The sequence below is a fragment of the Pseudoalteromonas sp. MMG007 genome, assembly GCF_018100985.1.
Taxonomy (GTDB): Bacteria; Pseudomonadota; Gammaproteobacteria; order Enterobacterales; family Alteromonadaceae; genus Pseudoalteromonas.
Genome location: NZ_JAGJEI010000002.1, coordinates 173,015 through 288,357 on the forward strand (window position 1 = coordinate 173,015; position 115,343 = coordinate 288,357).

The 115,343-nt window shown below is 38.4% G+C and carries 98 protein-coding genes and 2 tRNA genes (1 of these 100 cut by a window edge); 43 read left to right on the plus strand and 57 right to left on the minus strand.

Features of this window, described 5'->3' with window-relative positions:
- Both msbA and J8L71_RS04635 read right to left on the minus strand, forming a co-directional pair.
- Nucleotides 1-1,499: the 5' portion of a lipid A export permease/ATP-binding protein MsbA gene (gene msbA, locus J8L71_RS04630; RefSeq protein WP_210999482.1), read on the minus strand. 247 nt of this gene lie to the left of the window's left edge; 1,499 of the gene's 1,746 nt are visible here — the first part of the coding sequence; its start codon is at nt 1,497-1,499; its stop codon lies beyond the left edge, outside the window.
- A gap of 60 nt (nt 1,500-1,559) precedes the next feature.
- Complete coding sequence (locus J8L71_RS04635; RefSeq protein ID WP_210999483.1) at nt 1,560-3,827, minus strand: DNA internalization-related competence protein ComEC/Rec2; 2,268 nt, start codon at nt 3,825-3,827, stop codon at nt 1,560-1,562.
- Here J8L71_RS04635 and J8L71_RS04640 point away from each other — a divergent pair.
- A complete protein-coding gene (locus J8L71_RS04640; RefSeq protein ID WP_210999484.1) occupies nt 3,807-4,313 on the plus strand; it encodes a DUF2062 domain-containing protein in 507 nt (168 codons plus the stop codon). The two genes, J8L71_RS04635 and J8L71_RS04640, sit on opposite strands and share 21 nt — an antisense overlap.
- A 72-nt stretch (nt 4,314-4,385) precedes the next feature.
- On the opposite strand, the gene J8L71_RS04645 is transcribed toward J8L71_RS04640, so the two are convergent.
- From J8L71_RS04645 to J8L71_RS04745, 21 genes are all read right to left on the minus strand, one after another.
- The gene (locus tag J8L71_RS04645; RefSeq protein WP_210999485.1) at nt 4,386-6,140 is read right to left on the minus strand and encodes a DUF3466 family protein; all 1,755 of its coding nucleotides are present in this window, start codon (nt 6,138-6,140) and stop codon (nt 4,386-4,388) included.
- Nucleotides 6,141-6,151: 11 nt separating this feature from the next.
- The gene (locus J8L71_RS04650) at nt 6,152-8,068 is read right to left on the minus strand and encodes an ABC transporter ATP-binding protein (protein ID WP_210999486.1); all 1,917 of its coding nucleotides are present in this window, start codon (nt 8,066-8,068) and stop codon (nt 6,152-6,154) included.
- A 15-nt stretch (nt 8,069-8,083) separates the two neighbouring features.
- Nucleotides 8,084-8,323 (minus strand): glutaredoxin family protein, encoded by a 240-nt coding sequence (locus J8L71_RS04655; protein WP_210999487.1) that lies wholly within the window; start codon nt 8,321-8,323, stop codon nt 8,084-8,086.
- The gene (gene rlmKL, locus J8L71_RS04660) at nt 8,316-10,433 is read right to left on the minus strand and encodes a bifunctional 23S rRNA (guanine(2069)-N(7))-methyltransferase RlmK/23S rRNA (guanine(2445)-N(2))-methyltransferase RlmL (RefSeq protein ID WP_210999488.1); all 2,118 of its coding nucleotides are present in this window, start codon (nt 10,431-10,433) and stop codon (nt 8,316-8,318) included. Before rlmKL ends, J8L71_RS04655 begins: the two co-directional genes overlap by 8 nt.
- A 91-nt stretch (nt 10,434-10,524) precedes the next feature.
- The gene (locus tag J8L71_RS04665; protein ID WP_210999489.1) at nt 10,525-11,055 is read right to left on the minus strand and encodes a cell division protein ZapC domain-containing protein; all 531 of its coding nucleotides are present in this window, start codon (nt 11,053-11,055) and stop codon (nt 10,525-10,527) included.
- A 127-nt stretch (nt 11,056-11,182) separates the two neighbouring features.
- Nucleotides 11,183-12,193, minus strand: coding sequence for a quinone-dependent dihydroorotate dehydrogenase (gene pyrD, locus J8L71_RS04670; RefSeq protein ID WP_210999490.1), 1,011 nt, complete (start codon nt 12,191-12,193; stop codon nt 11,183-11,185).
- A gap of 118 nt (nt 12,194-12,311) precedes the next feature.
- Nucleotides 12,312-17,153: an NAD-glutamate dehydrogenase gene (locus tag J8L71_RS04675; protein ID WP_210999491.1), complete on the minus strand. Its 4,842-nt coding sequence runs from the start codon at nt 17,151-17,153 to the stop codon at nt 12,312-12,314.
- A gap of 208 nt (nt 17,154-17,361) precedes the next feature.
- Complete coding sequence (locus J8L71_RS04680) at nt 17,362-19,683, minus strand: MMPL family transporter (RefSeq protein WP_210999492.1); 2,322 nt, start codon at nt 19,681-19,683, stop codon at nt 17,362-17,364.
- Complete coding sequence (locus J8L71_RS04685) at nt 19,683-20,678, minus strand: YCF48-related protein (protein WP_210999493.1); 996 nt, start codon at nt 20,676-20,678, stop codon at nt 19,683-19,685. Before J8L71_RS04685 ends, J8L71_RS04680 begins: the two co-directional genes overlap by 1 nt.
- A gap of 123 nt (nt 20,679-20,801) precedes the next feature.
- Nucleotides 20,802-22,166, minus strand: a complete 1,365-nt coding sequence (locus J8L71_RS04690) for a DUF1329 domain-containing protein (RefSeq protein WP_210999494.1) — start codon at nt 22,164-22,166, stop codon at nt 20,802-20,804.
- Nucleotides 22,167-22,179: 13 nt separating this feature from the next.
- Nucleotides 22,180-24,279, minus strand: coding sequence for a DUF1302 domain-containing protein (locus J8L71_RS04695; protein ID WP_210999495.1), 2,100 nt, complete (start codon nt 24,277-24,279; stop codon nt 22,180-22,182).
- A gap of 248 nt (nt 24,280-24,527) precedes the next feature.
- Complete coding sequence (locus J8L71_RS04700) at nt 24,528-24,749, minus strand: DUF2835 family protein (protein WP_210999496.1); 222 nt, start codon at nt 24,747-24,749, stop codon at nt 24,528-24,530.
- Nucleotides 24,750-27,344, minus strand: coding sequence for an aminopeptidase N (gene pepN, locus J8L71_RS04705; RefSeq protein ID WP_210999497.1), 2,595 nt, complete (start codon nt 27,342-27,344; stop codon nt 24,750-24,752).
- 45 nt (nt 27,345-27,389) lie between these two features.
- A complete protein-coding gene (gene nhaC / locus J8L71_RS04710; protein ID WP_210999498.1) occupies nt 27,390-28,853 on the minus strand; it encodes a Na+/H+ antiporter NhaC in 1,464 nt (487 codons plus the stop codon).
- A 179-nt stretch (nt 28,854-29,032) separates the two neighbouring features.
- Nucleotides 29,033-31,057: a carboxy terminal-processing peptidase gene (gene prc / locus J8L71_RS04715; RefSeq protein WP_210999499.1), complete on the minus strand. Its 2,025-nt coding sequence runs from the start codon at nt 31,055-31,057 to the stop codon at nt 29,033-29,035.
- 26 nt (nt 31,058-31,083) lie between these two features.
- The gene (gene proQ, locus J8L71_RS04720; protein ID WP_210999500.1) at nt 31,084-31,731 is read right to left on the minus strand and encodes an RNA chaperone ProQ; all 648 of its coding nucleotides are present in this window, start codon (nt 31,729-31,731) and stop codon (nt 31,084-31,086) included.
- 8 nt (nt 31,732-31,739) lie between these two features.
- On the minus strand, nt 31,740-32,024 hold the full coding sequence (locus tag J8L71_RS04725; RefSeq protein ID WP_210999501.1) for a hypothetical protein: 285 nt from the start codon (nt 32,022-32,024) through the stop codon (nt 31,740-31,742).
- Nucleotides 32,024-32,482 carry a GAF domain-containing protein gene (locus J8L71_RS04730; protein ID WP_210999502.1) on the minus strand — a complete coding sequence of 153 codons (459 nt, stop codon included), beginning with the start codon at nt 32,480-32,482 and terminating at the stop codon, nt 32,024-32,026. The genes J8L71_RS04725 and J8L71_RS04730 overlap by 1 nt, the downstream gene beginning before the upstream one ends.
- 128 nt (nt 32,483-32,610) lie before the next feature.
- Nucleotides 32,611-32,991: a hypothetical protein gene (locus tag J8L71_RS04735; protein ID WP_210999503.1), complete on the minus strand. Its 381-nt coding sequence runs from the start codon at nt 32,989-32,991 to the stop codon at nt 32,611-32,613.
- A 253-nt stretch (nt 32,992-33,244) separates the two neighbouring features.
- A tRNA-Ser gene (locus J8L71_RS04740) sits at nt 33,245-33,335 on the minus strand.
- An 87-nt stretch (nt 33,336-33,422) separates the two neighbouring features.
- Nucleotides 33,423-33,513: transfer RNA gene (locus J8L71_RS04745), tRNA-Ser, on the minus strand.
- Between the two features lie 251 nt (nt 33,514-33,764).
- Here J8L71_RS04745 and J8L71_RS04750 point away from each other — a divergent pair.
- Genes J8L71_RS04750 through J8L71_RS04780 form a run of 7 tightly spaced genes read left to right on the plus strand, consistent with a single transcriptional unit; the run spans nt 33,765 to nt 36,904 of the window.
- On the plus strand, nt 33,765-34,430 hold the full coding sequence (locus J8L71_RS04750) for a Bax inhibitor-1/YccA family protein (RefSeq protein WP_210999504.1): 666 nt from the start codon (nt 33,765-33,767) through the stop codon (nt 34,428-34,430).
- Nucleotides 34,431-34,485: 55 nt separating this feature from the next.
- Complete coding sequence (tusD, locus tag J8L71_RS04755) at nt 34,486-34,839, plus strand: sulfurtransferase complex subunit TusD (RefSeq protein WP_210999505.1); 354 nt, start codon at nt 34,486-34,488, stop codon at nt 34,837-34,839.
- On the plus strand, nt 34,836-35,192 hold the full coding sequence (gene tusC / locus J8L71_RS04760; RefSeq protein WP_210999506.1) for a sulfurtransferase complex subunit TusC: 357 nt from the start codon (nt 34,836-34,838) through the stop codon (nt 35,190-35,192). Before tusD ends, tusC begins: the two co-directional genes overlap by 4 nt.
- Complete coding sequence (locus J8L71_RS04765; RefSeq protein ID WP_210999507.1) at nt 35,189-35,455, plus strand: DsrH/TusB family sulfur metabolism protein; 267 nt, start codon at nt 35,189-35,191, stop codon at nt 35,453-35,455. The genes tusC and J8L71_RS04765 overlap by 4 nt, the downstream gene beginning before the upstream one ends.
- 3 nt (nt 35,456-35,458) lie before the next feature.
- Nucleotides 35,459-35,788 carry a TusE/DsrC/DsvC family sulfur relay protein gene (locus J8L71_RS04770; protein ID WP_058550168.1) on the plus strand — a complete coding sequence of 110 codons (330 nt, stop codon included), beginning with the start codon at nt 35,459-35,461 and terminating at the stop codon, nt 35,786-35,788.
- Nucleotides 35,788-36,471 carry a pseudouridine synthase gene (locus J8L71_RS04775; RefSeq protein WP_210999508.1) on the plus strand — a complete coding sequence of 228 codons (684 nt, stop codon included), beginning with the start codon at nt 35,788-35,790 and terminating at the stop codon, nt 36,469-36,471. The genes J8L71_RS04770 and J8L71_RS04775 overlap by 1 nt, the downstream gene beginning before the upstream one ends.
- Nucleotides 36,464-36,904 (plus strand): NUDIX domain-containing protein, encoded by a 441-nt coding sequence (locus J8L71_RS04780; RefSeq protein WP_210999509.1) that lies wholly within the window; start codon nt 36,464-36,466, stop codon nt 36,902-36,904. Before J8L71_RS04775 ends, J8L71_RS04780 begins: the two co-directional genes overlap by 8 nt.
- A gap of 6 nt (nt 36,905-36,910) precedes the next feature.
- Here the strand turns inward: J8L71_RS04780 and J8L71_RS04785 are convergent, their stop codons facing one another.
- The gene (locus J8L71_RS04785) at nt 36,911-38,185 is read right to left on the minus strand and encodes a sensor domain-containing diguanylate cyclase (RefSeq protein ID WP_210999510.1); all 1,275 of its coding nucleotides are present in this window, start codon (nt 38,183-38,185) and stop codon (nt 36,911-36,913) included.
- A gap of 343 nt (nt 38,186-38,528) precedes the next feature.
- On the opposite strand from J8L71_RS04785, the gene mnmA reads away from it, so the two are divergent.
- From mnmA to J8L71_RS04810, 5 genes are all read left to right on the plus strand, one after another.
- Nucleotides 38,529-39,629, plus strand: a complete 1,101-nt coding sequence (gene mnmA / locus J8L71_RS04790; RefSeq protein WP_210999511.1) for a tRNA 2-thiouridine(34) synthase MnmA — start codon at nt 38,529-38,531, stop codon at nt 39,627-39,629.
- A complete protein-coding gene (gene hflD / locus J8L71_RS04795) occupies nt 39,629-40,231 on the plus strand; it encodes a high frequency lysogenization protein HflD (protein ID WP_210999512.1) in 603 nt (200 codons plus the stop codon). The genes mnmA and hflD overlap by 1 nt, the downstream gene beginning before the upstream one ends.
- Before the next feature lie 31 nt (nt 40,232-40,262).
- A complete protein-coding gene (gene purB, locus J8L71_RS04800) occupies nt 40,263-41,633 on the plus strand; it encodes an adenylosuccinate lyase (protein WP_210999513.1) in 1,371 nt (456 codons plus the stop codon).
- 76 nt (nt 41,634-41,709) lie between these two features.
- The gene (locus J8L71_RS04805) at nt 41,710-42,855 is read left to right on the plus strand and encodes a cupin domain-containing protein (RefSeq protein ID WP_210999514.1); all 1,146 of its coding nucleotides are present in this window, start codon (nt 41,710-41,712) and stop codon (nt 42,853-42,855) included.
- Nucleotides 42,856-42,864: 9 nt separating this feature from the next.
- Nucleotides 42,865-43,323 (plus strand): GNAT family N-acetyltransferase, encoded by a 459-nt coding sequence (locus J8L71_RS04810; protein ID WP_210999515.1) that lies wholly within the window; start codon nt 42,865-42,867, stop codon nt 43,321-43,323.
- A gap of 53 nt (nt 43,324-43,376) precedes the next feature.
- On the opposite strand, the gene J8L71_RS04815 is transcribed toward J8L71_RS04810, so the two are convergent.
- Together J8L71_RS04815 and J8L71_RS04820 are read right to left on the minus strand one after the other, a co-directional pair.
- Nucleotides 43,377-43,823 carry a DUF4826 family protein gene (locus J8L71_RS04815; RefSeq protein ID WP_138682425.1) on the minus strand — a complete coding sequence of 149 codons (447 nt, stop codon included), beginning with the start codon at nt 43,821-43,823 and terminating at the stop codon, nt 43,377-43,379.
- A 115-nt stretch (nt 43,824-43,938) separates the two neighbouring features.
- Nucleotides 43,939-45,342, minus strand: a complete 1,404-nt coding sequence (locus J8L71_RS04820; RefSeq protein WP_210999516.1) for a M28 family metallopeptidase — start codon at nt 45,340-45,342, stop codon at nt 43,939-43,941.
- A gap of 196 nt (nt 45,343-45,538) precedes the next feature.
- On the opposite strand from J8L71_RS04820, the gene J8L71_RS04825 reads away from it, so the two are divergent.
- The gene (locus tag J8L71_RS04825) at nt 45,539-46,339 is read left to right on the plus strand and encodes a hypothetical protein (RefSeq protein ID WP_210999517.1); all 801 of its coding nucleotides are present in this window, start codon (nt 45,539-45,541) and stop codon (nt 46,337-46,339) included.
- Nucleotides 46,340-46,342: 3 nt separating this feature from the next.
- Here the strand turns inward: J8L71_RS04825 and J8L71_RS04830 are convergent, their stop codons facing one another.
- On the minus strand, nt 46,343-46,747 hold the full coding sequence (locus J8L71_RS04830; protein WP_210999518.1) for a GFA family protein: 405 nt from the start codon (nt 46,745-46,747) through the stop codon (nt 46,343-46,345).
- Between the two features lie 212 nt (nt 46,748-46,959).
- Between J8L71_RS04830 and J8L71_RS04835 the strand changes: the two genes are divergently transcribed.
- Both J8L71_RS04835 and J8L71_RS04840 read left to right on the plus strand, forming a co-directional pair.
- Nucleotides 46,960-47,796, plus strand: a complete 837-nt coding sequence (locus J8L71_RS04835) for a hypothetical protein (protein ID WP_210999519.1) — start codon at nt 46,960-46,962, stop codon at nt 47,794-47,796.
- Between the two features lie 85 nt (nt 47,797-47,881).
- Nucleotides 47,882-49,729 carry an ABC transporter ATP-binding protein gene (locus tag J8L71_RS04840; RefSeq protein WP_210999520.1) on the plus strand — a complete coding sequence of 616 codons (1,848 nt, stop codon included), beginning with the start codon at nt 47,882-47,884 and terminating at the stop codon, nt 49,727-49,729.
- 113 nt (nt 49,730-49,842) lie between these two features.
- On the opposite strand, the gene J8L71_RS04845 is transcribed toward J8L71_RS04840, so the two are convergent.
- The 3 genes from J8L71_RS04845 to J8L71_RS04855 all read right to left on the minus strand — a co-directional run bounded on the left by J8L71_RS04845 (nt 49,843) and on the right by J8L71_RS04855 (nt 54,107).
- Nucleotides 49,843-50,262, minus strand: coding sequence for an MAPEG family protein (locus J8L71_RS04845; protein ID WP_210999521.1), 420 nt, complete (start codon nt 50,260-50,262; stop codon nt 49,843-49,845).
- Between the two features lie 174 nt (nt 50,263-50,436).
- Nucleotides 50,437-52,719: a diguanylate cyclase gene (locus tag J8L71_RS04850; RefSeq protein ID WP_348771783.1), complete on the minus strand. Its 2,283-nt coding sequence runs from the start codon at nt 52,717-52,719 to the stop codon at nt 50,437-50,439.
- A 278-nt stretch (nt 52,720-52,997) separates the two neighbouring features.
- Nucleotides 52,998-54,107, minus strand: coding sequence for an endonuclease/exonuclease/phosphatase family protein (locus J8L71_RS04855; protein ID WP_210999522.1), 1,110 nt, complete (start codon nt 54,105-54,107; stop codon nt 52,998-53,000).
- Between the two features lie 244 nt (nt 54,108-54,351).
- Here J8L71_RS04855 and J8L71_RS04860 point away from each other — a divergent pair, with 244 nt between their 5' ends.
- Together J8L71_RS04860 and J8L71_RS04865 are read left to right on the plus strand one after the other, a co-directional pair.
- A complete protein-coding gene (locus J8L71_RS04860; protein ID WP_210999523.1) occupies nt 54,352-55,614 on the plus strand; it encodes a valine--pyruvate transaminase in 1,263 nt (420 codons plus the stop codon).
- Between the two features lie 385 nt (nt 55,615-55,999).
- Entirely contained in the window at nt 56,000-57,199 is a 1,200-nt protein-coding gene (locus tag J8L71_RS04865; protein ID WP_210999524.1) for an Nramp family divalent metal transporter, read from the plus strand.
- 95 nt (nt 57,200-57,294) lie between these two features.
- Here J8L71_RS04865 and J8L71_RS04870 read toward each other — a convergent pair whose 3' ends face one another.
- Nucleotides 57,295-57,753: a hypothetical protein gene (locus J8L71_RS04870; protein WP_210999525.1), complete on the minus strand. Its 459-nt coding sequence runs from the start codon at nt 57,751-57,753 to the stop codon at nt 57,295-57,297.
- Between J8L71_RS04870 and J8L71_RS04875 the strand changes: the two genes are divergently transcribed.
- Complete coding sequence (locus J8L71_RS04875) at nt 57,738-58,925, plus strand: PQQ-dependent sugar dehydrogenase (protein WP_210999526.1); 1,188 nt, start codon at nt 57,738-57,740, stop codon at nt 58,923-58,925. The two genes, J8L71_RS04870 and J8L71_RS04875, sit on opposite strands and share 16 nt — an antisense overlap.
- A 157-nt stretch (nt 58,926-59,082) precedes the next feature.
- Here J8L71_RS04875 and J8L71_RS04880 read toward each other — a convergent pair whose 3' ends face one another.
- From J8L71_RS04880 to lrp, 10 genes are all read right to left on the minus strand, one after another.
- Nucleotides 59,083-60,285, minus strand: a complete 1,203-nt coding sequence (locus J8L71_RS04880; protein WP_210999527.1) for a beta-propeller fold lactonase family protein — start codon at nt 60,283-60,285, stop codon at nt 59,083-59,085.
- A 131-nt stretch (nt 60,286-60,416) separates the two neighbouring features.
- Nucleotides 60,417-62,864, minus strand: coding sequence for an SEC-C metal-binding domain-containing protein (locus tag J8L71_RS04885; RefSeq protein WP_210999528.1), 2,448 nt, complete (start codon nt 62,862-62,864; stop codon nt 60,417-60,419).
- An 87-nt stretch (nt 62,865-62,951) separates the two neighbouring features.
- Nucleotides 62,952-63,884 (minus strand): DUF6602 domain-containing protein, encoded by a 933-nt coding sequence (locus J8L71_RS04890; RefSeq protein WP_210999529.1) that lies wholly within the window; start codon nt 63,882-63,884, stop codon nt 62,952-62,954.
- A 129-nt stretch (nt 63,885-64,013) separates the two neighbouring features.
- Complete coding sequence (locus J8L71_RS04895) at nt 64,014-64,898, minus strand: DUF5677 domain-containing protein (protein WP_210999530.1); 885 nt, start codon at nt 64,896-64,898, stop codon at nt 64,014-64,016.
- A 374-nt stretch (nt 64,899-65,272) separates the two neighbouring features.
- Nucleotides 65,273-66,577 (minus strand): serine--tRNA ligase, encoded by a 1,305-nt coding sequence (gene serS, locus J8L71_RS04900; RefSeq protein ID WP_210999531.1) that lies wholly within the window; start codon nt 66,575-66,577, stop codon nt 65,273-65,275.
- A gap of 9 nt (nt 66,578-66,586) precedes the next feature.
- Complete coding sequence (gene crcB / locus J8L71_RS04905; protein ID WP_210999532.1) at nt 66,587-66,967, minus strand: fluoride efflux transporter CrcB; 381 nt, start codon at nt 66,965-66,967, stop codon at nt 66,587-66,589.
- On the minus strand, nt 66,960-68,303 hold the full coding sequence (locus J8L71_RS04910) for a replication-associated recombination protein A (protein WP_210999533.1): 1,344 nt from the start codon (nt 68,301-68,303) through the stop codon (nt 66,960-66,962). Before J8L71_RS04910 ends, crcB begins: the two co-directional genes overlap by 8 nt.
- Nucleotides 68,296-68,922, minus strand: a complete 627-nt coding sequence (lolA, locus tag J8L71_RS04915) for an outer membrane lipoprotein chaperone LolA (RefSeq protein WP_210999534.1) — start codon at nt 68,920-68,922, stop codon at nt 68,296-68,298. The genes J8L71_RS04910 and lolA overlap by 8 nt, the downstream gene beginning before the upstream one ends.
- Nucleotides 68,922-71,453: a DNA translocase FtsK gene (locus J8L71_RS04920; protein ID WP_210999535.1), complete on the minus strand. Its 2,532-nt coding sequence runs from the start codon at nt 71,451-71,453 to the stop codon at nt 68,922-68,924. Before J8L71_RS04920 ends, lolA begins: the two co-directional genes overlap by 1 nt.
- Nucleotides 71,454-71,619: 166 nt before the next feature.
- Nucleotides 71,620-72,099 (minus strand): leucine-responsive transcriptional regulator Lrp, encoded by a 480-nt coding sequence (lrp, locus tag J8L71_RS04925; RefSeq protein ID WP_104642776.1) that lies wholly within the window; start codon nt 72,097-72,099, stop codon nt 71,620-71,622.
- A gap of 142 nt (nt 72,100-72,241) precedes the next feature.
- Between lrp and ald the strand changes: the two genes are divergently transcribed.
- Nucleotides 72,242-73,363, plus strand: a complete 1,122-nt coding sequence (gene ald, locus J8L71_RS04930; protein WP_210999536.1) for an alanine dehydrogenase — start codon at nt 72,242-72,244, stop codon at nt 73,361-73,363.
- Between the two features lie 98 nt (nt 73,364-73,461).
- On the opposite strand, the gene pssA is transcribed toward ald, so the two are convergent.
- Nucleotides 73,462-74,787 (minus strand): CDP-diacylglycerol--serine O-phosphatidyltransferase, encoded by a 1,326-nt coding sequence (gene pssA / locus J8L71_RS04935; protein WP_210999537.1) that lies wholly within the window; start codon nt 74,785-74,787, stop codon nt 73,462-73,464.
- A gap of 287 nt (nt 74,788-75,074) precedes the next feature.
- On the opposite strand from pssA, the gene trxB reads away from it, so the two are divergent.
- Complete coding sequence (gene trxB / locus J8L71_RS04940) at nt 75,075-76,025, plus strand: thioredoxin-disulfide reductase (protein ID WP_210999538.1); 951 nt, start codon at nt 75,075-75,077, stop codon at nt 76,023-76,025.
- Between the two features lie 480 nt (nt 76,026-76,505).
- Here the strand turns inward: trxB and J8L71_RS04945 are convergent, their stop codons facing one another.
- Nucleotides 76,506-77,084, minus strand: coding sequence for a type 1 glutamine amidotransferase domain-containing protein (locus J8L71_RS04945; RefSeq protein WP_210999539.1), 579 nt, complete (start codon nt 77,082-77,084; stop codon nt 76,506-76,508).
- A gap of 343 nt (nt 77,085-77,427) precedes the next feature.
- The gene (locus tag J8L71_RS04950; protein WP_210999540.1) at nt 77,428-77,697 is read right to left on the minus strand and encodes an HU family DNA-binding protein; all 270 of its coding nucleotides are present in this window, start codon (nt 77,695-77,697) and stop codon (nt 77,428-77,430) included.
- 172 nt (nt 77,698-77,869) lie between these two features.
- Here J8L71_RS04950 and ispZ point away from each other — a divergent pair, with 172 nt between their 5' ends.
- The gene (ispZ, locus tag J8L71_RS04955; RefSeq protein ID WP_210999541.1) at nt 77,870-78,445 is read left to right on the plus strand and encodes a septation protein IspZ; all 576 of its coding nucleotides are present in this window, start codon (nt 77,870-77,872) and stop codon (nt 78,443-78,445) included.
- Nucleotides 78,446-78,512: 67 nt separating this feature from the next.
- Entirely contained in the window at nt 78,513-79,154 is a 642-nt protein-coding gene (locus J8L71_RS04960; RefSeq protein ID WP_210999542.1) for a CPBP family intramembrane glutamic endopeptidase, read from the plus strand.
- Nucleotides 79,155-79,195: 41 nt separating this feature from the next.
- Here the strand turns inward: J8L71_RS04960 and J8L71_RS04965 are convergent, their stop codons facing one another.
- Nucleotides 79,196-80,620 carry a sodium-dependent transporter gene (locus J8L71_RS04965; RefSeq protein WP_210999543.1) on the minus strand — a complete coding sequence of 475 codons (1,425 nt, stop codon included), beginning with the start codon at nt 80,618-80,620 and terminating at the stop codon, nt 79,196-79,198.
- A gap of 187 nt (nt 80,621-80,807) precedes the next feature.
- On the opposite strand from J8L71_RS04965, the gene J8L71_RS04970 reads away from it, so the two are divergent.
- From J8L71_RS04970 to J8L71_RS04990, 5 genes are all read left to right on the plus strand, one after another.
- Complete coding sequence (locus J8L71_RS04970; RefSeq protein WP_210999544.1) at nt 80,808-81,110, plus strand: YciI family protein; 303 nt, start codon at nt 80,808-80,810, stop codon at nt 81,108-81,110.
- A gap of 158 nt (nt 81,111-81,268) precedes the next feature.
- Nucleotides 81,269-81,529, plus strand: coding sequence for a PepSY domain-containing protein (locus tag J8L71_RS04975; protein WP_210999545.1), 261 nt, complete (start codon nt 81,269-81,271; stop codon nt 81,527-81,529).
- Nucleotides 81,530-81,532: 3 nt separating this feature from the next.
- Nucleotides 81,533-82,207 carry a response regulator transcription factor gene (locus J8L71_RS04980; RefSeq protein WP_058548980.1) on the plus strand — a complete coding sequence of 225 codons (675 nt, stop codon included), beginning with the start codon at nt 81,533-81,535 and terminating at the stop codon, nt 82,205-82,207.
- Entirely contained in the window at nt 82,201-83,538 is a 1,338-nt protein-coding gene (locus tag J8L71_RS04985) for an ATP-binding protein (RefSeq protein WP_210999546.1), read from the plus strand. Before J8L71_RS04980 ends, J8L71_RS04985 begins: the two co-directional genes overlap by 7 nt.
- The gene (locus J8L71_RS04990; RefSeq protein WP_210999547.1) at nt 83,525-83,938 is read left to right on the plus strand and encodes a hypothetical protein; all 414 of its coding nucleotides are present in this window, start codon (nt 83,525-83,527) and stop codon (nt 83,936-83,938) included. Before J8L71_RS04985 ends, J8L71_RS04990 begins: the two co-directional genes overlap by 14 nt.
- Before the next feature lie 13 nt (nt 83,939-83,951).
- Here J8L71_RS04990 and J8L71_RS04995 read toward each other — a convergent pair whose 3' ends face one another.
- The gene (locus tag J8L71_RS04995) at nt 83,952-84,986 is read right to left on the minus strand and encodes an AI-2E family transporter (RefSeq protein WP_210999548.1); all 1,035 of its coding nucleotides are present in this window, start codon (nt 84,984-84,986) and stop codon (nt 83,952-83,954) included.
- 469 nt (nt 84,987-85,455) lie between these two features.
- Between J8L71_RS04995 and J8L71_RS05000 the strand changes: the two genes are divergently transcribed.
- Nucleotides 85,456-86,346: a TIGR01777 family oxidoreductase gene (locus J8L71_RS05000; RefSeq protein ID WP_210999549.1), complete on the plus strand. Its 891-nt coding sequence runs from the start codon at nt 85,456-85,458 to the stop codon at nt 86,344-86,346.
- Between the two features lie 613 nt (nt 86,347-86,959).
- Nucleotides 86,960-87,646 (plus strand): GGDEF domain-containing protein, encoded by a 687-nt coding sequence (locus tag J8L71_RS18500; RefSeq protein WP_247655198.1) that lies wholly within the window; start codon nt 86,960-86,962, stop codon nt 87,644-87,646.
- Nucleotides 87,647-87,734: 88 nt separating this feature from the next.
- On the opposite strand, the gene J8L71_RS05010 is transcribed toward J8L71_RS18500, so the two are convergent.
- Both J8L71_RS05010 and J8L71_RS05015 read right to left on the minus strand, forming a co-directional pair.
- Entirely contained in the window at nt 87,735-90,287 is a 2,553-nt protein-coding gene (locus J8L71_RS05010) for a glycoside hydrolase family 3 N-terminal domain-containing protein (RefSeq protein WP_210999551.1), read from the minus strand.
- Nucleotides 90,287-91,561 (minus strand): sugar MFS transporter, encoded by a 1,275-nt coding sequence (locus tag J8L71_RS05015; protein ID WP_210999552.1) that lies wholly within the window; start codon nt 91,559-91,561, stop codon nt 90,287-90,289. The genes J8L71_RS05010 and J8L71_RS05015 overlap by 1 nt, the downstream gene beginning before the upstream one ends.
- A 258-nt stretch (nt 91,562-91,819) precedes the next feature.
- On the opposite strand from J8L71_RS05015, the gene J8L71_RS05020 reads away from it, so the two are divergent.
- The 3 genes from J8L71_RS05020 to J8L71_RS05030 all read left to right on the plus strand — a co-directional run bounded on the left by J8L71_RS05020 (nt 91,820) and on the right by J8L71_RS05030 (nt 95,566).
- Nucleotides 91,820-93,148 (plus strand): GH1 family beta-glucosidase, encoded by a 1,329-nt coding sequence (locus J8L71_RS05020; RefSeq protein ID WP_210999553.1) that lies wholly within the window; start codon nt 91,820-91,822, stop codon nt 93,146-93,148.
- Between the two features lie 27 nt (nt 93,149-93,175).
- The gene (locus J8L71_RS05025; RefSeq protein WP_210999554.1) at nt 93,176-94,504 is read left to right on the plus strand and encodes an MFS transporter; all 1,329 of its coding nucleotides are present in this window, start codon (nt 93,176-93,178) and stop codon (nt 94,502-94,504) included.
- Nucleotides 94,505-94,567: 63 nt separating this feature from the next.
- The gene (locus tag J8L71_RS05030; protein ID WP_210999555.1) at nt 94,568-95,566 is read left to right on the plus strand and encodes a LacI family DNA-binding transcriptional regulator; all 999 of its coding nucleotides are present in this window, start codon (nt 94,568-94,570) and stop codon (nt 95,564-95,566) included.
- 55 nt (nt 95,567-95,621) lie between these two features.
- On the opposite strand, the gene J8L71_RS05035 is transcribed toward J8L71_RS05030, so the two are convergent.
- Complete coding sequence (locus J8L71_RS05035) at nt 95,622-96,290, minus strand: DUF2987 domain-containing protein (RefSeq protein ID WP_210999556.1); 669 nt, start codon at nt 96,288-96,290, stop codon at nt 95,622-95,624.
- Nucleotides 96,283-97,089, minus strand: coding sequence for a glucosaminidase domain-containing protein (locus tag J8L71_RS05040; RefSeq protein ID WP_210999557.1), 807 nt, complete (start codon nt 97,087-97,089; stop codon nt 96,283-96,285). Before J8L71_RS05040 ends, J8L71_RS05035 begins: the two co-directional genes overlap by 8 nt.
- Before the next feature lie 174 nt (nt 97,090-97,263).
- Between J8L71_RS05040 and J8L71_RS05045 the strand changes: the two genes are divergently transcribed.
- Nucleotides 97,264-98,556, plus strand: a complete 1,293-nt coding sequence (locus tag J8L71_RS05045; protein WP_210999558.1) for an anti-phage deoxyguanosine triphosphatase — start codon at nt 97,264-97,266, stop codon at nt 98,554-98,556.
- Nucleotides 98,557-98,627: 71 nt separating this feature from the next.
- On the opposite strand, the gene J8L71_RS05050 is transcribed toward J8L71_RS05045, so the two are convergent.
- Nucleotides 98,628-100,784 (minus strand): prolyl oligopeptidase family serine peptidase, encoded by a 2,157-nt coding sequence (locus J8L71_RS05050; protein WP_210999559.1) that lies wholly within the window; start codon nt 100,782-100,784, stop codon nt 98,628-98,630.
- Nucleotides 100,785-100,943: 159 nt separating this feature from the next.
- Here J8L71_RS05050 and J8L71_RS05055 point away from each other — a divergent pair, with 159 nt between their 5' ends.
- Both J8L71_RS05055 and J8L71_RS05060 read left to right on the plus strand, forming a co-directional pair.
- On the plus strand, nt 100,944-101,255 hold the full coding sequence (locus J8L71_RS05055; protein WP_210999560.1) for a DUF962 domain-containing protein: 312 nt from the start codon (nt 100,944-100,946) through the stop codon (nt 101,253-101,255).
- 532 nt (nt 101,256-101,787) lie between these two features.
- A complete protein-coding gene (locus J8L71_RS05060) occupies nt 101,788-104,355 on the plus strand; it encodes a TonB-dependent receptor (RefSeq protein ID WP_210999561.1) in 2,568 nt (855 codons plus the stop codon).
- An 80-nt stretch (nt 104,356-104,435) separates the two neighbouring features.
- Here J8L71_RS05060 and J8L71_RS05065 read toward each other — a convergent pair whose 3' ends face one another.
- The 3 genes from J8L71_RS05065 to J8L71_RS05075 all read right to left on the minus strand — a co-directional run bounded on the left by J8L71_RS05065 (nt 104,436) and on the right by J8L71_RS05075 (nt 107,722).
- Complete coding sequence (locus J8L71_RS05065; protein ID WP_348771784.1) at nt 104,436-105,437, minus strand: branched-chain amino acid aminotransferase; 1,002 nt, start codon at nt 105,435-105,437, stop codon at nt 104,436-104,438.
- 192 nt (nt 105,438-105,629) lie between these two features.
- On the minus strand, nt 105,630-106,682 hold the full coding sequence (locus tag J8L71_RS05070; RefSeq protein WP_210999563.1) for an acyl-CoA desaturase: 1,053 nt from the start codon (nt 106,680-106,682) through the stop codon (nt 105,630-105,632).
- The gene (locus tag J8L71_RS05075) at nt 106,679-107,722 is read right to left on the minus strand and encodes an FAD-binding oxidoreductase (protein ID WP_210999659.1); all 1,044 of its coding nucleotides are present in this window, start codon (nt 107,720-107,722) and stop codon (nt 106,679-106,681) included. The genes J8L71_RS05070 and J8L71_RS05075 overlap by 4 nt, the downstream gene beginning before the upstream one ends.
- Before the next feature lie 270 nt (nt 107,723-107,992).
- Between J8L71_RS05075 and J8L71_RS05080 the strand changes: the two genes are divergently transcribed.
- From J8L71_RS05080 to J8L71_RS05110, 7 genes are all read left to right on the plus strand, one after another.
- On the plus strand, nt 107,993-109,168 hold the full coding sequence (locus J8L71_RS05080; protein WP_210999564.1) for a PQQ-dependent sugar dehydrogenase: 1,176 nt from the start codon (nt 107,993-107,995) through the stop codon (nt 109,166-109,168).
- Nucleotides 109,169-109,320: 152 nt separating this feature from the next.
- On the plus strand, nt 109,321-109,500 hold the full coding sequence (locus J8L71_RS05085) for a DUF6435 family protein (RefSeq protein ID WP_058548961.1): 180 nt from the start codon (nt 109,321-109,323) through the stop codon (nt 109,498-109,500).
- A 600-nt stretch (nt 109,501-110,100) separates the two neighbouring features.
- Nucleotides 110,101-111,114: a GTP pyrophosphokinase gene (locus J8L71_RS05090; protein ID WP_210999565.1), complete on the plus strand. Its 1,014-nt coding sequence runs from the start codon at nt 110,101-110,103 to the stop codon at nt 111,112-111,114.
- A 110-nt stretch (nt 111,115-111,224) separates the two neighbouring features.
- A complete protein-coding gene (locus J8L71_RS05095; protein ID WP_210999566.1) occupies nt 111,225-111,761 on the plus strand; it encodes a hypothetical protein in 537 nt (178 codons plus the stop codon).
- A 126-nt stretch (nt 111,762-111,887) separates the two neighbouring features.
- On the plus strand, nt 111,888-112,118 hold the full coding sequence (locus J8L71_RS05100; RefSeq protein WP_210999567.1) for a hypothetical protein: 231 nt from the start codon (nt 111,888-111,890) through the stop codon (nt 112,116-112,118).
- Nucleotides 112,119-112,178: 60 nt separating this feature from the next.
- Nucleotides 112,179-112,778, plus strand: coding sequence for a DUF6624 domain-containing protein (locus J8L71_RS05105; RefSeq protein ID WP_247655199.1), 600 nt, complete (start codon nt 112,179-112,181; stop codon nt 112,776-112,778).
- Between the two features lie 143 nt (nt 112,779-112,921).
- Nucleotides 112,922-113,359, plus strand: coding sequence for a hypothetical protein (locus tag J8L71_RS05110; protein WP_210999568.1), 438 nt, complete (start codon nt 112,922-112,924; stop codon nt 113,357-113,359).
- A gap of 38 nt (nt 113,360-113,397) precedes the next feature.
- On the opposite strand, the gene J8L71_RS05115 is transcribed toward J8L71_RS05110, so the two are convergent.
- From J8L71_RS05115 to J8L71_RS05125, 3 genes are all read right to left on the minus strand, one after another.
- Nucleotides 113,398-113,850, minus strand: a complete 453-nt coding sequence (locus tag J8L71_RS05115; RefSeq protein WP_210999569.1) for a GNAT family N-acetyltransferase — start codon at nt 113,848-113,850, stop codon at nt 113,398-113,400.
- Between the two features lie 31 nt (nt 113,851-113,881).
- Nucleotides 113,882-114,472, minus strand: a complete 591-nt coding sequence (locus J8L71_RS05120; protein WP_210999570.1) for a DUF2238 domain-containing protein — start codon at nt 114,470-114,472, stop codon at nt 113,882-113,884.
- Nucleotides 114,473-114,533: 61 nt separating this feature from the next.
- Nucleotides 114,534-115,325 (minus strand): SDR family oxidoreductase, encoded by a 792-nt coding sequence (locus J8L71_RS05125; RefSeq protein WP_210999571.1) that lies wholly within the window; start codon nt 115,323-115,325, stop codon nt 114,534-114,536.
- Between the last annotated feature and the right edge of the window lie 18 nt (nt 115,326-115,343).

A 115,343-nucleotide genomic window follows, 5' to 3' on the forward strand; every position in this document is an offset into this window, starting at 1 on the left:
ATTAAAATGGGTGCATCTTTTAAAATAGCGCGAGCAATAGCTATTCGCTGGCGTTGACCACCAGAGAGCATGACACCGTTTTCACCCACCATAGTGTTAAGTTGCTCTGGTAAATCTTTTACAAACTCCCAAACATGGGCTTGTTTAACTACTTGCTCTAATTCTTTATCTGATACATTTCGCTGTATGCCATAACAAATATTATTGGCAATAGTATCGTTAAATAGCACTACTTGCTGTGACACTAAAGCAAACTGTCGGCGCAAGTCGGTTAATTTGTAATCTTGCAGAGCAATACCATCAAGCAAAATTTCACTTGGGAGCTCTAGATCATAGTAGCGTGGTAATAAATTCGAAATTGTTGATTTACCAGAACCTGATCGTCCTACTAAGGCAATACTTTCACCCGCTTTAATTGTCAGTGATAAATCGTTTAAAACGGCTTCATCTTTAGTTGGGTACTTGAAAGTTACATTCTTAACTTCAATTAAGCCTTTAACTTTATCGACTGAAACGGTGCCGGTATCTTTTTCGATGTCTTCATCTAACACTAAAAAAATACTTTGCGCGGCAGAAATACCACGCTGCATATCACTATTCACATTGGCGAGCTGTTTGAGTGGGCGTAATAGCATCATCATTGAAGCAATTAATACCATGAAATCACCAGAGCTTATTGTATCAATCATGGAGGGCATTGATACCACCCACAAAATAACAGCCATGGCACTAGCTGCTAGTATTTGAATAATTGATACACTTAATGCTTTTGTTGCATCCATTTTGATGCGTTGTTGGCGGTTGTGGTTATTAATTTTAGAAAATTTGTTTATTTCTTGATCTTGCCCACCAAAGCCATGAATAACTTTATGGCCGCTAAGCATTTGCTCAGAACTACGGGTAACTTTCCCCATAGCCGATTGAATACTTTTAGATATGTGGCGAAAGCGTTTAGATACTACAGCAACTATTACCGCTACAAGTGGAATAATAACTAAGAATATGAGTGAAAGTTTCCAACTGGTATAAAACATTACACCCAGTAGAAAAACGACAAAAGCCCCTTCACGTACAACAATGAGTAATGCCTTGGTAATAGCTTGTTGAACTTGCTCTGTATCGAAAGTGATTTTTGAAATTAAATCACCCGTTGAATTTTTATCGTGAAAAGACACTGGCAAGTGAAGAATATGCTCAAATAACTCTTGTCGTAAAGAGCGTACAACTTGCGAGCCTACATAACTTAAACAGTAAGAAGACATAAAGTTGAAAATACCACGCCCTAATACTAACGCTATTACAACAAAAGGAGCATATTTTAACACTTCAGTATTACGTTGATTCAAACCTTGGTCTATAAACGGCTTCATTAATTGAATAAATAAAGCATCCATTGCTGAATACCCAATCATTCCTATAATTGCGACGAAAGCGATAGTTTTATATGCGCCAACGTAAGAAATAAGCCGTTTATATATTTGTGTAGTACTTTGATCCATAACACTCTCTAAATACAGTAACAACCTGTATTGTATCCTTCGGTGAGAGAAAACTAAACGTCAATCTTTGATAAACCAGTAACTTTCCTGCTCTCTTGCTGTTTCTATAACCAAATTATCTGAATAAAATTTAACAGTTATTTGCCCTACCTTACCTGTGGTTAATTGTTTAGCCCCTGCTTTTTTATAACGAGACAAAACAGCTGGTTTTGGAAATTCCCACTGCCCTTTATAAGCACTCGAATGAATTACAATTTTAGGGCGAACTGCATCAATAAACTCACTGCTTGATGATGTATCACTCCCATGATGGGGGCTTAACATAACCGTACTTTGTAAGTTATGGTTTGCATCAATTAATAACGCCTCTCGAGATGTAGATATATCGCCAGTAAGCAAAACACTGTAGTCACTACTAAAGACTTTGACGACACACGAATCATCATTTTTATTTTCAAAAGTTTTACTTTTAAAGCTTTGAACAGTAAGAGCATTAAAGTTTATGCTTTTTTCAATACAAACATCGTGTGTACTATTAGGGTGAAACTGTGTAAAAGTATCTTTATAGCCAGCAGCTATGAAATGTTTTAATCCGCCTGCATGATCATTATCTTCATGACTTAAAATAGAGGTCGTCACAATTAAATTTTTAGCTTTTATGTATGGCAATAAAATACTTCTAGTACGACTATAGCGATTAAAATAGCTAGGTCCAAAATCATAAACGAATGCGTGTTTATCCTTTTCAATTAAAACCATTAACCCGTGTCCTACATCAAATACATGTAATTGCCACAAAGGCTCATTTTTTACAAAATAATTAAACGTAATTGCAGCAATGGGTAATAGAGCCAACCACTTAAAGGGCATTAAATATAACAGCAACATAGTAGCGTAAGAAAAAACCAAAAAAGTAATATCTACTTTCCCTGTACTAACCCATCTAATCGCTTGTGGTATTTGTGCAAGTAATTCAAATATATAATGAAGAATATTGTCAAAAGCTAATATGATTACGCTTATATCAATAAAACTACTCAGCAGAGTGAAAACGATTAACAAGGGTAAAATCACAATGGATAACAACGGGATAGCCATTAAGTTTATAACTAAACCCGCAATGCTTACCCCATTAAAAAAATAGAGTGATAAAGGTAATAAGCCAATAAATAACCCTACTTGAATAACAAGCATCGATAAAAGTTTACTTTTTATTCCAGTATTAACGATAGGAAATTTATTTAGTACGATAAAAATAATAGCAACGGCTAAAAAAGAAAAATAAAGTCCTGGATTTAATAAATAAAATGGATTAACGAGTAGTACTATTACTAAAGCGAATAAAATACTTCGCCAACGTAGCGGTTGTATTGCTATAAAATATAATAACAAGCAACATGCCAGCATAATTAGCGCACGTGTTGCAGATACTAAAAAGTTGCTTAAATAAACGTATAAAAATGCCGCCAAAAACCCCGCTATACTGTAATAAATAGATAGATTTTTTGTTTGTTCAAACATTATATTTACTTTTATAAATACAAAGCGCATGAACATATAAGCAAAACCAAAAATCAAACTTATATGTAAGCCTGATATAGCTAATAAATGACTTAATCCAAGCGATTGCATAAATTGCTTATCAGTAAAGTCCATTAAAGATTTGTCGCCACTTAAAAGTGCATAGTAAAGCCAAAGTAGTTTAGTGTTTTTATAAGTATTTTTTAAAAACTGTTGATAACCTATAATTAAACTCTCGTCGTTGTAATGCTTTATTTCTAAACTTTTGTTTAATACCTTCCCTTTAAAAAAGGTTTTATTTATAAAAGCATTTTGTTCGTTATCGAATACATTAAAATTTTTATTACTTCTAAAATACTTTAAATTTAATGAAGCAGAAAACCCATCCCCTTTAGATAAAACATTGTCTGTATTAACACTTAATAAAGCACTTGGCGCTAAAAAGGTTGGGTAGGTACTTGCCTCCAAGGAGAGAATTTTAACTTTTATATATTGTGGTACTTTTGCTGAAATAACCTCCTCAATTATAACATCAGCATTAAGCGCATACTTTTCACTCGATTCAGGTATTTCAAAACTGTAAAAAACATAAAAATTGATAACCACGCTGCAAATTGCGCAAATAAAGCCTAACAATACGTTCAAAAACGGCTTAAAATAAGCACTTACAATTACAATGAAAATTGTGAGTATTGTAAATTCGAGAGTTTGGTAATAAAACACGGTTGCGATACAACCAATTACAAACCCAAGACATATCCACACAGAAGTAAATGGTTGCTTTAAATGGCTAAAAAAACGATCCAAAGATTTTTACCCGATCCAAATAAAATTAGACATCATAAAACTCTAAAAATATTTGGACGCCTTTTGCAAGATGCAAATCTTTGGCATTTGAACAGGCGCTCTGCGCGAGGTGCGTTTGCTGTTGGATTGTTTTTTGCCTTCATCCCTGTTCCTTTTCAAATGGTATTAGCTGCCGCAGGCGCTATTTTATTTAGAGTAAATCTGCCTATATCCGTGGCTCTAGTGTGGCTAACCAACCCTTTAACTATGCCGCCTATTTTTTATGGTTCATATTTAGTGGGCACTTTAATATTAAATCAACCAGAGCAACACTTTGTGTTTGAAGCTAGCTGGGAGTGGTTCATACAAAGTATTGAAACTATTGGTCCCGCATTTCTTTTAGGCTCCTTAGTATGTGCATCTGTTGCTTCAATCATCGCGTATGTAAGTATAGATATAATTTGGCGCCGTTCTGTTAAAAAAGCATGGTTAGCCCGCAGTAATTAGATAGCATTTATTATAGACGAAAAAAAACCAACTTTATTAAGTTGGTTTTTTTGTGGCTTATGTATTTAATTTTTAAAAACGAAATACACGGCGTAAACCAACTAACGGTAGTAGCAGTAGTGTATACCAAGGAAAGCTTGCAGAACTACGCTCGTACTCTTCAGCTTCTGGCGCTGCACAATCTTCCACTTCACCATTTTCGATAGGTGTAAGTTTTACTGCTACAGCAACACTTTCGTATTCGATTTCACCGTTGATGTCTGTAACAACACCACCTAAAGTATCACGCTTTTCTACTGTTTTAGTCGCTGTGCCAAATATTTCATTATTCTCATTAATCGATGTAGCTTCTACCATTGTATAACCGTAATCGGTTTCACCATCAGTGTCATAACATGGCAGTAAATCGTTTAAGTTAGTGATTTTATCTTCACCAATTTTATAAATAAACGCTTCTTTACGGCGTGTATTATCAGAAACACCAACTTCACCTTCACCAACAATATAACCTTGATTATTTATATCATTACCGTAAGAGCTTGAGCTATTAAAGTAATCTGTTGGGAATACAGTATTACCCGTATTAATGTCATGGTAAAAGAACTTACTTCTTCTAGTATTTTCAATAAATTTAACTGCGTTACCAGTAATAACGTCGTTATCGTTAATTGCTATTGCACTACCTGAGATCCAATCATCTTCTTGATCTATAAAGTCGGTTACGCCGCCGTCTTTAAAATACACAGGCATAGTGATAATAGAATCATCGTTTTTGTAATAACGTGTATTTGAAGAGCCAACAATTGTACCATTTGAATTAATCGCTAAAGCGGTACTTGTAAACGCGTCGTCTTCTGTTTCATCTTCATCAGGGGCAAGTGCTAAGCCTAGCTCTTCAACTGATGTAATATTTAATGACTCATCAAGTTCCCATTTTACTGCACGTTTATTAAATAAACCTCTGGTAATATTAGAGTTTAATAAGTTAATGCACACCGATGTAGGTTCATCTTCATTATCACAGTTATCCTCAATATCCTCTTCTCTTTCAAGCGGAATATCTACAGAGACATTACCTACTACAGTGTAGCCACTGTTTGTTTTGACAATATCGTTAGCGCGACTTGTGCCACCATATTCATTAAACTCTGGCTCTAACGGCACTTTTACTCCGTTGGCACCAATTACAACTCCACGCTCAATAAATTCATGCGTAAACCATGTTTCTTCTTCGTCTTCGTCGTCAGGTGTAAACGCTACTTTGTCGTAAGGCGCGCTTCCCCAGCCTACCATTACACCGTCTTCACTAACTGCGTTAAAAATATTTGTTGTTGAACGCGTCAGGCCATCGTAATCAACAGAGGCTATATCAAATAATGGCTGCTCAACGACTTGCTCATCAGTAAATACAACCCCCACTAAAGAGCTTAATTTTTGGTACTCATAATTAGAGGTTATGCCAAAAGTAGAGCTTGATAAAAAGCTAACCATAAAGCTATGAGCATCAGGGTTTGTATTTACAGCGTCATTAAATTCAATATCATTAAGTGTAAATGTAATTTCTTTATCACTTAGTTCAAATGCAGCTTCTTCAGAGTCGTATGCACTTTCAACTTCATTTTCACCAAAATCAATGTAACTAATATCTATTGGTAAATTATATAAACCGTTTGCGAATCCAATAATATGCCCGCTTTCGCTTACATCTGATACGTAAGAATATTTAGCGTCCTCAAGAGTCCCTAATTCACTTAACTGGTAGGTAGCACTTGTTGCGGTTGTGCTCAATGTCGCTAAAATACTTGCAGCGAGTAATTTATATTTCATTTTAATCCTTACTACTGATTCTTTAATTCTTCAAGTTCTTCCCAGCGCTCAAAGGCAGCCTCAAGGTCAGACTCAAGTTGTGCTAAATGGTTCAATGCTTTAGTGGTAACGTCACTGTCTTGTTTAAAAAAGTCAGGATCACTCACAATTGTTTGCTGAGCTTCTACTTCAGCTTCAAGTTGTTCCATTTTATTTGGTAGTTGCTCTAATTCAAGTTTTAATTTGTAAGAGAGTTTATTGTTTTTATTTTCTGCTTTAGCTACAGGCGCGGGTGCTGTCTTTTCAGCTTTTTTTACCGGCTGCTGTTGTGCTGTTTTTTCTTGTTCAGCTAAATATTTTACATACGCTTCGTAATCACTATAACCACCAACAATATCAGTTACTTTACCGTTACCTTCAAATGCCCAAACACTTGAACACGTATTATCAATAAACTCACGGTCATGGCTAACTATTAATACAGTACCTTGATACTGATTAATAATATCTTCTAATAACTCTAGTGTTTCAATATCTAAGTCATTGGTTGGCTCATCGAGTACCAAAATGTTAGATGGTTTTAGGAAAAGCTTTGCAAGGAGCAATCTGTTCTTTTCACCACCAGAGAGTGCTTTAACTGGGGTACGAGCACGAGCCGGCGGAAATAAGAAATCTTGTAAATATCCAAGTACATGACGAGAACGCCCGCCCATCATTACTTCTTGCTTACCCTCTGCAACGTTATCTTGAACTGTTGCTTCTTCATCTAATTTTTGTCTGTATTGGTCAAAATAAGCAAACTCTAGATTAACGCCTTGCTTAATTACACCACTGTCGGCTTCTAGATCACCAAACAAAAGCTTTAAGAGTGTTGTTTTGCCTATACCATTAGGGCCAACTAAACCAATACGATCGCCACGCATAACCAACGTAGAAAAATCATCTGCAATTATTTTGTCTTTAAATGCATGATTCAAATGCTTGGCTTCAAAAACTAACTTACCTGAGCGATCAGCTGTTTCAATATTAAAGTCTGTTTTACCAACTTGATCTACACGTTGTTTACGCTCGTTCCTCAGTTGCTTAAGTTCACGTACTCGCCCTTCGTTACGTGTTCTTCTTGCTTTAACACCTTGACGGATCCAAGCTTCTTCTTCGGCAAGTCGCTTATCAAACAGCGCATTTTGACTTTCTTCTACTTTTAAATCATGAGCTTTTTGTTCAAGGTACGTAGCGTAATCACCAGGGTACGATATGAGCTTCCCGCGATCTAAGTCCAAAATACGAGTAGCAACAGCACGAATAAACGCACGGTCATGCGATATAAATACAATACCGCCTTTAAACTCTTTTAAAAATTGCTCAAGCCACATAACACTTGCCATATCTAAATGGTTCGTTGGCTCGTCAAGTAATAATAAATCAGGCTCACTCACAAGTGCGCGAGCAAGTGCAACTTTACGCAACCACCCACCAGATAGCGATTCAAGTTTTGCTTGCGGTGTTAATTCTAATTGCGTTAATACTAATTGAATACGGCTGTCAAAACGCCATCCATCAGCCGCCTCTAACTGATTTGATAAACGTTCAAGTTTATTGAGTAATTTATCTGTACATTCAGTTTGTAATTGCGTGCTAACATGATGAAAATCAATGAGTAAATTAGCAATTTCAGGCATACCTTGGGCTACGTAGTCAAATACTGTACCACTGGCGCCTTTTGGTGGATCTTGCTCTAGACGAGATATTTTTAATCCACCTAATTGGTTAATTTCACCATCATCAAGAATAACTTGGCCATCGAGTATTTTTAAAAGTGTTGATTTACCAGCACCATTACGGCCAACAATACACACTCGCTCGCCACTTTCAATGACAGCATCCGCATTATTAAGTAACGCATGAGTGCCAAAGGCAAGTTGTGCTTTTAAAATTCTAATTAAATCCATAGTTCTTATTTGCTCTTAATCTGCTTGCGTCATAAATTCACGTGCACTGTGTGCACTAAAAGGCCAATATAGTTGCAGGCCTTGTTCACTTTTTAATACAGGAATACGTGTTTGATACTTATTAATAAGCTGCTCATCAGTAATTATATCAACCAATTCTAATGAGCTTGAGGTATCAAGCAAATCAGTAACTAGTTGCTCAGCTTGCTCACACAAGTGGCATCCATCTGTATGATACAAAACCCATTTAGCCATGCGTAATTAACCAGCTATTGTGAATTTTTTTGTTACGCTTAAAATCTGGCGATAATGTTTTTTCAGAAATATTAACTGCTTTTAAACCTAAACCAATTAAGCCTACTTCGTCCATAACAAAACCACGCTTGTTATTTGAAAATATTAAAGTACCTGAAGGGCTTAAAATCTTTTTAACCCAAGTTAGTAGCTTAATATGGTCGCTTTGCACATCGAACGCATCTTTCATACGTTTAGAATTAGAGAATGTAGGCGGATCTAAAAATATTAAATCGTACTGTGCTGTTGCATGCTCAAGCCATTTTAAGCAATCGGCTTGTTCAAAACGATAACGTGTATTGCTTATATTATTTAGATCAAAGTTATCTTGGCCCCACTTTAGGTAGGTTTTAGATAAATCAACAGTAGTAATCGCTTTTGCGCCGCCAAGAGCTGCATGCACAGATGCACTACCTGTATACGCAAATAAATTTAAAAAGCGTTTATCTTTGGCATTTTCTTGAATATAACGGCGTACTAAACGATGATCTAAAAACAAGCCTGTATCTAAATAATCAAACAGGTTAACTTTGAATTTTGCGCCAAATTCTTCAACTACCATAGTACGATTTTGCTTTGCCATAGGTGTATATTGCTCTTCACCCTTTTGCTTTTTACGCACTTTTACAGCAATGTTTTCTGGTGCGATATTTAACTGTTGTGCAGTTAAACTAATCACATCTTGAAGACGTTTATCTGATGTTTTTTCATCAATTTCTTTGGGTGCTGCATATTCAAAAATAACAGCCGAATCGCCATATACATCTACTGCTACGTTGTATTCAGGAATATCAGCGTCATAAACACGGTACGCTTGCACCTCGTTTTGTTTGAGCCAGTTTTTTAACCCTTGCTTATTCTTTTTCAAACGATTAGCAAACGACATAGAGCCTTCAAAGTTAAGCGCTGGCTTATCTTCAGTCGTTAAACTAACTTGCTTATCATCCAATTGGTATAGATTAAGCTCAACATCAAGGGGTCCATTTTTAAACTTGTAACGTTTAAGCCTGACTAGTTTTAGCAGTTTAAATAAGCTCTCATCCATGCCCAGTAAAGCAAGTTTCCAATGGTTAAAGTGCTTTTTAAAACCAACACCCATATTACGGTGTAAATTTACAAGCTCAGCCATAGAGCCAATCCGTTCGCCATAAGGTAAGTTTGAAATAACGACCCCTGGTAACTTAGCAACGGGAGTTAATTTTGTCGCATCACTTTGTTTAAATTTAATAACCGTATCAAGCTCAGCTCGCTCTGCGTTTGCTATAGCTTTATCAAGTACTTGGGCGTCGTAATCGTGACCAATTAACCATAATTTAGGATCGGTGATTTGCGCTAATAACTCTTCACGAAGTTGTTTAAATTTAGCCGCTCTAAAGCTTGGCAAACGCTCAAAAGCAAACCCTTCTCTAAATAAACCCGGGGCTTCATTGCGTGCCATACCCGCAGCTTCTATTAAAATAGTGCCGGCACCACAACATGGGTCAAATAAAGGTTGATTCACGTTATCAAGCCAGCCACTTCGTTTAATAAGTGCAGCTGCTAAGTGTTCTTTAATTGGCGCTTTACCTTGACCTTGACGGTAACCACGTTCAGATAAACGCGGGCCAGAATAGTCAATGTACATTGAAACGCCATGACGATTAAGACGCGCAACAACGCGCACGTTTGCATCTTGTTTATCTACATTTGGGCGTTGTTCATATAAATCATTGAAATAATCTACAATGGCGTCTTTAATCACTAATCCTGAAAACTGCGTGTTTTTCAGTGAGTCATTTGTACCATTGAAATCTACAGCGAACGTTTGGGTAGGACCAAACCACTCTTGCCAAGGTTGCAAGCGAGCAAATTTGTATAGGCTATCTTTGTCATTAACGCCTTCTTTTTCTTCGATAAGCATAAGCACACGCGTAGCAAAACGGCTTGATAAACACACCTTTTGCGCCAGTAATGAGTCAGCCTCAAAACGAACAGAACCCACAGTTTGCTTAGACACAATTGCGCCAAGCTCTGTTAGTTCATCAACCAATAAATTTTCGATTCCGATAGAAGTAAGTGCGATAAATTGCAAAGTAATAACCCTTAATAGCTAATTGCGCAGGATTATAACATAGGTTGGGGAACAAACGCGCCATAAACACACGTATAAACGTTAAATTTGGTTATGCTGTTTGGCTATGATATTGCTGGTTTAAAAGTGGGTGAACGCGATTGTTTAGTACACGGATCACTTCAAACTGCTCAAGAGATAAATTATCATCAAGTTTAAAGTTTTCGCTTAAATTAATGCAAATAGAAGCATCAGGGCAATGCTCTACAATTAAAAACTCACCAATTTGTACTTTAGATGCAAGCTTAATTATTGCCTCAACGCTTGGCTCATTTCCGATATATTCTTGAAAAAACCAACTTTTAGCAAGTACAGGTTTTAAATGAAATTTTACAGCTGTAGCATTTAACGCTATCTGGCATATTTGAGCTGGTTTATATAAATTAAAACCATCCAAGTAATTATAGACTTGTTCATAAAATGCAGCATCTTCAAGGCTAAAGCGAGGATTACTAAATACGCAGTCGGTAAGTTGTCTTAATTTATAAGGTGTGCGTAATTGCATATTATCGTCTAAATCGAGTAGTAAACGATTTTGTTTAGGACAAGCAATCCACTGCCATTGCTTTGATGCTTGTAACATGTGCTCCTCCTTGGATAACGTAGTAGATAAATAATGCAATAAGCTTAAAGTATAACCGCTTTTGACCATTTTATAAATGCCTGCTTAGAACATTTATTGAACGATCAAAAGCTTAGATAACTGATCCTTATAAGCCGTTAACGATCGACTTGACCAATTGTGGACCTTTGTAGATGAACCCAGTATAAACCTGAACCAAATTTGCACCGGCATTTAACTTTTCTTTTGCTGATTGGGCGTCATCAATACCCCCTACCCCAATTATTGGTAAGTTACCTTTGGTTAGGCGCTTTAATTCGCTAACTACATGCGTAGAGCGCTCTCTTACAGGTAATCCAGATAAGCCACCCGCTTCATCAGCGTATTGTTGACCCATTACGGCACTGCGTTCTAGTGTGGTATTTGTTGCAATTACACCATCAATTTTATTACTTAATAATGATTCGCTTACTTGTGCTATTTGGATCTCATCAAGATCTGGCGCTATCTTTACAAGCATTGGTACTTGTTTATTGTGCTTTGCAATTAAATCTAACTGCTCATTTTTTAAACTTTGCAATAAGTCATCTAGTGCTGCGCCATATTGTAAGTCACGAAGTCCTGGAGTATTTGGTGATGAAATATTGACGGTAATATACGAAGCATGTTCAAACACCTTACGCATACAATGAATATAATCATCCTTACCTTGTTCGTTAGGCGTATCTTTATTTTTACCAATATTGATGCCTAAAATACCTGTATAGTTCGCGGCTTTTACATTACTAACTAAATTATCCACGCCTTTATTATTAAAACCCATACGGTTAATAATCGCATTTGACTGAGGAAGTCTAAATATACGTGGTTTATCGTTACCCGCTTGTGGACGGGGTGTAACCGTACCTACTTCTACAAAACCAAATCCCATTTGGCTAAAAGCATCAATACATTCAGCATTTTTATCAAGCCCAGCCGCAAGCCCAACAGGATTTTTAAACTCTAGCCCTAAAAAGTTTACTGGTTTATCTGCGATGCTTTGAGACCAAGCCGCATTAAGTGGTGTATTAGCAAAACGACGAAGATTATTAAGTGCAAACTCATGTGCCCACTCCGCATCACGGGTAAACATAAAACGGCGAGCTAAATCATAAAACATTAATATAATCCTCTTTAAATTGCAGACAAAAAAATACCTCGGACAAGGCCGAGGTATTATATAGCAATTTTCAAAATTAACTGATTATTTACTAAATAAATAACCGTTAAATGTTAGATTATTTGCCCGATGTATCACAGTTATGGCTTAACAACATCAATTCACGAAGCGCTACTGAGAACTTAGCAAAGTCGTGGCTTTGTGATGTTTTAAACTCAGCAAGCATTTGCTTCCAGCGCTGAAGTAATAAATCTTGGCTATCCATCCATTGATCAATTTGTTTATCAACATCGTTGTCATCGCCTTCAAAGCTATTTAATACAACTTCAGACAATGTACGTTGCTGCCAATCTAGTTCTTCACGGTACGAAGAACGGGCAAGCGCTTGCCAATGGTTGGCAACAGGCTGATGCGTTATTTGATCTAAGAACCAATGTAAGCCCATACGCGCACCTAGTTTAAAGTAGGTGTTTGATACCATAGAAATATTTTTACTCGAGCTATTTGCTATTTCTGCTAAATCCATCACAGAAAATAAACTAGATAAAGACACAATGCGTTTAGCAATCTCTTTAGGTACACCGCTTTGAACTAGCTTATCTGACTCAACAACTATACGCTCATTCTCTTTTTCAACCATGTAAGAGTTTAAGTTCTCACTTAAGTCTTTAAATATTGGTGCAAAGAATTCGATTGATTGTTCAATAGTCAGCGCTTTATTACGATGGCGTAAGAACCAACGCGTTGCACGACGTACCGTACGACGAAGTTGGTAAAGCATCTCAGTTTGAACTGATGCAGGAATTTTATTATCAAGCGCACTGATAGAAGACCAGGTATCACGCATTTCAAATATTTCACTGGCAATTGAATAACACAGTGCTATTTCAGCTTCGTTTGCACCTGTTTCTTCATGCATACGTACCATGAAGTTTAAGCCCATGTCATTAACGATATTATTAGCAAGTTTAGTCGCTATAATTTCTTTACGTAATGGGTGATTATTCATCGCATCATTAAACTTCTCACGTAATGGACGTGGGAACGATTTAACCAGTAATTGGCGGTAATAAGGGTTTTCAGTAATCTCTTCTGTTACTAATGACTCTTTTAATACCATTTTTGCGTAAGATACAAGTACAGAAAGCTCAGGACGAGTTAAATCTTTACCCGCTGCTGCACGTTCTGCTAATTCTTCATCTGAAGGAATAAACTCTATTGCACGGTTTAATTTGCCTTCTTTTTCAAGTGCATGAATAAAGCGAATCTTTTCTTTAAGGGTTGAAGCCCCTTTAGACTGTGTGATAGAAATTGTATGTGTTTGACGGTAACAATCTTTAAGTACTAATTCAGACACTTCATCAGTCATTGAGTACAATAGCTCATCACGCTGTTTACGCGTTAAATCACCTTCGGCTACTAAACCATTTAATAAAATCTTGATGTTTACTTCGTTATCTGAACACGCTACACCGCCAACGTTATCAATAAAGTCTGTATTTACACGTCCGCCTTTAGCTGCAAACTCTATACGACCTAACTGCGTTGCGCCTAAGTTACCACCTTCACCAATTATCTTAGCACCCAACTCTTTACCGTTGATACGTAGTGCATCGTTTGCACGATCCCCAACATCTGCATCGGTTTCATTAGAGTGTTTAATGTATGTTCCGATACCGCCATTCCATAATAAATCAAAGTTCATCATTAATGAGGCTTTCATCAGTTCATTTGGCGTCATGCTCGCTTTTTTAGTGCCCAACATTTTTTTCATTTCTGGGCTAAGCGTAATTGATTTAGCTGCACGAGAGAAAACACCACCACCAGCAGAAATTAATTCTTTATTGTAATCTTCCCACGATGAACGCGGTAAATTAAATAAACGCTCACGTTCTGGGTAAGAGGTAGCTGCATCAGGATTTGGATCTACAAAGATATGCATGTGGTTAAATGCTACTTGTAAACGAATATGCTTAGATAACAACATACCATTACCAAATACATCACCCGCCATGTCACCAATTGCCACGACAGTAAAATCGGTAGTTTGACAGTCAATATCCATTTCACGGAAATGACGTTTAACAGACTCCCACGCACCTTTGGCAGTAATACCCATTTTCTTATGGTCGTAACCAACAGAGCCGCCTGATGCAAATGCATCACCTAGCCAGAAGTTATATTCATTTGCTATACCGTTTGCGATATCAGAGAACGTCGCGGTTCCTTTATCGGCTGCAACTACTAAGTAAGCATCGTCTTCATCGTGGCGAACAACATCTCTTGCTGGCATAATTTCACCGCGTTCAATGTTATCTGTTATATCTAAAAGCCCACGAATGAATATTTTATAACACTCTTGGCCTTCTTTAATAAACGCTTCGCGCTCACTGGGTAGCTGTTTACAAACAAAACCACCTTTAGAGCCTACAGGAACAATTACTGTATTTTTAACTTGTTGCGCTTTAACTAAGCCTAGTACTTCAGTACGGAAATCTTCACGACGGTCTGACCAACGAAGTCCACCACGGGCAACTTTACCATAGCGTAAATGCACACCTTCAACGCGCGGAGAATATACAAAAATCTCAAATGCAGGAAGCGGAAGTGGTACATCTGGAATTAGGCTTGGCTGTATTTTAAACGATACATACGATTTAAACTGCCCTGTATCATCTTTTTGGAAATAGTTAGTACGTAACGTAGCAACAATCATATCTACGTATAAACGTATAATACGGTCATCATCAAGGTTTGCTACGTTTTCAAGCTCTAGGTATATTTGAGTGCTTAACTTTTCGAGAGTTTTAGCACTTGCAGGACTTTTAACTGAGAACTTTTTAGCAAATAAATTTACAATTTGCGCTGCAATATTTGGATAATTTGCAAACGTGCTCTCAATGTAGCTTTGCGAGAAAGTAACACCGATTTGGCGCATGTACTTAGCGTAAGCACGTAAAATAGAGGCTTCACGCCCTGTTAAGCCGCCCATTAACACTAAACGGTTAAAGCCGTCATTCTCTAAGCGGTTGCCCCAAACGTTAGTTAACGCAGCACGAAAACGTGCTGAAATTTTATCAAAGTCAGCCATCCCTTTGCTATCAATTAGCATCGAGAAATCCATGATCCAATTAATACGCCCATCGCTTGTTTTAACTGAATATGGCGTTTCGCCAACAACGCGTAAGCCAAAGTTTTCAAGCATTGGCATAACATCAGATAAATGAATTGGCTCATCTTTATGAAATAAGCTTAAACGCACAATATTGCTGTTTGCTTCTTCTTGCGGACGGTAAAACAGCATTTCTAGCTTGTTCTCGTCGCTAAGTAATTCTAACTTTTCGATATCTACAACAGCTGCACTTGGCAATACTTCGTCTTTGTATGAGCGTGCAAACGCATTGCAGTATTTACGGTTTAAATCGTTACCGCGTGCTTCACCTGCTGATTCTAAAAGTGCAGATTGTAGTTTGTCTTCCCACGTACGCGCAGCTTCTACTAAATTATTTTCGATGTCTTTCACGTTATATTCGATATTGTTGTCGGTCACACGAACGGTGTAATGAGTACGCGCAAGTGTTGACTCAGAGAAATAGGTAGTAAATTCGACTTTATTGTCAGAATTAAATGCATTAGCTAATATGTCTTGGGTTTCACGGCGCAGCGCCGTGTTATAACGCTCACGCGGAACGTAAACCATACAAGATAAGAAGCGACCATATGCATCTTTACGTACAAATAAGCGACACATGTCACGCTCTTGTACTTGTAAAACACCCATAGCTACTTCTAAAAGCTCATTTTCGCGAGCTTGAACTAACTCATCACGTGGGTATGTTTCTAAAATATTTAATACTGCTTTGTACGCATGTGTCCCTTTAGCAAAGTCACACATTTCCATAATGCGGTTAATTTTACTTTTTAATACAGGTACATCTGTAGCACTATTATTATAAAAACTTGAAGAGAACAAACCAATAAAGCGATCTTCCCCTATAACATTACCTTCATCGTCAAAACGTTTTATACCTACATAATCAATATAAGCTGGGCGATGCACACGAGAAATAGAATTAGTTTTTGTTAAAATAAGTAAATTGCTGCTGCGTGCTTCTTGGCGAGCGACTTCTGGTAATTCTGACAGTAAACGACTGTGCTCCTCGGTTGAGTTTTTCATCAAACCAAGGCTCGTGTCCATTTTACCCTTTAACTGGTAATCACCTTGCACTGGGCACAATTCATATTCGCGGTAGCCCATTAGTGTAAAGTTATCTTTAGCTAACCAATCTAAAAACTCTGTTGTTTCTGATATTTCATGTTCGCTTTTTTTATGGTGGCGCTTTGGTAACTCTTTAATTACCGACACTAATTTTTTACGAATAGGCTGCCAATCATCAACAGCAATAGATACATCAACTAATACAGACTCAAGTTCTTTTTTGAAAGACTCAATCACCGATGTATCGGTTTGACGGTCAATTTCAATAAAGAAAACTGTTTTGGTCGATGTTGATTCTTGCTCAGCTTTTAAATTAGATAAGCCAGAAATTTTTGCGTCGCTATCGCGCTGAATTTTTAACGGACAGTGAAGTAATAAGTGAGAGGCGATATTTTCGCGCGTCATGGCCATACGCACTGAGTCAACTAAAAATGGCATGTCTTTCGTGATGATTTCTACGATAGTGTGTGACGACTGCCAGCCATCTTTTGCTACTTCAGGATTAAAAACGCGAATAACAGCGTCATCAGTGGTGTTTTTTTCTAGCGAATTCCAAAGGCTTAGTGCTGCACCATATAGGTCACTATCGTTGCGGTTTGCCAAATCCTCTTTAGACATGTTGCTGTACAAGGCTTTGGCGAATTTTTCAACGAGTAACACATTATCAGCGTGAACTTTTTTCTGGATAAGCTTACAGACATTATCTAGGATAACCGAGGCTTGGCCTTCATTTCGTGTCATTGTATGTTCCTTAATCTATTACTGCTATAAGCAGAATATTTGCACAGCGTATTATTAGTGTGGAGTCAGTTAAATTCTAACCCTTTTGCAGCTAATAAACAGCCTTTTCGATGAAAACATTTTAAGCATTTCAGCTATTTGGTCATCTATTCACAAATTATAGATATAAATGGCCTATACAGGCCATTTAGGAGCAAAATTATTCACTTTATTTTTTCTGGTCAGTCCAGAGCAGGCTGCCAATTGCAGGTAATAACAGCACTGCACCTAGCATATTTACTAAAAACATGAAGGTTAGCAGTATACCCATATCAACTTGGAATTTAAGATCTGAGAAAATCCAAGTACTCACGCCTATGGCAAGTGTAATACCTGTAAACAATACCGCACTTCCTCGCTCTACAAGCGCATTACGATAAGCAACACTAAGCGGTACATTTTGCTTAAGCTGACCCATCATTGATGACAGTATATAAATGCCGTAATCAACACCAATACCAACACCTAACGCGATAACTGGCAAAGTAGATACGGTTAAACCAATTTCTAATTGCACCATCAGCGCTTGTGCAAGTGTAGATACGATGTAAAGCGGTAAAACCACTGCTATTGTTGCTTTTATACTTTTAAAGCTTAGTAAGCATAAAATGATTACAGCACCATACACATAAAGCATCATAGGGATCTGCGCCTCAGATACTGACTCATTGGTTGCAGCCATAACACCTACGGGGCCTGATGCTAATCTAAAGGCTAATTTGTCTGTTCCCTCTTCTTGTGCAAATTGCTTAACGCTTTGAATGACCGTATCGATTGTTTGCGCTTTATGATCATCTAAAAATATAATCACAGGCATAACCGAGCAATCACCATTTAAAAGCCCTGTGCTGGTTTCTACTCGCGCTGTTGATTGCACTAAGCTTGCAGAATTACGCGGCAGGCTTTGCCATTTTAAATTCCCTTCGTTATAACCTGCGTTAACAGATTGCGCGACTGAGCTCAGACTCACAGCAGATTGCACACCAGCTACATTTTCAACTTTATATTGAAAACGGCTAATACGCTCCATAACATTATGTTCGGTACAGGCAGCTGGGTATGCCTCTACAATCACTTTCAAAATGTCTGATGAGATAGTGTATTTATCAGAGATTAAAAAAGTATCTTGGTTATAGCGAGCATCTTGATGCAATGACGGTGCGCCTGCGTGTAAGTCGCCTATACGCATTTTATCTGCTTGCCAATAACCTAAGGCAAACAATATAAGCGTAAAGCCAATAATCATTTTAGCGATTTTAGGATCGGTTGCTTTTACTAAAATGTCTCTGATTTTATCGAGCATATTTGGTTTTTCAGCATCGCCTGATTGAATATGAACACTGTTTTCAAAGTTCATATATGAGGCCCACACTGGTAACAAGATTAAATTAGTAAAAATAATCACAGCAACACCTAAGCTTGCTGTTATCGCAAGCTCGCGAATGATACCAATATCAATCGTAAGTAAGGTTAAAAAGCCGACTGTATCTGAAAGCAGGGCTATACCTCCAGGTACTAACAAAGCTCTAAAACTTGATTGACAGCATACACGCGTAGTTTTTCCTTCACCTACTTTTTTACCAATCGCGTTTATCATTTGCACGCCATGGCTCACACCAATAGCAAAGACTAAAAACGGAACCAAAATAGACATTGGATCTAGTCCAAACCCTAAACTTGAAAGCAGACCCAACTGCCACACTACGGCAATAATTGAACACGCTATAGGTAGAACAGTCAGCTTTAAGCTACCGCAAAATAGCCAAACCATAATGAAGGTAAATGCAATTGCAATCGCAAAAAACAGTACAACCCCTTTTGCCCCCTCAGCAATATCACCCGCCATTTTGGCAAAACCAATTATATGAATACTTACTTCGTCTGTACTTAACGGCTCTCTTAGGTCGGTTTCAAGTTTTTGTGCAAATGCTAAGGTGTCTAGTTTTTGTTGGGTTTGAGGATCAGTTTCGAGCAGTTGAGCAGTCACCATTGCACAAGAGTAGTCACTTGCAATCATGCGCCCTACTACTTTAGCTTTTTCAATGTTCTCTTTTACAACACCTAAACCACGCGCATCGGCCTTAAAGTTTGCAGGAATAATTGGGCCGCCAGCAAAACCATCTTCTACTACTTCAACAAAACGAGCACTTGGAGAAAATATTGAGTTTACTAATGGACGGTTCACACCAGGTATAAAATAAAGCTGATCATGCACTGCTTTTAATTGAGTAAAAAACTCAGGATTGAAAATATTACCGCTGTCGTCACATACCGAAATTAAAATACTATTCGCGCCGCCAAACTGTTTTTCGTGTTTGGTATACACTTTCATATAATCGTGATTTAACGGTATGTTTTTATTAAATGACGCATCAAGTTGAATTTGAGTCGCCTTAAATACAAGCAAACAGGTTATAAGTGCAAAACTTATAAGCATAATTAAGCGATGTCTAAAAATCGCCTTTTCAATAAAATCGAGTAACTTATGCATTAAGGGGTTAACTCCTTCACTTTAATGCCGTCTTCAGTCGCCATAATTAGTTTATTATTTAAAATTGCGCCATCAAGAATGGCTTTGCCATCGGGAAGTTGTTCATGCGTTAACAACCCATCTTGCAGATGAAAAATAACACCGCTATTAGCAAGCATTAGCCATTGTTTATTATTGTAATTAATAATGCTGTTGATGGTGGCTGTTTTAATATTTTCGAGATGCTGCCATTGCTCTTCATTATTTTTCTTAACAAAAACATTACCGCGCAGCCCTGCTACAATTTCTTGCTTACTATCAGAAGCTAGAGCGAAAAATGAACCTGGGTATATTTCTTCAAGTCGCACCCAAGATTGCCCATTGTCGGTGCTTTTAGCCATTAAACCCATTTCACCAACGAGCATTAAACCATTATCTGTTTTTTCTATACGGTTAAAATGCGGCAAAATAGAGGCTGTTTCAGCTTCATAACCTTCTGGATCAGTTTCTTTTAAATCGTTTAAATAGTCTCTGTCTTCACTGTATAATAGCGAGTCTAAAAAGCGCTTTTGCCAGTGTTTTCCACCATCACTAGTATAATAAAACATGCCGTATGCACCGACTGCAAAGCCATTTAAATTATCTTCAAATAAAATATCGAGGCAAGGTTTGTCTAATTCGGGTTTAGCTTGTTGTAGTTGCCAGTTGTTACCGCCATCAGTCGTATTAATAATTGTCGCGTCGTGCCCACACGCCCAACCATTTTTTTCGTTGCTAAAATCAACAGCGGTCAATAGCACTTGAGTAGGTACAAGTTCAGCTTGTTGCCACTTATCACCTGATTGACTGTTTATTACTGTGCCATGCTTACCAACTGCAATTAAACCATTACCTGTATCTGTAATATCGGTTAATAGCGTTTTATTTGCATTAATTGCACTGATTGCATTTTTAGGAGCTTCTTGTGCAACACTCGCACCGCTTATAATCAGGCTGGCATATACCAAATACTTCATAAATTTTAATCGCCTTGAACGAGAGAATTGTTTGTCTTTTTACTGAGGGAAGCGTTGCGCGCTATAAGACAAACGCGATGAGAAAGGAAAAAGCACTTAACAAAGTTAAGTGCTAATTTATTACTATCTACCAGCGCGACGTAAAGCGCTTGATGTAAATTCGTTATCATTAAATGACTGTGAAAAATCGTACATTTTTTCTTGGTTATCTAAACCAATCGCTAAATAACGACGAGAATTTAAATCGTGGTAAACCTCAAGCGTACTCCACTGTGTAGGTACTTCGTAATAGTTAAGACCATAAGCCATCGCTACACGATAAAGTTGGTCGCGGTTATCATAGATATCGGTAACCTGTACTTGCCAGCTATCTTCATCAATATAAAATACACGTTTTTTGTATATATGGCGCGTATCATCTTTTAAGTTTGCTTCTACAACCCATACACGATGCTTTTCGTAGCGTGTATGTTCTGGGTTGATATGACCTGGTTTTAAGATGTCATCATACTCAAGCTTGTCACTATGAAGTTTGTAGCTATTATATGGAATATAAAGTTCTTTTTTACCTTTTAACGTCCAGTTGTAACGATTTGGAGATCCGTTAAACATATCAAAGTCATCTGTTGTACGTAAGCTATCAGCTGCTGTACCTGGTGCATCATAAGCTACGTTAGGCGCACGACGAACGCGGCGCTGACCCGAGTTATAAGTCCACGCCTGACGAGGTGTTAAAATTTGATCCATTGTTTCATGAACTAATAACGCTGTACCCGCTAAACGCGCAGGCTCAGTTACGCTTTGTTTAAATTTAAACAAAATGTTTGAGTCTTGAAGCTCTGCAGGTGTTGCACTTGGATCAGAATATTTAACTAATAACTGCTCATCAAAACCTACATAGTTGTAAGAGCCTGATGCAGTTGGCGCCGCTTGACCGCCAAAGCGTTCAATAGACTGCCCACGATAACGCAATAAATGGTTCCAAATTGCTTCCAAACCCGTTTTAGGAATTGGAAAAGGAATACCAATTGCCGTATTTTTAATTCCATTTCCACCTTCAACTAATTCAGCTGTGGCAGCAAACTTTTTAGTCGCATCATATACAAACTGAGGGTATGAGGCAGAACGGCGAGTTTCATACACAGGCATTTTAAATGTATCTGGGTATGCTTCAAATAATGCAATTTGACCTGGGCTTAAGTTAGCTTTGTACTTATCGATATTTGTTTTATCAATAGTAAAAAGTACTTTGTCTGCAGCATATGGGTCTAAATGGTGCATGCCTGGTTCATAGCCTTTAGGGACTGTTGTAATACCGTTATTCCAAGCTGGAATAGAGCCATCTGCATTAGCTGCTTTTTCAGCACCTAATGGGGTTAAATCTTGCCCTAGACGAGCAACTTCTTCGGCGCTCATTTTTGCCAAAGTGGCACTACTTGCAAATAAGCTACAAAAAGCGGTAGCAATGAGGGTAGGTTTTTTAATCATAGTAATAATACCCCTAGATTGAATATTTTAAGTTAAAAGAAACGTAATCACGGTCTGAGAAGGTATTAATACCACCGCCACCCCAAAATGAGTTATAGCTCACATCTAATGACCAAGCATTTTGGTAGTTAAAGTTCATAGTAGCGCCTAAAGATTTACGATCTTCAATAAATAAGAACATAGGATCTGGCGTATTACCATTTACGTCATGAGAAAATACAAAACGTGGAGAGAAGTTAATACCGTTGTAAAGGTTAAAATAATCACCTTTAGCAATTAGGCGGTAACCCCAAGACGATGCCGTTGCAAATGATTTTTGCTCGGCGCCGTTTGAAAGACCAAGTTGTAATGTAGAGTAATCAGTTGTACCTGGACCTGTAATAACACCACTTCGGCCGGTACCCGACACATTCAAGCGCATTTCGTCATACCCAGGCATATCATGAATTTTTACTGCACCTACCTCACCTACTACAGCCCAACTATCAGCACCGAGTGAAGGGCCAAATAAATGTGTTGCAGTAAATTGAATTTGCGATGTGTCACGTTCAATGTAGCCTTTAGCAAGCTCACCGGCGCCCACAGAGCTAACAGCATCGCCTATACTCATTTGTGAAATACCTGCAAAGTCAGGACGAATCCCAGCAACTGCTAATTGTTCAGGCATTGCGGTATAAAGTAACTCTACGTCATCAATTTGTAGTGGTTCATCTTGTCTAAATGCAAATTCACCTGCAAAAGCTGTTTCACCAATAGTCGTATTAAAACTTAAACCATAAAGCTTAATATCTTCTGGGTATTCATTCTCTGCTTTAGAGAATGCAGCAAGATCAGCCACGTTATCTGACGTGATTTCGGTGCTCATGATCATCGCTAAATCTTGTGCAATAGCTGCATTAGAAAAGTTTGATACACGACCTGAGATCAGTGGACGACGACTATGATAATTTACATGATAAAGTGCAATTTCGGTATCGTTCCACTCTGGTAAAAATACGCCCAAGCGTAAGCCATATTGGCCGCCGTCATCTGGTTCTGATTTGCCATTATCGCCTTTGCCTTTAAGCGCAACTTTCGTTGGATAAGAAAGGTACATGCTTGCGAGTAATGCTTGGCCTTGTGCACTTGCAGGATCAATACCCTGCGCTGCAGCTGCCATCGCAAAGTCAGACGTTAAGTTATTTAAGCTGTCAGTTAAAAATGCAACATCAATATCTGGGTTTGAAGTAAACCCAAGTTGAACGTTTTGTTGATAACCATTTTCGGCTGCAAAATCATTAGTAGAAAAATACGTACCCGCTGCAGGAAGACGAGTTTCATGCCATTGGTACTGGTAAAAACCTTCAAGTGTAATGTTTTCGGTAATACCAAGTGAAGCCCAAAGCATGCCTACCGGAATGAATGCTTCTTTAAGCTCGGCACCTGGGGCTTTTAAACGGTCTATATCAACTGGGTTTACGTTAATACCATGTGATATAAGTGTACTTTCACCCCAGTTAACTACTTGCTGACCAAGGCGAATAGATAATGGGTTATTACCGTCGTTTAAATCAAAATTAGCCCAAACGTATGCATCTAATAGACGAATATCTGCACAGCTTTGCTCTTTTGTGTCTTTATCATCACACGGATCAACGCCTTGACCTGAGGTTGGGTTTGAATAAGCGCGATCGCCATCCATTAACTCAAAATCGTAAAAATACATAAAACGTGTAAATAAACCGTAATTATCTTTAGTTATTGAAAGGTCGTGTGTTCCTTTTAATAATTTTGAGAATGAATCACCGCTATCAAAGTTTAAGTTCCCCGCGTCGCCGTTATTAGAGTAAGAGCCTGGTTGAGCCCAAACATCTTGCGATGAATATAGCGTATTGTTTAGTGCTGGATTGTAACCTGACCAATCAAATGCTGGATTGTTACTTTTACCAATAAGACTGAAGTCTCTGTCTTCAACACGGATACTTTGGCCATAAGAAAAGGTTGAATCGAAGGCAATATCAAAACCTCCTACTTCAAATGTTGCAGCATGTGAACTTGCTGCTGATAAACCTAAGCTAGCGGCTGCTAAACCTATAGCGATTTTGTTTTTAACAAAAAGCGATCTTCTTATCATTGTGGTTCCCCCCTGTCGCGGGTCATTTTGTGTGATCAAGTTATTGTTTTTAGTGTAATCGTAACGATAGAAGCGAATTAAACAAATTACAAATGGTCGCATTCAATCAGTTATTAATTTTTTAGCTGACGTTTACGTATTGGTAAGACGTCATACCAGACAATTTATACACGTAAATTAACAATAGAACAAATTGAAATTAACAAAAAGATAATATTTATATTGTTTTATAACATAAATACCGAGTGCTAGGCCACTCGTTCAAGGCGGATAAATTTATTCTCAGGGGTCAGTAAAAGTCTAAAACGGCCACGTATTCCTATACTTGATATAAAAGGCCTTAAATGAGTAGCAGCAAAACGAATTGTCTTGCCGCTGTCTTCAACTACTTGTAATGAACTATAACGACCATGATAGTAATCCATGCATTCGTTATAGCTCAATCTAATACTAAAATAATACTCAATCATTTATGCGAGCGCTTTTTCTACCTTTTCATAAAGATCGTCACTTAGTCCTTCAAGGTCGGCTAAGCGTTGTAATTGTTGCCTCATCGCTTTAGAGCCTGCCTCATCATAGCGCTTCCACGACATAAATGGTGTTAGCATTCTTGATGCATTTTGCGGATTAATAGCATTAAGCTTTATCAATAAATCACCTAATAGTTCATACCCAGTGCCATCTGCTCGATGAAATTGCGCAATATTAAAATGACTAAAGCTACCAACAAGTGCACGTACGCGGTTTGGGTTTGAAAAATCAAAACATGGGTGTTCATACAATGCTTTAATATTATCGATCGCATCACTGCCCGAGCGCATAGCTTGAAGCGCGAACCATTTATCCATAACTAATACGTCATGGCGCCATTGGCTATCAAAATGACTTAAAAGGGTATTTTGAATTGGATTTGACGCTTTTACAGCAGCACTCAATGCGCTTAGTACATTGGTCATGTTATTTGAATTAGCAGCTTCATTAATAAACGTAATAGCATCAGCTTTTTGTGTTTTAGCAAGGTAGTGCAAACATAATTGTTTTAAAGCACGGTTTGCAACAGCCGTTGCGCTTAAGCTGCCATCATCTTCGAGTGATTCGTAGCAACTAACAAAGTCATCACTTAGTTCTTCTGCAATTTGCAGCTCAAACTTATGCGTAATTTTAATTATTTCATCAACAGGAATTACATCAAATTCGGCGGCTAATGTGTCAAAGCTTGGCATTTTAAGTAATTCAGCAATTAGCGCTAAATCGCCTTCTTTAGCATTAATAAGAACGCGAAGTGCACTTATTATATCAGCACTTAAAGCGCTATTGCTTGCATTAGTAATTTGAGATTTCACAGCTTTAATAAATAATTGTTGCTGTGCATCCCAGCGAGAAAAGTCACTGCGAGCATAGCGCATTATATGCAGCAGCTCAGTCTCTGTAGTTTGTTGAGTCAAAATACAAGGCGCAGAAAAGTCTTCAAGTAAAACGGCAACGGGCTTAGTGGCTATATTATCAAAACTGAACGTTTGTGTTTTGCTTGTAACATTAAGTACGTGATCTTGCTTTTCCTCTTTGTACTCAAGCTCAATACTTTGTCCATTGGCATCTAAAAGCTCAATGGCAAACGGAATATGCAGAGGCTTATTTTCAGGCTGATTGCTAGGTGCACACTGCTCTATTGTTAACGAGTATGTATTTGTGGCGCTATCAAAGCTTTGCTCTGCATTTAATCGGGGAGTTCCTGATTGGCTGTACCAAAGCTTAAATTGCTGCAAATTAACACCTGATGCATCACTCATTGCACTTACAAAATCATCACAGGTGACAGCTTGCCCATCATGTCTTTCAAAGTACAGAGCCATGCCTTTTTGGAAGTTTTCTTCCCCTAATAAGGTATGCATCATGCGTATTACTTCAGCACCTTTATCGTAAACGGTAACGGTGTAAAAGTTATTCATTTCTATTACTTTTTCAGGACGTATTGGATGCGCCATTGGGCCTGCATCTTCACTAAACTGGTGGGTACGCATTACTTTTACTGCATCAATACGATTAAGGGCACGAGAGCCTAAATCACTGCTAAATTCTTGATCCCTAAAAACCGTTAATCCTTCTTTTAACGATAACTGAAACCAGTCTCTGCAGGTAACACGGTTACCCGTCCAGTTGTGAAAGTATTCGTGGCCCACGATTGATTCAATGGTGTGGTAATCTTTATCTGTGGCTGTTTCTTGATTTGCTAATACACACTTGCTGTTAAATACGTTTAGTCCTTTATTTTCCATAGCGCCCATATTGAAAAAATCTACGGCCACAATCATATAAATATCTAAATCGTATTCTAAATTAAATCGTTCTTCATCCCACTGCATTGCTTTTTTAAGTGACGCAATAGCATGTGGTGTTTTAGATAAATTACCTTTATCAACAAACAGTGCCAGCTCAACATCTCGACCACTTTTAGTTTTGTAGGTGTCTTTAAGTACATCAAAATCGCCCGCAACAAGTGCAAATAAGTAACTTGGCTTTTTGAAAGGGTCCTGCCACTTAACAAAATGACGGCCATCTTGTGTTTCACCGCTGCCTACTTGGTTACCATTAGATAATAGTTGCGGGTATTTTTTATCTGCAATAATGGTTACATCAAATGTAGCAAGCACATCTGGGCGGTCCATATAATAGGTTATTTTTCTAAAGCCTTGTGCTTCACACTGTGTGCAATAAGCACCACCCGATAAATATAACCCCTCTAATGAGGTATTCGTTTGCGGAGATATTTCAGTCACAATGCTTAATTGACACTGCTCTGGCAAATTATTAATAATAAGTTGCTCACCTACAATTTCATAATCCGTTATATCATCTCCGCCAACAGATAAAGACACTAAGTGTAAATCGATACCATCGAGCACTAGTGATGTACTGTTATTATCTACACGTTTAAGTGTTAGTAATGCCGTTACTGTGGTTTTGAGTGGTTGTAAGTCAAAAGTGAGTTCAGTGTGTTCAATTAGAAAATTTGGGGCTTTATAGTCTTTTAAATATTGCGCTTGAGGCTTAGTAGGTGCCGTCATAAATACTCCAAAAAAAGCTCCTTAAATAAAGGAGCTATATTTAGTTTAAGCTGATTGTTTCGGTTTAATACGTAAAATTTTGATACCTAAATAGGCGTAAACAATCGCTAGGAATGGGTTAATTAAATTAAAGAAAGCATACAATGCATAGTCAAATGGGTTTATTAGTAAAACACTTTGCATATAGGCACCACAGGTATTCCATGGTATCAATGGACTTGTAATTGTGCCGCCATCTTCAAGCGTACGAGATAAATTAACAGGTTTTAAGCCACGTTTTTCATACTCGTCTTTAAACATGCGTCCAGGTACTACTATAGCTATATACTGATCAGCTGCAATGATATTTGTGCCAACACACGTAGCAATAGTAGAGGCAATTAAAGACCCTGTGCTTTTAGCAACTTTTAAGATGCTTTTAACGAAAATATCTAAAAGCCCTGTTTTTTCCATAATAGCGCCAAACATAAGCGCGGTCATTATAAGCCATGTGGTTGTAAGCATTCCTGCCATACCACCGCCGCTTAGTAATGAATCCATTTTGTCATCGCCAGTATCAACACTAAAGCCATCAAAAAAAGTTGTCCAAATTAACTTAAAATAACCCACTAACTGACCCTGTGTTACATCAATTTGACTCGCGATTAAATCTGACTGAAACAACATAGCCCATACAGCACCCACTACAGCACCAATTGAAATTGCAGGAAAAGCAGGCATTTTTTTAATTGCTAAAACTAGCAACACAATTAATGGGATCAGCATTTCAAAACCAATATTAAAGTTCTGCTGTAGAATTACTGTTATTTCTTCAATGCGGCCTGCTTCGCTAGACGCGGTGGCATTAAAACCCATAAATATAAATATGATGAGTGCGATTACAAAGCTAGGTACAGTTGTCCACAGCATATGTTGTATATGCTCAAATAAATCAGCGCCAACAACTGCTGGTGCTAGGTTTGTTGTCTCAGATAGTGGGCTTAATTTATCGCCAAAATAAGCACCCGATATAACCGCACCTGCGGTCACTGTTTGTTCAAGCCCAAGGCCAGTTGCTACACCTAACAAAGCAACACCTATAGTAGCTGCTGTCGTCCACGAACTACCAATACTCATAGCTACAATGCCACAAATTAAACAGCTCGCTGCATAAAACCAACTAGGGTTAATAACCTGTAGGCCATAATAAATTAAAGTGGGTACAGTACCCGAAAGTAACCAAGTACCAATTAAAGCACCCACCATCAATAATATTAAAATTGCACCAAGTGAAAGTGTAATTCCCTCAATCATTGCTTGCTCAAGTTTTTTCCAGGTATAACCATTTTTTAAGCCAATTAAAGCGGCTGCGAACGTAGCAAATAAAAGTGCAATTTGGTTAGGGCCTGATGATGAGTTATCACCAAATAAATATACAGCGGCACCGAGTAAGCAGATTAATACAGAGATGGGAATTAGTGCATCAAAAAACGAGGCGGGCTTAATTGGTTTATCTTCCAATGGCTTCAAAATAGAGACTCCTACACACATTCGCTGCGTGTTTAATTATTATTTTTGAACGGTTAACGCATAAATTGAGCACGATGAGGTAACCCAACTTAAAGTAATAGGCGATTATAACAATTTACTAAATTATGGGTAGTAAAAAAGGCGCCAATGCGCCTTTTTTGTAGAGGTAAAACCAGTTGTTACTTTTTAGCGATACGACCGTATTTAATATAATCTTGCGTTATCAACGCCGCTTCTTCTAAAAACGGGTCTAACTCTTCGATTACTTCAGGTACATCGTCTAGATTTTCAACGGGCTCTTTGCCTAAACGCTTAAGACGCTCATTTGTTCGAGCAAGTGCACGTGCCTCGCCCTCGTCTTTTTCTTTAATACGTTTAGCCTCAACTAAAGAAATAGTTTTACGATCTTTTTCTTCGTTATAACGCGCTATGTCATCAAATACATAGTTAAATTCAGGCTCGGTTTTAATACGTTGCTCATGATTTTTTTCTAAATAAGTAATGATAGGCGTTAAATTACCTAATTTTTTGTATTTTGCTTTTACAATGCTATCCCAAGGTAAAGCATTGTCTTGCTTACTTTCACCCCACTGTGCAGGGTCTATCGCTGATGGAAACGAAATATCAGGAATTACGCCTTTATGCTGCGTGCTACCACCGTTTATGCGATAAAATTTAGCAATTGTGTATTGCACACTGCCAAGTGCATTATCGTATAAATCATAGGCGCGGCCTAAACCTTTGTGTTGCTGAACAGTACCTTTACCAAACGTTTGCTCACCTATAATAACTGCACGGCCATAGTCTTGCATTGCAGCTGCAAATATTTCAGAGGCAGATGCACTGTAGCGGTCTACTAATACAGTTAATGGACCGTCGTAATAAGTAATGCCATCACGATCTTTTTGCTCTTCAATACGATTATTTAAAGTATGAATTTGAACAACTGGGCCTTGGTCAAAAAACAAGCCTGACAGTTGCGTTGCTTCGTATAAAGAGCCACCGCCATTTTGGCGTAAGTCGATGATGATACCATCTACCTTTTCTTCTTTAAGTTTGGCTAATTCAACTTTTACATCTTTCGATAGGTTATTGTAGAACCCGGGGATTTCAATTACCCCAATTTTACTTGTTAAATCAGAATATTTTGCTTCAAATACTTCTGACTTTGCGGCTCTATCCTCTAAGCGAATCTTGTCACGTGTGATTTCAACCACTTTAGGCGTACCGTGCGCATCAACACCTTTTAAGTATTGTAAGCGTACTTTAGTCCCTTTAGGGCCTTTAATTAAATCTACTACGTCATCAAGACGCCAGCCAATAACGTCTACAAACTCTTCACCATCTTGGGCAACACCAATGATGCGATCATCTGCTTTGATTTGATCTGTTTTATCAGCAGGGCCACCTGGCACTAAGCTGCGAATAACTGTGTAATCTTCATCAGGACTTAACACGGCACCTATGCCTTCAAGCTCTAAATCCATATCTTGCTTAAATTGCTCTGCACGTCGTGGCGATAAGTAAGATGTGTGCGCCTCAATACTACGTGCAAGTGAATTCATTACAATTTGGAACGCATCTTCAGAGTTTGATTGTACTAAGCGTTTTTGCGCATTTTTATAACGCTTTGTCAGTACTTCCTTAATGCCTTCCCAATCTTTACCGGTCATTTTTAAACGCAAAGCGTCGTATTTAACACGCTCACGCCAAATTTCATCAAGCTCAGCTTGAGATGTTGGCCACGCGGCGTCTTCTCGGTCAAAAAAGTATTCGTCTTCTTTATCAAACGTCATTTCTTTTTCAAGCAATGTAAGCGAATATTCATAACGTTCAAAACGGCGTTTAAGGCTTGAGTTGAAAATATCAAACGTAAAACCTAATTTACCGGTAGTCAAAGCGTTGTCAAAGTCGTCGCGGTATTGCTCAAACGATGCAATATCACTGGCTAAGAAAACGCTTTTATTATAATCAAGGGATTCGATATAACGATCGTATACTTTGCTAGAAAGCTCATCGTTAAATCGAACCGGTGTGTAATGTGAACGAGTAAATAAGCTAGCCACTCGTTTGCTGGCAGTTCCATGTTGACTTTCTTGCTTAAGCTGAGGTAAATCGTCAATTGTAACGGCTTCTACAGCAGCAAATAATGAACCTGAAAACAGGGCAGCAACTAACGGAATGAGCGTAAACTTTTTACTCATACACAACTCCTTAATTTATTTACAGCTTAAATGATGTATAAGCTGTCAGCTTTAGTTTTAACTTGCATACCTGTCACTAATTCAACGTGAACGTCATCTTTGTTCACTTCTGTAATTACTGCATTTACAAGTGCTTGGCCAAGTTTAACCTTAACCTTGTTATTAACCTTGACCTCACCTGCTGGTAAAGGTTCAATTTTTCCTGAACGTTTAGCTGGTGCAGCCTTCGCTGGTTTGTTAGCTGAAGAACTACGCTCGCCCGCTTTATTTGCGTGCGCTGGTTTCTTTTTGAAAGATTTAGAATCTGAGTCTTGGCGTGGACGCTGTTGTTTTTTGCGTTTAGCCATTTTAGCGCGGCTTTCTTCCAATGCTTTTTGTGCATGGTCGATATGCTCTTGCTCAACTTTTTCACCTTGATTACCATCAAGATCAATACGAAACTCTGACTTAGTCACAGCTTCTAAATAACGCCAGTTTGACGTGTATTTTCTAAGCGCTTGACGTACTTGAGTCTTGCTTACTTTTTCAGACCCTTCAATACGCTCAGCGATATCTTTAAAAATACCTACTTTAAGCGGTTTGATACCGTCTTTTTGTTTAAAACACTGTGGAAATTCTTGATATAAGAACTCCAGTACTTCATTAATATCTTTTAGCTTGTTTGTGGTTTCCATTTTAGAACCTATTTTTCAGATCTTTCATCAAGGGAAGAATCAACATAGTGTATTACCCAGTCGACCAGCTCTTCGAAGTCAGCTTCAATTACAGCCATATCACCTCGAAGGTGTTCCCAAATACCATTAATTGTTTCATCAATAAATTCACACTCTGAGTCGTCTGGTAAACGATCCCATGCTATGTGAATCAAATCATTGAGCGTTTCCGCTACATGCTCTTCATCGCCTTCCCAATCACCAACATCTTGTATGGCAAATAGGTAGTCTTGAACATTTAGCAAATCTTTCATTACAAGCTAGCCTCAAAGCACTTAACTAATGCCTCTAAACCTGCTTTATCATCAGTGTCAAATCGAGAGATAATAGGGCTATCTATATCCAGCACTGCAAATATTTTACCATGTTTCATGATAGGTACAACAACCTCAGAGTTTGATGCTGCATCACAGGCAATATGCCCGTCAAAAGCGTGAACATCTTCGATTAATTGTGTTTGCAATGTAGCTGCAGCCGTTCCACATACACCTTTTCCTACTGGAATACGGATACATGCAGGGTTGCCCTGAAACGGGCCTAGTACCAATTCTGACGGTGAATCCATAAAGTAAAAGCCCGCCCAATTTACATCTTCTAAAGAGGTAAATAACAGCGCACTTATATTTGCCATATTAGCAATTACATTCGATTCACCGGCAATCAGCGATTCAGTTTGCTTAACTAATGACTGGTAAAAATCGTGCTTTTGCATACCAAACTACTTCTTATTAAACATACAGTAGCTAAAGGTACTCTTTGTGGTGAAAAATTGGAACCTTTTGCAGGTAAAAAAAAGGAATTCACGCCGTTTCTCAGCGCCCTTGATTAATAAAGCTGCAATTATGATTTTGCTGATTTACGAAGACCAAATAAAAATAGCCCCGCAGCGAATGCCGACATAACACTATTAATTAAAAATATTTCGCCTGTGGTGGCACTCAAGAGGTAACTAAAAATAGCCCCACCTAACAAACCTAGCGTTAGCACACCAGAGTAATTTACCTTTGAATACTTAAACATAAGTAAATACCCGGGAACTACGAAAGCCGCCATTGTTAAGCCTACAATGTGTGCATTTGATATAGCAGTCATCAACAACGTTAAGAATATTGAGGCAAACTCGCCTTCCAGCGTAAGTGAATAGTAAACACCAAGTAAACTGCCTACAATAACAGGCGATAATAACGAAAGCCCTACGCTTTTTGCTAGTTGATGTTTCATTTAAAGTCCTTAATACACAAGCTTAAATACTATGTACTAAGCATGCACCAAGATCTTAAGGTTAGAAACAGAGACTATGGTCGTAATTTATGATGGTTTTACATACAAATATACGCAAGCTTTGTAAGTTTTACCGGATGATGGATACTAGTAAGAAGCCACGCTCACCTAAAAGCTTAAAAATGATGAAAAATAAAACAGCTTTAATTCGCAGGCACAAAAAAGCCCGCTTAGTTAGCGGGCTTTAATACAATGGTGGAGAGATAGGGATTTGAACCCTAGATGGGCTATAAACCCATGCCGGTTTTCAAGACCGGTGCATTCGACCACTCTGCCATCTCTCCAAAACTGTTATAAATATTAGTAAGAGTGTACTAATATTTATTTTAAATGAATGATATTAAACTAACACCACACACTTATTAAATAAGTGGTGGAGAGATAGGGATTTGAACCCTAGATGGGCTATAAACCCATGCCGGTTTTCAAGACCGGTGCATTCGACCACTCTGCCATCTCTCCGCACGGCCTGAATAATAGGGAAACCCATTGCCTTTGTGAAGCTTTTTTTTAAATTAATTGTTTAAGTGCTTAAAAAACAATTAATTTGTTTAAACTTAAAGCAAATTATAACTTTTTAAAAGATTCAGGAACTTAAATTTAAAAATAACACTCTATTGATCTACAAAGGTTTGCCCAAACATATAAGAGTTGGTAATCTAATTTTAGTTAAATTATCGAAACAGACTTGTTTCACTTTAAGGAGCTCTACAATGGCGTTTAATCAATCGTACAATACCGCTAAACCGGTAATGTCGACCATTGAAACAAATAAGGTACTTAAAAACACCTATTTTTTACTTGCTATGACACTTGCATTTAGTGCAGTAACAGCTGGTATTTCAATGGCACTACAATTACCTTACTTTATGGGACTTGTGTTTACACTCGTTTCTTTCGGTTTATTATTTGTTGTAAACAAAAAAGCTGACTCAGCATCTGGTGTGTTTTGGGTGTTTGCGTTTACAGGCTTAATGGGAGCTGGCCTTGGTCCACTATTGAATCATTACGCTGCAATGCCTAATGGCCCAATGCTTATTATGCAAGCGTTAGGTTCTACAGCACTTATTTTCTTTGGTTTATCTGCTTATGCACTTAACACTAAAAAAGACTTCTCATTTATGGGTGGCTTTTTAACTGTTGGCTTAATTGTTGTAATCGTTGCAAGCATTGTTAATATTTTTGTTGGCAGCTCGCTAATGTTTATGGTGCTTAATGCTGCTGTAGTATTAATTATGTCTGGTTTGATTTTGTTTGATACTAGCAGAATCATCAACGGCGGCGAAACAAACTACATTCGCGCTACAGTGTCTTTATACTTAAATGTATATAACTTATTTACGTCTTTACTTGCCCTACTTGGCGCAAGTGATGACTAATTAAAAAGTTCTGTTAAAATAGCCCCTTAATTGGGGCTTTTTTATTGGAATTGTTTTGCCGCGTTTTGTTCTCTCATTACATACACCACCATCTGATCACGACACCACGCAACGATTGGTTAGCTTTGCTCAAGCTTGCTTAGCACAAGGCCATACTATAGATGCGATATTTTTATATCAGCAAGGCATTTATCACGCTTCTAACAATCTTGATTTACCCTCAGATGAGCTCCAAATAACCCAGCTTTGGCAGCAATTAGCAGATCAAAATATAAACTTAATGCTATGTGTTACCGCCGCAGAAAAGCGCGGATTAGATATAAAAAACACCAGTGTATTTGCAGTTGCGGGATTAGCCGAATTTGCAATGCTCGCAAGCGATGCTGATAAGTGGGTACAATTTAAATGATTAACGTTTTAGTGATAAGCCAAAGCAGCCCATTTGATGATTTAAATATACGTGATGCGCTCGACATGACACTAATATTTGCCGCTGTCGATCAAAATGTTAGCTGGTTGTTCAGCGGCCCAGCTGTGCTTGCTTTAAAAAAACACCAACAACCAAGCGCTATCGGTATAAAAGATTTCTTTAAAAATATTAAAACCTTAGAAATCTATGATGTTGAAAATATCTATGTGTGTGAAAAGTCACTTTTTGATTACGGTTTAAGTAAACATGATTTACTCGTTCCAGCTAAAACACTTAATTTTAGTGAACAACAAGCTTTAATTAGAAACCAAAAACATGTGGTGAATATATGAGTACCCTACATATTTTTTCTAAAACGTTAAATAACTACTGTGCAAATCAACTTGGGAACTTAATTAGGCCCACAGATAAAGTACTTTTGCTAGGCGATGCTTGTTTTTCTAAAAAGCAATTTAGACAATTTTCAGATTCGCTTTTATTACTAGCGCAAGATATAACAGTGCGCGCAATAACTTTATCTGATAACGATACAGCAATAAGCTATGAAGAATTTGTAGCGCTTACCTTATCAACCAATCAATCTATTACTTGGTAACCCATGCTTGAATTTAACAATCTACACATTGATACCGACAAACAAGGTTATTTACTTGACCACACCCTTTGGACTAAAGAGTTAGCCCCTGTGATTGCCGCGCAAGAAAATATAACCCTGAGTGAGCAACACTGGGAAGTTATAAACTTCGTTCGCAATTTTTACCTTGAATACAATACAAGTCCTGCGATTCGTATGCTTGTAAAAGCCATGGCTAAAGCGCTTGGAGAAGATAAAGGTAATAGTATTTACTTATACAAATTATTTCCTAAAGGCCCTGCTAAACAAGCAACTAAAATTGCCGGACTACCAAAGCCAGCTAGGTGTATTTAATGAAAAAAAAATCGAGCCATAAAAACACACCTGATTCAACAGCTAAACGTAATACCGGGCGCACTTACTCGCGAAGTGCGCTTAAAAAGCCTGCAGGGAAACGAGAAATAAAGCCGCAAATTGCCTCTAAAGATAGAAAAATTGTCCTTTTTAATAAACCGTTTGATGTACTTTGCCAATTTACCGACGATGAAAACAGGCAAACACTCGCACAGTTTATCCCTATAAAAGAAGTATACGCTGCAGGAAGATTAGACCGTGACAGTGAAGGCTTATTACTTTTAACAAACTGCGGAAAATTACAAAATACCTTAACCTCCCCCAATAAAAAAACAAATAAAACATATTGGGTGCAAGTAGAAGGTGAGCCCACTAGCGAATCAATCAACGCATTATGCAAAGGGGTTGAGCTAAAAGACGGCCTAACACTTCCGGCTAATGTTAAAATTATTGACGAACCTGATATATGGCCACGTAACCCACCCGTTCGTGAACGTAAGTCAATCCCAACTACATGGCTTAGTATTACAATTAATGAGGGAAAAAACAGGCAAGTGCGCAGAATGACTGCTCATATTGGCCACCCTACATTGCGCCTAATTCGCTACAGTATTGGTAATTACACCTTAGATGATATTAATTCAGGCGATTACAACGTCATTAAAGGTACTCTCGATGCATAAACCACATGTAACTGTTGCTGCAATAGTAAAAAATAAGCAGCAGTTTTTACTCGTTAAAGAGCGAGATAAATTTACTAAGCAAATTTGTTATAATCAACCTGCAGGTCATCTCGAAGAAAACGAAACGCTGGCTCAAGCTGCCTCTAGAGAGCTTTTAGAAGAAACGGGTTTAAGTTTAAAGCCTAGCGGCTTTTTAGGTGTTTATAATTTGCACGCAGCTAACGGCGTGCATTATTTAAGGTTTTGTTTTTTATTTGAAACAACAAGTGAAACCGCAGTGCTTGAGCCAAAAGACAGCGATATAATATCGGCTAATTGGCACAGCTATGAGCAAATTAAAGATCTTCCCCTTAGAAGCCACCTTGTTTTGAAATGTATACAAGATAGTTTAAACAAAGCGCCTTTAAGCTTAGATACAATTTATGACGATTAGCTAGTTTCATTTTTTTGCAAGTGCAATACAATTACGACCTTGACGTTTAGCATAATAAAGAGCGTTATCCGCCCCCTTAACAAAGCTAGAATGCCCTTCTGTATCATTATTCTCAATTGTATTTATTCCCATACTTAGTGATAATAAACCGCTATAACTATCTTCATGTACTATCGCTAAATTCTCAATTGCTTTTTCAATTTGTTCAGCAATAAACAAAGCACCTTGCTTGTCTGTTTGTGGTAATAAAACGACAAATTCCTCGCCGCCATAGCGTGCAACAAAATCTTCAGGGCGGCTAACTGTAGATGCAATTTCTTGAGCAACATCATATAAACAGGCATCACCCGCCATGTGCCCATATCGATCATTAAATTGCTTAAAAAGATCTATATCTATTAAAATAATAGAAAGTATGCCATTAATATCTCTAGCGCGCTCAAATTCTTGAATCAGCTTTTCGTCGAATCGTCGCCTATTAGCAATCCGTGTCAATGCATCAAGAAATGCCATATCCCTAAGTATATCTTCTGCCTTCATACGCTCAGTAGCATCATTAAATACGGCTATAAATTCTTCACCAATATTAATTCCAGAGACCTCCATTAAGATTTGAGAACCATCCCGACAACTTACTTTATAAGTATTGGCAGGAATGTCATTGTTGTTTTCATTAGCGACATCTAAAGATTCTTGCCAAAGTTTTTTTACAAAATCACGGTATTCAGGATCAGGGTAGGCCTTTTTCCACCACGCTTTTAGATTTGGAACTTCATTAACGGAATAACCAAATACATCTACAAATCGTTGGTTTACTTTAAGTATATCCCCAGTGTTGGCACATACATTACATATAGGCATAGGTAGATTTGTAAACAGCTTTGCGTAATGACTCAACTCATGTTTACGCATTGGATTTAAAATATTCTTTGATAAATAACTCAGCGGCATGTCACTTTTATCACTGCTTATTTTTTGCTCCATAATCGAAGCGAAGTACCACTCAACCCACCAACCTTCGACCATTTGTAAAGCAACATTTTGAATTTCATCAGAGCGATAAAATGATTTCCTTATTAAGCTAAAAAGTTCACCCATCGGGTTAGGCTGCTGATATATATACGCTTTTTTAAATTTTATTAACTCGTAGAATAGATGATACGCTGACTGTTTAAATTTATGTTTTGGATTTTCTAAAACATCGCTAATTTGAAAGTCAGGTTTTTGAGTGTAATGTACTATAAACGATTCTATTTTACTTACCTGATAAGCATAATTCATATATTCATTCCGTTGACTATATTTTGATGACGGTATTATTGCCAAATATTCTTATAAAACTTTTACTTAAGTGTATATTTACTTTAATAGTTTTCAAACAAAATACCAGTAAATAAGTACAAAAAACTAAAGTATTTGCTTTTATTTAAAATGATAATTATTTCGTATATTTAATGCCAAAAGCTTGTTTATTTTTATTGAGCACTGTTTGCTATTTATTATAAAAATAAAATCAGCATAAAATAAGCTCTTTACACACCCTCTCCCTTTAAGCACAAACAAAATACATGCTATAATCGCGGCCTTCCCAAGTTAACAGCAATCTGTATAAGCGAAATTATTCATGAGCGAAAATAGTCACATTAAAGTCATCGTTGGTATGTCCGGCGGTGTTGATTCTTCTGTATCTGCATATTTATTACAACAACAGGGCTATCAAGTAGAAGGCCTGTTTATGAAGAACTGGGAAGAAGACGACAATGACGAATACTGTGCAGCAGCCGATGATTTAAAAGACGCGCAAGCAGTATGCGACAAGTTAGGCATTGAACTACACACTGTTAACTTTGCAGCAGAATACTGGGATAACGTATTTGAATACTTTTTAGAAGAGTACAAAGCAGGCCGTACACCTAACCCAGATATAATGTGTAATAAAGAAATTAAATTTAAAGCCTTTTTAGAGTTTGCGGCACAAGCTCTTGGTGCAGACTTTATAGCAACGGGTCATTACGTTCGCCGTGAATTACGAGACGACAAATACGTAATGTGCCGTGGTTTAGATAATAATAAAGACCAAAGTTACTTTTTATACACACTAAGCCACGAGCATATCGCGCAAACTTTATTCCCAGTAGGTGATATAGAAAAGCCAGAAGTGCGTCGCATTGCCGAAGAGCAAGATTTAATTACTCACGATAAAAAAGACAGTACAGGCATTTGTTTTATCGGTGAGCGTAAGTTTAAAGATTTTTTACAGAAATTTTTACCTGCACAACCAGGTGTTATCGAAGATACTGACGGTAATAATGTAGGTGAGCATGAGGGATTAATGTACCACACACTCGGTCAACGTAAAGGCTTGTTAATTGGTGGTATGAAAGAAGGCTCTGGAGAGCCATGGTACGTAGTTGATAAAGACTTAGAACGTAACGTACTCGTTGTTGGTCAAGGTAAAGATCACCCTCGCCTTTATAGCAACGGTCTTAATGCAAACCAGTTACATTGGGTTGACCGCATTGGCCCAAAAGGGACAACGCGTTGTACAGTTAAAACACGTTACCGCCAAGAAGACTTAAGTTGTACCCTGCTTGTAGGCGAAGACGGCATGGCTCGTGTATTATTTGACGAGCCACAAAAAGCAGTTACACCAGGTCAATCTGCAGTATTTTATGCAGACGATGTATGTTTAGGCGGTGGTATTATTGATTCGGTGATCAAGTAATGAATGAACACCAAGTCATGGCCCTTGCCGCCATGTGCCAAGTAGCTAAACAAGTTCAAAAAATTGCGCAATACGGTTCTAATAACGAACACGACCTGGAAATATTACTTTCAAGTATTGTGCAAACATCACCTGCATCACCGGATGATGTGTACCAAGGTACGCATAACTTACGTGATGGCTATAAAACATTATTAGCTCAGCTAACAGCTGGTGCTCAAAAGGATGTTGAAATAGTAAAGTACGTAGGTGGTTTAATGCAGCTTGAGCGTGCACTGAGTGCAAACGACAAGAGCTTAAACGAATTAGGCAAACGAATTGATGATATTCATCGTCGTTTAGATCATTTTGCTATTACCGACGAGAGCGTTGTTGCCGGTTTAGCAGATATATACTCGTCGGTGCTGAGCCCCCTTGGGCACCGAATTCAGGTTTATGGTAAACCCGAGTTATTAAAACAGCAGCTCACTCAAAATAAAATCCGTGCATTATTACTTGCCGGTATTAGAAGTGCAGTATTATGGCGACAAATGGGCGGTAAGCGCCGTCACTTTTTCTTTGCAAAAAGAAAAATTATCGCCATAGCTAAAGCAAAAATTTAATTATCGTTCAAACTAAAATTTAGGAGTTATTATGGAGCTTTCAGCGTTAACGGCTATCTCTCCAGTGGATGGTCGCTACGGCAGCAAAACCACTGAACTACGTAGTATTTTCAGCGAATTTGGCTTAATCAAATACCGCGTAATTGTTGAAGTGCGTTGGTTGCAAGCGTTAGCTGCAGCAAGCGAAATTAAAGAAGTACCTGCATTTAGCGAACAAGCAAATGCACTTTTAAACGCCATTGTAGATAACTTTAGCGAAGCAGATGCACAACGTGTTAAAGATATTGAACGTACAACTAATCACGATGTTAAAGCGGTTGAATACCTACTAAAAGAAAAAGTAGCCGACAACGCAGAGCTTCATGCAATTAACGAATTTATCCACTTTGCATGTACCTCTGAAGACATCAATAACCTATCTCATGGTTTAATGCTAACTGAAGCTCGTAATAAGGTTTTACTACCTTACTGTGATGATTTACTTAGCGCTATTAAAGAAAAAGCAGTTGAGTATAAAGCAATCCCAATGATGACACGTACGCACGGACAACCTGCTACACCATCAACTATGGGTAAAGAGTTTGCAAACGTATACATGCGTTTAAAGCGTCAACGCGACCAAATTGCTCAAGTTGAAATGCTAGGTAAAGTAAACGGTGCGGTTGGTAACTACAATGCTCACCTAAGCGCTTACCCAGATTACGACTGGCATACACATGCAGATAAGTTTGTATCAAGCTTAGGTTTAACACTGAACCCATTTACTACTCAAATTGAACCGCATGACTACATAGCTGAGTTATTCGATGCTATCGCTCGATTTAACACTATATTGCTCGATTTTGATCGTGATATGTGGGGTTACATTGCACTTAATCACTTTAAGCAAAAAACAATAGCGGGTGAAATAGGTTCATCAACTATGCCGCATAAAGTTAATCCTATTGATTTTGAAAACTCAGAAGGTAACTTAGGCTTAGCTAATGCTATTTTTGCTCATCTTGGACAAAAATTACCAGTATCGCGCTGGCAGCGCGACCTTACCGATTCTACTGTTTTACGTAACCTTGGTGTGGGTATGGGTTATGCGCTTATTGCTTATCAATCAACACTTAAAGGTGTTAGTAAGCTTGAAGTTAACGAGCAACGTTTGCTTGAAGAGCTTGACCAAAACTGGGAATTATTAGCAGAGCCAATTCAAACGGTAATGCGTAAATACGGTATCGAAAAGCCATACGAAAAACTTAAAGATTTAACCCGTGGTAAGCGCGTAAATCAAGAAATTATGGCTGACTTTATCGATGGTTTAGACCTTCCAGAGCACGCTAAAGTAGAAATGAAAAAACTAACACCTGCCAACTACATTGGCCGCGCTGTTGAGTTTATTGACGATTTAGTTTAAATACTAAATTGCGCATATAAAAAGCGAAAGGATAATCCCTTTCGCTTTTTTTGTCTTAAATTTATAGGCCAACTCTATGTACCAACTAAAAATAAACAACCTCTCTGAGCAAGATTTTTTAACCCATTTTTGGCAAAAAAAACCACTGCTAATAAAGCAAGGCTTTAGTAATTTTAACGATCCAATTGAAGCTGAAGAATTAGCAGGCCTAGCTATGGAACAAAGCATAGAGTCGCGCATTGTCACTAACCACAATAACGACTGGCAAGCACACCAAGGTCCATTTGAAAACTTTGAATTATTAACAGAAGAACATTCAACATTACTTGTTCAAGCAGTTGATCATTGGCATTGCGAGGCAGCGCAATTACTAGAGCCATTTAGATTTATTCCTAATTGGCGAATTGATGATTTAATGGTTAGCTATTCAACGCCTAAAGGCGGTGTTGGCCCTCATTTAGATCAGTACGATGTGTTTATTATTCAAGGTGAAGGTAAGCGTCATTGGCGTGTTGGTCTACCTGACCCAACACTTAAGCAATTTGCTCAAAACAAAAAACTACTTCAAGTTGAGCCTTTTGAAGCCGTAATAGACTGTATATTAGAGCCAGGCGATATTTTATATATTCCGCCTGGTTGCCCACATGAAGGTTATGCCGTTGAAAACGCACTTAACTATTCAGTCGGATTTAGAGCACCTAACCAACAAGATTTACTATCAAGTTTTGCCGATCATATTATTGATACCGAAAGCGGTCAAAAGCGTTATACCGACCATAACCTTACTCTTAGAGAATCAAAAGGTGAGCTAACTAATCTTGAAGTTGATAAAGTTAAAACTTTGATGGGCGCCCTTTTAGAAAACGACGAACTCTTTAAACAATGGCTTGGAAATACGCTAAGCCAAGCTAAACACGAAATGGATTTAGCGCCATTAGAAGATGAGCTTTCAAGTGACGAAACAACCCAATTGCTAAACAATGAAAGCAATGTGTTTGAGCGTTTGGGCGGTGTTAGAGCCATTTATCAAATACTTGAGAGTACAGTATTACTAAGTGTTAATGGTGAAAATTATGAACTGCCAACGAGCGATATAAATGCTATTAAATTACTTACTGATAGCAGCTATTTTAATAGCGAAGATTTAATGGCTCATCAACCAAGTCTAGAATTTATTAAAACCTTTACTACACTAGTTAATGAAGGAATATGGTACAACTAGAGGTGAACTATGGGCTATCGAGTTACCGAAGTAGATTGGAACAGGCAAAAAAGTTTGTTACAACAAATACGAGAACGCGTATTTGTATACGAGTTACATATACCCAAAAAAGTAGAATTCGATAGCCTAGATGAAATATGCCAACACGTACTCGTTACCGACGAGTCTGCGCAAGCCGTAGCAACGGGCAGATTATGCAGTGACGGCTTAATTGGTCGTATTGCGGTGCTTCCAGAGCATCGTAACCGCCTTGTATATCAATCACTTTTAAACTTTATTGTTGCGCTGGCTTCCCGCCAGGGTATTAATACTATTTGTATTAATTGTATTTTAAACGAAGTTCAACTTTTCAATCAAAATGGTTTTATAAAACAAGGATGTGTGTTTATGGAAGCCGGCATACCCAGGCAAAGAATGCAGTGCGAAGTAGACGACTTTGTTACTAAGCCATTTACACTTGTGCATTAAAAAAGGGCAATTCATAATTTGCCCTTTTAATTTTTACTTAACTTAAATGCTGATTACTTAGGCTCGTTAGCCCATAACTGTTCGTTTTCATGCATTTCGTACAAACCATGTGCACGATTTATAAGTAAGTTTGCAAAGTTAACTTGTGTTTGGTCTTTAGCACCAACACTCATTATTTGATCAGCCTTTAACTGCCACTGTAATGAAAAGTAACGCATAGCATCACGTGCATCTTTTGCTGCACTTACCTCTGCATGATCTGTTGGTAAACGCCCAGTAACAACCCAGTACGTTTTGCCATTTTGCGCTTTAAACTTCCACATAGCGCAAAGAGGAGCCAAAAAGCGACTATCTTTATCTACTACAGATTTTGGCATAATGCCTTTTTCTGCTAAATATTTTTGTGCATTTTGAAAACACTCACGTTGCCATGCAATGCGCTGCTCTGGTGTTATAACTTGCTCTTTTTCTGTTAACGGTTTTTTTTCTTGTTGCTGCATTTTTTTATTAACCTTATTACTTCTTTTTTAACACTCTAAGGGCATAACAAATAAGGTGCAAGCATAAAACACCTGCTTTGCACCTAATAAGATGTGTTTGCTGGGTTTTTAAGCGTTATTTAATATTATGATCAAAAGAGCCTACATCGCCAGGAAATACAACTGGCGATTCAACCCCGTCCTTGCTTACAGAAGCCACACCAAAGTAATAGTTATCAATCACCACATTTTTAAGCGTATAGTTTGTTACATTCCCTACATATTTACTAAACTGCCACTGTGGCTCGCTTGTGTAACGCCAATAAATTTTATAGCCGGCAATATTATTATCATCACTGCTTGCCCATGTAAAAGACGTATCGGCCGTAACCGCTCCAGATATTTTAACTTGTTTAGGAGGTGCTGGTGCCCACGCCATAGAGGCCATAGTTACTGCATTAAGTGAAGTGAGCTTTGCTGTGTAGTCAAAATCAACACCTTCGATAGTATCGCCATACTCAATGCCCTCTTCTGTTCGTAAATCTTGGTGCTGGCGATCGTAATGTTCATTAGTTTCCATAATGCGCACCGCTGCAAAACCAGCATCGTTAAACGGGCGATGATGCCCGCCTCGACCAAAGCGATCCAACCTGTAAACTAACATTGTATCTAAATTCTCAATGTACCTATCGGCAACTGTATCAATATAACGCGCTAAATTACGACTAGCCGAGTCGACTTCACCACCGGTAAAGCGGCGTGTTCTTGCTTGTTCTTTAGTTTCAACAACACGAGTGCCTTCAGAAAATATACGTGCGGTTGTATTATCGGTAACGCCGTTAATACCTGTAATATTGCCTATCATGTCGTTATTTAACACGCCATGTACTTGCCAATCATGCTTTTGCGCATAGGCTGTGAGTATTTTACCGCCAAACAAACCTTGTTCTTCACCTGACAAAGCGGCATATACAACTGAGCCATTAAACTTATATTTACTCAGTACGCGTGCCGCTTCAATAACCCCAGCAACGCCCGATGCATTATCATTAGCACCGGGAGAATCACTCGTAAAATCCATAACATCGCTCACACGTGAGTCAATATCACCCGACATTATCACCATTCTATTAGGCTCAGTAGCACCGCGTTGTATAGCAACAATATTTACTACTTCAACAGGGTTAGGTATACGTTTTTCACCCGATATAGTGTCTTTTACTTCAATTATTTCAAGACAACCACCACATTGCGCTGATATTTTTTCAAACTCATTTTTGATCCAGCGCCTAGCAGCGCCAATACCACGAGTATTCGACTTAGTATCAGAAAGTGTATGGCGAGTTCCAAAATCCACCAGCGTTTGAATATCGCTGCCAATATGTTCAGCTGATACTTGAGCTGCTATGTCATGTAACTTTTGTTGGTCGGTATATTGTAATTGTGTTTGCCCATGTGCTGACATAGTAACGCTACATGCACCAGCAAGTACGCTAAGTTTAAGTAATCTTGTTGAGATTTTAAAAGGTGTTTTAAGCATTTAATCGCTCCTCGTTATTATAAGGTTACCATTACTTAACTTAGGGTTGATGGCAATACATTTGAGGTAGACACTAAAACGAGCGCGCCCAAGTGCAATTAACAGGCTAAATTACAAACCTTGTTACATAATTAGTCTATGTTGATAGGTGTCTTTCATGGCACACTAGTGCTGTGTTTTTAAAAATAGTTAATATATGCGCCAGCTTAAAGAAGATACGGTAAAAACAAACCAAATTGAGTTTAAACCTACCCAATTTGGCCCGGTATGTGTTTATCAAAACACTCTGTATAAATGGCTTACCCTTGCTCAAAACACCAACGACGATGTGGTTATTCAAGGAATAATGAACCTCAAACACAACGAGCAAGTGTTAATACCTATCAACCAATGCATGTTTTTATTCTTATTGAGCCTTAAAACAACTACTTTGAATATTTTAAATTTAGGTTTAGGTACCGCAGGCTTTGAGCGTACCATGTATTATCTTAACGACCGCACTGCTTACATAAATTCAATCAATACCTTCTATACTGTAGAAATTAACCCAACAATCAACACCATAGCTAAGCAGCACTTTAATTTACCAAGTCACCATAACGTATATATTCAATCAGCTGAACACTATATAAAACAATGTACAAATACTTTTGATGTAATTGCGATTGATATATTTAGTGGCGAGCATCATCAACCTTTTTTAACATGCAGTGACTTTTGGCAAAACATTACTCGTTGTAGTGAAAAGCACAGTCAAATTTTGGTAAACTTAAATCCACAAACTGGGCAAGAGCTACAAGTATTATTAGTGTTACTGAGGCAGCACTTTAAGTGCATTGCGATTATTGAGTTTAACGAATACAAAAACATAGTCGTTATTTTGAGCCAGCAAACACTTATTCACATTAACGTTGAAGAAATACAAAATTCATCCGTTTTTAAGCAGATGGCCCCCCTACTGTACAACGAAATAAACAGTATTTATCATATAGAGTAACTTCTATCTTCCTGGCTCGTGTTGCTCATAACATGGCAGGCTTGTTTCTAGTTGTTCCCAGTTCGCTTTAGATGTAACAAAGTTATGAGACACCACTTGCTCGGTAATTTCTGAATCAATTAAGCCTAAACGAATTCTTACCCGGCTTTTATCATCACTGTTAGCACTGTAAATTGGTGAACCACAGCACTTACAAAAAAATCGTGCTCGCCCTGGTTTAAAATTAAATTCACTAAGTTTATTTGCGCCCTTAGTAACACTAAATTCAGACGTATTTACAAAGCCATTAGTAGCAAATGCAGTACCGCTGTTTTTTCGACAAAGCGAACAATGACAATGGATAATACTGCTAATACTTCCTGATATTTCAACCGTTATCTCGCCGCATAAACAAGTACCAGTGTACATAAAATCCCTTAATTATTTTGATTAGTCTATTTTAAAATAATAATACCGACTTAAAAATAAAACGTAAGTGTTAAGTTTCATTATAGGTACTCATTAAATACTTGTTGACTAACAAAATACAAATTGGTTATATAACTAGCTAAACTTAAAAATAAAAAATCGATAAATTGGTTAACCAATTTACGCTAATCAAAATCTTATAAAGAGCGCCTATGTGTATTAAACACACCCTATTACTACCTGTTCTCGTTTCGTTAGTTGCATGTAATCAAAATCATCATAATGCATCTTCATCGCAGTGGTTACTCATAGATAACTTTGAGAGTAATCTTAGTGACTGGCAAAAAGCAGATACCGACAATCAAACCAAGCCACATCAGCCCAACCCGCAAATAACAATAATTGAGCTGGAACAAAGCAGCGATCACGCTAATCACTATTTATTAAAAAAACCAGCAGCTGAAGGCGTAATTGGGAACCGTAAAGCACTTACTTATAAAAAACTGCCTAAACCAGTGCCCGTTGGCGAGACCTATACTTTTTATACACGTGTTAATGTTGCCGCCTTTCCTAATAATCATGCTTTTGGGCTTAGTAATTTACAGCCAAACGAAATAAACAAATATGGCTATGACGCATTTGAACCCACGCTTAGAGTGACCGATAAAGCCGAGTCGAACGGCCATATAAACGATGGCGCGCTGATGGTTAAAACTGATACTGGCTACAGCAACATTCAAAATTATAAAACAGCGCAATCAGCACAGCCTTTAAATACAAATACGTGGTACAACGTTTGGTATGTTGTAAATAACGCATCAGTAAAAATGCAGGGACAACAATACAATGTGTATGTACAAGGCGGAGAGTTTAAAACGCAAACGTTAGTCTATAAAAATGCTAAATTTAGAATGAAACGTGAGCTACCTCTAATTTATTTTTTGGCTAACTGTAATACTGGCCCGTTAAAAAAACCATACGGTAACGGCGGCCTCAAATACGATGATTTATACATGAGCCGCGGTATCAACCTTTCAAGCCCGCTTTAATAGATAATTTTACCTACAAACATAAACACGCGGTAAAACTAAAATGGTATGATACCCGCCATTATTTGCTATTTAAGTTTTTAAAATGTATCGATTATTTGAAAAAATGACCAACGCATTTCCTGAGGAAAAACCAACTCAGCCGCCCTCTACTTTATTTGCGTTTTGCCGCCATTACACCAAAGGCATGGAGCTATCGTTAGTGCTTATGTCTATCAGTGCAGCTCTTTTAGCTATATTAGAGGTATCACTATTTAGTTACATGGGCCAGCTAGTTGATTGGTTAGGCACATATACCCCGCAAACACTATTTGTAGAGCAAAAATCTGAGCTGATAAAAATGGCTGTTATGCTTTTAGTTGTACTGCCAATTGTTGTGTTTTTTCACTCTGCTATTTTGCATCAAGCATTATTGGGTAATTACCCAATGTCGATTCGCTGGTCGGCGCATCGTTATTTACTGCGTCAAAGTGTTAGCTTTTATCAAAATGAATTTGCAGGTCGCATTGCAACAAAAGTAATGCAAACCTCTTTAGCTATTCGCGAAGCCGTCATGAAACTGCTTGATGTACTTATGTACATAGTGGTTTATTTTGGCGCTATGGTGTTTTTAGTTGCTGAAGCTGATTGGCGCTTAATGCTACCGTTACTTGCATGGCTTGTACTATATGCTTCTATACAAATTTATTTTGTACCAAAACTTAAAAAAATTGCTAGCTCTCAAGCCGACGCTCGCTCAGAGATGACGGGGCGAATTGTCGATAGCTACACAAATATATCAACCATTAAGCTTTTTTCGTACACCCAACGCGAAGAGCAATATGCCAAACAAAGCATGGATGTATTTTTACAGCCGGTATATAAACAAATGCGCTTGGTAACCAGCCTTAACTTTGCAATAAATACCCTAAATTATTTATTAGTATTTAGTGTTGCCGCTTTATCACTTTATTTATGGTCACTTAGTGCAATTAGTGCCGGCGCTATTGCCGTGGCGGTTAGTTTGTCACTTAGATTAAACGGCATGGCGCAGTGGATAATGTGGGAAATAAGCAGCCTGTTCGAAAACATAGGTACCGCAACCGACGGTATGAAAACCCTCTCAAACCCAATTAATGTAGACGACAAACCAAACGCCACTACGCTTGAAGTAACTCAAGGTGGCATTGAGTTTGACAATGTACACTTTAACTACGGAAAAGCCGCTAACGAGACAAACCGCGGCCCGGTAATGAACGGATTAAATCTCAACATAAAACCGGGTGAAAAAATAGGTTTAGTTGGGCGATCTGGTGCTGGTAAATCTACGCTTGTTAACTTACTACTGCGCTTTTACGATACCGACTCAGGCAGTATTAAAATTGATGGCCAAAAAATAACGGATGTAAGCCAAGAAAGCCTACGCCGCTATATAGCTATGGTAACGCAAGACACGTCCTTGCTGCATCGCTCAGTAAAAGACAACATATTGTATGGTCGCCCCGACGCAACCCACGAGGAAATGTTAAATGCAGCCAAGCAAGCTAAAGCACTTGAATTTATAAACGATTTAGTAGATAGCAAAGGTAATAAAGGGTTTGACGCTCAGGTAGGCGAACGCGGTGTAACCCTCTCTGGCGGTCAGCGCCAACGTATTGCCATAGCACGCGTATTACTTAAAAACGCACCAATATTAATACTCGATGAGGCCACCAGCGCACTCGATTCAGAAGTAGAAGCAGCAATTCAAGCAAGTCTTGATGATTTGATGACGGGCAAAACGGTTATTGCTATTGCACATAGACTTTCAACCATTGCACAAATGGATAGATTAATTGTACTCGATAATGGCGGCGTAATTGAGCAAGGCTCTCACGATGAATTAATTGCAAAAGGTGGAATATATGCCGGCCTTTGGGCACATCAAACAGGCGGATTTATTGGGGTTGAGTAACTACTAATATAATACCCATAAAGCCGTAACTTTACATTGCACTACTATGTAATACAAAAAAGCGAAGACGCTATTAGCCTCTTCGCTTTTTTATTTACGTGATTTAAGATTTTTTATGCAATTAATCTTAAACCAATCATGACTAGCATAACCACGTTTGCCAGCACACCTATTAAAAAGAAGTAAGAACGCGGGCTTGGGTTTTTCTCAGTTGCTATAACGTAATAAAGCGCCATGTGAATTAATCGTGCTATTACATATACCCATACACACATAGCAAATATAGGGCTTTGGTAATTAATCACAAATGCAAACAACACAGTACCTATAAATAACGCACTATTTTCAAGCGAATTATGAAACGTACGATGCGCTCTAAAAATAAAGCTGTCGTGAGATAAGTCTTCATCAATTTTACCCGGCACAGCGTTTGGCTCTTTAGCTTTGCTAAATGTAGCCACCGCCCATTGCACAAGCAACATAATTAAGTATAGGTAAAAAGCCGAATAGGCCGAAAGTGCAACTTCAGTCATTATTAATCCCTTGTTTAGTATTTAACTAAATGCTTGTTGCAATTTAGAGACCCAAAATAAGCCATTGATATTTAGGCAGTAAATTCAATGACAGTAGTTACATATGTAAGTAACTCTCAATTTTGTATAAAATTTACTTATTATGAAGTACAAAAGATAGCATGAACAAACGCTTTATTCAGATCTGAAAAGCTTAAAATCTTCAAACGACGATTCCCATAAAACCACTTGATTTCGCCCTAAAGATTTTGCTTCATAAAGCGCCAAATCAGCTTGTTCAATCAATTCAGAAGGTGTTCTTGCGTTAAACTTAATAGACGTGACACCAAAACTGCATGTGACAGGAATTTCATCAAACATCGCTTTTTCTACCTTAATACGAAGGGCTTCTGCAATACGTATTGCTTGCTCTTTAGTGGTATTAGGTAAAATAATACAAAACTCTTCCCCACCAAAACGAGCAACACTATCACCAGCACGAACATTTGCTTGTAAAAGCTTTGCAACGCCAATGAGAACTGTGTCACCAACGCTGTGGCCATAGGTGTCATTAACAGCTTTAAAATGATCAATATCGACCATTAAAATACAGTATTCATCAATCTGAGGTAAATCTAAAAAATCCCGATTCATTACCTCAAATAAAATACGACGATTATAACAATTAGTTAGAGGATCTCTGGCTGCCAAGTAATCTAGTTCTTCATTACGCTTTTTAGACGCAATAAAACTTCGATAAACCAATAAAACAATTGTTAAACAAGCGGCTAATAAAAAAGCAAGCGCAATGCTTGCATATTTATTCTTCGAAAGCTCTAACTCAGATATAACTCTGGCTTGGCTAGAAATTTCAATTTCATTGTTTTTCTTAGCAAGTTCTAACTTATACAGCTTTTCTTTTTCTCTTAACATCTCCAGCTCTATTTCCATTTTGTAAGAATGCAAATGAGCTCTTTCAAGGGCCTGTTTATCTTCGTCTCTTTCGTTTTGAATAATTTTGTTTAACGCTATTTCCTCTTCTGCATAACGCAGCGACTCACTAATACGCCCACGTAATTTTTCAGCTAAACGGATCTCACGGTAAGCGTATTGCATATGTAACTTATCATCTATTTGGGTTGATAGAGCGAGTGATCTTTTTAGTAATGTAATGGCTTCATTTGTATCAATGCCGACTAATACCTCAGCAAGCGCTGTAAGCGACTTTATTTCATAAAGCTTGCTACCTGTTTTTTTAGCAAACGATAATGACTCTCTGTAATACTTTAATGCCTGGTCTTTGTTACCTTGTGCGCGATAAATATTAGCTATAATCCGCGTTGTCGTAGAAATGTAAGATGTTAAGTTTTTTGTTTTATAAGTTGCGTACGATCTTTTTGCAAATTGCATCGCTGCTTCTAAGTCACCAGAGTCAAGCTTTATAACAGCCATTTCTCTTAAGGCTGATGCCAGTGTTTTTTCTTCAACCATTCCCTTGGGTAAATCGATAGTTATTTGATAAAAAATTTCTGCCTGATCAAATTGCCTTAAACGAGTGTATATTAACCCCATTTGGTTTGCTGTTTTAGCAATACCAAGGGCATTATCTATTTTTTTATAATATGCATGTGCCTCATTAACATGCTCAAGTGATTTTTCATAAAGATTAATATGTCGATAAATAATACCTGCCCCTAGCAATGCTTTAGCTAAACCATCTGGGTCATTAATTTTTCTATGTATTTCTATCGCCTGATTAGAATACTCGAGTGCTACAACGAGGTTGTCTAAATATCGCTGCGCTTCAGCTAACGTATTTAGTGTGCGCGCCATTAACTTTAAATCACCTAAATGAGTGTAAACATCTAACGCTTTTTTATAAAAATGAGCCGTTTGTTCTCTATTTTTAAGGCGCTTATGCGATTGAGCTAACTTTTTGTATATTTCACCTAGCAGCTTCTGTGTTTGCACGTTTTGGTTAGTGAGGTAATTTAGTGCTGATATGTAGTGAGTGTTGGCAGCGTTGTATTGCTTTTGTTTGTAAAAAGAATCAGCTTTAATAATAAGTACCTGCGCGATTAAAAATGCATCATCATGTACGAGCGCTGTCGGAAGAAGAGTCTCAATGCTACTAGTAAGTTCATCGTAGCGTTTTTCGTCGAGTAAAATACTTATATAATGAATTGATGCCTTAATTTGATTACGCGCATCATTTAGCCTTCGATAGTTATGAGAGGATTGTAAATAGTGATGGAGTGCTTTTTCAGTATTGTTATTCTTTTGATACGCTTTGCCTAATAAGTTATGCAATTTTGCAGCTAACAGCACATCATTAGCGCTTTGAGCTTTTAACAGTAACTTTTTACTGAGTTCAATACTTGTTATTACATCAGTTCCTAAAAGTAACTCCGATCTTTTTAGCAGTTCCCTATTAGATTCTCTACTTGAACTATGTGGGGTAATTTCTTGTGCGCTCACGTTACTTAACGTAATAAAAAGAGTGAAGAGTAAGGTTTTGATTAAAAATTTAGGGTTGTAGCTTCGATTGAAAACTAAGGCTCCCACCTGAGAAGTGAAGTCCATTTTTCGAGTATGATTGCAGTAGGTATAAAATTCCATATTTACCATTTAAGTAATTTATTATTGTTTTAACTCTAAATTCTGGCGACAACGTATACAAATTAGTGCGTTTGGTCAAGTCTCTTACTTATATGAATACTTCTAACGTGCACTTTGAGTATAAGCATTAAAACAACTTAACTTCTTAGTTTAAGCGTTATAAGTACTACACCATGATCAGTCGTTAAATCATCTTGCTCGTACCGAGGGTTAATTAAATGTCTATCATACGTACTGTAGTCACTTACTTCATAAAAACTGTCATCGTAACTAGCATCAAACTCACACGACAATAAAATGTAATCCAGTACAGAGCTACTTGTACCATAGTAATGTGTAGGCGCTCTTAAAGGTATAAGCTTAGCCAAATCTACGTTTTTTGCGTGATTTTTATTTATTACCCCAGTATTTTCAATACTACCACAATTATTATCACTTAAAATCTTGTCTAATGTAACTGTATTACTGCTATCTTCATCGTTAAGCAGCTGTGCCTTTGCGTACAAATCCCATGAATCATTCAAGCAATATTTAGCTAGGTAAGCTTTTGTATCAACCGCAGGGGCAAAGCGCAGTGTACTTGTAAGTAAATGGCTAAGTACACTATCATTTAATTCGTTATTAAAATCCCCCATTAACACCATGGGCTGTTGCGTAGCTTCTCTACGTGCGATCATTTGTATCATTAATAGTGTAGCTTCACTACCACGCTGAATCGTTGAGGCCCACCCACCTGCTACATTCGCTTTTAATATCTCGATTATGTTTTGCTCTGGTGTAAGCTCTTTATTGTGTTCATTAACTTCGATAGATGGGCGCTTAGATTTAAAATGCACTACATAACAATCGGTTTTGCCTATGTGCGGCAAAGTAACCGTAGCTCTTAGTACTTTTCGGCTAAATATAAAGTTAGTATTAAGGCCAAGCTTACTTGCAAGCTCACTATCGTGCTCAACCGCTGTCACTTCAATAATTGGGTATTTTGATGCAATAGCTACTACCGGGCGTTTATAAATAAAATCGTCTATTACTTCAGGTGTATCAACTACCGCAAAGTAGTTATAACCTTGCTCCTGCGTTAGTGCTTTTAGAGATTCAATACTAAACACTTCCTGAAAACCAATTACATCCGGAGTGTGCTGTGTTAAATAATCAACAATCCAACGCTGTTTTCTTGCCCATTGTTCGACAGTATAAATTTTTTCAAATTCGTAATATGCATTAGGTGGTGCAAGATAGTTAAACAAGTTAAATGTGGCTATTTTAAGTTGCGTATTTTTAACTTCTGTAGGGTTTAAATCACCCGCAGTTACTATGCTTGGCTGTGAAGAACACTCAGAATTACTAATAACAATTACCCTGCTTATTTATATTGTTTAATTATACCTTACTGCATATTAAAACCTAAGCAGTGAAATATTCTCAACATGCGATTTAGGCCCATTATTTACGTTATACTTGCCGCCCCGTTATTAACGTAATACAGGTATTATGAACTACTCAAATTTTGGCACTAAATTTACACAACCCAATGGTATAACGCAGCTTATGGAAGATTTAGGCAGCGCCAACAGCAGCAATAACCCAAACATTGTGATGCTTGGCGGTGGTAACCCTGCACAAGTGCCACACGTCAATGCCGTATTTTTAGATGAATTACAAAAATTAGTAGCCAGTAATAAAGTATCGCAAGTGTTTGGTTTATACGACGGCCCAACCGGTAACGATGAATTTAGAGCAGCCCTTGCCAAACAACTTAATAGCGAGTTTGCATGGGGATTAACCGCCGATAACGTAGCGCTGGGTAATGGCAGCCAAGCTAACTTTTTTGTATTATTTAATATGTTGGCAGGCGAAATGCCTGATGACAGCCACAAAAGGATTTTATTTCCACTTGCGCCTGAGTACGTAGGCTATGCCGATCAAGGTTTAGCCGATGATATGTTTGTGGCAATAAAGCCCGACATCGAAATCTTAAATACCGCTGATGGTTCAAAACAATTTAAATATGTAATTGATTTTGACGCGGTTGAAAAAGTACTCGCCAACGATAGCAGCATAAGTGCGCTGTGCGTATCGCGCCCTACCAACCCAACCGGCAATGTAATTACCGATGAAGAAGTACGCCACCTAGACGCCCTAGCACACAAATACAATATTCCTCTTATTATTGATAACGCCTATGGCGACCCATTCCCAGGCTGTATTTACACCGATGCAAACCTAACGTGGAACTCAAACATTATATTATGCATGTCGCTTTCAAAACTGGGTTTGCCAGGCCTGCGTACAGGTATTGTGGTTGCTAATAACGAGATTATTAAAGCCATTGGCCGCGTTAATGGATCTATGGTGTTATCACCTAATGCTATTGGCCCAAGCTTAGTAACGCGCTTAATTAACGACGGCGAACTACTGCCTCTTTGTAAAAATACTGTACTGCCTTTTTATAAAAATAAAGCCCAAACTGCGATTAATTTGTTTGATGAAATTTTTGCAGACCTTCCTGTGTATTTACATAAGCTCGAAGGCGCTTTTTTTATGTGGTTATGGTTTAAAGACTCAAAAATAACCAGCGAAATGCTTTATCAAAAACTTAAAGAGCAAGACGTGTATATCATTCCCGGGCACAACTTTTTTATTGGCATTGAAGATAGCTGGGAGCACAAACATCAGTGCGTGCGTATAAACTACGCTAACGATGAAACAATGCTTAGAAAAGGCTTAGAGGCAATTAAAGCACTCATAATGTAACTGCACGAATGCCAATATTAATATCGGCATTCGTCAATTAGCTTATATTCATTTAAATTTGCTGCATATAAAACTCTGCCTTTTTTTGCAGCAAGTATAATTTAAACTTAGCGCCTTCGTGTACAAACCTCCCCCTAACCAGCGACTCGTTTAATATTTAATCAAACGCATTTTATCCCCTTTAAATTTATATATAAATTGGTATCCTACGCGACCTTTTTTAGCATATGCTTATAAAAAAGAACCTGTCATGGAGCGACTATCGCTGCAGGGCACTTATTTTAAGTGGCAGCTTTAACACAACAGGCATCGCGTATAATTATTGATTTTAAACGTAAGATGTAACTTTAAATAGCAACATGCATTAGCACTATTAAGGTCAATTATGCGATTAGGACCAGGACTACTCGTCACTGCAGCCTTCATTGGGCCAGGAACCATTACTACCGCAAGCGTGGCAGGTGCAAACTTTGGTTTTGCACTTATATGGACATTACTGTTTTCAGTTATTGCCACCATATTATTACAATCTATGGCGGCACGCCTTGGCGTAGCAACAGGGCAAGACTTAGCTCAAGCACTCAGAGCACATATTCAAACGCCTTTATTTAAATCTTTGGCTATATTTTTAGTTATCAGTGCCATTGGTGTGGGCAGTGCAGCCTATGAAGCAGGTAATTTAAGTGGCGCTAGTATGGGCTTAATTGAAATATTCCCGCAAGTGAACGCTCAAATATGGACGCCTCTCATTGCATTTTTAAGTGCTGCATTGCTGTATAGCGGTAAACATAAAGTGGTAGAAAACGCGCTTATTATATTGGTTATTTTAATGAGCTTAGTGTTTATCTCTACACTTGTAATGGCATCGCCTTCATTGGGCGATGTATTTGCTGGCTTTATTCCTAGTATGCCAGAGGGTTCTATTACAACCATACTCGCTTTAGTTGGCACTACCATTGTGCCATACAACCTGTTTTTACATTCAGGTGTGCTCGCCGCTAGGCATAATAGCAATAGCGATTTAAATAAGGTCATTAAACAAACTAATGTCGATACCGGCCTCTCTATTACCTTGGGAGGCGTAATCACATTAGCTATTTTATCTACCGCATCGGTCGCTTTTTATGGCACAGACGCAGGGAAAATTAGTGCAGCAAACATGGCCGTACAATTAGAGCCGTTGCTTGGCGAAGCAGCTCATTACTTTTTTGCCATTGGATTATTTGCTGCAGGATTAACAAGCGCTATTACAGCGCCGCTTGCAGGTGCTTATGCTGTATCTGGCATGTTGGGGTGGTCTAATAATATGAGTAATGCACGCTTTAAAGGCGTTGCTATTGTTATTTTATTGTTTGGCGCTGCGGTAGCCTCACTCGACTTAGACCCTGTCACGGTCATTATATTCGCACAAGCGGCTAACGGATTATTACTTCCAATTGTTAGTACCTACCTTATATGGCTGGTCAATCAAAAAAGAGTAATGGGAAACTACACTAATTCTTTGGTTTTAAACCTGGTGACCTTACCCGTTTTAATCCTAATATTTGGATTAAGTAGCTACAAACTCGTTAGCTTAATATTTTAATCTAATTCTAGAAACCATACTAAAAGGCCGCTGTTTACTATAAACAGCGGCCTTTATTTATTAATCAGTAAATAACGTATGCGCCGTATTTATATTCACACATCACACTTTTTCGGGTTTCTAGCTGCCTTAGTTAACTGTGAGAACGTATAACCCCCAACCGCACCTGCAAATAACTGCATATAAAAGCCCCAGCCACGTGCGCCCGCTATAATATGAATATTCATAATCGATTCAGTGGCAATTAACACAATAGCAAATGCGACTATGCCAGCAATAATGAATAACTGAGTACTGTATTTTTGCACCTTTTTATTAAGCTTTACGGTAACAAAAAACGCAATGGCAAGTGCAACAGCAATAATAGCACCGTAGGTAGGTAATAAACCGAGCCAATCATCAAGCGTTAAACTAGCACGATCACTAAAGCCCACCACTACACCTACATTAACTAATTGATTGACAACGTATTGGCTATGAAACAAGCTAGCAAGTGTAAAGGTAAGTAACCAAGAAACTAAAAATAAAGGGAGTATACGTGTTAAAAATGGCATGGTTATCTCAACTTAAAATAAAGCTTTTTTCTTACAGTAGCAAAGGCTTGCAATGTAAACAACGACTCTCTCAATTAGCGCTATGGTTGTTTGTAGGGCTTTTTGCGTCCACGGCCAGCGCTGCTACATTACCTAAAGAGCAGTACAGCACTCACACACTCGCTACAAAATTAAATTCGCCGTGGAGCATGGTTAAATTACCAAATAGCACATGGCTAATTACAGAGCGCGACGGCCACATTGTTATTGTAAAAAACAACAAACAATCTAGAGTAAATTTAAACCTTGAAGGCTTATACGTTGCAGGCCAAGGCGGCTTACTTGATATTGTGCTTTCGCCTAATTTTAACGCTACTAAAGAAGTCATATTTACTTATGCTCAAGGTGATGCAAGCGCAAACAGGCTTGTTGTTGCCAAAGCCACGTTTAATGGTACTGACTTTTCAAAGCCACACGTTATTTATAAAGTAGCGACTGATAAAAACACACCACAACATTACGCTGGTCGAGCTCTTATCCTACCCGACAATACGTTATTAGTTTCAACGGGCGATGGGTTTGACTTTAGAGAGCAAGCACAAGTTATCACCAGCCAACTTGGCAAAATATTACGTATAAACCTAGATGGCACCACTCCTAAAGATAACCCATTTATTAATCACAAAAACCTAAATGCACATGCTGTTTACTCACTCGGTCACCGTAACCCGCAAGGCTTAGTGTATGATTACGATACTAAGCAAATTGTTAGCCACGAGCACGGCCCCGCAGGCGGCGACGAGCTAAACTATTTAACCACAGGCACTAATTATGGGTGGCCTGTGATCACCTATGGCAAAGATTACTCGCAAGCACGTATTTCACCCTTTACTGAATATAAAGGTATGCAAAAACCAAATGTAGATTGGACGCCATCAATCGCCCCGTCAGGCATGGCGTATTACGGGTCTAAACACACTGCATTCCCTTCACTTGCACAACATGTACTCATCACCACGCTTGTTGATAAAAAACTCTACAGCGTTAATCTGGCCAACGGTGAATTTACGCAGTCTCACGTATTTCCAGAAGCATCAGGACGATTAAGGGATGTGTATGTCACAGCTGAAGGTAACGTCGCAGTATTAACAGACGGTAAAGAGGCAAAGCTAATGTTAATGACATCAAATTAATTCACAAGAAATAAGAGCCGCTACACTTTTTAAATAAGGTAGCAGCTTTAAGTAAGCACTTTGGTTAATTAAGTAATCTGATTAGTATGATCAGGATTTGACCAAACTGCAAAAAATAGGATGGGTGATGTTAATGTTATTTTTTCAACGCCTATCTTTACTTTATGTTAAATACAAATACTGAATTATTTTTACCGGTAGCTACCAATAGGTGTCGGTTGTCTTCTGTAAGAGTAATTGATGATATTTTCTTTAATTCATTATCACGCACACTTAATAGCTTACTCTTAAAACTAAGCCTTCCATTATCTTCGGTCTCAAATAAATAAATCCCGTAACCCGCTTCTCCTGCTGCATATAATCTCGAACCATCCGCTGTCATCGCCAAGCTTCCCGCACCTTCTAGACCCGAACCACCAATATCTGAATTATTTATCGCCTGTAAAAATTTAAAATGTCCGTCATCCAATTTATGAAAAACAACAATGGAACTACTCCCAGCACAGGCGATGTACAAAAATTTCCCGTTGGGAGAAACAATAATTTTCTGAGGATTAACAAATTGGTTTACTCCATCACTACCGTTTTTTAAAACTTGCTTAACTAGTAAATTCCCCGTTTTACTTCTATCAAAGATAGTTAATTGATGTTTTTCAAACCCTAAAACATACAGTTCATCATTCAAGGGAGATAATGCTAAGCTAATTGCTTTACCCAAATCATCTTCAAATGGTTTAGCACCCTTAACAGTCCTATTAAATATTACCTGTTTATCTGGAGTGATATCAAAAATAGAAATGGCGTTACTCATATAGCTTGCAATTAATAATTGCTTTTCATTAAGAGTGTTAACTATATCCCAAGCACCAAGCAGACCAAGGCTATCAAGCTTTCCAACTGGCACTTCACTATCAAATACTCGTTCATAACTAAGACCGTCGCTTATAGTTTTCTTAAAACTATAAGCATTATTTTTACTAGAAAAGATAGTTAAAGCACCATCATAAAATCCGGTAACAACCACTTTATTCCCATGTTCCAAAGATATAAGGCCAGAAGCACCTTCAAGTCCACTTATGCTCTCAGAAGAGTTTTTAAACACTTGGCTGAATGTAAGGTTGAAATTATCGTCTAAATTGAAAACAGCGAAAGCATTATCATCTCCACTTGATATAAACACTTTAGAATTATCTGAAAGAACTTTAACACTTCTAGGGTTACCTAAACCATCATTGTTATTAACATCATCTTTTAGTATTTGGATGAGTTTAAGCTCTTCTGTCTCACCTGCAATTGAAACATTAGAAGCAATGGCTGTAGTAATGATTAAAAATGATACTATTATTTTTTGATTGAACATTAACTCGATACTCTCCTAGAAACATAACGCCGTTTTAAGCGGCAAATTGCAGTTGGCTAAAATGTGTGAGGTACGAACAACAGCCAACTGTAGTTTGTCCGACTTGAAAACCCTTGTTATACGGGCTGATATCACGAAAGATTCAAATCAATACAGCACTTTTTATACTTTTTTCCACTACCACAACTACATGGGTCATTACGTCCTAGTTTACCTGCTTTCTGATTTCTCGATTTTTTTAATTTATTCGCTAACTCATTTAATCTATCTAGTTCCAAACTTGGTATATCATCTATCGAGATATCACTCCATTCTACCTTTTCGAGTATTAATTCATCAGAATAAAATAATTCGATTACCAATCTAGTAGCATCATTTACAGCTAGCATGGCCGAGCGAGAGTGTTCCAAAACAAACTTTTCATTTCGAGGGAAACATGACTCCTGCCAGCAAAATACTGTTAACTTGACATCGCCATATAGTGAAAGTGGAAATGGACGTTGAGTTTCTTTTTGTTTCACTAATACTAAATCGATATTATCAATAATCGTTTTTCTACACTCTTCAGCGCAATCTAGCAAAAAACTCGAAATACGAGTTCTACCTTTTTGTTGATTGGTGGATAATACTTTTATTATTTCCATTAAACGCACAGGCATTTTTTGGATAAGTGGAGAAACCAACTCGGGATCATTAAGCTTATCAGCAAAATAATTATCTACATCTAATCGATAACCGTGGAAATTAATCCTTGTTTCAGGTGTATCTTTAATACTATTTGCATAAGAAACATAATTATTATGTTTTAGGTACATCCCTAGATGATCAAGTTCATCATCACTTTGAATCACTTCAGATAGAAATGAATTCATTCTCTGCTCTAAGAAGTGTAAAAATATAAGTGGGTTATTAAAAACGTCCGAATATACCCTTAGGTCATCAATAGATATAGACCATGTTGGGGTTTTACCCAGTTCAATACCGATAGACTTCAAGTGTTGTATCTGAGCTGCTATCTCAGTAAAACTATCAAGTGTGACAGGCAAAATTGTTATTTTTCTATAGTCAGAATGAGAAAGAACACCAATTTCCTTATGATTTTCATCAAAGATCGAAACAGACGACTCACTCAATAAATAATCAACAAAACGTTGTGCCTGCTGGGATGGGTTAAGGACTAATCCTTTTATTGATTTAACATAAGCAGGAAGATCATTTGCTGGTGAAGTATAAGTAAAAGCTCCAGCTTTTACTTCAATAACAAATAAATGGTCATCATAACTAACCAAGCCATCAGCTTCACACCATTCCATCCTTCCTTTTTTACCAACACCTGAACGATAATAAACAGAGCGATATTCTTGAGCCCCTGAAATAAGTTTATTTAAGTATTTAAATGGCAGTTCTTCAGAAATGTTCTTCTGTTTCTCATTCCAGTCAGGCTTGTAAAGAGGAGCATGAGAAAATATAACTCTTTGCATAACCCTATAGAAATTATCAAAAAGGCTATTTAGATCGAAGCAATAATACTTACCATTTAATTTAACAAAAGGCTTTTTAAATACAGGCCAAATTCTTAATGGCCAACCTCGATATTCACCTTCAGCGAAAAACTCTTTATCTTCACCTCGACTGAAAGATAGTGAAGAAAGCAATTTCTCAGGAATATTAGTTACTTTAGCCACATCAAATAAATCAAGCCCCAGTAACCGCCCGCAAATTTCTCTACTGCGGCTACCCCAGTTATTTTCATCAATAACTAACCGAAGGAATTCGCCAAAGTCTTCTCCCTCATCAATTTTTTCTCCTTGCATAATTCTATCTTCTGCACATGCCATAGTTTCTTTTTGAAACAACTGCATATCTTTCATCGCATTTCCCATGCCATACATTAATGAATCTTGTATTTTCATTAATTCAGAAATTAACTGTTTAGTACTTATTCCAAAATGTTCCTCAATTACACTTGAGTGAGTTAGTAAAAGGTCTGACAAATGAGCTTCTTGAAATTGATGATATCGTTCACCACGAACATTGCACCAATACATTTGCGCTTTGAAATAGAATTCTTCTTCATCCATATCTATATCAGGGTTTAATGCTTTTCTTTTTGCTGTATGGCATATATGGTAATTACAATTAATTAGATTAAATAGTTCTTTAACAGCATTGTTTAGTTCAATCCAATCACTTTCAGATACTTCCGGTTTTAATGTTGAATTTGGTAAAACTGAGACAATAATACTCTGTAAGTAGTCAAGCATTCTTACCGATAGAACGTTCTCTGAATTAGTTTCAATCTCTGACTTTACCCCAATATGTTGCATTGTCATTTCAGTCCATGCACGCTGTAAAATTTGCTCAGCAGGAAGCTCACTAACCATCAAAGATATTTTATCTACCAATTTATCAATCTGAATTACAATGCCATCAAAATCACCAGCTAATTTCTTCTGCAAATCTACAAATTGATTTTCATTCAAATTAGACTGATAAATGGTTTTATCACCAAATCTAGCCATCTCTAAAGGCCCAGCTTGATAATACTCATCTGCTTTTACTTGTTTATTTTTTTTCATGAAGTGCTCACAGTTGGGGATTTAGGATGCCCGTATAACTCCTAAATCAGGTGCGCCGTAGGCGTCACCTGGATTTACTTGTTATAGCTATGTCCGACTCGGCGGTTGTTTCACCTTTGGCAGCTCAGTACTTAATACATAGCTCCAATCAATATTGCCAAGCTCTATCGAATCAAGTGCCCACAATAGATTTGTAACACCTATCCCAAAGGCCTTTTTTTCACAATGCATTGAGGTTAACAATGACTTGTCTTTTATGAAGAATGGGCTGTATACCACTGACATATTTATGCATGGAAACGCCACATAATTACTTCCTGCCACTATTAAGTCAGGAGCAATCTGATCACTTTTCCCACTAATAAGAGAACAATGATCTTCCAAAGATTCATGAAGTTGCTCAGAGCAACATTCCATCCTAGACCCAAATTCATCTGGCTTACAGCAGCACATACTCTTCAAACAACATGAGTCTGATTTTTCCTTATGCCTTTGTGTAAATTCACATGACGCTTGCTTTGAATATGCAAGATTCTTTGACCACACTACACCATAAATGGGATTTCTAGTTTCTGGCCAAAATTCCTGAGGTGGCTCACGCAATACTGGCTCCCTAGAAAGGGATTTGACATTATGAACTTGGCGGCATGCTTTATGAAAGTTAGGAAAGCCTCCATTAGTATCATTTGGATATAAAGTATTCTTTGCTTCAATATATGCATATACAGCTTCTATAGGTATAAATTGTTTTTGTCCAAAGCTGTCATTTTCTAAAAGCCGAAGGGATGGAAATCGAACACAATCATAAATGATAATATCATCACCTGCATGATTTCCTTCTTTCGTAATCACATGCCCTCGAACAATGCCATATTTATTGGGCAAGATTTTCCTGAGTGCCTTGCAAAGAACTATCTCAAACTCATCACCATGATCAAAGTTATAGATTACGTCAATTTCATTTATCAATGTATCAAAAGCACTATTGATTTTTTCTAGGTAATTTCTATATGCAGACAAAAATAATATCTCTATTGGTGGACTATGTTTTAAGCTATAACGCCTCACTAAGAGGCAAAAAAAATGTTTGCTAAAATGTTTGAGGAACGTAAAAACAGCAAACTGTTTTTTGTCCTTTTGAGTGACTTGTTATGCATTTTTTTGCTGACTCATTCCTTGGAATTCCAGTATTAAAGACAACTCGCGTTTTGAGAGAAGGTTATCATCGAAGATGGTTTTATTAAGTACCTTTAATGTAGATATGCTGAATACCGATACTATTACGTAGCAATGAAACATTAAACCGTGAACATCATTGTTATGATTTGCTTCAAGCTGTAAAGAGCTAAAGGTAGAGTGGGCGTATAAACTCATACTATGATATTCAAATTTACCAAAGTCTTTACTTAAATGTGAGTAATCTGCTAAATCAGCCCAGCTAAGTTTTTTCGTAGGGCAAACTTTCCAATTCCCCCTTTTTAGCTCCGCCTTCATTGAAGTTGAAAGTGATTCATATATCTTAGTTTTTTCTATCAATTGCCACAATTCAACTTTTCTAGCTTGAGTCTCTTTTTCAGCACCTTGAAAATTACTTTCATCATGTTTAATAGACTTAATAAGATGAAATGTTTTTGCGTTATCGCACTCTCCAGAATATTTATAGGATAATGACTTAAAGTTTATTTCTTCTTCTTTATTAAATTCTGGAAAAGTCCCACTAAAACATAAAAAAGTATAAAGCAAGTATGTTTCATGTAGAGAGCGAGTTAAAATATTTATAGATTTTATATCTAAATACTGAGAATCTTCAAGGTATACATAACGAGTACCTTTTATCAAGGACAAGACCGTATTGTATTGTTTAAAAAAGACTTTAAATATATCAGTCTTATATATCAAATCATCATTATCTATTTCAATACTATCGATTACTTTATGAATTTTAGTGAGAACATCAAACAACACTTTAGCTACTTCATCATTAGAAATATTATTAATCTGATACTTATATTCATCTTCCGTTAGTTTTAACATCAAAACTTCCTAGTAATCTGTGAAATGCATAACAACTTTGTATCCGACATTTGTCGCTTTATAAACCGACAAATGTCCAAATATTACAAAGGTTCTAATTTAACCAGCTAATAAGGATTTGTAAACAACTAGCTAGCCGGCATTTAAGTTTCCTTGATGTAGAAATACCCCAAAATGGTAGAGATCAGTAATATCGGACAAACAAGTAATGAGCTATAAAAATAGGTGGGAGTGATATTATTAATAAGATAACTTGAATTTTTTCTTTAAGTTTTTACCTTTAACCTAAAACAAAAAAGCCGCTGTTCATTACAAACAACGGCTTTCGAATTAAGATTTACAAGCTTAAAGCTTGCTTAACTTAAACTTGATTTTTATTGCTTACCAATCACTTCAAGTCCACCCATGTATGGGCGTAATACTTCTGGCACGACTACCGAGCCGTCGGCTTGTTGGTAGTTTTCTAGGATGGCGACGAGTGTACGACCAACCGCTAAACCTGAACCGTTTAATGTATGTAGTAACTCTGGTTTTTTAGCACCTTCACGGCGAAAACGTGCTTGCATACGGCGCGCTTGGAAATCGACCATGTTTGAACAAGACGAAATTTCGCGGTAGGTATCTTGCGCCGGTAACCATACTTCTAAGTCGTATGTTTTGGCTGCGCCAAAGCCCATGTCGCCCATACATAAAATGACTTTACGGTACGGAAGTTCTAGTGCTTGTAGTATTTGCTCTGCGTGGCCGGTTAGCTCTTCAAGCGCTTGCATTGAATCTTCTGGTTTTACTAGTTGTACTAGTTCAACTTTATCAAACTGGTGCTGGCGAATTAAGCCGCGTGTATCGCGACCGTAGCTGCCCGCTTCACTTCTAAAACATGGTGTGTGCGCAGTTAAGCGAATTGGTAAATCGCTTTCTTCGTAAATCTCATCGCGAGCGCTATTAGTCAGCGGTACTTCTGCTGTTGGGATTAAGCTAAAGCCAGCTTGTTGTTCACCATCGTCGTTTACTAGGCCTAATGTATGGAATAAATCGCCTGCAAACTTAGGTAATTGGCTTGTGCCGTAAAGGCTTGCGCTATTTACTAAGTACGGTACATACATTTCTGTATAGCCGTTTTTGTCTGTGTGGGTGTCTAGCATGTATTGCGTTAATGCACGATGCATACGTGCTACTTGGCCGCGCATTACGGTAAAGCGTGCGCCACTAATTTTAACGCCCATTTCAAAGTCGAGGCCATTTAGGTCTTGGCCTACATCTACGTGATCTTTTACTTCAAAGTCGTACTTATTAGGCGTGCCCCACGTAAGTATTTCAACGTTGTCGTCTTCGTCAGCGCCTTCTGGTACTGATTCGTCTGGCAAGTTTGGAATTGCTAATGCAATGTCGTTAATGGCGTTTAGAACTTCGTCTTGCGCTTTTTTAGTTGCGTCTAATTCGCTGCCTAAATTTGCCACTGCGTCTAGTAGTGGCTGTGCGTCTTCGCCTTTTGCTTTTGCTTGGCCAATGGCTTTAGCACTGGCGTTACGTTGACTTTGAAGCTCTTGCGTTTTTACTTGTAATGTTTTGCGTTGCTCTTCAAGTTCTGTCACTTTTGCAACATCAAGCTCGTAGCCACGAGCCGCTAGGCGTGCTGCAGTTTGCTCAACGTCTTGTCGTAAATATTTAGAATCTAACATGTTAGTTTTTTAACCTTTTTGCATTACCAGCTGAAGGCCCAGCCAAGCCATAAAAATACAGATCATCACATTTAAGATGATATTGAAGGCCATTTTAATAAAGTGACCTTGTTGTAACAACAACAACGAGTCCATTGAGAATGTTGAGAAGGTGGTTAACGCACCTAAAAAGCCAATACCAATAAGGGTTTTAGCGGGGCTTGCGGTGATAATTTCTTTATCTATCAAACCGTACAAAATGCCCATTAACAATGAACCCAGAATATTAACCGTCAATGTGCCAAAAGGGAATCCCCTACCGAGGAGTTTTAGCATGGTTTCGCTAATAAAAAACCGTAAACAGGCTCCTGAGGCGCCGCCAAGGGCAATCATCATATAAAGTTTAATCATTTTCGTATCGTTTAAGTGGGCTTTGCGCGTCGCGCTCTTTTAGGTAATCGAGTTTTTGTTTAATTTTTTGCTCAAGGCCGCGCTCGCTCGGTAAGTAATATTCCTTACCTTCCATTTCTGGTGGTAAGTATTTTTCACCTGCGGCAAATGCGCCTTCTTCATTGTGCGCATAACGATACTCGGCGCCATACCCTAAGTCTTTCATTAAGTTGGTTGGCGCATTGCGTAAATGCTCAGGCACTGGGTAACTTGGCTCGTTTTTGGCGTCTGCCTTTGCTTGGTTAAACGCCATATACACCGCATTACTTTTGGGTGCGCTGGCTAAATATAAGGTAGCTTGTGCAATGGCGCGCTCGCCCTCACTTGGACCGACACGCTGAAATATATCCCATGCGTTTAACGCCACTTCCATTGCGCGAGGGTCGGCATTGCCTATATCTTCGGTTGCAATGGCAAGTAAGCGCCTTGCTACATAAAGTGGGTCGCCACCACCAGCTAAAATACGGCAATACCAATACAGCGCGCCATCGGGGGAGCTGCCGCGTACTGATTTATGAAAAGCCGATATTAAATCGTAAAATTCATCACCGCCTTTATCGTATTTAGCTAAATGTGTGGGAAGTACTTGGCTAAGTACGTGCTCATCTACATTGTATGTGCCGTTTTGCTCACTCGTTAAATCAACCGCTTGCTCAAGCAGGTTTAACACTTTACGGGCATCACCGCCGCTTGCTTGGCACAGTGCCTGTTTGGCGTTATTAGCAATAACTATGTTTTTTTGGTTTAGTTGCTCGTCTTGCACAAGTGCGCGCTCTATCACTGTGTATAGGTCGCTCTCTTGTAATGACTTTAAAACATACACGCGTGCGCGCGATAAAATAGCGTTATTAAGTGCAAACGAGGGGTTTTCGGTTGTGGCTCCTACAAATATAAAGGTGCCATCTTCAATGTGAGGTAAAAATGCATCTTGCTGCGATTTGTTAAAGCGGTGTACTTCATCCACAAACATTAAAGTGCGTTGCCCACGGCTTTGCAAGTTATCTTGCGCTTGCGTTACGCTGTCGCGAATATCTTTTACGCCTGCGGTAACAGCCGACATTTGAATAAGCTCGGCATCGGCATGGTTTGCAATAATTTGCGCAAGGGTTGTTTTACCTACTCCAGGCGGCCCCCACAAAATTAAACTATGGCAACGCCCTGCAACAATGGCTTGGTGCAGGGGTTTATCATCACTTAATAAATGTTGCTGACCTATATATTCGTCAAGCGTTGTTGGGCGCATTCGCGCCGCAAGCGGGCGTACATCGGGCCCAAAGTTAAAGCCTAAATTATTCACCGTTACTCTGATCGTCTATTTCAACACCCTCTGGCGGGGTAAATTCAAAGGTACTTGTATCAAGTTCGGTATTTACTTGTGCATCGCTAAAACTAAATGATGAAAGCTGGCCAGAATTATCTGTCACGATTAATTTAGCAAGGCCTTGCTCGTTACCTGCAAAAGTTATATCAAGTTGTTCTACTTGGCTCTCTACGCCTTTATTTGGGGTAACACTAAAGCCAGAGCTAGTAGCTTGTACGCTGTACTTTTCCCATTGAGCGGGATCTTTTGAAGTAAGCAGTACAAACGGTGTTGAATCTATAAGGCTGTGGGTGTCCATTATAGTTACTTGCTCAGCAAAACTGTCGAAGTAATAGGTTTTATCACCATTTGATACAAATAAAGTATCGTCTGGGTTTGTTTGTTGCCAGCGGATCATCATAGGTTGTTTAAGGGCAATTGTGCCCTCGCCTTGCATAACCGCTTGACCTTGCGGATCAGTTACATTTTGCGAAAACTGCGCTTTAAAACTTTTAAGTGTTGCAAGTTTGTCTTGCAGTGCCTGGCTGTCGTCAGCAAAGCTAGGCGTGGCAACTAAGCTGGCAACCACTAATAATAAACTGTTTAATTTTTTCATTAATTTGCTCCATTAGGTACTAATACATCACGAGCGCCGTTATGGCCTGGCGAACTCACGATACCCGATGTTTCCATTTGTTCTACTAGTCGTGCTGCACGGTTATAGCCAACACGCAATTTACGTTGTACTGACGATACCGATACTTTGCCGGTTTCTATTACAAATGCGACTGCTTCGTCGTAAAGAGGGTCTGACTCTTCATCTGCATTTTCGCTTGCTTCACCAGGTAATAAAATATCTTCTGTTGCATCACCATTTAAAATTTCATCTACGTAGTTTGGTTTTCCACGTGCTTTCCAATCATTTACTACAGCGTGTACTTCATGGTCGTCTACAAATGCGCCATGAACACGTTCAGGTACGCTTGTGCCTGGCGGTAAATAAAGCATGTCACCCATACCTAATAGGTTTTCGGCGCCTTGCTGGTCGAGTATGGTACGCGAGTCTATTTTACTTGATACCTGAAACGCCATTCGTGTAGGTATATTGGCTTTAATTAAGCCGGTAATTACATCTACCGATGGGCGCTGTGTTGCAAGTACTAAGTGTATACCCGCCGCACGTGCTTTTTGCGCAATACGGGCAATGAGCTCTTCAACTTTTTTACCTACAATCATCATCATGTCGGCAAATTCGTCAATAACTACCACTATGCTTGGTAGTTTATCTAACTCATCAGGGCCTTCTTTCATGCCGTCGGTGTCTTTAAATAATGGGTCAAGAATCGGGTAACCCGCCTCTTTGGCCTCAAGTACTTTTTGGTTGTAACCTTTTAAGTTACGCACACCTAGCGCCGACATTAATTTATAGCGGCGCTCCATTTCACCTACACACCAACGCAGCGCGTTAGCCGCTTCTTTCATATCGGTAACTACTTCACACAATAAATGCGGAATACCTTCGTAAACTGAAAGCTCTAGCATTTTAGGGTCAATCATGATCATACGTACATCGTCAGGGCCCGATTTGTACAGCAAGCTTACTATCATGACATTAACGCCCACTGATTTACCCGAACCAGTTGTACCAGCAACGAGTAAGTGTGGCATTTTACCTAAATCAGCACACACCGGTTGCCCTGCAATATCTTTACCTAACACCATGGTCAATGGCGACGGGTTTTGCTCAAATTTAGGCGCGTTTATTACTTCTGACAAACGGACTATTTCACGGTGTTTATTAGGCAGCTCTATACCGATATATGTTTTACCCGGTATAACTTCAACTACGCGTACGCTGATAGCTGAAAGCGAACGGGCTAAATCTTTAGATAAGCCAGTAATTTTAGACACTTTTATACCTGGTGCTAAATCAAGCTCAAAACGGGTTACTACGGGCCCAGGGTAAACCCCTACTACAGTGGCTTGCACGTTAAAGTCGAGTAGTTTTGTTTCAACAAGACGCGATACCGTATCGAGCTCTTCTTGTGATATTGGGTTTTTAGCTTTATCTGGTCTATCGAGTAAATCAAGCGAAGGTAATGGCCCCGGCGGTGGCTCTTTATCAAGTAACTCTTCGAATTTTTCTTTTGCCGTTGGCGGTGGCTGATACGCAGGTTTTGGCTTAGGCATAGGCCTTGCTGGCGATACAACCGTTGTAACTGGTTTTTCAGGTTCAACGACTTGGCTTTGATCAAGCGCGTTAAGCGCAGCCTCTGTATCCATTGGCTCGTCATCTATGGCACTAAAGCCAATTTCTTGATCGAGTATATCGTCAAGCTCATCAAATGGGCTGTAGTCATCACTAATTTGTGGCTCACTAAACGTTGGCTGCTCTTTAGTAATGTCTTTTTGTTTGTTTTGTTTTTTATTGTTAGTCGGTGCTTGTTCAAATTCAGGTGAGTCATTTAGCTCGTTGTTTGTATCAAACGCGATTTCATCAAAACTTTCATCGTTAAACTGAGCATCAGCTTGTACTGCACTACCCGCAATACGTTCTCTATGCATCCAACCTTGTGCGTAGTCTTTAGTATAACGATAAAACCTAACAACTAAATCGCCCAACCAGTCTACAAACTCAACCCACGACACACCTGTTAATAGGGTTAAGCCGGCAAAAAAGAAGCACAATAATAATATAGTAGTGCCGGTAAAATTAAAGGCAGGCATCATTGCCGATGCAATCACATCACCCACTACCCCACCAGATGAAAAGTTATAAATATCATCAAAATTAATGCTGCTGATTGCGGTAGCTGACGTTATAAATAACGAAAAACCAATAACACGTAGTGCAAGCGTTGTGTAATCAAGCTGTAAAATTCGGTGAGGTTGTTTAAATAATAAATAGCCAAACAACTGAATTGCCGCAGGTACAAAGTACGCAAGCCAACCAAAGGTAAGTAGTAATATATCAGCTATCCACGCACCCGCAGCGCCCGTAATATTACTTACTTCGCTAAAGCTTGTTTGTGACCAAGCAGCATCTGCTGGATCAAAGCTGATTAGGGCACATAAAATGAAAATTGCCGCAAAGGTACTGATTATCAGCCCTGTTTCTAATAGTCTTTGCACACCGTTTAGGCGCATAGCTTCCTATCCCTCTTTATTATTCTATTTGCACTTGCTTAGCAGTCAAATACCTTAGCAGGAAATGCAATTTGATGCACTTTATCTTAGTTTGTATGGCCTGATTATGAACAAGTTTTTATTATTTAAGCGCAAAAATAATTATACCAACAGCTAAGCACGGCCGTTAAGCGATATAAGGGCGAATAATTACACCCTGCTCACCTTTTACCTCTTCCATTACTACATAAGTTCGGCTTTCACTTACGTTAGGAAGCTTTAAAAGTATATCGCCTAAAACACCTCGGTATTCTGACATATCATTTACTCGTGTTTTTAATAAAAAATCAAAATTACCCGACACCAAATGACACTCTATTATTTCTTCATGCTTTTTAACGGCTGCACTAAATTCGTCAAATACATCGGGTGAAGTTTTAGTAATAGTGACTTCTACATACACAGATAACCCCTGCCCAAGCTTGGCAGGATCGACCACAGCTTTGTAACCTAATATATAGCCTTCTCGTTCTAGCTTTTTTACTCGCTCCAGACAGGGCGTGGCGCTCAGGCCAACTCGTCGGGCCAGTTCTACATTAGAAAGGCGCCCATCGTGTTGTAATTCCATTAAAATTTTACGGTCAATTCTATCTAATAACTGATGCATATGCCCAACTAGTTTTTTATTCTGTTTATTTTTAATATTTAGATAATAACACTAGCCTAGCATTTAAAAAAGGTGAGACACACTGCCTTATCATGAATATAATAGTGGAAAATATAAATCCGTTCTTAATAAGGCAAATTTTATGATTATTGGTGTACCTAAAGAAATTAAAAACCATGAATACCGTGTAGGTATGGTTCCTGCGAGTGTTCGTGAATTAGTAAATCACGGCCACCAAGTGATTGTTGAAACAAATGCAGGTATGGGCATTGGTTTTACAAACGAAGACTATACTCAAGCTGGCGCTGAAATTTTAGCAACTGCGGCTGATGTTTTTGCAAAAGCAGACATGATCGTAAAAGTAAAAGAGCCACAAGCTGTTGAGCGTGCTATGCTACGTGAAGACCAAATCTTATTTACTTATCTTCACCTTGCACCAGATCTTCCACAAACTGAAGACCTTGTTAAAAGCAAAGCGATTTGTATCGCATACGAAACAGTAACAGATGCACGTGGCGGTTTACCTCTTCTTGCACCTATGAGTGAAGTTGCTGGCCGTATGTCTATTCAAGCTGGTGCACAAGCGCTTGAAAAATCTAACCACGGCCGTGGCATGCTACTTGGTGGCGTACCAGGTGTTGAAGCTGCAAAAGTTGTTGTAATCGGCGGCGGCATGGTTGGTCGCAGTGCTGCACAAATGGCTGTTGGCATGGGTGCAGACGTTGTTGTTCTTGATCGTAACATTGATGTTTTACGTGCACTAGATGCACAATTTGGTAATAAAGTAAAAGCTATTTACTCTACTGCTGATGCTCTTGAAAAACACGTACTAGAAGCAGATCTTGTAATTGGTGGCGTACTAATCCCTGGTGCAGCAGCACCTAAACTAGTAACAGCTGAACACATTAAAGCAATGAAGCCTGGCTCTGCAATTGTTGATGTTGCTATTGACCAAGGTGGTTGTATTGCAACATCTAAAGCAACTACACATGCTGATCCTACTTTTATTGTTGATGAAGTTGTTCACTACTGTGTTGCAAACATGCCTGGCGCTGTACCACGTACTTCTACGTTTGCACTTAACAATGCAACACTGCCTTTCATCATTAACCTTGCAAACAAAGGTTACAAAAAGGCACTACTTGATGACGCTCACTTCTTAGAAGGCTTAAACGTAATTAAAGGCCAAGTAACATACAAAGAAGTAGCAGAAGCGTTCAACATGGAATATGTTGACCCACGCACTGCAGTAGAAAACGCATAAGCATGTGTTTTACAGTTAGGTAAATCGTTACCTAACTATAAGCATTAAAAAAGCAGCTATTTAGCTGCTTTTTTTGTGTCTAAATTTTATGAATTAATTTATATAAAACGCTTAATTATAAAATCGACTTTTACACGTTTAGCCTGGCCAAGTAGTTTTTTAACCGGCTGCGGATAATCGTCCATTGTTTCTAAATCATTGGGGCCTGTTAAACGGCGACAATGTTTTAGTATTTCCTGCTTTTCGGTATCTATTGCTGGCATAATTGTTTGCTCAGCATCATCAATTAAAATACCGTTTTCAATATCAAGACCCCACGCACGAGGATTTAAGTTATGGCCGCTTAATAAATGCTTAGTGCGGTCAGAGCAAATACCTTTTAAATGAAACGAATTGCTTTCATCTTTCCACAAATACACATTTAAATTACCGTTATCGATATGACGTTTTTGCGATTTTACAAACTTGTGCAATATGGTTTCGTATAAATACGGCAATGCACCAATTTTGCTAAATGGTTCACTTGGCGGTAAATAAAAGTCATTTGCTGTTTTATCACCTACAACAATAGTTACGTGTTTACCTTGTTTTAATAACCGGCGCAAAGAGCGCATTAACGGTGCCGGAAAATTAAAATATGGCGTGTAAAGAACCAGCTCTTGCTCTGTAGTATCAAACAACGCTTTTATAATACGGTTTAACTCGTTGTTACGCCGACCTAGCCCTAAAAACAAACGCACACCTAACGGCTGTGTATTTTTTTGCTCTGCCGATTTATAACTTGCTGACTTTAAATCGCGCATTAATTGCTTTTGTTCAAGCTTAAAGTCAGTTAGGCGTTTAAGTGGACGAGAATCAATTCTTGGCACAGCAACAGAGCTAAGCAGCTGAGACTCAATAAAATCGACTACAGAGTCACACAGCTCGGTTTGTGTCACTAAAAAGTAGCGGTCGAGCCTGTAGCGCTCGTTATATTGTAAATACACATTATTTAAGCTTGCACCGCTGTAAAGTAAGGTATCGTCAATCACAAAACCTTTTAAGTGTAATACACCAAAGAGCTCTTTAGCTTTTACAGGTACACCGTGAACTTGTACGTTTGATTTAAATTTTTCTAAAAAGTCACAATATAAACTTGCGTTACCGTCTGATTTTTCGGCGCCAATAAGGCCGCGTTGCGCGCGATGAAAATCTACCAGCACTTTTATTTCAAGTGCAGGGTTTGCTAATGACACGCGATGAAGCGCTTCTAAAATTTCGCGCCCTGCTTCGTCGTCTTGTAAGTACAACGCTGTAATGTAAATTCGTTTTTTTGCATTAGCAATTAAACGTAGCAATTGCGTGCGGTAATCTTGCGCATTGGTTAAGACGTTAACGTCTTTTGAAGTCAACCCAAATGCGGGTTTTTCCTGCCAAAATAACATAGTTGCCTATTCGCTTAGGTCACATAATCTATCAGTGACAAATAAAATTAGGTAAAACATAACAAAAAAATTCAAGGTGGTCATGAATTAACGCTGTTTTGTTGCCTGTTAGTCTATTTATTGAGCTACTTTAACGTATTAACTGTAAAAGCACATAGTACTAGTACACAATACTGCACAGCTTTTAGATTTGCTGAAAAAAATAATCACGGAATTTGTTTACTTGTGCCTTGTTTTTCTTAGAATCGAAGCCATTAAGTTCAGAATTAAACGTTTAGGAAAAGATCATGACTGAAGCAAAACATTGTAAGTTACTTATTTTAGGCTCTGGCCCTGCTGGTTACACAGCCGCAGTGTACGCAGCCCGTGCAAATTTAAACCCAGTTTTAATTACAGGTATTCAACAAGGTGGCCAATTAACAACGACTACCGAAGTTGAGAACTGGCCTGGCGACGCACACGGCCTAACAGGTCCAGCGTTAATGGACCGTATGAAAGAGCACGCTGAACGCTTTGAAACTGAAATAGTTTTTGATCATATTAATAAAGTTGATATATCTAAACGCCCTTTCACGCTTACTGGCGATCAAGGCACTTACACATGTGACGCATTAATTATTGCAACTGGCGCGTCTGCTAAGTATTTAGGCTTAGAGTCTGAAACTAATTTCCAAGGCCGTGGGGTTTCGGCTTGTGCTACGTGTGATGGCTTTTTCTATAAAGGTCAAAAAGTGGCTGTAGTAGGCGGTGGTAATACAGCGGTTGAAGAAGCGCTTTACTTATCTAACATTGCTGATGAAGTTCATGTTATTCACCGTCGTGATAGTTTCCGCAGTGAAAAAATTCTTGCTGACCGTTTAGCTGAAAAAGCACAAAATGGTAATGTAGTATTACACTACAACCGTACTTTAGATGAAGTACTTGGCGATCAAATGGGTGTAACTGGCGTGCGTATCAAAGATGCACACTCAGACGCTACTGAAGAGCTTGATTTAGCGGGTGTATTTATTGCTATTGGCCATAAACCAAACACAGATATGTTTGAAGGCCAACTAGAAATGAATGACGGCTATTTAGTTGTTGAGTCTGGCCTTAACGGTAACGCTACTCAAACAAGCGTAGCAGGCGTTTTTGCTGCGGGTGATGTGTCTGACCATATTTACCGTCAAGCAATCACATCAGCGGGTACAGGCTGTATGGCAGCCCTTGATGCAGAGCGTTTCCTAGATAATCTGTAATCACACTAAACATCTATGAATGAAGCGACCCCAGTAATTGGACTGTACAATTACTGGGGTTTTTTATATGCAAATATAGTAGTGTAAATGCATTCTTTATGGCCATTTATCGACGTCAAACCAGATTTCACTTCTCGTGTTAGTGAAAAAACAAAAATATTTGGTATTAATCAGTTAGGTATTACATTTACTCGGTTCAAAAAGCGAATAAATTAGCGTAAGCCAGACTCTGCACAAAAAGACGCCCAAGCTGAAACATTCAATTTTAGCAGTGTTTTACAACCTAAAATTGGCATTACATGAACACTGTGCTCCACGCGCTGAGTTCGAATTATTATTTTAGATTTAAACTGTATGGCCGAAGTAAAGAAGCCAGAATACAATACCAAGATTGAAATCAGGCTAAAGTAGGCGAGTAGAAGTGACCCCAATTTTATAGAATCACTTTATTAGCATCTTTATTTTCCTTAAAAGCCATAATTACTTAGCGTCATGTTTACCTTCAAGAATTTCTTCTATAAATTTAGCGTTAAACGCCTCTAGATCTGCGGGGCTTCTACTTGTTACTAAGCCTCGATCAACACTTACTTCTTTGTCTACCCAGTTTGCGCCAGCGTTAATTAAATCGCTTTTAATACTTGGAAATGAAGTAACTGTGCGGTCGCGTAATTTATTTATCTCGGCGAGTAACCAAGGGGCATGACAAATAGCAGCTACGGGTTTATTTTTTTCTGCGCCAAAAAAACCGTCAATGAATGCTTTTGCATGTTTATCTTGGCGAAGAGAATCCGGATTAAATAAGCCACCAGGTAGCATTAAGGCGTCGTAGTCGCTGGCAGTTGCATCGGTTATAAATTTATCAACACTTACTTTATCGCCCCACTTGTCTTCGTCCCAACCGGTGATTTGACCCTCTTTAATAGATACTATATCAATATCCGCACCTGCATTTAACAAAGCATCTCGTGGAGATAATAGCTCACTTTGCTCAAAGCCATCGGTGGCTAAAATAGCAATTTTTTTGCCTTCTAAGCGCGTGCTGGTTTGTAATGTAGTCATTTAGATCTCCTTATAACATTTAATAAAGTGTTCGAATCACGTTATAAAAAGCATAAGGAATGCCAATTTTAAACCATTGAAAAATATAAATATTAATAAATAACATGACTAAAGCCATGTAAATCATTTAGAAGTTATGAATAATCTACATAAACCAAATACAACAAAGCTCTGATACTCAATGATTAAAATACCGAAGCTTTGCTTTTCGCATGAGCAAGTCCAGCGCCTACCACTTATGCTTGGCATTATGTTTATTCTTGTAGACGCACAACTTGTTGGCGTGATGGGCAAAACCCATAATTTTATATTTACTAGCCCGAAAAGAACTAAGTAAACCTATTCAAAGTAAATCTTTTAATGCTTTAGCAGGTTTGAATACAGCTTTATTAGCGCCTTCTATTTCTATAGCTTCGCCTGTCTGCGGATTACGCCCTGTCCGCGCTGGATAGTAACTTAACGCAAACGTACCAAAACCATTAATTTGCACTTGGTCGCCTTCAGAAAGCGATTTAATTATCACTTTTTGCAAGCTTGCAAGTGCAGCTTGGGTATCTTTTTTTGTAAGGTCACTGCTTTTAGCTATTTGGGCAACAAGCTCGGCTTTGTTCATTTTAGGCTCCTAAATGCACGCTTACTCAGGGTTTGTTAAGCGTAAGAATATGATGATGAATTAATAAAGCCACGCAGGCTAAGGCTTACAGGGCAACAAGTCAACCTTGTAGTTGCTTGGTGTTATGTGGTAAAAACTTCCCTGACTTCTTTTTGTATAATTTAGGTAGTATATGCACGCATTAATTGAATACATTCCGCTCATATTATTCTTTGCGGTATTTAAATTGGTTGATATTTACTGGGCAACGGGCCTTTTAATGGCAACCACACTTATCCAAGTTGCCTATAGCTACTTTAAACACGGTAACGTTCCTACCCGCCAGTGGATATTTTTTGGTATTGCTGCTGTATTTGGTTCGCTCACTTTAGTTTTTCATGATGAGCAGTATATAAAATGGAAAGCCACAATAATTTACGCCGGTTTAAGCTTAACCTTACTTGTGAGCCGTTATGTACTTAATAAAAACCTGGTTAAAAAAGCATTAAGCTCAATACTCGAAAACGCGAACGATTCAAAACTAGAAATTAAAGTGCCAGAGCCTCTATGGAACAAACTTAATTTAATGTGGGTTGCCATAACAGCCGGTATTGCGGTGCTCAATATTTACATTGCTTATAACTTTTCACTCGATTTTTGGGTTAACTTTAAAGTGTTTGGCTTGATGGGCATTACGTTTGTGAGTATTTTTGCCACTATTATTGCTTTATACAAATACCTACCTGACGAAGAAGAACCTGCTAAGTAAGTTTCTATCGTCATAAAAATGTCGTCTTTGCTTGTTAGTTTGTAAAAAAACGCAATCAGAGACGACCTTGAACGCCAATCAATACCGCTGGTTTGAATTTACCCTCATTTTTATAACGTTGCCTTTAATAGGTTTTTCGTTACGCGATTATTTAGCTAACTGGCTTATTCCCGCGTTAATAATTTTAATGAGTGTTTGTTGTATGTTGCTGCTTAGCGATCCGCACTTTAAACGCTTTAGACTCACAAGTCTTGGGCAGTTCTCTGCTGTTAAAAAGCGAATATTTAGCTTCTTTTTTCTAGGAGCCCTGTTCTCGGGTATGTTTTACGGCATTATCCACCAAGGAAACTGGTTTACCCTGCCCCTAAACTCTTTTAACGACTGGCTACTTTTGATTTTGCTGTATCCGCTACTTTCAGTATTACCACAAGAACTAATATTTAGAACCTACTTTTTCCATCGCTATAAACGCATTATGCCTAAAAAAGGGGTTCGTATAATTGTTAGTACCACTGTGTTTGCGCTTGCGCATATGGTGTATGCAAATTGGATTGCGGTAGGACTAGCATTTTTAGGCGGGTTACTCTTTTCGTATACCTATGCACAAAGCCGCTCAACGTTTGTATGTGTTATAGAGCATAGTTTTTGGGGCATTTGGATGTTTACACTTGGTATTGGTAGCTACCTTGATTCAGGCTCCTTGAATTAAAAAAGCCGCGATAAACGCGGCTTAACAATTTAATATTTGCCTTAGAATCCAAATATTTTCAGCTCGAAAAATTTAGTCGCTATAGTGTTGACCAAAATCAGTAACAAAATAATAGGGATAAATGTTGAAAGAGAAAAATTAACGTATTTTTCCATAAAACTACCCGCATAATTGGGTGATCCTAAACTTAACTCTTGTGTTAATCGTACTTTTTTCCAGCGGTACATTACAAATAAACATACCATTAGACCATTAAGCGGTAAAATGGTGTCGTAAAACACATCAACAATAATATCAAAAAAGCTCTTGTTTACGCCCCCATAACTGGTGAATGAAGTAAGGCTATCAATCATACCAAATGAAGCTGTACACATTATGGTCAAAATACCTGTAACGACCGTTAAAATACCAAGTGCTTTTTTACGACTAATACCTTTACGGTCACTGAGAGTTGCAGTCGGCACCTCAACAATAGAAACAAGCGATGTAATTGCAGCAAAGAATACTAATAAGAAAAACGAAAACGCCACAATTGATGCACCAACATAACCAATATCATTTTGCAGGGCTAATAAAATTTTAGGTAAATACACAAATATCATAGATACAGATGAATCTGAAAGTGAAGCTGGGTCTGTATTAGGGTCAAAGCTAAATATAGCAGGAAGTACCATTAAACCTGCCACAAATGCAACAAGTGAGTCTGTAATTGCGACCATTTTGGCGCTTCCTACTATGTCGTCTTTTTTAGAGATATAGGATGCGTAGGTCATTAATATACCCATACCTAGAGATAATGAGAAAAAAGCTTGGCTTAACGCACCATTAAGAACACTAGCACTCATTTTTGAAAAGTCAGGTACAACGTAATACTCAACCCCAGCCATTGCATTATCTAAAGTTAGTACATAAACAACTAAAGCAAGTAGCATAACAAGTAGCGCTGGCATTATAAATTTAGCTGCTTTTTCAATACCTTGTTTAACACCACCTAACAATATTAAGTTTACCAATATAACAACTACCGCCATGTATCCAAATACAGTATAGCTATTGATAAAGCTACCAAAGTGAGCCGGTTGAGCAAGTAAGTCTAAATTACCCAATGCCGTTTGGGTTAAGTACCCAAAAATCCAAACCGTGATCACCATATAAAAAACAGCAATCATGAAAGGCGTTAACACGGCTAAAAAGCCGGCAAACTTCCATTTTTTATCGTTATCAGCCAAAATTTTGTAAGCGCCTAAAGGATCTTTTTGCGCTTTACGCCCCATTGCCATTTCGGCCATCATCACTGGTAAACAGATAAATGCGACAAACAAAGCGTAGACGAGTAAAAATGCGCCGCCACCATTTTTTGTTGCAGAAACAGGAAAACCAACTAAATTACCTATGCCAACTGCAGACCCTGCAGCTGCTAATATAAATCCGAGGCGGGAACTAAAGTGCTCTCTATTTTCGCTCATGCGTTAACCTTGTTATTATTTATGTTATCCAAGCGACTCTACCAGTGTTACACCGCGCTTTTCAAGCAATTGCAGCGTAAAAAATAATTCTTGGTGTAAACCTGTGTAAATACGCTTTTAATTCACCAGCTATCAACGCTGTGGTATTATTTGATTAAACAAATTTAACAAAATTATGAGATTTATTATGTTGTACATGATTTACTCAACTGACGTTGAAAACAGCCTAGAGCTTAGAACAGCAGCTCGTCCTGCCCATTTAGCGCGCTTACATGAGCTTGATGAACAAAATCGTTTATTTACAGCAGGCCCTTTACCTGCGATTGATAGCGAAGACCCACAAGATGCTGGTTTTACAGGTTCTTTAGTTATTGCAGAATTTGGATCTTTAGAAGAGGCGCGTGAATGGGCTGCTGCTGACCCATACGTTGCTGGCGGTGTTTATGAAAATTCAGTAGTTAAACCGTTTAAAAAAGTGTTACCCGCTTAATTGTGATATGCCCTGAGGTCAGTTGCTTCTTACAATTCAGGGTTTGTTCACAGGATTTTAATTAAAATTGCACGAGTAAAACTAAATTAAACGTTTTTACTTGAATTTTAGTAACTTAGTTAATTAAACTAGGTGGGTCTGGTCTAGGAGTTTCCGTCATGCGCGTATTATTAAGCCTAAGTTTAATTGCTTGTATTAGCTTTGCTAATTTTGCTCAAGCAGCTACAACGAGTACAAAAACAGTAAAAGCTGAGGTAAGCAAAAAGAAAGCTGTAATACTTGCTAAACAATCCATAGACGGTAAAACCCTTAAAATTACTGATAAAACAGATTTTTATACCGTACGAATACTCAAATCTGACGGCCACGTCGTTGATTTACATATAAATAAAAAAACCGGCGAAGTGAAAAAGGATTAACAAATGCGAATTTTAGTTATAGAAGACGATTTACATTTAGCAGATAACCTACGTAACGCACTAGAAAAAGAGCGTTATAGTGTGGATTTATGCCACGATGGTGAAGCAGGTCTTTTCCACATTACAGAGTACCCGCTTGATATGGCCGTAGTTGATTTAGGTTTACCTAAAATAGACGGTATTGAGCTAATTAATAAAGCACGTGCGCAAGGTATAACAATCCCTATTTTAATCTTAACAGCCCGTGACCGTTGGCAAGATAAAGTTGAAGGATTAGATGCCGGTGCCGATGATTACTTAACTAAGCCATTTCATGTTGAAGAATTAATAGCACGTTGTAATGCGTTAATTCGTCGAAGTGCAGGTAAAGCAAACCCAGAAATGACTGCTGGACCTATCAAAATTCATACACGCTCACAGCAAGTATGGGTTGATGATAAAGAGCTTAGCTTGACAGCGTACGAGTACAAAGTACTTGAATACTTAATGGTTAACCCTCAAAAAGTGATTTCTAAATCAGAGCTTACTGAACACATATACGATCAAGATTTCGATCTTGACTCGAATGTAATTGAAGTATTTGTACTTCGCTTACGCAAAAAACTTGACCCTGAAGGCACATTAAACCCAGTAGAAACACTACGCGGGCGTGGTTACAGGCTTAAAAGTCAGTGGTAGCACCTCAAATATCGCTAAAAATAAGACAAGGATTTATCCTTGTCTTTGTTTTATTAATCGCACTGCCCATATTATTTTACTCAATTGGTAAAGCGTATTACGCTTCATTAGTTGATGCGACAGAAAAAACCCTCGAAGCACAGCTCTACTCTTTAATCTCTGAAGTGGACTTCACAGAGCATGGTATTATTATGCCAAGCACTATTCTCGCGCCAGAACTCAACAGATTAAATTCAGATACCTACGCTATGATTTACCGTGACAATGATCCTATTTGGCATTCTGAGTCGGCGGTTAATGTTAACTTTGTTCCCCAGCAAATAGAGACTAAGGCAGGTGCCGCTGATTTTCGCCGCGTAGAATATAAAAATACAGTGTATTGGCAACTGAGCCTTACTGTCATTCTTAATAACATTGACCAATCTGAACAAGCCCGCTTTATATTAGTAAAACGAAATGATGCACTACTTAGATTAATGGATGGTTTTAAGCAAACCTTGGTTGATTGGATGTTCATTATGGGTATTGCAATCGCTGGGCTTATGGCGATTGGATTTATTTGGAGTGCACGACCGCTGCAGCGCCTCGATAAAGAGATAAAAGCAATTGAATCGGGCGATATCCAAGAAATTAAAGGGCTCTACCCTGTTGAATTACAAACAATAAAGTCAGACCTTAATTTATTACTTGAGTCGCAACAACGTCAAAAAGAACGCTACAGAGCGTCATTAAGTGACCTTGCACATGCGCTTAAAACACCACTTGCAGTTTTAAAATCAAGCCCGCTTGCAAACGATGCAGATGCACAAGAACAATTAGACCGAATTAATGTGATGATCGAGCATCAGTTAAAACGTGCTGCTACTGGCGCATCAGACACATGGAAAAAACAAACGCCGCTTAAGCCTGTGGTTGACTCTATTTTAAGTGCTATGGCCAAAGTTTATCGTGATAAAGATATTATATTTAATTGCACTGTAACCGAAAAAGACTACTTTTTGGGTGATCAAACCGATTTAATGGAGCTACTTGGTAACTTAATTGATAACGCCTGTAAAGCGTGTCGCTCACAAGTTGAAGTACAAGTGATTCAAGCTAAAACGCTATGTATAGGTATAAGTGACGACGGCCCAGGTGTGCCTGAGGATAAACGTGAATCCCTTCTTACACGAGGCACTCGCCTTGATACATACGAAAGTGGGCACGGCGTAGGCATGGCAATTGTATCTGATTTAGTTAAGTCGTATCACGGGACGCTTACTATCACTAAATCTGATAATTTAGGTGGTGCGCAATTTATTTTAGAGTTTAATTATAATGACAAAAAATAATGCTTTTACCAAATTAACAGTAAGTATGCTTTTAATTGCAAGCCAATACAGCCTTGCGGACGACACCTGCACATTAGCAGCAAACGCAAGCACTGACGAAGCTAAGCGATACATTCAGTGCCTTGACACCGAACTTGAAAGAGCAAAGCAAGTGCAAGGCACTTGGATACAAAAGCGTAAATATGAGCTGGGACAGATAGAGGACTCAACAGGCAATACACAAGTGTTGCCTTTATTTAAAAGAAGTATTTTTGATCACGAAAAATATGTAGAAAGCAGCTGTCAGTGGCGCTATTTACTAGAACTTCCAAATGTTACTACAGCAGCGATAAACTATAAGCAGTGTGAAATTCAATTAGCACATCAGTTTACTGACATTTTAAAAACGCCAGTAAACTAGTAATTTAACTAACTCAATCTCGCTCTATTTTTTCGCCACTGCCTAACATGGTGGCAACCCACTTGCCTTCTTCACTTGCTTCTAATGCAATTTTAACAATCATTGTTAGTGGCACTGATAGCAACATACCTACAGTGCCAAGCAACCATCCCCAAAATATTAATGATAAAAATACCACTAAAGTAGAAAGCCCAAGTCCCTTACCCATAAATTTAGGCTCTATGATATTACCCATCACTGTATTTATAGTTAAGTAGCCTGCCCCAACAAGCCCAGCAACTAAAGGACCTTGCGTTATTAAGGCAAGCAGTACGGCTGGCACTGCAGCAATAATAGAACCAATATTAGGAATGTAATTAAACATAAATGCTAATACACCCCACAATACAAAGTAATCTACATCTAAAATCCATAAATAAAACGCAGCTATAGTCCCCGTGCCCAAGCTGACTAGTGTTTTGATAGCCAAGTATGAGTTTATAGATTCTAAAAAGCGGTCAATCTGCTTCATTTTGTTGTCAGGGTCTTTAAGTGCCGCATGAATTTTGTTTCGCAGCATTGGCCCTTCAAACAACATAAAAACAACGGTTAATATAATCAAAAACATATTAGCCATTACGCCACCTAAACCAGTGAGCATATTAGTGGCTACATCAACCATTTTACCTGGGTCGAACATAGAAATAATCTGATCTTTGTTAATTAAAATATTGTACTGCGAAGCTAAGTCTACTAACCATACAAAATCTTCTTGAAGCTTTGCTTTGTATTGAGGTAATTGCTGCGAAAAGTCATTAACTGATTGCCCAACAAGGCCACCCAAACTAACACCTAAACCAACTATAATAAGTACAACCAGCATTACTGCTATACTTTTAGGTATGCCGTAACGTGCAAAAAATTTAATTAATGGATTACAAACAATGGCAATGAATGCCGCTAAAATAAAGGGAATAATAATTACGCTTGCTGATTTAATCCCTGCAAGTACGACTACTAAGGCTGCAAAAACTATCAAGCTTTTATTTACGCCAGTTAAACTTGCCAATTTATTAATCCTTTTATTAAAAATAAGGCTTTAGTGTAAGGCAAAAGCCAATTAAATGAAATATTTACCAAGTGATCATAAAAGTGAGCTTTACGTACAAAGTTAGATAACTAACAACTTGTTATTATTATTAAACATAATGTGAGTCTATATATTTAAAACAGTCTATTATTTATAAAATCTGCGTTTAGCTGTGATTATCACTTGAGATGGATTTTTTATTTAACCTAAATTCTGGTTAAGAGATTTACTAACATATTGAATCATTTTGATATTTAAATTTATTTTCTCGAGCAAGAGGTTTTCAGCTAAGGCGAGGCGAATTTATATGTCAATAGCTGGTCTATCTCCAGTAAATTTAGCGCAATTAGCGTCAAAAATAGCAGCTATAGATAAGTTTATTATCGCAATTTCAGGCTGATTCTCGTTCATAATAGTCACTGACCACACATTTTACTTGAGGTTTACTATGCATATATTTATTACCGGCGCTACAGGGCTAATAGGCAAACATTTATGCCCTTTTTTACTGCATCACAACACGGTGACCGTGCTTAGCCGTAATCCTACCAAAGCAAATGTACTGTTAAGCCATAAAGTAAACGCTGTAAGTGCTATTAACGAGGTCGACTTTAATACCGTTGATGTTGTAATAAACCTTGCGGGCGAGCCCATTGTTAATAAGCGCTGGAGCAATAAGCAAAAACAAATAATTCGAGATAGCCGCCTTATTATCACAGAGCAAATCTCAAGCGCTATTAAAGCGTGCTCTACTCCACCACACACGTTTATATCTGGCAGCGCTATAGGCTTTTATGGCCGTCAAGGCAATAAGGTCATCGACGAAAGTTTTAATGAACCGCATAATGAATTTGCGCACACCTTGTGTAAAGATTGGGAAAACGCAGCGCTTGTAGCTCAATCAGAGCAAACTCGTGTGTGCTTATTAAGAACTGGTATTGTGTTATCAATAAAAGGAGGGGCACTTGCCAAAATGTTACCTGCGTTTAAGCTATGTCTAGGCGGCCCTATCGCAAGTGGTGAACAAGGTATGTCGTGGATACACATTGATGATATGACACAGCTCATATTGTTTATAATAAAGCACAACGAAATATCGGGGCCTGTAAACGCAACAGCCCCTACCCCTGTTAGCAACGCTCAATTTAGTAAATGCTTAGGAGAAGCTCTATCACGCCCGGCATTTATGCCTATGCCCGCCTTTGTGCTTAAAACGTTAATGGGCGAAATGTCTGATTTGCTCACAACGGGTCAGTTTGTAAAGCCTACTAAGCTTCAAGAACATCATTATCGTTTTCATCATACCGATATAAAATCGGCTTTAGAGAGTTTGGTTTAGCGCACGTTAATATACACAGGGTTAGTATGGCAATTAAATAAAGCGGTACTTTTACCCTTGTTGACCTTTTTTAGTTAATACATAATAATTAGATAGTTATAACATTAGTATCCATTACCAATAAAGAGAGCTAAACGTGTTACATCTCCCTACTGTGATTTGCCTCTCTTTTATCCTTAACGTCATAATAGGTATATTCTTTTTATCTGTTTATAAATATAAAGACCAATCTGCATTTTTATTATTTAGCCTAGCTTGCTTTTCCTTTGCTACTGCAGAAGTACTTGCGAGTATTCGAATTTATATAGAACTTCATTTTGTAACTCACTATTTAGCAAACATTTTTATTATTTTAAGCCCACTCCTAATAACTATAGGACTGATAAAATATAAAAATGTACAAAATACCAGCTTAACGCCCTTGTACTGTATTTTAGGTTTTTCTGCATTTTTTTTATTGGCTATCTACCCTTATGATGCTGCAAAAATGCTGACGAGCTTAATTATTTCGGGTCTATTTTTTTACTCAGGTTATTTAATTAAAAGTATGATTTTTGTCGCTAAAATCCACAAGAAGGCACTAACTACTTGTTTTTTAGTACACAGCGGAGTTATGATTTTACAAGTAGCAGTACTATCAATACCCGTTCTTAGTAGAAACATAGTTGATATAACCGCTCCCTTACAAGCAATCCTGATCAGTCATTTAATATTAGCAACTCTGAGTGCACTTCTTCTTCCGTTTTTACTATTTTCAAACACTGAATACACGCTTTCAAACCTAGCTAATACTGACTCGCTAACTCAGCTTTTCAATAGACGAGGCTTTTTTAATAAAGCCAAAGAGTCACTTAATCATCTAAGTAATAAGGGTAAAAGCGTTAGTATAATTATTTTAGATATTGATTTTTTTAAGCGGGTGAATGATAAATATGGCCACGATACAGGTGATCATGCAATTAAATGGATCGCCCAAAGTATTAAAGAACAATTTATGAACGCAGGCATTAGCGCTAGAATAGGCGGAGAGGAATTTGCAATTCTACTGCCTGATTATACGTTAAATGCAGCAAGGGAATCAGCAGAGTATTTACGCGAAAATATATCCAAACAGCCTTTTTATTATCAAGGCACTTATATAAACCTTTCTGTTAGTGCTGGTGTAAGCTCTACAATAAACGGCAAAATGAGCATAAAGGATTTGCTCTCATTAGCGGATAAACGACTCTACCTCGCTAAAGAAACAGGCAGAGATAAAGTAGTTACCCTAGATGAAAGACAGTTGTTATTACAAAACTAAATTATCATTTCTTAAATTTATCTATCGCATAAAAAAGCCCTTCAGTAGAAGGGCTTAAACACAATATCGCTTTATCTAAAAGCTTTAATTACTTACAAGAGAGTGTTGCGCCATTAGCTTTATTAGGCAAAAACTGTATATTTGCAACTGATACCGAAGCCTTAGCGTTGCTATGTAAGCTAAATGGGCTGGTTAAGCTTGCAAAGTTAACGCCCTTATCAGCATAACAACCTAAATCGACAGAAACTGTTTGCCATTTATTAATAACAGTTTTGTCTACTATTTTTGCTAAATCAATGCCTGCGCCACATGCACCTGAACATGACATTGCTAAATCAACAGGGCCAGTTAGAGCCTCATTTAATTTTATGTCAAAGCTGATAACCGCATCGGCTTCTAAGTAGGCAATAGTGTCTTCTGCAAAACTAGTCACTATTTCTGCACTGGCTTTTTCAGTACCACTAAAGTTAAATTGACGTGCATCCTCTTGGACTGTTTTATCTTCAGTGCGGTATTTGATTGCGCCAAACTCGTGTGTGCTGCTCGATACATCTAAAAGTTCATCGCCCGATTTAAGTAGTAATCTCCATGGAGCTATTGGCGCACCCACTAAAATGTCCATGCTGGTAAGTGCAGAGTTGTCTAATTTAGAGTCCTCATCTAGGTTGTCAGCCAGTACATTTTTATCACCATATGTTAAACCAAAGCCATACGGTAATAATGGGCTGTAATCTTCATCACCTTTATTAACGGTGCTTTGCACAGCCGATTTAGGCCAAGAAAATGACAACTTACCTTTAAAGTTATGTTGGGTCGCCCCATCTTTAGTTTTTAATATTACATCAGCAATACCTGCGCCCTCGGTACCTGGTAACCAGGCGGCGACAAACGCATCAGACGCATTTAGCTCACTATTAACCCACATAGGGCGCCCCGATATAAATACAGAAACAACTGGGATCCCTTTTGCTTTTAATGACTTTAAAAGTGCTAAAGATTTTTTATTACCGCGTTCAAATTCTAAATTATCTCTATCGCCATGCCCTTCGGCGTATGGCTCTTCGCCAAATACAACAATGGCAACATCTGGACGTTGCTCAAACGTACCATCAGCACTTAATATCGCTTTACCACCAGCGACTGAAATTTGCTCTTCAAGTCCTTTGTAAATTGACGTTGCACCAGGGAAATCAGCATTTTTATTATTAGTCCCTTGCCAAGTAATACTCCACCCGCCCGACTGCTTGCCTATGTTATCGGCACCATAGCCTGCAACCAGTACAGTTTGGTTGGCAGCAAGTGGTAAAATATTGTTTTTATTTTTGAGTAATACCAACGACTCACGGACCGCTTGACGAGCAACTTCACGATGCTCCTGTGCACCAATTAACTCTGTTTTACCCGAAAACTGACGCTTAGCAGGGCTTGGCTTATCAAATAAACCTGCGCGTAATTTAACGCGTAAAATCCTTGCTACCGCATCATCAATGCGCGACATACTGATTTCGCCAGATTTAACTTGTGCAATTGTGTTCTCGTACAAAGGCTTCCAAGCACCTGTTGGTACCATAAAAATATCCAGCCCTGCATTAACTGCTTGCGCACAGCTTTCGTTTGTACAGCCTTCAATTTGACCATGACCATTCCAGTCACCAACAACAAAGCCATCAAAACCCATACGTGTTTTAAGAACGTCAGTTAATAAGTATTTATTACCGTGGTTTTTAACGCCGTTCCAGCTATTAAAAGACGCCATTACAGATTGGCTACCTGCCGATAACCCACCAACGTAACCTTGGGCGTGTATATCAAACAAATCTTGTTCGCTGTCGATATTATTACCTTGGTCATCGCCATCTACTGTACCGCCATCACCTAAAAAGTGCTTAACGGTACTAATTACACGCTTATCACTTAAAAAGTCGCCATCGGCTTTGCCTTGTAAACCATTTACAATAGCAGCAGAGTAATCACGTACTATTTGAGGATCTTCAGAGTATCCTTCGTACGTTCTTCCCCAGCGATCATCACGAACAACAGCAACGGTAGGAGCAAAAACCCAATCAATACCGGTTGCCATTACTTCTACAGCGGTGATAGATGCTATTTGCTCTATTAATTCAGGGTTATTAGCCGCACCTAAACCAATGTTATGCGGAAATAAGGTCGCGCCAATAACATTGTTATGACCATGTACAGCATCGGTGCCCCACATTGTCGGAATACTAGTGCCATCAAGCGAGTCATCTACAGAGGCTTGGTAAAAACTCTCTGCCAATCCAACCCAGTCCATAGGTGTTGCATGTTTGTCGCCATTAGGAAATGCACCACCACCGTTAAGGTATGAACCAAAGCCGTATTTGCGCATGTCTTCAACGGTAATATCGCGAATTTCTGGTTGAATCATTTGAGCTACTTTTTGCTCAAGCGTCATCGTTTTTAAATAATCCGCTATTTTGGCTTCAATTGCTGGGTCTTGCTTTACGGCAATATTAAGTTTTGGCCAAATTTGCTCTGTTTTAGATAACGCATTATTAGTTTCAGGGGTTGTTGTCGCGTCATTTGAACAAGCCGATAAACTACCTAGTGATGCAATTAATGTTGCAAGTGCTATTTTATTTAGTATAAAAGGGGGTTTCATTATAGAGTCTCCTGAGCTTGAACTGGTTTGCTTCCGCTTAAACCATAAAACACGATAAATATGTAACATAAAATAGGTAAAACATACGAAAGTTGAACACCCACACTATCAGCAAGCGCACCTTGTAAAAGCGGCACTATTGCCCCTCCTACAATCGCCAAACATAAAATACCAGAGCCCTGCGCGGTATGCTTACCAAGCCCATTCAACGCTAAACTAAAAATAGTGGGGAACATAATAGAATTGAATAAGCCAACCAATAGTATTGACCACATGGCTAATTGGCCCGATGTGCTCATAGCTATAACCACTAAAATGATAGCCATGGTTGCGTTAAAGCCAAGTACTTTACCAGCGGGTAATTTTTGCATTACAGCAGCACCAATAAAACGCCCAACCATAGCGCCACCAAAATAATAAGTAATGTAATGAGCAGCAACATGCTCTTTTAAACCGGCAATATTTTCTAGTGCTAAAAAGCTTACTAAAAAGCTACCAATCGCCACCTCTGCACCTACATACGTAAAAATTCCCACAGCACCGAGCGTAAGGTGGCGGTATTGCCATGCACTGCCCTCAATAGTATTTGATTTTTCAGCGGCTTCTTTTTGCTCACTCATTATGTCTGGCAATTTAAGCCATGCAAAAATACCGGCTAATAAGATAAGCATGCCTGCTAAAAGTAAATAAGGAAGTTGTACCGACTCTGCATTTTGCGCAGGCGTTAAAAAAGCTTCAGACGCCGAATCTAATATTAAGAAAGCACCAAACGTTGGAGCAACTGTAGTACCTAGCGCGTTAAACGCTTGTGTAAGCGTTAAACGAGATGATGCTGTTTTAGGTGAGCCTAATAAACTAACGTAAGGGTTAGCAGATACTTGCAGTAATGTTATGCCGCTTGCTAATACAAACAGGGCAAACAAAAATACCGGATAATTGTGCATAGCGGCTGCGGGATAAAAAAGCACGCACCCTAACGCCGCAATTAACAGTCCAACTACTATTCCTTTTTTATAACCAAGCTTTTTAACAATATACCCACTAGGTAAAGACATTAAAAAATAAGCGCCAAAAAAGCAAAATTGCACAAGCATGGCTTGCACATACGTTAAATCAAAAACCGCTTTTAAATGCGGGATCAAAATATCATTTAAACAGGTAATAAAACCCCACATAAAAAACAGTGAGGTTAAAGAAGTAAGTGCAAAACCATAGTTTTTATCTTGGTAATTTTGCGACTGTGTGTGTGATGTCAGTGGTGCTGAACTAGCCATGTGCTCTCCGCAATTTATTATTATAAATTGATCTTCAGACCATTATTAATAAAAACCCCGCTAGGGCACAGTATTAAAGAGTTGACCTGAAGATTAATTAACATTAACCTTAAAATGTAAGCGCTTTCACGGCTAATTAAATACGAACATGTTACATATTTCAACAACTTTTATTTTTATTAATGTGTTGTAGCCGCCGAAAAGCAATAAATAAAAGCGTTAAGTGTGCAATTTAGATCTCAAAAAGGTTTGTAACTAATGACAAAAATATCATTACCATCTCATTCACCTCTATTAACAAAAGAATTTGTTTATGGTGTCGCTACTGCATCATTTCAAATAGAAGGAGGTTATGAGCACCGCTTACCATGTATTTGGGATACATTTTGCGACACGAAAGGTAAAATTGCTGACAACTCGAATGGTCATATAGCCTGCGATCACTATAACAATTGGCAACAAGATATTGATTTAATCGAGTCATTAGGCGTAGATGCATACAGGCTTTCAATATCGTGGCCACGTGTTATTACGCGCTCAGGCAAACTTAATCCAGAAGGCGTTAAATTTTATACTGATATACTCGATGAACTAAATCGTCGGAATATAAAAGCCTTTGTAACACTTTACCATTGGGACTTACCACAGCATCTAGAAGATGAAGGTGGCTGGCTTAACAGACAAACAGCTTACGCATTTGAGCGATATGTTGAGTTAATTACCACCGCATTCGGAACGCGTGTATTTTCGTACGCTACATTAAATGAACCATTTTGTAGTGCTTTTTTAGGTTACGAAATTGGTATACATGCACCGGGTTTAGTAGGTAAACAATACGGTAAAAAAGCAGCACATCATTTATTACTTGCTCATGGTTTAGCTATGAAAGTACTTAATAAAACATCGCCTAGCACACAAAATGGCATAGTGCTTAATTTTACCCCGGCCTACCCGCTTACAGACTCGCAAGCAGATATAGACAGTGCCAAATACGCTGATGACTATTTTAATCAGTGGTACATGAAGCCGATTATGGATGGAGAATATCCAGACATAATAAACCAATTACCTAAAGATCATTTACCTGAGATACACCCAGGTGACATGGCATTAATTTCGCAGTCTATCGATTATTTAGGCATTAACTTTTATACTCGCCAAGTATATAAAGCACACCCTACTCAAATATATGAAGCAATAGCACCAAATGGTCCGCTTACTGATATGGGCTGGGAAATTTACCCGCAATCATTCACTGAATTACTTGTTGATTTACATAAAACGTACACGTTACCACCAATGTATATAACAGAAAATGGTGCTGCCATGCCAGATACCATAAATAATGGGGTGGTAAACGATCAAGACAGACTTAACTACTACAACATGCATTTAAATGCTGTTCATAATGCAACCGAGCAAGGGGTCAAAATTATTGGTTACTTTGCATGGAGTTTAATGGATAATTTTGAATGGGCTGAAGGGTATTTAAAACGCTTTGGCATAGTATACGTTGATTATGAAACCCAACAACGTACTATTAAAGCAAGTGGCCACGCTTATAAATCACTTATTTCTAATCGATAAAATAAAAATAAAGCGGATAAAATCAACATGGTAAGTGTAAAAGAAAAAATAGCATATGGCCTTGGCGATACCGCCAGCAATATTATTTTTCAAACGGTTATGATGTTTTTAATGCTCTACTACACTGATGTAGTTGGGCTCTCGCCTGCGGTTGTAGGCACCATGTTTTTAGCAGTGCGTATTTTTGATGCCGTAACCGACCCCGTTATGGGTAACCTTGCCGACAAAACGCATACACGATGGGGGCATTTTCGTCCCTATTTATTATGGCTCGCCCTGCCTTTTGCCATTATTAGTATTTTGGCGTTTACCACTCCCGATTTAAAAGGCAATGATAAAATAATCTATGCTTTTACAACTTATACGTTACTTATGGTGGCATATACCGCTATAAATATTCCTTATTGCGCCCTAGGCGGTGTACTTACAAGCGATGCAAAAGAGCGCGTTACAATTCAGTCATATCGTTTTGTATTTGGCATGTTAGGCGGTGTTATTGTCGCAGGCTGTACCATGCCAATGGTTGACTATTTTGGCCAAGGCGATGCGGCTAAAGGCTATCAATACACCATGACCGCCATGAGTGTGTTAGGCCTTTTACTTTTTTTACTGTGTTTTTTTGGTACTAAAGAGCGAATACAGCAGCCAAAAGATCAGAACATTCCTTTTATAAAAAGTATTAAAGCACTAGTTAAAAACGATCAGTGGCGTACTCTGTGCCTTGCCGCATTTTTTTTACTAACCGGTCAAGTGTTAAGGCTTACCCTTGCCGTTTACTACGTAAAATATTATTTAGGCCGCGACGATTTAATTACCCTATTTATGACCTTAGGTGTTGCAGCTAGCATGCTTGGCTGTGCATTAGCACAACCTCTGGCAAAGCGTTTTTGTAAAATAAAAGCTTATATTAGCTTACAACTCATTGCCGCTGCTATTTGTGGGTTTAGTTACTTTATTAGTAAAGACTCTTTAGTACTGGCATTTACAGCCTTTATTTTATGGAAGTTCTTTTTAGACATGGCCACGCCTTTATTATGGGCAAAAATGGCCGACACCATAGATTATGGGCATAAAAAAACGGGAATACGCATAACAGGCTTAGTGTATTCCGGCGTAATATTTTTTATAAAAATGGGCGTCGCTGTTGGTGGTGCAATTGCAGGATGGCTACTGTCTTTTTACAGCTATCAGGCAGATGTAACACAAACCATTGATACTCAAAATGGTATTTTACTTTCGTTTACCGTGCTTCCAGCCTTTGGCTCGTTATTTGTAGCGTTTGTTATGCGTAAATATACGCTCAGTAACACACAGGTCGAGTCTATTCAGGCATCGCTGAAAACTAGTACTAGTTAACATTTTACGGGTGCGCTATTATTTGGCCGCCAAAATAAAGGATATAAGTGAGTTAACAATAACATGGCCACAATTTATGAAGTGTCAGAACTTGCAGGGGTATCATTAGCGACTGTTTCACGAGTCATGAATAAAAATACCCGCGTAAGTGAAAAAACCACTAAAAAAGTACTCGATGCTATGCAGCAGCTTGGTTACAAGCCTAATTCTATTGCGCAATCGCTTGCTTCTAACCGCACTAATAGTGTGGGCATTTTGGTTTCAGAACTACATGGCCCTTTCTTTGCGCAAATGATGGCAGGAATAGAATCTGCACTTAGAGCTGCCGGAAAGCACGTCATTATTACCACAGGCCACAGTGAAGACGATAAAGAAAAAGACGGTATTGAATTTTTAATTAGCCGTAAGTGCGATGCGCTTATATTACATGTAGAGTCAGTATCTGACGAATACCTTATTGAACTCAGTAAAGGCAGCACGCCTATTTACTTAATTAACCGCTACTTAGATGAGCTTAAAGACAACTGTATTAGCCTTGATAACGAACTGGGTGGCTACTTAGCGAGTAAATCTATAGTTGAGCAAGGTCATACTAATATTGCCTATATTGCAGGTCCTCAAGTCAAAGCCGATGCTCGCAACCGCTTAAAAGGACATAAAAAGGCACTTTTAGAAAAAAACATTCCGTTCAACGATGCATTGTTTTACGAGGGTGACTTTAATGAAGTTGGCGGTAGCAAAGGTCTTGAGCACTTATTAAACACTCAACTCCCCTTTAGCGCTTTAGTATGTGCTAATGATGAAATGGCGTCAGGTGCTATGAAGTATGCCCGCGAACATGGCTTTAATTTACCCAAAGACTTGTCGGTAATTGGTTTTGATAACGTTATTTTTGCAAATTACCTGTACCCAACTCTCACTACAATAGATAACCCGGTTGAAGAAATGGGAGAAATGGCAGCAAAAATGGTACTTCAAAATGTGTATCAGTATAAAAACTTATATATAAATCGCGTATTTGAGCCAACACTTATTAACCGAGATTCTACGCAAGCGTTATAAAAATAAAATAAAAAACGGCGCAAAAGCGCCGTTTTTTGTATGTAGTGTTAAAGACTTACTTTGCAATCCAAGGCGTTACTTTAACTACATTATTAATATTACCTAGTATGGTTGCATCGTCTTCCCAGTCATCTTCAACTGCAAAGTAACAAACTGATTTTTCACACTTAATATTTTTGTCAGCTAATTCTGTTGGTGCATTAAATGTAACTGCGACACCTTGTTGCTCTGGCAATAAAAACCACATTAGCTTACTTACAAAAAAACCTGATAAATCAGTTAATAACTCATCTAATTCTGTATTAATGGTATATAAGGATTGCTTAGAAAGGGTCAGCCCTTCAAGCTCATTTGCTTCTATTTGCAATTTAAGTTGGCAATCATGATTGGGGTTTTGCGGCTCTACAACAATAACAGCTTTATCGGTATCGAGCTGTTTATCAAACGGTAAAAGCAATTGCGCTTTATCGGTAAAATTAAGCGGGTATTCGTTGTTTTCAGTTAAAATTGTGCCGCTTTTTATTGCGCACGCTTCGTTGGTCGCAATATCGCTAATGTAAAAGTTGACTCGTGCATATTGAAAATCGCCTTTATTTACCACCTTTAACCGATCGTAAAATCCATCATACGACATAACAAATTCTTTAGCGTTAACGTTTAGTGCGACAGCACTTAGCAATAATAGCGATATAGCTTTAGTGCTTTTTATAATACTTTTATTCATCAAAGTAAGCTCTGTTTTGGTTAATCATTGTGTTTAGCTCTTCTATATAAGCTTCGCCACGCTGTGAGTACGACATTAAACCGCGTGTTAACTCTGTAGCCAAAATTGGCTTTTGCTCTAAACGTAAGTTTGCACGTATGGCACGTAACTCTTTATAAGCATTGTGAGTATTTATATTTTTAAAGTATGCACTAACAGCAGCACGTACCGACTTAAACGCAGCAACTTCGTGTGCAGCCCCTGTATTTCTGCGCTTTGGCACCATGCCACAGCCTTTTGAGTAACACCACTGGCCAAAAAAGTTAAGGCCTATGCGTGCAAATCGTGAAGTCCCCCACGCCGATTCATTCGCTGCTTGCATTAGCGCAAGCTCTTTAGGAATAATATCCACACGGCGCAGCGCTTGAGTAATATTAAGCGTATTAACCGTTTGTGGTAAACCATACGACTTTAATATTTGAGCCGCATCGTTATTTTGTTTTTTCAAAAGAGGTTCGTTATTTTCAAGCATCATACGAACAATTTCTAATTTTGCACGTTGCTGTAATATTTTTTTATTTTCAGCATCTACATGGGGTCGAATAAAGCTAAAAAAGGCATGCTTTTTTTCTTTTACATCAGCAAATTCCGAAAACTTAGGCAGTTTAACGTTATGAAGTGGCTTTTCTATTTTCTTAACTTTTTTAGGTTGTTCAGATGTTTGCTCGTCTAAATCAATGTCACCACTTTGTATAAACGGGTAAGCAAGAGCCCAAACAAAAAATACAGTTAGTAAAAGCTTAAAAATCGTTTTTAACATCTATTCTCTCTATCAAACTTAGTTATGTATGGGTGATACACATACATACGGACGCGCATTATACCTAAGCCACTTTATAAAGGCGAATAGCGTACTTTGTTCATTCGCAATTTATAACTGCAAAGGTATACTGAGCCAATACCGTGTTTAATGACGTTTTGTGAGTAAAGCAGTATGGATAAACAATGGCAAAGTAGAATAATAGAACAATATAAACATCGCCCAAACGATAACCGCTCTCCCTGGCAGGTAGATCGTTCTCGTATTATTCATGCTGCAGCATTTAGGCGCTTACAAGCCAAAACTCAAATTATGGGGATTGGCCTAAACGACTTTTACCGTACTCGTTTAACACATTCTTTAGAGGTATCGCAAATTGGTACCGGCATACTGCGCCATTTAAGAGCTCAGCACAGTGATTTTGAGCACTTTCCTTCAACAGGGCTACTCGAAACCTTATGCTTAGCTCACGATATAGGCCACCCGCCATTCGGCCACGGCGGCGAAATAGCCCTGAATTATATGATGCGAGATCACGGCGGTTTTGAAGGCAACGCGCAAACATTACGTATTGTTGCAAAGCTTGAGCCCTACTCGAACGGCCATGGCATGAACTTAACACGCCGTACTTTGCTTGGTTTTATCAAGTACCCTGCTTTCATTAACGAGCTATGGCACACCATTCCAGAGGCAAATAACACACGCGCATTTATTAAAGCGGATGAATGGCGTCCTGCCAAAGGATTGTATAACGATGATTGCGCTATATTTAACTGGATCATAGAGCCGCTAAGCCAAAGCGATAAACAGCTTTTAAGTAACAATGCACCTATAGATAAATACCGCGCTAAAACAACATATAAATCACTCGACAGCGCAATAATGGAACACGCTGACGATATAGCCTACGCAGTGCATGACTTAGAAGATGCAATAGCTACGCAAGTACTCACATTAGATGATTGGCAAACGCATGCGATTCCTCATTTAAAAGCGCTTAAATATGAGTGGTTAAACGCCATACTTGAATCTCTCACGCAGCGTTTATTTTCAAAAAATGACTTTGAACGAAAAGATGCAATAGGCGAGCTGGTTAATACCTTTATTATTAATATACAGTTAGATATACAAAACGATGCATTTGAATGCCCTATTTTAAAATACACCGCAAAGTTAAACGAGCAGTACGAGCAAGTGCTACAAATACTCAAACACTTTGTGTTTCAGCGCTTAATACGCGACCCCGAAATGCAACAAATTGAGTTTAAAGGCCAAAATTTACTTATAGAGTTATTTACTGCGTTTGCAAGCGACCCGCTGCGTTTATTACCCGAAACAACTCAAGCACTTTATATAGACGCTGAAAAACAAAACCAAGGCATGCGCATAATATGCGACTATCTTAGTGGTATGAGCGACGAATACGCTTATAAAACCTATCAGCGTTTATTTTCACCAGTGCAGTAATAATAGTGCTAATTTAAAAAGGCCGAGTAAATTAAATTTACTCGGCCTTTTTGCTTAGCTAGTCAGCGCTTTTATAACGACTCTATGCCCATGTTATATAGCGTAAAACCAAATATATCAGCGTATTGCTCAATTACCTTACTTGTTGGCGTACCAGCGCCATGCCCTGCATTTGTTTCTATTCGAATAAGTGCTGGATTACTCCCCGTTTGCTTTGCTTGAAGCTCAGCGGCAAATTTAAACGAATGCGATGGGACAACGCGGTCATCATGATCGCCCGTAGTGATCATTGTAGCTGGGTACTCAACACCTGCTTTTACATTATGAAGTGGTGAATACCCCTTTATGTATTCAAACATCTCTTTACTTTGCTCACTGGTGCCATAGTCGTATGCCCAGCCAGCACCCGCAGTAAATGTATGATAGCGCAGCATATCAAGTACACCTACGGCAGGTAGAGCCACTTGAAATAAATCAGGGCGCTGCGTCATTACAGCGCCAACTAGTAAGCCTCCGTTAGAGCCACCACGAAGTGCTAAACGCTTTTTAGAGGTGTATTTTTTATCTTTTAAATATTCAGCTGCGGCAATAAAGTCATCAAACACATTCTGCTTTTGAAGTTTTGTTCCTGCATTGTGCCAGTCTTTACCGTATTCGCCGCCACCACGAATATTAGCAACGGCATATACACCGCCTTGCTCAAGCCAAAGTGCATTAACAGGGCTAAAACTTGGCGTTAAACTTACATTAAAACCACCGTAACCATATAAAATAGCTGGGTTTGACCCATCTAGTTCAATACCTTTTTTATAGGTAATGACCATTGGTATTTTAGTGCCGTCTTTTGATGTGTAAAACACTTGCTCAGAGGTGTAATCATCGCTATTAAAATCAATAGCCGACTTACGATAAACACCCGACTCGCCAGTTGATACATCAAATGTATAGGTTGTGCCCGGTGTTGTGTAATTAGTGAATGAGTAATAAAGCGTTGTTTGATCTTTTTTACCACCAAACCCACGTGCAGTACCTACAGCCGGTAAGGCAATTTCACGAATTAACTCACCTTTTTTGTTGTACTGTTTAACCTTCGAGATCGCATCAACCATATAATTGGCAAAAAAGGTATCGCCACCTTTTGTAAGGTTTAATACGTTTTTTGTCTCTGGAATTAAATCGACCCAGTTGTCAGGTGTTGGATTGCCAGCATCCACTGTCACTACTTTCTTGTTTGGCGCATTAAGGTTAGTAACGATGAATAGCCTGCTGCCTTCATTATCAATCACTGATACATCTGAATCAGTATTATCAACAACCGTTACAAATTCGCTGTTCTCTTTTGTTAAATCTTTTATAAACAGCTTATTGCCTGAGGTAGACGTACTTGCCGATATAAGTAAGTAATGACCATCATGGGTTACGTCAGCGCCAACATAACGATGTTTTTGCGCATCGGTTTCACCAAATACCACAATATCATCAGATTGCTTTGTTCCTAACTTATGATAATACGCTTTATGCTGATCAGTTTTAGCCGAAAGCTCACTACCTTTAGGTTTTTCGTAACTTGAATAATAAAAGCCCTCGTTACCTAGCCATTCTATGCCGCTAAACTTAACATCAACAAGTGCTTCTTCGACTTGCTCTTTAGTATGAGTATCAATAACAATAATTTTGCGCCAATCACTGCCACCTTCAGATATTTGATACGCTAGTAATGAGCCATCTTTTGAAAACGATAAACCCGACATCGACGTCGTACCATCGTCACTAAATTTGTTTGGATCTAAAAATACTTCAACGTCGCCACCATCTTTACTGCGATACAAAACATATTGGTTTTGTAGTCCATCGTTTTTGTAAAAATAGGTGTAATCCCCTTCAGTGAAAGGAGGGCCTATTTTTTCGTAGTTCATTAGTTTTTCAAGGCGCTGCTTTAACTTATCGCGATAAGGTATTTGCTCTAAATAAGAAAACGTTAAATTGTTTTGCGTTTTAACCCAATCAGCGGTCTCTTCGCTCATATCATCTTCTAGCCAGCGATAAGGGTCTGCAATAGTTTCTTCAAAATAGGTATCTACTACGTCACCTTTTTTTGTTTCTGGGTATATAACTGCGTTAACTTGTTTCATAGGTGATTTTACTTCTTCTTGCGTTACCGTATTGGTTGGCTCTGAACAGCCACTAAGTGCTACAAGTAGAGCACATGCTAGAGTATGTTTAAACATTAGGAGTTCCGTTCTTCTTTATTATAAATAGTAGCCTTAAGCTATTAACTTTGAGTGCTTTTGTCTATTCAGATGCGTTATGTAACATTTATTGCTGTAAACAAATGTAAACTTAGGCTTTAATTGTATTTATAATTAATAACAATAAAAGACTACATTATGAAAAACGAACACACGTTTAAAAGCTTTAAAGTATTTTACCCTTATTATTTAAAAGAGCATCGTAATGTTACCTGCCGCCGTTTACACTTTGTGGGCAGCGTACTTGTACTTGCCGTTATCGTAATTGCGCTATTAAAACAGCAATATAGCCTATTATGGTTATTGCCTGTTATTGGCTACGGGTTTGCTTGGGTTGGGCACTTCTTTTTTGAAAAAAACCGCCCTGCAACTTTTAAACACCCTTTTTATAGTTTGTGGGGAGATTGGGTCATGTTTAAAGATATGCTAACAGGCAAGATAAAATTTTAGCTTATTTTTATATCAATTTTTTATAAAAAAGCAATTTCCTCTATGTTTAAAATATAGTCATCTATTTCAGCGTACTTATTTTTTTAACGACCCATAAATGTTAATTTAATTAACATTTATGGGTCGTTTTTTATTTTTATGTTTAAAATTTATTTATAATCAGTTCTTAATTAATTGCCAAGCCAATAAAAATACACCTTCACGAATAAATACCTTAAGTTATCTCCTCATCTTACCAGTTAATTAAACGTTAACCTGCCTTTGTTAAAATAACTTATTTCCCATCAGTAACTTACACATCTCTATTTCTATATAACTAAAATCACTTTGAATATAAGAATTAGTAAAATGTAATTATAAAAACATTCAGTTTAATTGAATGTTATTCAATTGACTCAGTTTGTTAATGCCGTATATGTTCTAAGTAACAAAGCAATTTGTTAAAAACAGGCTTACATAAAAGCCTTGGTAAATTCTAAAGATTTACTTATACAACAACAAAATAATTCAATGGGTTTGAGGGAAAAACAACATGAATAAAAGACCATTATTTAAATTACAACAAACTGCACCACAAAAACTGCTGGCGTTAAGCGTATCAGCAGCCTTACTGGGTAGTTTTTCAATTAAAGCAGCAGAGCAAGAGCCACAAGCACAAAAAGACATAGAACAAATAAGCGTTATTGGTTCTCGCCGTTTAGGTCGCACAGTTGAAGATAGCGCGGTGCCTATTGATATTATTGGTGCCGATGCACTTAAAAGCTCAGGCCTTACCGAAACAAACGCATTATTAAGTAACTTATTACCAAGCTTTAACTTTCCGCAGGCATCTCTTACCGATGGTAGTGATCACGTACGCCCTGCACAGCTTCGTGGTTTAGCACCCGATCACACTCTAGTACTTGTAAATGGTAAACGCCGTCACAGTAATGCATTACTAAATCTAAATGGCTCAACCGGTCGTGGCTCTTCCTCGGTAGATTTAAACGCTATACCAGCAAACGCTATTGAGCGCATTGAAGTCTTACGCGATGGCGCCGCAGCGCAATATGGCTCTGATGCAATAGCGGGTGTTATTAATATTGTGCTTAAAAGTGCAAGCAGCGGCGGATCTGTCGCTGCAATTTATGGCGCAAATGTAACCGAAATGGACGGCGTACCTCAGCTTGAATCTGTATCTGAGGGTAGCGATGGTAATTTAGCATTTACCGAAGGCGGCGATCGCTCATTAACCGACGGACAAACTTTAACGCTTCAAGGTAATATGGGTTTTGAACTGGGTGAAAATGGCTTTTTGAACATCTCGACTGAATACCGCGATCGCCACTCTACAAACCGTTCAGACTACGATCAACGCGAAAACTACGATCGCTTAGATGATGGCTCACTCGACCCTCGTGAACTCACAGTAAACCGTTACAACCATAACTTTGGTAATGGTGATGTAGAAGATTTCTCTGTGTTTTATAACTCAGCGCTACAACTCACTAACGATGCAGAACTCTATTCATTTGGTTCTTACTCTAAACGTGAAGGTGAAGGTGGCGGGTTTTATCGCCGTGCAAGCGACAGCCGTAATATAGAAGAAATTTACCCAGACGGCTTTTTACCAGTGATCACCTCAGATATAAACGACTTTTCATTAGCACTTGGCGTTAAAGGTTTTTTAAGCGAATGGAATTACGATGTATCCGCAGTATATGGGCAAGATGCATTTGAGTTTGGTGTTATAAATAGCTTAAATACATCATACGGCCCTACTAGCCAAACAAGCTTTGATGCCGGCACCCTGACTTACGATCAACTTACTTTCAACGTAGATTTTAATCGTGAAGTAGACGTAAGCTTTTTAGAAAGCTCGGTAAGTGTTGCTTTTGGCGCAGAATATCGTACCGAAGGTTACGAAATTGAAGCAGGTGAAGAAGCGTCATACGCACAAGGGACATTTGGCCCAGGTGGTGAGGTTACTGGTGAAGATGGCCCGTTTGGTGCTGCAGGCTCACAAGTATTTCCAGGCTTTACCCCAGAGTCTGAAGGTGACAACAGCCGCCACAATGTTAGCTTTTACATAGATTTAGAAACCTACCTTACAGATGATTGGAACATAGCTGTTGCAGCGCGTTACGAAGATTACTCTGATTTTGGCGATACGCTCAATGGTAAAATTGCAACGCGTTATTCGCTCACTGAAGATTTAGCCATTCGTGCATCGGCATCAACAGGTTTTAGAGCGCCCTCTTTACAACAGCAATACTTTACATCTGTTGCAACAGTATTTGTTGATGGCGAGCCAACCGAAACAGGTACCTTCGCACCAAGTAGCGATGTAGCACAAGCCCTTGGCTCACCAGGTCTTGATGCAGAAGAAGCCACTAACTACGGTGTCGGCTTTACGTGGTCTACCGACTTTAACTTCAGCTTATCGGTTGATTACTATCAAATATTAATTGATGACCGTATTGTACTGTCTAACAATTTGTCGGGCGCTGCCATTGAAGAGCTATTAGCAGGCACTGGCGCAACACAGGGTCGTTTTTTCTTAAATGCGATTGATAGTAAAACACGTGGTGTTGATGTAGTTGCTTCGTACAATGTAGCAACCGATGGCTATGGCGATATTGCCTTTAACTTAGGCTACAACTACGGCAAAAACGAAGTAACAAATATTATTGATCCACCAGCCGAGCTACAAGGCGCTGGATTCGATCAAGACAACTTATTCTCAGGCACTGAGCTGCGTCGTTTTGAGGTAAGTACACCCCGTAACAAATACAATTTAAGTGCTACGTGGACTAACGATGATATACGAACCACGCTTAGAACAACCCGTTACGGCGAAACACAAGATCCATCATCAACGGCTGAACTAAATGAAGTGCTAAAACCAAAATGGATCACCGACTTAGACATCGGCTACGCGCTTACCAATAACGTATCGTTGAGCGTAGGTGCAAATAACATTTTTGACGTTTACCCAGATGCAACACGAGAAAACGTTGAAGAGCTATCAACCTTCTCCCGTTTATTTGCTTATTCAAGCTTTTCACCGTATGGATTTAACGGCCGCTACGTATACGGCAAAATTGAAATGAAGTTTTAAGCAATAAATTTTGTATAAAACACGCTAAAACACAAAAGCCACCAAATTGGTGGCTTTTTAATTTGCGCTTATCAAATCAATTAGATTTTAGTTAACCAACCATGTTTGTCTTCGCTTTTACCCCATTGAATGTCGTTCAATGCTTGTCGTAAACGAGCTGTAGTTGGGCCTGGCTCGCCGCTACCTACTTTGTATTCTTTATCGTTATGAATAAACGTACCTACAGCAGTAAGTACTGCAGCAGTGCCCGAAAGTGCAGCCTCTGTGCCTGGTTTAGCTGCGCGCTCTAGTAGCTCAGTAACACTAAAGTTACGCTCGCTTACCGTCATACCTAAATCTTTAGCTATGGTTAAAATACTATTACGCGTTACACCATGTAAAAACGTGCTATCAAGCGCTTTAGTAATAATTTCGTTGCCATCAATTAAAATAAAGTTAGCCGCGCCGGTTTCTTGTACGTCGCCACCTGGGCAAAATAAAATTTGATCTGCTTGATACTTTTCACGTGCAGCACTAATAGGTGCAAGTGCACTGGCATAGTTACCACCGCTTTTAACCATACCCATATGCGGTGCGCAGCGCATGCCGTCTTCTTCAAGTAACACTCTTAGTGCGGTGGCACCGCCTGCAAAGTAATCACCCACAGGCGATAATAACGTATATAAAATTGAGCTCATAGACGGTGCTGCCGCTTTACCAATTGCAGCCTCAGTGCCTATATGCGTAGGACGAATATACATAGAGCCTGGTGGTAATGGCGTTTCGTCTGCGTATTCACGCACTATATCTAAAATCATGTTTTTTAACATATCGCCATCAAAACTAGGTAAGCTCAACAAAGCCGAGCTTTGCTGCATACGGGCAATATTTGCATCCATTCTAAAAATATAAACAGAACCATCTTCACGACGAAAGGCCTTTAAGCCCTCAAAGCATGTGCTTGAATAATGAAGAACGTGCGCACCAGCATGAAGTTCAAGTTTATCGGAAGGGACAATTGAGCTTTCGCTCCATTGGTTATCAGAAAAACGAGCTTGAATCATCTGCGGCATAAACACGGTACCAAATGCGGCCATTTTAATCTCTCTTGTGTGGTCTATTTTTCTCCATTGTATGACATTCACACATCATTTAACCATAGCTAAAGTAAGGCTTTTTTAATTAACAAAAAGAATTTTTTGCAAGTGCTGTTTATAAATTAAACATATTGCTAAGCGCATACAAAAAAGCCGATTAATACATGGTTATTAATCGGCTCCTTAATGGCACACCATTTATTTGAACGAGTACCTAATAATACGTTTTAATACCGAGCTATACTGTTTAAAAAAACCACCTGTATGGTAATCAATACCGTGCTTTTGCATAACAGCTTGAACTTGTGGTGCCACTTCTTGATAGCGCGACGACGGCATATCAGGAAATAAATGATGCTCAATTTGGCAGCTCAAATGCCCAGTTAAAACATGAAACCAATGCGACCCTTTAATATTAGACGAGCCCAACACTTGGCGATAATACCACTGCCCTTGGGTTTCGTTTATACAGTCTTCTTCTTTAAAGGTTTCGGTGTCTTCGGTAAAGTGGCCACAAAATATTATGGTTGATGTCCATAAATTACGAATTAAGTTTGCCACTAAATTCCCCGCTAACACCCATAAAAATAAAGGCCCTGCAAGTAATGGGAATACCGCATAATCTTTAATTAACTGACGAGCGCCCTTACTAAAAAAACGTTGTTTTAAAGTCGCGTGCGATACACCCCCTTCGCGGTTTTCTTTCTTTTTACCAATAAACACGCGTTCAGCTGCCAGTTCGTGATACGACACCCCCCACTGAAACAGCACACTTAAATTAATATACGTAAAAAACTGCCATACATTTTTAAAGCGCCACTTAAAGTCATCACTTAAACGTAAAAGCCCATAACCAAAGTCTCTGTCTTTGCCAATAATATTAGTATACGTATGATGCTCAAAGTTATGTACGCGGTGCCAGCTTTGCCCGTCACAGGCTATATCCCACTCATAATGTTGTGAGTTAAGCTGTTTGTCGTTCATCCAATCGTATTGGCCGTGCATAACGTTATGGCCAATTTCCATATTGTCTAAAATTTTAGCAAGCGCTAATAACAGTACACCAGCAACCCACAGTAATGGCTGAATAAAACCAAGCATAAGTAAAATTCGCCCGCTCCATTCACACACTCGCTGTTTGCGTACAACAGAGCGAATGTAATCAGCATCCTGTTGCCCTACTTTGCCAAGCGTATCCATTTTTATAGCATCTAAATCGCTTGCAAGCTGATCAAAGTTTATATTTTTCATAATTGTAACTCCAAGTCGCTAACAGGTTGGCTTACACAAAGTTGAATTAATTGCTCGCCGTTATCACTCAGTTCACCTGTTTTTAAATTGCGCACCACGCCTGATTTTTTAATACATTGGCATTGATGGCAAATACCAATACCGCAGCCACGTTTGACCGGTAATTGTTTTACTTCAAACTGAGGCAATAAGGCATTATTGGCGCTTACTACATAGGCGCTGCTATTAAGCTGCACATTAAATTGGCTGTCGTCGTTTAACGTTGGCAGTGCTAAACCAAATGCCTCTTGGTAGTAATTTAAATCGTGCTTTATAGCAAAATCACTCACCGTTTTCATAAAGCCCGCTGGCCCACAACAGTATATATCTGGATTTTCCCATACATTAATGTTGCGAGTAATATCGCCTGACTGTTCACGCGTTAACAGTAAAAAAGAAAAATGTGAAAACTTGCCAGCAAGTTTACTTAGCTCATCGACACATTGATGCTCTGTGGCTTTAGCAAAATATATCAACGACACTTTTTGCGACGTAGTATTTAAATGCTCACTAAGCATGGCAAGCATTGGGGTTATACCTGAGCCACCAGCAATAAAAGTTGCTGCTTTTTGCGTGTTTTTGTAAATAAACTCACCACTAGGCGCCGAAATATTACACCACTCACCCACTCGTAGAGCACTGCTTAAAAGGCGTGTAAAGCGCCCTTGCTCATTAGTTTTAATTAATAAACGCACCAATCCCGTTGTTTTAAATTGCTCGGGGCTTGAGGCAACTGTAAATACCCGCGTGAGTAACCGGCCATTAATTTCTACGGTTAAACTAATATGTTGCCCAGCAGTATGTGCCTTCCAATGTTTACTTGGTTTAAGTAATACACTTAAAAAACTGCCATTTAATTCATCTATTTCAGCAACCTGCGCTCTAAATACATTAGCGCGCCATGCTGGTTTAAAAGCTTGCATGATAGGTTCTATGTAACCGGCAAAACTTTGATGGTGTAAAAACCATTTAGAAAATTGGTTTAATACCTGAGTCATCATCATGGATAAATCTCTACTTAAACTAAATTACTTTGACCGTACACGTGTACGCTCAAACTTCAGCGCACAAGTGTACGCTCAAAAATATTAATTTCAACCGTATTAGAGTAAATATTCAACTTTACTTAGCGTTAATTGATAAAACAGATTTGTGGTTAAAAGCCTTTTTATTAAAATAGGAATGTGTATTTTTCGTTCAACTCAACGCTTAACAAAATTATTTATGCCATGCTAAGGTTATGTAAGATCGGACTAATTTTGGAAGCCATTATGATCAACTCAGTACCACATAACACACTCCCTAAACTAATAATTGCGGGTTTAACTGTTGCAATACTTGGTATGTCTACACCAGTTAATGCTAATAATGACTATATAAAAAACTACAAACAGCTCGATGGTTTAGCGCTTAACGTTAACGCAGTAACAGCGGCAGAAGGTGTGGTTATACCTTGGGCTATTGAACCTTTAGCCAATGGTGATTTATTAATATCTGAGCGCAGTGGTGCATTATTTTTATTACCTAAAAATACCACCACATTAACTAAGGTTTCTGGGCTACCTATAATAGACGCAAATGGCCAAGGTGGATTGCTTGATTTAGCACTACATACCGACAGTAATCAAAATCAGTGGTTGTACTTTAGTTACTCAAGCAGTCAGGGCACAGGAAGTGGAAGTAACACCGCTATTATGCGCGCCAAGCTAAGTGATGATCATACGCAGTTATCTGATCAGCAATTACTATACAAAGGCGAACACAACAGTACTAAAGGCCAGCACTACGGCAGTCGTATTGTGTTTGATGACGAAGGTTATGTTTATTTTTCAATTGGCGATCGCGGTGCGCGTACTATAAACCCACAAGATCTAACCCGCGATGGCGGTAAAATTTATCGCTTACACGAAGATGGTCGTATCCCAAGTGATAATCCGTTTGTTAAACAAAAAAATGCAAAGCATGCAGTTTGGTCCTACGGGCACCGTAATCCACAGGGCATGTGGTTTGATAAACAAAATAATATTTTATGGTCTCACGAACACGGCCCTCGTGGCGGCGATGAGCTTAATATAATAAAAAAAGGCGCTAACTACGGATGGCCTTTAGTCAGTTATGGCGTTAACTACAGCGGTACCAAGTTTACCGACCTTAAAGAAAAAGACGGTATGCAATCGCCCGCATTACATTGGACCCCTTCAATTGCCCCTTCCGATATGTTGTATGTAACGAGTGATAAATACCCAAAGCTTAAAGGTAAACTATTACTAGCATCAATGAAATTTGCATTCATTAGCGCACTGGAACTCTCAAAAGGTAAGGTTGTTAAGCAATATAAAATACTCGATGGCATTGGCAGAGTACGCAGCTTAGCGCAAGGTGCTGATGGGTATATTTATTTAGGTATTGATGGCCAAGGTATTAAACGCCTGGAGCCAGAAACTTAAATTCCTTAAACATAAGCCTCTTAAACATCAAAGTATAATAAATACAGCGTTTGCCTTATTTAATAAGGTAAACGCCTTGCCACTAAAAGAACTATTTATCTCTTTGTAGCGTAGGATAGACTCATAACTGCTATTTATTAAAGAGAGTCACCATGTTTTCAATATTCAAATCAGACCCAACAAAAAAACTCCGCAAAGAGTACGACGCAAAATTAGAGCAAGGCATGCAAGCACAGCGCAAAGGCGATATTAAAAGTTACGCCATGCTAAGCGCAGAAGCCGAAAAAATCTGGAGTGAAATAGAAACTCTAGAGGCTAAAAAATCCAAATAATACCAATCGTGTTAAGTTATTAGACATTTATAGCAACGGATAAATAAAGTGATAACAAGGCATAAATTTCGACATGTAGTTGTTCTACATAAAAATTTATAACGCCGTTAACGCTTTATTTAGCACGTTAGAAAGGCTAAATATTTAAGTCGATTGGTATAAACATCGTGTCTGCCCTATTTAAAATGAAGGAAGACGCGTTTAGTAAATAATTCATCACCTTTTGTTTTAAAGCCTCCACCAGCCAAAAATCACCTTTTATAACATGCTTACATAAACAAGTGTGCTTAAGGCGATTACTCACGTTATTGCCACTGTTTTTAATGAATATTAAATGATTTAAAAAGTGTTTTGGTTTTCATTTTTAAAACTTTAGTTGCTGCATTTACTAAAGCGTTGAAGATTTTCCTCTTAAGTCAGAAAATAAGGACGCTTTCCTCTTTTTTGCATATTATTAAAAGAACAGCCCGACTAAAAGTTTAATACTCGCAATGTGTTACAAGATTTGTTATTAATATTAAAAATAATTAAGAGGACATACATTGCTCATAAAAAGAGGAAAGTGTCCTCTGATAAAGTTGTTAGCTTTCTAGGAGAGTCATGAGTAAGTACGAAGAATGGATTGATCAAATTATTCCTAAGCAAGAAAGGCTGACGGATGCCGTTGTCATGATAATGGATAATTTGCTGCGAGCAGAAGGAATAGAATATTTGTCTGTTAGTGGCCGTACTAAATCTAAACCCAGTATTTTAGATAAGCTCAAGCGAAAGGGATATAAAGACCCGTCTAGACAGTTAACCGACTTGTCAGGAATTCGGATTATTGTTTATTTCGAGTCAGATATTTCAAAATTAAGCGACCTCATTTCGAGATCTTTTAACATTGATCATGATAATTCGCTTAATCAGGATGAAAGACTTTCCGTAGATCAAATAGGTTACAGGTCTGTACACTTTGTATGTGATCTTGGAAAGGAAAGGGTGAAGCTTCCGGAGTTCTCTGGCCTAGAAGGCTTAAAGTTTGAATTTCAAGTTAGAACTATACTACAACACGCATGGGCTGAACTTGCGCATGATAGAAACTACAAGTTTTCAGGAAAACTTCCGCCAGATATCGAAAGAAATCTGTTCCTTTATGCTGGCATGCTAGAGATAGCTGATAAAGGGTTTGACGAGCTATCTAGAAAAATCGATGCCTACATTGAAACAGTCCATGATCGTGCAGATAAAGGCGAGCTGGACTTTGGTTTAGACTCTATTAGCCTACCTGAATTTGTAGAGAGCTGGGCTAAAAACCAAGGGATCGCTCTTGAAGACTATCCCCACAAAATCGAATACGCCAAATTACTCGAAGAGCTTAACGCAATTGATATAAGCAAGGCTTCTGAGCTTCAAGAAATTATCCCTAAAAACTACTCAGATATTTATAAATCTGAAAATCATTTAACCACAATATATGGAGTAGTTCGTGATTGGATGCTCATTTCTGACTGGCGGAAATTTTTAGAAAGAGTTAATCCTGATTGGGTAATGACCAAAGAGCATATTTTTGAGCACTTTTTCAAGCCTGATGAGCTTGAAGAGTTTTGCAATTCGTTTGAATGGGATGAGTAATTGTTAGAAGAAAGCTAACAAGTCAATGCAGCCGACCGCTAACGCGGCAGCTGATTGAGGCGTTTGTGCTTCAATAAGTCTGAGAATTACTCAAGCAAGGAGAGAGTATTTTGACATTAGATGAATACAGAAAAGAATTTGAACAATCTTCAAACAGATCTATTTCAATGCCAGTTGCTGGAACCATTATTTGGACTTTAGTTGGGCTTTTAAGTACACAATTTAGCGCAAATATCTCTATTTATATTTTACTTTTTTCAACAGGCGGGATTTTTCCTATAGCTTTATTAATTGCTAAATTTAGGAAAGAGAACTTAATTTCCTCATCCAACCCTTTAGCGAAACTAATGGGTCTATGCATCTTAATGGTCAATCTTCTTTGGGTAGTCCATATACCATTACTTTTAAATGCACCTGAATTTGTTCCTTTGAGTTTAGGCGTTGGATTAGGACTTCATTGGGTAGTATATTCTTGGATCGTTAAACACCCTGTTGGCTTAATTCATGCTGTGCTAAGAAGTATTTTAATTGTAGCAGCTTGGTATTTATTCCCTAACAGTATTATTTTAGCTATCTCTTGCGTTATTGTTTTAACTTATTTGATAAGTATTTATCAAATGTTAACCAGAGATATATCAAGCACATAACAAGGCAAATAAAGCGGGACTGCTATCAGTTTGCTCGGTTTCGCTCCGCTTCACATTTAGCAAACTATTAATAAGTTCCTTATTTGGGTCCTGTGTACTAAAGTAGATACTGAGGAAGTAGAGAGTATGTCTAAATGGAGAAAGCTTGGGACGTGGTTAATGTTAGTTATTGCTTTGGTCGTGTTTTTGGCTGCTATATTTGTAATCGGTTCAACAATTGGAAGAATGTACGTATTAGGCTCTATTGAACTATCTATTCCTCAAATCGGAATCATATGTGCTGGAATCACTTCTGTATCTGTTTTTGTACGTTGCGTTAAAAAATTGAAAAGCCGCTCTGAGTTAGCACATACATAATAAAAAAATTAAGTTAGTCCGCTGTGCGGGCTGGGACGCATATATACAAGGAGAGTTCAATTGATTCGTCACCCACTTCTACTGTTGTTAATACCTTTTTATACTTTTGCCGAAGTTAACCTTCCTCTGCAAAAAGAATTAATTGAAATGGAGGTCGAAGATCAAAATATTCGGAATGAAATAGGAGAAGCAGGGTGGCAAAAGCCACCGAAAGCTCTCTTAGAAAAAATGATGCAAATAGATAAGAGTAATACAGAAAAACTTAAAGCTATTATTAAAAAACATTCATGGGTTACAACGGATTTAGTCGGAGTTAAGGGAGTTGGAGCGGCTTTTTTGGTCATCCAGCATTCACCTAATATGGCATTTAAAGAAAAAATGCTCCCTTATCTAAAAAAGTCATATTTGAATGGCGAAGGTGTTAGTGGGCAACAAGTTGCTCTTTTAACAGATAGAGTTCTAACTGCAAAAGGAAAGAAACAAGTCTATGGTACTCAAGCTGACATAGTTGAAGGTAAGGTTGTGTTTCACCCTATAGAAGATGAGGTGAATGTAGATAAACGGCGTCAAGAAATGAAAATGCCCCCATTAGATTTTTACTTAAAGATAATGGAAAAAATGCACGGAATTAAAGACCACCCTGATATAGAGTTGAATTAATTCACATATTACAACTAACTAAAACAGGACAGCTAACAGTTGGATAAATACCGCTTCGCTGCACATTATAGTCAACAATTATCAGCCCTTAGTTGGGAGTTATTGCTACGTAGAGCCAATCTACTTTCAGCTCTGGAGCATAAATGAAAAAAGGATTTACGGGTATATTTGAAACTGACTCAGTACTTAAGACTCTCGTTTTATGTGTGCTAACTATAGGCTCTTATTTAATTTATAAGCTTTATCATTTTACAAGCCAAATCAATCATAATACCGAACTTAAAATATCTAACTTATTTATTACAACAACCATTGTTTTATTCGTTATTTCATTAGGTAGTTTAATTTATGGTTTAGCTAATTATTATGACCTTATGATTCTAAAAAGCTCAATTGGTATTCATGCTATATCTAGTGCTTTCGATGTAACTTGGATTGTCATGGTTCGTAATCGTATTAATTTAATAGCGGGCTCTAATAAAGGTGACAACCTTTGGTTAAATCCTTTTATTACATCAATTTTTCATGTTATTTATATGCAATATAAAATCAATCAAGGCTTGGCTAAAAAAGTAATATAACAAGCAAATAAACAGGGACAGTGCTCTTCCCCCATTCACTAGGTCTCACTATTATTTTTATCATACACATTTTCAGGATTTATTTGCATTAGAATTGCTGGGTTGTCTATCGGTTTAAACCCGTATTGTGCATAAAGACCATGCGCATCCGATGTCGCTAATAAAAAACGCCTAAGCCCTTGCAGATCAGGGTGTTCTACTATCGTTTTAACCAATAACTTGCTCAAGCCATTACCTTGCAAATCTGGGGCAATAAATACATCCGCTAAATAGGCAAAAGTGGCGTTGTCGGTTACTACGCGGGCAAAACCCACTTGCTCGTTATGTGCGCTGTAAACACCAAAGCACATTGAATTATCAATCGCTTTTTGCATCACGCTTTTAGGTATTCCTTTGGCCCAATAACTATTAGCAATAAAGTTATAAATAACGTTAAAGTTAAGCTTGCTTTTATCTGTGCTTATCGTGAAATTGTGGGTATTTACAGCCATAATCTATAGTCTTTTAGTAACAAAATTTGAATCAATAATCTTTAACATTTTTTAGCTGTTTATCGTGTACTTTTGAAAGCAGCAATAATGAGCAAATAGCCCCAAGTAACGCAATTCCCATATCAGATTGAGTATCCCATACGTAGCCTTGCGTACCTAAAAATGCCTCTGCGTTTTCACCGCTTAATATTGCAACCCACCACTCTATTAGTTCGTAAAAAGCACTAAACGCTAAACATATCGATACAACAAACACATTTAACCAACCTTTACCATTTACTACGTTTTTGCGTAGTAATATTTCACGCGCTAATAATGCAGGCACAAACCCTTGAAAAAAGTGCCCTACTTTGTCGTAGTTGTTACGTTCACTGTCAAATAAGTTATCAAACCATGGGACTTCGGCGTAGGTGTAATGCCCGCCAACCATTAGCACAATACAATGCGCTAGTATAAAGCCATATAAAATGGGGGTGAGTTTAAAGTGCTTATAGCTGCTTGCCATAAGCACTAAACCAATGATTGCGGGGATAACTTCAAGCAGCCAAGTAAACTGATCTTTTGGGTTAATACCAGACCAAATTAATACAATAAAAAACAGGCCAAGCCATAAATACTTCATTTAGAATCCTTGTCTAAACTGATCGAATTTACAGCATTTTATATCTCTAAATCACCTGATGCTACCTATAGTTTGTTTTAGCGGTTAATCGATTAAATAAACGAGGAAAAAAACGTTTAATTGTAGGCGCTAAGCCACTTAAGCCTTTGCCAACAATAACTTCGTCTTTTTTATTATCAATTGCATGGAGCATTTTTTTAGCGGCTACGCTTACATCCATGCCATTTTCTATTGAGTGCTCTGGCTTGTTTTGCGCTATTCCTTGCTCGTTTAACGAATTATGTGCAATGGCTGTTTTAATAGAGCCTGGGCAAATAGTTAAGCAATGAATGTTATGCTCCGCAAGCTCTGCACGCAGGCAATCCATAAAACCCACTACCGCATATTTAGAGCCTGAATAGCCACTTCTAAATTTAGAGCCTACTTTACCCGCAACGCTACTAATTGAGACTATCGAGCCTCTGCGCCTTGCAACCATAGTAGGCGCAACCGCTTTAGTGAGTGCAATTAGGCCAAAATAGTTAACTTCCATCAACTGGCGGTAAACATTAAATTCGTTTTCTAAAAATAAGCTGCGCTGCGATACACCACCGTTATTAATTAAAATATCGATAGCAGGTAATGTATCGAGTAAATCTGTAACCTGAGCCAAAACAGCCTCAGGCGCTGACAAATCAAGAGGCACAATACTGTGCCCATCACCGTGTAAACTTTGCTTTAGTTCGTTAAGTTTATCAACGCTTCTAGCAGATAAAATAACGTTGGCACCCAGTGCTGCAAACTGTATTGCGAGCTCCTTGCCAATTCCTGATGATGCGCCGGTGATCCACACGGTTTTATTATTATAATGCATAAGCACCTGTCATTAATT

Bases quoted from the DNA above. Each gene is read 5' to 3' on its own strand.
- J8L71_RS04640 (WP_210999484.1), top strand. From the start codon at position 3,807: ATGGCTAAAAAAACGATCCAAAGATTTTTACCCGATCCAAATAAAATT.
- J8L71_RS04645 (WP_210999485.1), bottom strand. From the start codon at position 6,140: ATGAAATATAAATTACTCGCTGCAAGTATTTTAGCGACATTGAGCACA.
- J8L71_RS04650 (WP_210999486.1), bottom strand. From the start codon at position 8,068: ATGGATTTAATTAGAATTTTAAAAGCACAACTTGCCTTTGGCACTCAT.
- J8L71_RS04655 (WP_210999487.1), bottom strand. From the start codon at position 8,323: ATGGCTAAATGGGTTTTGTATCATACAGATGGATGCCACTTGTGTGAG.
- J8L71_RS04665 (WP_210999489.1), bottom strand. From the start codon at position 11,055: ATGTTACAAGCATCAAAGCAATGGCAGTGGATTGCTTGTCCTAAACAA.
- pyrD (WP_210999490.1), bottom strand. From the start codon at position 12,193: ATGTTTTATGATTTAGCTCGCCGTTTTATGTTTACCCGTGATGCGGAG.
- J8L71_RS04675 (WP_210999491.1), bottom strand. From the start codon at position 17,153: ATGACACGAAATGAAGGCCAAGCCTCGGTTATCCTAGATAATGTCTGT.
- J8L71_RS04680 (WP_210999492.1), bottom strand. From the start codon at position 19,683: ATGCATAAGTTACTCGATTTTATTGAAAAGGCGATTTTTAGACATCGC.
- J8L71_RS04685 (WP_210999493.1), bottom strand. From the start codon at position 20,678: ATGAAGTATTTGGTATATGCCAGCCTGATTATAAGCGGTGCGAGTGTT.
- J8L71_RS04690 (WP_210999494.1), bottom strand. From the start codon at position 22,166: ATGATTAAAAAACCTACCCTCATTGCTACCGCTTTTTGTAGCTTATTT.
- J8L71_RS04695 (WP_210999495.1), bottom strand. From the start codon at position 24,279: ATGATAAGAAGATCGCTTTTTGTTAAAAACAAAATCGCTATAGGTTTA.
- J8L71_RS04700 (WP_210999496.1), bottom strand. From the start codon at position 24,749: ATGATTGAGTATTATTTTAGTATTAGATTGAGCTATAACGAATGCATG.
- pepN (WP_210999497.1), bottom strand. From the start codon at position 27,344: ATGACGGCACCTACTAAGCCTCAAGCGCAATATTTAAAAGACTATAAA.
- prc (WP_210999499.1), bottom strand. From the start codon at position 31,057: ATGAGTAAAAAGTTTACGCTCATTCCGTTAGTTGCTGCCCTGTTTTCA.
- proQ (WP_210999500.1), bottom strand. From the start codon at position 31,731: ATGGAAACCACAAACAAGCTAAAAGATATTAATGAAGTACTGGAGTTC.
- J8L71_RS04725 (WP_210999501.1), bottom strand. From the start codon at position 32,024: ATGAAAGATTTGCTAAATGTTCAAGACTACCTATTTGCCATACAAGAT.
- J8L71_RS04730 (WP_210999502.1), bottom strand. From the start codon at position 32,482: ATGCAAAAGCACGATTTTTACCAGTCATTAGTTAAGCAAACTGAATCG.
- J8L71_RS04735 (WP_210999503.1), bottom strand. From the start codon at position 32,991: ATGAAACATCAACTAGCAAAAAGCGTAGGGCTTTCGTTATTATCGCCT.
- J8L71_RS04750 (WP_210999504.1), top strand. From the start codon at position 33,765: ATGGCGTTTAATCAATCGTACAATACCGCTAAACCGGTAATGTCGACC.
- tusC (WP_210999506.1), top strand. From the start codon at position 34,836: ATGATTAACGTTTTAGTGATAAGCCAAAGCAGCCCATTTGATGATTTA.
- J8L71_RS04765 (WP_210999507.1), top strand. From the start codon at position 35,189: ATGAGTACCCTACATATTTTTTCTAAAACGTTAAATAACTACTGTGCA.
- J8L71_RS04770 (WP_058550168.1), top strand. From the start codon at position 35,459: ATGCTTGAATTTAACAATCTACACATTGATACCGACAAACAAGGTTAT.
- J8L71_RS04775 (WP_210999508.1), top strand. From the start codon at position 35,788: ATGAAAAAAAAATCGAGCCATAAAAACACACCTGATTCAACAGCTAAA.
- J8L71_RS04780 (WP_210999509.1), top strand. From the start codon at position 36,464: ATGCATAAACCACATGTAACTGTTGCTGCAATAGTAAAAAATAAGCAG.
- J8L71_RS04785 (WP_210999510.1), bottom strand. From the start codon at position 38,185: ATGAATTATGCTTATCAGGTAAGTAAAATAGAATCGTTTATAGTACAT.
- mnmA (WP_210999511.1), top strand. From the start codon at position 38,529: ATGAGCGAAAATAGTCACATTAAAGTCATCGTTGGTATGTCCGGCGGT.
- hflD (WP_210999512.1), top strand. From the start codon at position 39,629: ATGAATGAACACCAAGTCATGGCCCTTGCCGCCATGTGCCAAGTAGCT.
- purB (WP_210999513.1), top strand. From the start codon at position 40,263: ATGGAGCTTTCAGCGTTAACGGCTATCTCTCCAGTGGATGGTCGCTAC.
- J8L71_RS04805 (WP_210999514.1), top strand. From the start codon at position 41,710: ATGTACCAACTAAAAATAAACAACCTCTCTGAGCAAGATTTTTTAACC.
- J8L71_RS04810 (WP_210999515.1), top strand. From the start codon at position 42,865: ATGGGCTATCGAGTTACCGAAGTAGATTGGAACAGGCAAAAAAGTTTG.
- J8L71_RS04815 (WP_138682425.1), bottom strand. From the start codon at position 43,823: ATGCAGCAACAAGAAAAAAAACCGTTAACAGAAAAAGAGCAAGTTATA.
- J8L71_RS04820 (WP_210999516.1), bottom strand. From the start codon at position 45,342: ATGCTTAAAACACCTTTTAAAATCTCAACAAGATTACTTAAACTTAGC.
- J8L71_RS04825 (WP_210999517.1), top strand. From the start codon at position 45,539: ATGCGCCAGCTTAAAGAAGATACGGTAAAAACAAACCAAATTGAGTTT.
- J8L71_RS04830 (WP_210999518.1), bottom strand. From the start codon at position 46,747: ATGTACACTGGTACTTGTTTATGCGGCGAGATAACGGTTGAAATATCA.
- J8L71_RS04835 (WP_210999519.1), top strand. From the start codon at position 46,960: ATGTGTATTAAACACACCCTATTACTACCTGTTCTCGTTTCGTTAGTT.
- J8L71_RS04840 (WP_210999520.1), top strand. From the start codon at position 47,882: ATGTATCGATTATTTGAAAAAATGACCAACGCATTTCCTGAGGAAAAA.
- J8L71_RS04845 (WP_210999521.1), bottom strand. From the start codon at position 50,262: ATGACTGAAGTTGCACTTTCGGCCTATTCGGCTTTTTACCTATACTTA.
- J8L71_RS04860 (WP_210999523.1), top strand. From the start codon at position 54,352: ATGAACTACTCAAATTTTGGCACTAAATTTACACAACCCAATGGTATA.
- J8L71_RS04865 (WP_210999524.1), top strand. From the start codon at position 56,000: ATGCGATTAGGACCAGGACTACTCGTCACTGCAGCCTTCATTGGGCCA.
- J8L71_RS04870 (WP_210999525.1), bottom strand. From the start codon at position 57,753: ATGCCATTTTTAACACGTATACTCCCTTTATTTTTAGTTTCTTGGTTA.
- J8L71_RS04880 (WP_210999527.1), bottom strand. From the start codon at position 60,285: ATGTTCAATCAAAAAATAATAGTATCATTTTTAATCATTACTACAGCC.
- J8L71_RS04885 (WP_210999528.1), bottom strand. From the start codon at position 62,864: ATGAAAAAAAATAAACAAGTAAAAGCAGATGAGTATTATCAAGCTGGG.
- J8L71_RS04895 (WP_210999530.1), bottom strand. From the start codon at position 64,898: ATGTTAAAACTAACGGAAGATGAATATAAGTATCAGATTAATAATATT.
- serS (WP_210999531.1), bottom strand. From the start codon at position 66,577: ATGTTAGATTCTAAATATTTACGACAAGACGTTGAGCAAACTGCAGCA.
- crcB (WP_210999532.1), bottom strand. From the start codon at position 66,967: ATGATTAAACTTTATATGATGATTGCCCTTGGCGGCGCCTCAGGAGCC.
- lolA (WP_210999534.1), bottom strand. From the start codon at position 68,922: ATGAAAAAATTAAACAGTTTATTATTAGTGGTTGCCAGCTTAGTTGCC.
- J8L71_RS04920 (WP_210999535.1), bottom strand. From the start codon at position 71,453: ATGCGCCTAAACGGTGTGCAAAGACTATTAGAAACAGGGCTGATAATC.
- lrp (WP_104642776.1), bottom strand. From the start codon at position 72,099: ATGCATCAGTTATTAGATAGAATTGACCGTAAAATTTTAATGGAATTA.
- ald (WP_210999536.1), top strand. From the start codon at position 72,242: ATGATTATTGGTGTACCTAAAGAAATTAAAAACCATGAATACCGTGTA.
- pssA (WP_210999537.1), bottom strand. From the start codon at position 74,787: ATGTTATTTTGGCAGGAAAAACCCGCATTTGGGTTGACTTCAAAAGAC.
- trxB (WP_210999538.1), top strand. From the start codon at position 75,075: ATGACTGAAGCAAAACATTGTAAGTTACTTATTTTAGGCTCTGGCCCT.
- J8L71_RS04945 (WP_210999539.1), bottom strand. From the start codon at position 77,084: ATGACTACATTACAAACCAGCACGCGCTTAGAAGGCAAAAAAATTGCT.
- J8L71_RS04950 (WP_210999540.1), bottom strand. From the start codon at position 77,697: ATGAACAAAGCCGAGCTTGTTGCCCAAATAGCTAAAAGCAGTGACCTT.
- ispZ (WP_210999541.1), top strand. From the start codon at position 77,870: ATGCACGCATTAATTGAATACATTCCGCTCATATTATTCTTTGCGGTA.
- J8L71_RS04965 (WP_210999543.1), bottom strand. From the start codon at position 80,620: ATGAGCGAAAATAGAGAGCACTTTAGTTCCCGCCTCGGATTTATATTA.
- J8L71_RS04970 (WP_210999544.1), top strand. From the start codon at position 80,808: ATGTTGTACATGATTTACTCAACTGACGTTGAAAACAGCCTAGAGCTT.
- J8L71_RS04975 (WP_210999545.1), top strand. From the start codon at position 81,269: ATGCGCGTATTATTAAGCCTAAGTTTAATTGCTTGTATTAGCTTTGCT.
- J8L71_RS04980 (WP_058548980.1), top strand. From the start codon at position 81,533: ATGCGAATTTTAGTTATAGAAGACGATTTACATTTAGCAGATAACCTA.
- J8L71_RS04990 (WP_210999547.1), top strand. From the start codon at position 83,525: ATGACAAAAAATAATGCTTTTACCAAATTAACAGTAAGTATGCTTTTA.
- J8L71_RS05000 (WP_210999549.1), top strand. From the start codon at position 85,456: ATGCATATATTTATTACCGGCGCTACAGGGCTAATAGGCAAACATTTA.
- J8L71_RS18500 (WP_247655198.1), top strand. From the start codon at position 86,960: ATGATTTTACAAGTAGCAGTACTATCAATACCCGTTCTTAGTAGAAAC.
- J8L71_RS05010 (WP_210999551.1), bottom strand. From the start codon at position 90,287: ATGAAACCCCCTTTTATACTAAATAAAATAGCACTTGCAACATTAATT.
- J8L71_RS05015 (WP_210999552.1), bottom strand. From the start codon at position 91,561: ATGGCTAGTTCAGCACCACTGACATCACACACACAGTCGCAAAATTAC.
- J8L71_RS05020 (WP_210999553.1), top strand. From the start codon at position 91,820: ATGACAAAAATATCATTACCATCTCATTCACCTCTATTAACAAAAGAA.
- J8L71_RS05025 (WP_210999554.1), top strand. From the start codon at position 93,176: ATGGTAAGTGTAAAAGAAAAAATAGCATATGGCCTTGGCGATACCGCC.
- J8L71_RS05030 (WP_210999555.1), top strand. From the start codon at position 94,568: ATGGCCACAATTTATGAAGTGTCAGAACTTGCAGGGGTATCATTAGCG.
- J8L71_RS05035 (WP_210999556.1), bottom strand. From the start codon at position 96,290: ATGAATAAAAGTATTATAAAAAGCACTAAAGCTATATCGCTATTATTG.
- J8L71_RS05040 (WP_210999557.1), bottom strand. From the start codon at position 97,089: ATGTTAAAAACGATTTTTAAGCTTTTACTAACTGTATTTTTTGTTTGG.
- J8L71_RS05045 (WP_210999558.1), top strand. From the start codon at position 97,264: ATGGATAAACAATGGCAAAGTAGAATAATAGAACAATATAAACATCGC.
- J8L71_RS05050 (WP_210999559.1), bottom strand. From the start codon at position 100,784: ATGTTTAAACATACTCTAGCATGTGCTCTACTTGTAGCACTTAGTGGC.
- J8L71_RS05055 (WP_210999560.1), top strand. From the start codon at position 100,944: ATGAAAAACGAACACACGTTTAAAAGCTTTAAAGTATTTTACCCTTAT.
- J8L71_RS05060 (WP_210999561.1), top strand. From the start codon at position 101,788: ATGAATAAAAGACCATTATTTAAATTACAACAAACTGCACCACAAAAA.
- J8L71_RS05070 (WP_210999563.1), bottom strand. From the start codon at position 106,682: ATGAAAAATATAAACTTTGATCAGCTTGCAAGCGATTTAGATGCTATA.
- J8L71_RS05075 (WP_210999659.1), bottom strand. From the start codon at position 107,722: ATGATGACTCAGGTATTAAACCAATTTTCTAAATGGTTTTTACACCAT.
- J8L71_RS05080 (WP_210999564.1), top strand. From the start codon at position 107,993: ATGATCAACTCAGTACCACATAACACACTCCCTAAACTAATAATTGCG.
- J8L71_RS05085 (WP_058548961.1), top strand. From the start codon at position 109,321: ATGTTTTCAATATTCAAATCAGACCCAACAAAAAAACTCCGCAAAGAG.
- J8L71_RS05090 (WP_210999565.1), top strand. From the start codon at position 110,101: ATGAGTAAGTACGAAGAATGGATTGATCAAATTATTCCTAAGCAAGAA.
- J8L71_RS05100 (WP_210999567.1), top strand. From the start codon at position 111,888: ATGTCTAAATGGAGAAAGCTTGGGACGTGGTTAATGTTAGTTATTGCT.
- J8L71_RS05110 (WP_210999568.1), top strand. From the start codon at position 112,922: ATGAAAAAAGGATTTACGGGTATATTTGAAACTGACTCAGTACTTAAG.
- J8L71_RS05115 (WP_210999569.1), bottom strand. From the start codon at position 113,850: ATGGCTGTAAATACCCACAATTTCACGATAAGCACAGATAAAAGCAAG.
- J8L71_RS05120 (WP_210999570.1), bottom strand. From the start codon at position 114,472: ATGAAGTATTTATGGCTTGGCCTGTTTTTTATTGTATTAATTTGGTCT.
- J8L71_RS05125 (WP_210999571.1), bottom strand. From the start codon at position 115,325: ATGCATTATAATAATAAAACCGTGTGGATCACCGGCGCATCATCAGGA.